109 protein-coding genes and 2 tRNA genes (2 of these 111 only partly in view) are annotated in these 109,847 nt (G+C 66.2%); 53 read left to right on the top strand and 58 right to left on the bottom strand.

Translation table 11 applies throughout. From position 1 onward, the window contains the following. The 3 genes in view from I603_RS10415 to I603_RS14535 are tightly spaced (at most 55 nt apart) and all read right to left on the bottom strand, a layout consistent with a single transcriptional unit that may run on beyond the window. Window positions 1-693, bottom strand: partial view of an alpha/beta fold hydrolase gene (locus I603_RS10415; protein ID WP_068864738.1) — the 5' portion only. The gene continues 180 nt to the left of window position 1, outside the view; only the first 693 of its 873 coding nucleotides appear in the window; the start codon lies at window positions 691-693; its stop codon lies off the left edge, out of view. 55 nt (window positions 694-748) lie between these two features. Further along, on the bottom strand, window positions 749-2,233 hold the full coding sequence (locus tag I603_RS10410; RefSeq protein ID WP_068864737.1) for a lipopolysaccharide biosynthesis protein: 1,485 nt from the start codon (window positions 2,231-2,233) through the stop codon (window positions 749-751). Next, the gene (locus I603_RS14535) at window positions 2,226-3,308 is read right to left on the bottom strand and encodes a GNAT family N-acetyltransferase (protein ID WP_068864734.1); all 1,083 of its coding nucleotides are present in this window, start codon (window positions 3,306-3,308) and stop codon (window positions 2,226-2,228) included. The genes I603_RS10410 and I603_RS14535 overlap by 8 nt, the downstream gene beginning before the upstream one ends. Window positions 3,309-3,520: 212 nt before the next feature. On the opposite strand from I603_RS14535, the gene I603_RS10400 reads away from it, so the two are divergent. Then, window positions 3,521-4,021, top strand: coding sequence for a flavin reductase family protein (locus I603_RS10400; protein ID WP_084440038.1), 501 nt, complete (start codon window positions 3,521-3,523; stop codon window positions 4,019-4,021). On the opposite strand, the gene I603_RS10395 is transcribed toward I603_RS10400, so the two are convergent. Both I603_RS10395 and I603_RS10390 read right to left on the bottom strand, forming a co-directional pair. After that, the gene (locus I603_RS10395) at window positions 4,004-5,116 is read right to left on the bottom strand and encodes an S-(hydroxymethyl)glutathione dehydrogenase/class III alcohol dehydrogenase (protein ID WP_068864732.1); all 1,113 of its coding nucleotides are present in this window, start codon (window positions 5,114-5,116) and stop codon (window positions 4,004-4,006) included. The two genes, I603_RS10400 and I603_RS10395, sit on opposite strands and share 18 nt — an antisense overlap. Before the next feature lie 57 nt (window positions 5,117-5,173). Further along, the gene (locus tag I603_RS10390) at window positions 5,174-5,359 is read right to left on the bottom strand and encodes a DUF5522 domain-containing protein (RefSeq protein ID WP_068864832.1); all 186 of its coding nucleotides are present in this window, start codon (window positions 5,357-5,359) and stop codon (window positions 5,174-5,176) included. A gap of 94 nt (window positions 5,360-5,453) precedes the next feature. On the opposite strand from I603_RS10390, the gene I603_RS10385 reads away from it, so the two are divergent. Beyond that, entirely contained in the window at window positions 5,454-7,907 is a 2,454-nt protein-coding gene (locus I603_RS10385; RefSeq protein WP_068864730.1) for a M1 family metallopeptidase, read from the top strand. Continuing rightward, on the top strand, window positions 7,907-8,410 hold the full coding sequence (locus I603_RS10380) for a DUF6702 family protein (RefSeq protein ID WP_068864728.1): 504 nt from the start codon (window positions 7,907-7,909) through the stop codon (window positions 8,408-8,410). The genes I603_RS10385 and I603_RS10380 overlap by 1 nt, the downstream gene beginning before the upstream one ends. On the opposite strand, the gene I603_RS10375 is transcribed toward I603_RS10380, so the two are convergent. Further along, on the bottom strand, window positions 8,400-10,583 hold the full coding sequence (locus I603_RS10375) for a sensor domain-containing phosphodiesterase (protein WP_198157243.1): 2,184 nt from the start codon (window positions 10,581-10,583) through the stop codon (window positions 8,400-8,402). The two genes, I603_RS10380 and I603_RS10375, sit on opposite strands and share 11 nt — an antisense overlap. Before the next feature lie 139 nt (window positions 10,584-10,722). Next, window positions 10,723-10,807: transfer RNA gene (locus I603_RS10370), tRNA-Leu, on the bottom strand. A gap of 106 nt (window positions 10,808-10,913) precedes the next feature. Between I603_RS10370 and I603_RS10365 the strand changes: the two genes are divergently transcribed. Beyond that, window positions 10,914-12,596 carry a cation:proton antiporter domain-containing protein gene (locus I603_RS10365; RefSeq protein ID WP_068864724.1) on the top strand — a complete coding sequence of 561 codons (1,683 nt, stop codon included), beginning with the start codon at window positions 10,914-10,916 and terminating at the stop codon, window positions 12,594-12,596. A 35-nt stretch (window positions 12,597-12,631) separates the two neighbouring features. Here the strand turns inward: I603_RS10365 and I603_RS10360 are convergent, their stop codons facing one another. Both I603_RS10360 and I603_RS10355 read right to left on the bottom strand, forming a co-directional pair. Beyond that, entirely contained in the window at window positions 12,632-12,910 is a 279-nt protein-coding gene (locus tag I603_RS10360) for an integration host factor subunit beta (RefSeq protein ID WP_068864722.1), read from the bottom strand. Window positions 12,911-13,122: 212 nt separating this feature from the next. Continuing rightward, window positions 13,123-13,476, bottom strand: a complete 354-nt coding sequence (locus I603_RS10355; RefSeq protein WP_068864830.1) for a GntR family transcriptional regulator — start codon at window positions 13,474-13,476, stop codon at window positions 13,123-13,125. 208 nt (window positions 13,477-13,684) lie between these two features. On the opposite strand from I603_RS10355, the gene I603_RS10350 reads away from it, so the two are divergent. The 5 genes from I603_RS10350 to I603_RS10330 all read left to right on the top strand — a co-directional run bounded on the left by I603_RS10350 (window position 13,685) and on the right by I603_RS10330 (window position 19,286). After that, a complete protein-coding gene (locus tag I603_RS10350; protein WP_068864720.1) occupies window positions 13,685-15,250 on the top strand; it encodes a peptide MFS transporter in 1,566 nt (521 codons plus the stop codon). An 89-nt stretch (window positions 15,251-15,339) separates the two neighbouring features. Further along, window positions 15,340-16,767, top strand: coding sequence for an amidohydrolase (locus tag I603_RS10345; protein WP_068864719.1), 1,428 nt, complete (start codon window positions 15,340-15,342; stop codon window positions 16,765-16,767). Continuing rightward, window positions 16,764-18,080 (top strand): amidohydrolase family protein, encoded by a 1,317-nt coding sequence (locus tag I603_RS10340; protein ID WP_068864717.1) that lies wholly within the window; start codon window positions 16,764-16,766, stop codon window positions 18,078-18,080. Before I603_RS10345 ends, I603_RS10340 begins: the two co-directional genes overlap by 4 nt. Next, a complete protein-coding gene (locus I603_RS10335; RefSeq protein WP_068864716.1) occupies window positions 18,080-18,580 on the top strand; it encodes an FKBP-type peptidyl-prolyl cis-trans isomerase in 501 nt (166 codons plus the stop codon). The genes I603_RS10340 and I603_RS10335 overlap by 1 nt, the downstream gene beginning before the upstream one ends. A gap of 28 nt (window positions 18,581-18,608) precedes the next feature. Continuing rightward, window positions 18,609-19,286: an NnrU family protein gene (locus I603_RS10330; RefSeq protein WP_068864714.1), complete on the top strand. Its 678-nt coding sequence runs from the start codon at window positions 18,609-18,611 to the stop codon at window positions 19,284-19,286. Here I603_RS10330 and I603_RS10325 read toward each other — a convergent pair whose 3' ends face one another. Continuing rightward, a complete protein-coding gene (locus I603_RS10325) occupies window positions 19,287-20,084 on the bottom strand; it encodes a crotonase/enoyl-CoA hydratase family protein (RefSeq protein ID WP_068864712.1) in 798 nt (265 codons plus the stop codon). 77 nt (window positions 20,085-20,161) lie between these two features. Here I603_RS10325 and I603_RS10320 point away from each other — a divergent pair, with 77 nt between their 5' ends. Further along, a complete protein-coding gene (locus I603_RS10320) occupies window positions 20,162-21,118 on the top strand; it encodes an MlaA family lipoprotein (protein WP_068864711.1) in 957 nt (318 codons plus the stop codon). Between the two features lie 2 nt (window positions 21,119-21,120). On the opposite strand, the gene dxs is transcribed toward I603_RS10320, so the two are convergent. From dxs to rpe, 7 genes are all read right to left on the bottom strand, one after another. After that, entirely contained in the window at window positions 21,121-23,049 is a 1,929-nt protein-coding gene (dxs, locus tag I603_RS10315) for a 1-deoxy-D-xylulose-5-phosphate synthase (RefSeq protein ID WP_068864709.1), read from the bottom strand. 71 nt (window positions 23,050-23,120) lie between these two features. After that, on the bottom strand, window positions 23,121-23,591 hold the full coding sequence (locus tag I603_RS10310) for a Fur family transcriptional regulator (RefSeq protein WP_068864707.1): 471 nt from the start codon (window positions 23,589-23,591) through the stop codon (window positions 23,121-23,123). A 49-nt stretch (window positions 23,592-23,640) separates the two neighbouring features. Beyond that, window positions 23,641-24,324: a peptide-methionine (S)-S-oxide reductase MsrA gene (gene msrA, locus I603_RS10305; RefSeq protein WP_068864706.1), complete on the bottom strand. Its 684-nt coding sequence runs from the start codon at window positions 24,322-24,324 to the stop codon at window positions 23,641-23,643. Continuing rightward, complete coding sequence (locus I603_RS10300) at window positions 24,321-24,506, bottom strand: hypothetical protein (protein WP_068864704.1); 186 nt, start codon at window positions 24,504-24,506, stop codon at window positions 24,321-24,323. The genes msrA and I603_RS10300 overlap by 4 nt, the downstream gene beginning before the upstream one ends. A 482-nt stretch (window positions 24,507-24,988) precedes the next feature. Next, on the bottom strand, window positions 24,989-26,587 hold the full coding sequence (gene purH, locus I603_RS10295; protein WP_068864702.1) for a bifunctional phosphoribosylaminoimidazolecarboxamide formyltransferase/IMP cyclohydrolase: 1,599 nt from the start codon (window positions 26,585-26,587) through the stop codon (window positions 24,989-24,991). A 10-nt stretch (window positions 26,588-26,597) separates the two neighbouring features. Next, entirely contained in the window at window positions 26,598-28,469 is a 1,872-nt protein-coding gene (locus tag I603_RS10290; protein WP_068864701.1) for a heparinase II/III family protein, read from the bottom strand. Next, window positions 28,469-29,131, bottom strand: a complete 663-nt coding sequence (gene rpe / locus I603_RS10285; RefSeq protein ID WP_068864699.1) for a ribulose-phosphate 3-epimerase — start codon at window positions 29,129-29,131, stop codon at window positions 28,469-28,471. Before rpe ends, I603_RS10290 begins: the two co-directional genes overlap by 1 nt. Before the next feature lie 221 nt (window positions 29,132-29,352). On the opposite strand from rpe, the gene I603_RS10280 reads away from it, so the two are divergent. Then, window positions 29,353-29,883, top strand: coding sequence for a DUF2141 domain-containing protein (locus I603_RS10280; protein WP_068864697.1), 531 nt, complete (start codon window positions 29,353-29,355; stop codon window positions 29,881-29,883). A 3-nt stretch (window positions 29,884-29,886) separates the two neighbouring features. Here the strand turns inward: I603_RS10280 and I603_RS10275 are convergent, their stop codons facing one another. Together I603_RS10275 and I603_RS10270 are read right to left on the bottom strand one after the other, a co-directional pair. Next, on the bottom strand, window positions 29,887-30,807 hold the full coding sequence (locus I603_RS10275; RefSeq protein WP_068864694.1) for a hypothetical protein: 921 nt from the start codon (window positions 30,805-30,807) through the stop codon (window positions 29,887-29,889). After that, entirely contained in the window at window positions 30,804-31,895 is a 1,092-nt protein-coding gene (locus I603_RS10270; protein ID WP_232305350.1) for a diacylglycerol/lipid kinase family protein, read from the bottom strand. The genes I603_RS10275 and I603_RS10270 overlap by 4 nt, the downstream gene beginning before the upstream one ends. 198 nt (window positions 31,896-32,093) lie before the next feature. On the opposite strand from I603_RS10270, the gene I603_RS10265 reads away from it, so the two are divergent. Further along, window positions 32,094-33,116, top strand: coding sequence for a LacI family DNA-binding transcriptional regulator (locus I603_RS10265; RefSeq protein WP_068864690.1), 1,023 nt, complete (start codon window positions 32,094-32,096; stop codon window positions 33,114-33,116). 15 nt (window positions 33,117-33,131) lie between these two features. On the opposite strand, the gene I603_RS10260 is transcribed toward I603_RS10265, so the two are convergent. Next, window positions 33,132-35,081, bottom strand: a complete 1,950-nt coding sequence (locus tag I603_RS10260) for a TonB-dependent receptor plug domain-containing protein (RefSeq protein ID WP_158093635.1) — start codon at window positions 35,079-35,081, stop codon at window positions 33,132-33,134. A 2-nt stretch (window positions 35,082-35,083) separates the two neighbouring features. Continuing rightward, a complete protein-coding gene (locus I603_RS10255) occupies window positions 35,084-38,386 on the bottom strand; it encodes a VPS10 domain-containing protein (RefSeq protein ID WP_084440036.1) in 3,303 nt (1,100 codons plus the stop codon). A 275-nt stretch (window positions 38,387-38,661) separates the two neighbouring features. Between I603_RS10255 and I603_RS10250 the strand changes: the two genes are divergently transcribed. Next, entirely contained in the window at window positions 38,662-41,088 is a 2,427-nt protein-coding gene (locus tag I603_RS10250; RefSeq protein WP_068864828.1) for a S9 family peptidase, read from the top strand. A 14-nt stretch (window positions 41,089-41,102) separates the two neighbouring features. Here the strand turns inward: I603_RS10250 and I603_RS10245 are convergent. Further along, window positions 41,103-41,179, bottom strand: a tRNA-Arg gene (locus I603_RS10245). Between the two features lie 148 nt (window positions 41,180-41,327). On the opposite strand from I603_RS10245, the gene I603_RS10240 reads away from it, so the two are divergent. The 13 genes from I603_RS10240 to I603_RS10180 all read left to right on the top strand — a co-directional run bounded on the left by I603_RS10240 (window position 41,328) and on the right by I603_RS10180 (window position 52,677). Next, the gene (locus tag I603_RS10240; protein ID WP_068864684.1) at window positions 41,328-41,708 is read left to right on the top strand and encodes a hypothetical protein; all 381 of its coding nucleotides are present in this window, start codon (window positions 41,328-41,330) and stop codon (window positions 41,706-41,708) included. Window positions 41,709-41,766: 58 nt separating this feature from the next. Continuing rightward, window positions 41,767-42,282, top strand: a complete 516-nt coding sequence (locus I603_RS10235; protein ID WP_068864682.1) for an MmcB family DNA repair protein — start codon at window positions 41,767-41,769, stop codon at window positions 42,280-42,282. 57 nt (window positions 42,283-42,339) lie between these two features. Next, window positions 42,340-43,116 carry a sterol desaturase family protein gene (locus tag I603_RS10230; RefSeq protein ID WP_068864680.1) on the top strand — a complete coding sequence of 259 codons (777 nt, stop codon included), beginning with the start codon at window positions 42,340-42,342 and terminating at the stop codon, window positions 43,114-43,116. Then, a complete protein-coding gene (locus tag I603_RS10225) occupies window positions 43,113-43,550 on the top strand; it encodes a DUF2141 domain-containing protein (RefSeq protein WP_068864678.1) in 438 nt (145 codons plus the stop codon). The genes I603_RS10230 and I603_RS10225 overlap by 4 nt, the downstream gene beginning before the upstream one ends. Window positions 43,551-43,662: 112 nt before the next feature. Continuing rightward, a complete protein-coding gene (locus tag I603_RS10220; RefSeq protein WP_068864677.1) occupies window positions 43,663-45,297 on the top strand; it encodes a PAS domain-containing protein in 1,635 nt (544 codons plus the stop codon). A gap of 54 nt (window positions 45,298-45,351) precedes the next feature. Then, a complete protein-coding gene (locus tag I603_RS10215; protein ID WP_084440035.1) occupies window positions 45,352-46,719 on the top strand; it encodes a M48 family metalloprotease in 1,368 nt (455 codons plus the stop codon). Window positions 46,720-46,753: 34 nt separating this feature from the next. Continuing rightward, window positions 46,754-47,446, top strand: coding sequence for a DsbA family protein (locus tag I603_RS10210; protein ID WP_068864673.1), 693 nt, complete (start codon window positions 46,754-46,756; stop codon window positions 47,444-47,446). Then, window positions 47,443-48,450 (top strand): M48 family metalloprotease, encoded by a 1,008-nt coding sequence (locus I603_RS10205; protein WP_143736690.1) that lies wholly within the window; start codon window positions 47,443-47,445, stop codon window positions 48,448-48,450. Before I603_RS10210 ends, I603_RS10205 begins: the two co-directional genes overlap by 4 nt. A gap of 85 nt (window positions 48,451-48,535) precedes the next feature. Next, on the top strand, window positions 48,536-49,792 hold the full coding sequence (locus I603_RS10200; RefSeq protein WP_068864671.1) for a sensor histidine kinase: 1,257 nt from the start codon (window positions 48,536-48,538) through the stop codon (window positions 49,790-49,792). After that, entirely contained in the window at window positions 49,789-50,598 is an 810-nt protein-coding gene (locus I603_RS10195; RefSeq protein WP_068864669.1) for a LytR/AlgR family response regulator transcription factor, read from the top strand. The genes I603_RS10200 and I603_RS10195 overlap by 4 nt, the downstream gene beginning before the upstream one ends. A 69-nt stretch (window positions 50,599-50,667) precedes the next feature. Beyond that, window positions 50,668-51,543, top strand: a complete 876-nt coding sequence (nadC, locus tag I603_RS10190) for a carboxylating nicotinate-nucleotide diphosphorylase (RefSeq protein WP_068864824.1) — start codon at window positions 50,668-50,670, stop codon at window positions 51,541-51,543. Further along, the gene (locus I603_RS10185; protein WP_068864667.1) at window positions 51,540-51,989 is read left to right on the top strand and encodes a hypothetical protein; all 450 of its coding nucleotides are present in this window, start codon (window positions 51,540-51,542) and stop codon (window positions 51,987-51,989) included. Before nadC ends, I603_RS10185 begins: the two co-directional genes overlap by 4 nt. Before the next feature lie 10 nt (window positions 51,990-51,999). After that, window positions 52,000-52,677 (top strand): ribonuclease T2 family protein, encoded by a 678-nt coding sequence (locus tag I603_RS10180; RefSeq protein ID WP_068864665.1) that lies wholly within the window; start codon window positions 52,000-52,002, stop codon window positions 52,675-52,677. On the opposite strand, the gene I603_RS10175 is transcribed toward I603_RS10180, so the two are convergent. The 3 genes from I603_RS10175 to I603_RS10165 form a co-directional block, all read right to left on the bottom strand. Further along, window positions 52,672-52,911 carry a ribbon-helix-helix domain-containing protein gene (locus I603_RS10175; protein ID WP_068864663.1) on the bottom strand — a complete coding sequence of 80 codons (240 nt, stop codon included), beginning with the start codon at window positions 52,909-52,911 and terminating at the stop codon, window positions 52,672-52,674. The two genes, I603_RS10180 and I603_RS10175, sit on opposite strands and share 6 nt — an antisense overlap. Before the next feature lie 140 nt (window positions 52,912-53,051). Next, on the bottom strand, window positions 53,052-53,774 hold the full coding sequence (gene phbB / locus I603_RS10170; RefSeq protein WP_068864662.1) for an acetoacetyl-CoA reductase: 723 nt from the start codon (window positions 53,772-53,774) through the stop codon (window positions 53,052-53,054). Between the two features lie 226 nt (window positions 53,775-54,000). Further along, the gene (locus tag I603_RS10165) at window positions 54,001-54,759 is read right to left on the bottom strand and encodes a hypothetical protein (protein WP_068864660.1); all 759 of its coding nucleotides are present in this window, start codon (window positions 54,757-54,759) and stop codon (window positions 54,001-54,003) included. 313 nt (window positions 54,760-55,072) lie between these two features. On the opposite strand from I603_RS10165, the gene I603_RS10160 reads away from it, so the two are divergent. From I603_RS10160 to I603_RS10140, 5 genes are all read left to right on the top strand, one after another. Continuing rightward, the gene (locus I603_RS10160) at window positions 55,073-55,558 is read left to right on the top strand and encodes a DUF3576 domain-containing protein (protein ID WP_407643898.1); all 486 of its coding nucleotides are present in this window, start codon (window positions 55,073-55,075) and stop codon (window positions 55,556-55,558) included. A 27-nt stretch (window positions 55,559-55,585) separates the two neighbouring features. Further along, window positions 55,586-58,108 (top strand): leucine--tRNA ligase, encoded by a 2,523-nt coding sequence (gene leuS / locus I603_RS10155; RefSeq protein ID WP_068864656.1) that lies wholly within the window; start codon window positions 55,586-55,588, stop codon window positions 58,106-58,108. After that, window positions 58,108-58,608, top strand: a complete 501-nt coding sequence (gene lptE / locus I603_RS10150; RefSeq protein WP_068864654.1) for an LPS assembly lipoprotein LptE — start codon at window positions 58,108-58,110, stop codon at window positions 58,606-58,608. Before leuS ends, lptE begins: the two co-directional genes overlap by 1 nt. Then, window positions 58,605-59,669 (top strand): DNA polymerase III subunit delta, encoded by a 1,065-nt coding sequence (gene holA / locus I603_RS10145; protein ID WP_068864652.1) that lies wholly within the window; start codon window positions 58,605-58,607, stop codon window positions 59,667-59,669. The genes lptE and holA overlap by 4 nt, the downstream gene beginning before the upstream one ends. Window positions 59,670-59,790: 121 nt before the next feature. After that, window positions 59,791-61,194 carry a sugar transferase gene (locus I603_RS10140; protein ID WP_068864650.1) on the top strand — a complete coding sequence of 468 codons (1,404 nt, stop codon included), beginning with the start codon at window positions 59,791-59,793 and terminating at the stop codon, window positions 61,192-61,194. Between the two features lie 14 nt (window positions 61,195-61,208). Here the strand turns inward: I603_RS10140 and I603_RS10135 are convergent, their stop codons facing one another. The 3 genes from I603_RS10135 to I603_RS10125 are packed head-to-tail and all read right to left on the bottom strand — an operon-like array spanning window position 61,209 to window position 63,087. Next, a complete protein-coding gene (locus tag I603_RS10135) occupies window positions 61,209-61,781 on the bottom strand; it encodes an LptA/OstA family protein (RefSeq protein WP_068864648.1) in 573 nt (190 codons plus the stop codon). Beyond that, window positions 61,781-62,449 (bottom strand): LPS export ABC transporter periplasmic protein LptC, encoded by a 669-nt coding sequence (gene lptC, locus I603_RS10130; protein WP_068864646.1) that lies wholly within the window; start codon window positions 62,447-62,449, stop codon window positions 61,781-61,783. The genes I603_RS10135 and lptC overlap by 1 nt, the downstream gene beginning before the upstream one ends. A gap of 17 nt (window positions 62,450-62,466) precedes the next feature. Next, on the bottom strand, window positions 62,467-63,087 hold the full coding sequence (locus I603_RS10125; RefSeq protein ID WP_068864644.1) for a ribonuclease D: 621 nt from the start codon (window positions 63,085-63,087) through the stop codon (window positions 62,467-62,469). An 80-nt stretch (window positions 63,088-63,167) separates the two neighbouring features. On the opposite strand from I603_RS10125, the gene ung reads away from it, so the two are divergent. The 3 genes from ung to I603_RS10110 all read left to right on the top strand — a co-directional run bounded on the left by ung (window position 63,168) and on the right by I603_RS10110 (window position 65,462). After that, complete coding sequence (gene ung / locus I603_RS10120) at window positions 63,168-63,854, top strand: uracil-DNA glycosylase (RefSeq protein ID WP_068864642.1); 687 nt, start codon at window positions 63,168-63,170, stop codon at window positions 63,852-63,854. Next, window positions 63,854-64,651 carry an enoyl-CoA hydratase gene (locus I603_RS10115; protein WP_086621758.1) on the top strand — a complete coding sequence of 266 codons (798 nt, stop codon included), beginning with the start codon at window positions 63,854-63,856 and terminating at the stop codon, window positions 64,649-64,651. Before ung ends, I603_RS10115 begins: the two co-directional genes overlap by 1 nt. A gap of 64 nt (window positions 64,652-64,715) precedes the next feature. Then, a complete protein-coding gene (locus I603_RS10110; protein WP_068864640.1) occupies window positions 64,716-65,462 on the top strand; it encodes a SpoIIAA family protein in 747 nt (248 codons plus the stop codon). Window positions 65,463-65,469: 7 nt separating this feature from the next. Here I603_RS10110 and I603_RS10105 read toward each other — a convergent pair whose 3' ends face one another. Then, window positions 65,470-65,925, bottom strand: a complete 456-nt coding sequence (locus I603_RS10105; protein ID WP_068864637.1) for a nucleoside deaminase — start codon at window positions 65,923-65,925, stop codon at window positions 65,470-65,472. A gap of 118 nt (window positions 65,926-66,043) precedes the next feature. Here I603_RS10105 and rpmB point away from each other — a divergent pair, with 118 nt between their 5' ends. Beyond that, window positions 66,044-66,331 carry a 50S ribosomal protein L28 gene (gene rpmB / locus I603_RS10100; protein ID WP_068864634.1) on the top strand — a complete coding sequence of 96 codons (288 nt, stop codon included), beginning with the start codon at window positions 66,044-66,046 and terminating at the stop codon, window positions 66,329-66,331. Window positions 66,332-66,412: 81 nt separating this feature from the next. Here the strand turns inward: rpmB and I603_RS10095 are convergent, their stop codons facing one another. Genes I603_RS10095 through xseA form a run of 3 tightly spaced genes read right to left on the bottom strand, consistent with a single transcriptional unit; the run spans window position 66,413 to window position 69,082 of the window. Then, entirely contained in the window at window positions 66,413-67,372 is a 960-nt protein-coding gene (locus tag I603_RS10095) for an esterase-like activity of phytase family protein (RefSeq protein ID WP_068864632.1), read from the bottom strand. 6 nt (window positions 67,373-67,378) lie between these two features. Beyond that, entirely contained in the window at window positions 67,379-67,594 is a 216-nt protein-coding gene (locus I603_RS10090) for a DUF2093 domain-containing protein (protein WP_068864630.1), read from the bottom strand. A gap of 24 nt (window positions 67,595-67,618) precedes the next feature. Beyond that, window positions 67,619-69,082: an exodeoxyribonuclease VII large subunit gene (gene xseA / locus I603_RS10085; RefSeq protein ID WP_068864628.1), complete on the bottom strand. Its 1,464-nt coding sequence runs from the start codon at window positions 69,080-69,082 to the stop codon at window positions 67,619-67,621. Here xseA and purD point away from each other — a divergent pair. Further along, entirely contained in the window at window positions 69,081-70,373 is a 1,293-nt protein-coding gene (purD, locus tag I603_RS10080; RefSeq protein ID WP_068864626.1) for a phosphoribosylamine--glycine ligase, read from the top strand. The genes xseA and purD overlap by 2 nt on opposite strands. 16 nt (window positions 70,374-70,389) lie before the next feature. Here the strand turns inward: purD and I603_RS10075 are convergent, their stop codons facing one another. Genes I603_RS10075 through I603_RS10065 form a run of 3 tightly spaced genes read right to left on the bottom strand, consistent with a single transcriptional unit; the run spans window position 70,390 to window position 74,811 of the window. Further along, complete coding sequence (locus I603_RS10075) at window positions 70,390-71,652, bottom strand: hypothetical protein (protein ID WP_068864624.1); 1,263 nt, start codon at window positions 71,650-71,652, stop codon at window positions 70,390-70,392. Further along, the gene (locus I603_RS10070; protein ID WP_068864622.1) at window positions 71,649-72,455 is read right to left on the bottom strand and encodes an outer membrane lipoprotein-sorting protein; all 807 of its coding nucleotides are present in this window, start codon (window positions 72,453-72,455) and stop codon (window positions 71,649-71,651) included. Before I603_RS10070 ends, I603_RS10075 begins: the two co-directional genes overlap by 4 nt. After that, the gene (locus I603_RS10065; protein ID WP_084440034.1) at window positions 72,448-74,811 is read right to left on the bottom strand and encodes an efflux RND transporter permease subunit; all 2,364 of its coding nucleotides are present in this window, start codon (window positions 74,809-74,811) and stop codon (window positions 72,448-72,450) included. Before I603_RS10065 ends, I603_RS10070 begins: the two co-directional genes overlap by 8 nt. 320 nt (window positions 74,812-75,131) lie before the next feature. Here I603_RS10065 and I603_RS10060 point away from each other — a divergent pair, with 320 nt between their 5' ends. Continuing rightward, on the top strand, window positions 75,132-75,743 hold the full coding sequence (locus I603_RS10060; RefSeq protein ID WP_084440033.1) for an ECF-type sigma factor: 612 nt from the start codon (window positions 75,132-75,134) through the stop codon (window positions 75,741-75,743). 15 nt (window positions 75,744-75,758) lie between these two features. Here I603_RS10060 and I603_RS10055 read toward each other — a convergent pair whose 3' ends face one another. Further along, window positions 75,759-77,990 (bottom strand): serine/threonine-protein kinase, encoded by a 2,232-nt coding sequence (locus I603_RS10055; RefSeq protein ID WP_068864620.1) that lies wholly within the window; start codon window positions 77,988-77,990, stop codon window positions 75,759-75,761. A 166-nt stretch (window positions 77,991-78,156) separates the two neighbouring features. Here I603_RS10055 and I603_RS10050 point away from each other — a divergent pair, with 166 nt between their 5' ends. Together I603_RS10050 and I603_RS10045 are read left to right on the top strand one after the other, a co-directional pair. Continuing rightward, window positions 78,157-78,540 (top strand): hypothetical protein, encoded by a 384-nt coding sequence (locus tag I603_RS10050; RefSeq protein ID WP_068864618.1) that lies wholly within the window; start codon window positions 78,157-78,159, stop codon window positions 78,538-78,540. Window positions 78,541-78,619: 79 nt separating this feature from the next. After that, entirely contained in the window at window positions 78,620-79,441 is an 822-nt protein-coding gene (locus I603_RS10045; RefSeq protein WP_068864616.1) for a hypothetical protein, read from the top strand. Window positions 79,442-79,653: 212 nt separating this feature from the next. On the opposite strand, the gene I603_RS10040 is transcribed toward I603_RS10045, so the two are convergent. After that, window positions 79,654-80,655 (bottom strand): adenosine kinase, encoded by a 1,002-nt coding sequence (locus I603_RS10040; protein ID WP_068864614.1) that lies wholly within the window; start codon window positions 80,653-80,655, stop codon window positions 79,654-79,656. Between the two features lie 124 nt (window positions 80,656-80,779). Here I603_RS10040 and I603_RS10035 point away from each other — a divergent pair, with 124 nt between their 5' ends. The 3 genes from I603_RS10035 to I603_RS10025 are packed head-to-tail and all read left to right on the top strand — an operon-like array spanning window position 80,780 to window position 82,875. Continuing rightward, window positions 80,780-81,493 (top strand): EI24 domain-containing protein, encoded by a 714-nt coding sequence (locus tag I603_RS10035; protein WP_068864612.1) that lies wholly within the window; start codon window positions 80,780-80,782, stop codon window positions 81,491-81,493. Next, a complete protein-coding gene (locus I603_RS10030; RefSeq protein WP_068864610.1) occupies window positions 81,490-81,873 on the top strand; it encodes a hypothetical protein in 384 nt (127 codons plus the stop codon). The genes I603_RS10035 and I603_RS10030 overlap by 4 nt, the downstream gene beginning before the upstream one ends. 24 nt (window positions 81,874-81,897) lie before the next feature. Further along, entirely contained in the window at window positions 81,898-82,875 is a 978-nt protein-coding gene (locus I603_RS10025) for an SH2 domain-containing protein (protein WP_232305349.1), read from the top strand. A 4-nt stretch (window positions 82,876-82,879) separates the two neighbouring features. Here the strand turns inward: I603_RS10025 and I603_RS10020 are convergent, their stop codons facing one another. The 12 genes from I603_RS10020 to I603_RS09965 all read right to left on the bottom strand — a co-directional run bounded on the left by I603_RS10020 (window position 82,880) and on the right by I603_RS09965 (window position 92,588). After that, window positions 82,880-83,350 carry a hypothetical protein gene (locus I603_RS10020; protein ID WP_068864607.1) on the bottom strand — a complete coding sequence of 157 codons (471 nt, stop codon included), beginning with the start codon at window positions 83,348-83,350 and terminating at the stop codon, window positions 82,880-82,882. 4 nt (window positions 83,351-83,354) lie between these two features. Beyond that, on the bottom strand, window positions 83,355-83,720 hold the full coding sequence (locus tag I603_RS10015) for a HesB/IscA family protein (RefSeq protein ID WP_068864605.1): 366 nt from the start codon (window positions 83,718-83,720) through the stop codon (window positions 83,355-83,357). After that, a complete protein-coding gene (locus I603_RS10010) occupies window positions 83,720-84,157 on the bottom strand; it encodes an SUF system Fe-S cluster assembly protein (RefSeq protein WP_198157242.1) in 438 nt (145 codons plus the stop codon). The genes I603_RS10015 and I603_RS10010 overlap by 1 nt, the downstream gene beginning before the upstream one ends. A gap of 5 nt (window positions 84,158-84,162) precedes the next feature. Further along, a complete protein-coding gene (locus I603_RS10005) occupies window positions 84,163-85,338 on the bottom strand; it encodes an aminotransferase class V-fold PLP-dependent enzyme (protein WP_068864816.1) in 1,176 nt (391 codons plus the stop codon). Between the two features lie 47 nt (window positions 85,339-85,385). Beyond that, window positions 85,386-86,150 (bottom strand): SufD family Fe-S cluster assembly protein, encoded by a 765-nt coding sequence (locus I603_RS10000; RefSeq protein WP_068864602.1) that lies wholly within the window; start codon window positions 86,148-86,150, stop codon window positions 85,386-85,388. Then, complete coding sequence (gene sufC, locus I603_RS09995) at window positions 86,150-86,893, bottom strand: Fe-S cluster assembly ATPase SufC (protein WP_068864600.1); 744 nt, start codon at window positions 86,891-86,893, stop codon at window positions 86,150-86,152. The genes I603_RS10000 and sufC overlap by 1 nt, the downstream gene beginning before the upstream one ends. After that, on the bottom strand, window positions 86,893-87,438 hold the full coding sequence (locus I603_RS09990) for a DUF559 domain-containing protein (RefSeq protein WP_068864598.1): 546 nt from the start codon (window positions 87,436-87,438) through the stop codon (window positions 86,893-86,895). The genes sufC and I603_RS09990 overlap by 1 nt, the downstream gene beginning before the upstream one ends. Further along, window positions 87,431-87,751: a hypothetical protein gene (locus tag I603_RS09985; RefSeq protein ID WP_068864596.1), complete on the bottom strand. Its 321-nt coding sequence runs from the start codon at window positions 87,749-87,751 to the stop codon at window positions 87,431-87,433. The genes I603_RS09990 and I603_RS09985 overlap by 8 nt, the downstream gene beginning before the upstream one ends. After that, entirely contained in the window at window positions 87,751-89,232 is a 1,482-nt protein-coding gene (sufB, locus tag I603_RS09980; protein WP_068864594.1) for a Fe-S cluster assembly protein SufB, read from the bottom strand. Before sufB ends, I603_RS09985 begins: the two co-directional genes overlap by 1 nt. Further along, window positions 89,229-89,657 (bottom strand): SUF system Fe-S cluster assembly regulator, encoded by a 429-nt coding sequence (locus I603_RS09975; RefSeq protein WP_068864592.1) that lies wholly within the window; start codon window positions 89,655-89,657, stop codon window positions 89,229-89,231. Before I603_RS09975 ends, sufB begins: the two co-directional genes overlap by 4 nt. Before the next feature lie 87 nt (window positions 89,658-89,744). Next, window positions 89,745-91,562 carry a DUF885 domain-containing protein gene (locus I603_RS09970; protein WP_068864591.1) on the bottom strand — a complete coding sequence of 606 codons (1,818 nt, stop codon included), beginning with the start codon at window positions 91,560-91,562 and terminating at the stop codon, window positions 89,745-89,747. Between the two features lie 99 nt (window positions 91,563-91,661). Continuing rightward, window positions 91,662-92,588 carry a helix-turn-helix transcriptional regulator gene (locus I603_RS09965; RefSeq protein ID WP_084440031.1) on the bottom strand — a complete coding sequence of 309 codons (927 nt, stop codon included), beginning with the start codon at window positions 92,586-92,588 and terminating at the stop codon, window positions 91,662-91,664. Window positions 92,589-92,879: 291 nt separating this feature from the next. Here I603_RS09965 and I603_RS09960 point away from each other — a divergent pair, with 291 nt between their 5' ends. From I603_RS09960 to I603_RS09945, 4 genes are all read left to right on the top strand, one after another. Then, entirely contained in the window at window positions 92,880-93,935 is a 1,056-nt protein-coding gene (locus tag I603_RS09960) for a quinone-dependent dihydroorotate dehydrogenase (RefSeq protein WP_068864589.1), read from the top strand. A gap of 11 nt (window positions 93,936-93,946) precedes the next feature. Then, window positions 93,947-95,662 carry a gamma-glutamyltransferase gene (gene ggt / locus I603_RS09955; RefSeq protein ID WP_068864587.1) on the top strand — a complete coding sequence of 572 codons (1,716 nt, stop codon included), beginning with the start codon at window positions 93,947-93,949 and terminating at the stop codon, window positions 95,660-95,662. A gap of 186 nt (window positions 95,663-95,848) precedes the next feature. Next, window positions 95,849-97,648: an AMP-dependent synthetase/ligase gene (locus I603_RS09950; protein ID WP_068864811.1), complete on the top strand. Its 1,800-nt coding sequence runs from the start codon at window positions 95,849-95,851 to the stop codon at window positions 97,646-97,648. 5 nt (window positions 97,649-97,653) lie between these two features. Beyond that, window positions 97,654-98,265, top strand: a complete 612-nt coding sequence (locus I603_RS09945) for a twin-arginine translocation pathway signal protein (protein ID WP_068864585.1) — start codon at window positions 97,654-97,656, stop codon at window positions 98,263-98,265. Window positions 98,266-98,295: 30 nt separating this feature from the next. On the opposite strand, the gene I603_RS09940 is transcribed toward I603_RS09945, so the two are convergent. The 3 genes from I603_RS09940 to I603_RS09930 all read right to left on the bottom strand — a co-directional run bounded on the left by I603_RS09940 (window position 98,296) and on the right by I603_RS09930 (window position 100,392). After that, a complete protein-coding gene (locus tag I603_RS09940; RefSeq protein WP_068864583.1) occupies window positions 98,296-98,808 on the bottom strand; it encodes a hypothetical protein in 513 nt (170 codons plus the stop codon). Between the two features lie 191 nt (window positions 98,809-98,999). Next, a complete protein-coding gene (gene thiS / locus I603_RS09935) occupies window positions 99,000-99,977 on the bottom strand; it encodes a sulfur carrier protein ThiS (protein WP_068864582.1) in 978 nt (325 codons plus the stop codon). Window positions 99,978-100,035: 58 nt separating this feature from the next. Then, window positions 100,036-100,392, bottom strand: a complete 357-nt coding sequence (locus I603_RS09930) for a MerC domain-containing protein (protein ID WP_232305347.1) — start codon at window positions 100,390-100,392, stop codon at window positions 100,036-100,038. A gap of 166 nt (window positions 100,393-100,558) precedes the next feature. On the opposite strand from I603_RS09930, the gene I603_RS09925 reads away from it, so the two are divergent. The 5 genes from I603_RS09925 (at window position 100,559) to rpsI (ending at window position 103,950) form a co-directional block, all read left to right on the top strand. Continuing rightward, window positions 100,559-101,644, top strand: a complete 1,086-nt coding sequence (locus I603_RS09925) for a COX15/CtaA family protein (RefSeq protein WP_068864578.1) — start codon at window positions 100,559-100,561, stop codon at window positions 101,642-101,644. Continuing rightward, window positions 101,641-102,012, top strand: a complete 372-nt coding sequence (gene cutA, locus I603_RS09920) for a divalent-cation tolerance protein CutA (protein WP_068864576.1) — start codon at window positions 101,641-101,643, stop codon at window positions 102,010-102,012. Before I603_RS09925 ends, cutA begins: the two co-directional genes overlap by 4 nt. A gap of 76 nt (window positions 102,013-102,088) precedes the next feature. Next, a complete protein-coding gene (locus tag I603_RS09915) occupies window positions 102,089-102,772 on the top strand; it encodes a hypothetical protein (RefSeq protein WP_068864574.1) in 684 nt (227 codons plus the stop codon). 183 nt (window positions 102,773-102,955) lie between these two features. Continuing rightward, window positions 102,956-103,435 carry a 50S ribosomal protein L13 gene (rplM, locus tag I603_RS09910; protein WP_068864809.1) on the top strand — a complete coding sequence of 160 codons (480 nt, stop codon included), beginning with the start codon at window positions 102,956-102,958 and terminating at the stop codon, window positions 103,433-103,435. Then, window positions 103,435-103,950 (top strand): 30S ribosomal protein S9, encoded by a 516-nt coding sequence (rpsI, locus tag I603_RS09905; protein WP_068864572.1) that lies wholly within the window; start codon window positions 103,435-103,437, stop codon window positions 103,948-103,950. The genes rplM and rpsI overlap by 1 nt, the downstream gene beginning before the upstream one ends. 80 nt (window positions 103,951-104,030) lie before the next feature. Here the strand turns inward: rpsI and I603_RS09900 are convergent, their stop codons facing one another. The 3 genes from I603_RS09900 to I603_RS09890 form a co-directional block, all read right to left on the bottom strand. Beyond that, window positions 104,031-104,228 carry a hypothetical protein gene (locus tag I603_RS09900; RefSeq protein ID WP_068864570.1) on the bottom strand — a complete coding sequence of 66 codons (198 nt, stop codon included), beginning with the start codon at window positions 104,226-104,228 and terminating at the stop codon, window positions 104,031-104,033. Between the two features lie 143 nt (window positions 104,229-104,371). Continuing rightward, complete coding sequence (locus tag I603_RS09895) at window positions 104,372-105,127, bottom strand: metallophosphoesterase family protein (protein ID WP_068864568.1); 756 nt, start codon at window positions 105,125-105,127, stop codon at window positions 104,372-104,374. 7 nt (window positions 105,128-105,134) lie between these two features. Then, window positions 105,135-105,491, bottom strand: a complete 357-nt coding sequence (locus tag I603_RS09890) for a hypothetical protein (RefSeq protein WP_232305346.1) — start codon at window positions 105,489-105,491, stop codon at window positions 105,135-105,137. 141 nt (window positions 105,492-105,632) lie between these two features. Between I603_RS09890 and I603_RS09885 the strand changes: the two genes are divergently transcribed. Further along, complete coding sequence (locus I603_RS09885) at window positions 105,633-105,944, top strand: UrcA family protein (protein WP_158093636.1); 312 nt, start codon at window positions 105,633-105,635, stop codon at window positions 105,942-105,944. A 138-nt stretch (window positions 105,945-106,082) separates the two neighbouring features. Here I603_RS09885 and I603_RS09880 read toward each other — a convergent pair whose 3' ends face one another. The 3 genes from I603_RS09880 to fumC form a co-directional block, all read right to left on the bottom strand. After that, window positions 106,083-106,838 (bottom strand): LytR/AlgR family response regulator transcription factor, encoded by a 756-nt coding sequence (locus I603_RS09880; RefSeq protein WP_068864564.1) that lies wholly within the window; start codon window positions 106,836-106,838, stop codon window positions 106,083-106,085. Next, window positions 106,831-108,105 carry a sensor histidine kinase gene (locus I603_RS09875; RefSeq protein ID WP_068864563.1) on the bottom strand — a complete coding sequence of 425 codons (1,275 nt, stop codon included), beginning with the start codon at window positions 108,103-108,105 and terminating at the stop codon, window positions 106,831-106,833. Before I603_RS09875 ends, I603_RS09880 begins: the two co-directional genes overlap by 8 nt. A 102-nt stretch (window positions 108,106-108,207) precedes the next feature. Beyond that, the gene (gene fumC / locus I603_RS09870; RefSeq protein ID WP_068864561.1) at window positions 108,208-109,614 is read right to left on the bottom strand and encodes a class II fumarate hydratase; all 1,407 of its coding nucleotides are present in this window, start codon (window positions 109,612-109,614) and stop codon (window positions 108,208-108,210) included. 225 nt (window positions 109,615-109,839) lie between these two features. Between fumC and I603_RS09865 the strand changes: the two genes are divergently transcribed. Then, window positions 109,840-109,847, top strand: partial view of a protein-L-isoaspartate O-methyltransferase family protein gene (locus I603_RS09865; RefSeq protein ID WP_068864805.1) — the beginning only. It continues 589 nt past the right edge of the window; 8 of the gene's 597 nt are visible here — the first part of the coding sequence; the start codon lies at window positions 109,840-109,842; the stop codon falls past the right edge of the window.

Here is a 109,847-nt window from a genome sequence, read left to right as displayed (position 1 = left end):
CGGAATATCGACCTTGCGGGCCGCATCGAGAATCCCCGGATTGCTGCGGCTGGAAGCATAGACGCTGGCCTCGACCTCGGGCGCACAGGCGAGTTCCATGCCCTCGCCGGAAGGCGCGGGGAGGAGGCCGTAGCGGCAGTAATCGGCAAAAACCCGCGCATCGAACAGGCAATAGGGATCGCGCCCGCGGAACCGCTCCATCATCGCTTGCGGCGAAGCAAAGTCGCGCTTGCGACGGATCGTGGGGTGGGGATTGTCGGCGGTGAAAGGCGCCTCGCCCGCGCCGTAGTAATCGGGCGCGAGGATCACCGGATCGAACAGCACAAGACGCGAGAAAATCCCGGCATGGTCGGCCGCCACCTGCAACAATGTATGCGCGCCCATCGAATGGCCGATCCCGACCGCGCCGGTGATGCCTGCCTGTTCGAGAAAGCCCGCCACATCGCTCGCCACCAGCCGCCAGTCGTCGATCGGCCCTCCGCCCGATTGCCCGTGTCCGCGCAAGTCGATGGCATGGGCGGGATGCGCGGGGAACTGTTCGATGATTGCGTCGAATACGCGGCCGTGAAAGCCGGTCGCATGGGCAAGGACCAGCGATGCCGCGACGGGGCTGCCCACCGGCGCCCATTGATGCACTGCAAGGTCGATACCGTTGACGGGAAAGGTGCGGGTTTCGGGAGCCGGGCGTGTCATGCGCGCCTGAGACCGGATCGTTTGCCGCAAGTCAATCACGCGCTTTTGGGAGGGGTCACTCCGCCGGAAGCGCCGCGCTCTCGCCCCGCGTGCGCGCAAATCTCAGCGCCTCGACCAGCCGTTCGGGCGCGATCAGGCGCAGGATGGCGAGGTACAGCCCCACTCCGAACAGCACGGCGATGACCAGCGTCAGCAGCGGCACCATCGCCGGCAGCGCGCGCAGGACCAGCGCAACGCCTGCCGCCATGGCCAGCGCAGCGGCGAGCGGCGGCGCCACGCCGCGCACAAGACCTGCAAGGCGCAGCTCCAGCACCCTCGCGGAAAGCCGCACCGTCGCTACCGTCAGCACCGCCATTCCGCCGACCCAGCCCCAGGCGAACCCGGTAACACCCCACCGCGATCCGATCAGGAACGCGCACGGCATCACCACGCTGCCCAGCATCGTCACCCGTAGCGCGATTCCCGGATGCCCGCGCGCATTTGTCGCAGGGGAGAACAGGATCTGCAGCGTCAGCATGCCCATCGCCCCGGCAAGGATCGGCAGTAGGGGCACGATCTCCATCCACTTGTCGCCCAGCAGCACCGGCACCAGCACCGGCGCGACCACCGCAAGGCCCGCATAGGCAGGCAGCGCCACCAGCATCACCAGCCGGATCGTGGCGAGCAACGGCTCCGGCCCTGCGCCCTGCTGGCGCGAATAGGCGGCATAGGCGACCTCGTTGATCGGCGGCACGAACTTGGCCGCAAGCAACTGGGCCAGGAACAGTCCGGTGGTGTAAACCCCCAGCGTATGCGCCTCGAGCACGCGGCCCGCGATCATCACGTCGGCCTGGCTCTGCACGAACCAGAAGATCTGGGTCGCGGTCATCACCCCGCCGAAGCCGGCAATGTGCCCCGCGCCGGCAAAACGGAAGCTGGGACGGATCGGTGCGCGCGCGGCCCTGGTCATGCCCACGGCCTCGGTCAGCAGCATTGCCATCGGCGCGGCGACCAGGGTCCACACCCCCCAGCCGGACAGCGCGCCGGTGAGCGCGGTTGCCGCCCCCACCAGCGCGGCGGCGAGCCTGACCTGCGCCGGGCGGCGGAAATCCATCCGGCGGCTGAGGATCGCGTGCGGCAAGGCGCAGAACGGCACCGCGAGATAGAGCAGCGACTGCACCCTGAGAAGCTCGGCGACTTGCGGCTGTTCGAACCACATAGCCACAAGCGGCGCGGCGAGGAACTGGACGAGAGCCAGACCGCCGTTGAGCAGGATCAGCATCCCGAGCGTCTGGCGCAAACGTTCCTCGCTGACCTCGCGCTCGCGGATCAGCGCGGATGCCAGCCCCCAGCCGTTCATCGTCGACAGCAGCACCAGCATGACCTGGGCCATCGCGAACAGGCCGTAATCCTCCGGTGCCAGCAGACGGATCACGATCAGCGTCGAACACCACGAGACGATCTGGGTCAGGACCTGGCTCCCCGAACGCCAGATAACCGCCGTGCGCACCTGCGCGGCGAGCGAAGGGGCAGGGGAGGAAAGGGGGTCGGCTTCAGCCATGACTGCCTTCACGCGCGGCATCGGCACGCCTGCACCATACCCGTTCCAGCATGCGCGCGGCGATGCGGCTGCGCACAAACAGCAGGTCGGTCAGGGCATAACCTTCGGCGGCGCCCATCGCGCGCTTGTAGCCGCCGTCGCCCGCGCCCATGTCCATCACCGACTGTCCGTCGGCAATGGCATCCTCGAGCGCCCTGTAATTGACCAGCTTGCCGATGTTGCAATGGGCGAGGTCTTGGACATAGCTGCCGGCGATCCCGTATTGCACCGGCCCTTCGTCAAGGTCGAAGCTGAAGGCGACCGGGCGCTCGTCCAGCATCAGGATCGTGGCGCACAGGCTATCGGCGATGACCGGGTCGGCGAGCGCGACGCGCCACATCTGCCGCTGGGCGGAATGCATGAACTTGGCGCCGCTGCCATCGGTTGTTCGCGCAATCCAGCTCTGCGCCTCGATGCGGCCCATGTCCTCCAGCACGCTATCGTTCCAGTCTTTCCCCCGCACATGACGCCAGCGCGGCGTGCCGAGCGCCTCCAGCTTGCGCCATGCGGCCCGCAGCCGCCGCGCGGTCGAGGATCGCGGCCAGCCCGCGGTCCGCAAGCCGTCCAGATCGATCAGCCAGGCAGCGCCCGCCTCGCGGGACAGCACATGCCAGCCTGCCAGCTGCGCAGCCTCGGCCAGCATCGCGGTGGCCGGATCATCGCTGCGCGCCGGGCCGAGCCGCCACACCGCGCCGAGCCCCCTTGCGCAAGGGTGGTCCAGCGCCTGGGCCAGCTCGTGCACGTCGGCATCCGCGGCCAGCACGATGCTGCGGAACGGCCAGTAGCTGCCCGGCACCTTGCGCGCGCCCAGCAGCGCGGGGCCGAAATTGCAGCTGGGTATCGCCGCGACCAGGGCCCCGTTGTCGCGCTGGACGAGCAAGGTCCGGCCGCGATCCTCGGCCCCCGCGCGAAACCATGCGGCCCGCAGGAAACGGTGTCCGGCCCGCCCGCGCTGTGCCAGAGCATCGATTTCGGGCGGAAAACCCGCACGCATCGCGATCGTGAGCGGGGCAGCTGCGATCCTGGCTTCGAACATCACTCACCTGCTGCGCGCGACGGGAAGACCGCGCCTCGTGCCTGCCCTAGCGCCGCAGCGTAACTACCCGGTTAACCACGCGAGGGTTTTGCATCAGGAAGACCCGCCGCCGGAACCTCGCGCCGCGGCATCGATTGACAAGCCAGTCATCCACGGGGCAACGCAGCCCCGCCTGTTGCGATCTGCCGTTCCACCGCTTGCCGGAGACCCCCTTGTCCGATCACCTCACCCCCGGCCCGGCTGCCTTCCGCCAGCTGATGAGCCAGTTCGCGACCGGGGTGGCGGTGGTCTCGGTGGTGACCGACAGCGGCGAGGTGGCAGCGATGACGATCAATTCGCTGGTCTCGGTCTCGCTTGATCCGATGCTGGTGAGCTGGAGCCTGCAGAACGCCTCGAGCCAGTTTGCCGCCTATGCCGGGGCCGAACGGTTCGCGATCAGCATCCTTGCCGAAGGCCAGCAGGTGCTCGCCCGCCGCTATGCCGCGCGCGGCAGCAGTGCCTTGATAGCGCAGGATTTTGAAACCGGAGATCATGGCCTGCCGGTGATCGCGGGCGCGCTGGGCCAGCTTGCCTGCACCCGCTTTGCCGCTCACCCGGCCGGCGATCACACGCTGATCCTCGGCAAGGTCGAGGCGATGGCGCAAGCCACCGCCGAAAGCCGCCCGCTGGTATTCTTCGGTGGCCGTTTCGGAGCGCTAGAACACCACCACTGACCGGATCGACTTGCCTTCGTGCATCAGGTCGAAGGCGGTGTTGATCTCTTCAAGGCCCATGACGTGGGTGATCATCGGGTCGATTTCGATCTTGCCGGTCATGTACATGTCGACGATCTTGGGCACATCGGTGCGGCCCTTGGCCCCGCCGAACGCCGTCCCGCGCCAGTTGCGACCCGTCACCAGCTGGAACGGGCGGGTGGCGATTTCCTTGCCCGCTTCGGCGACGCCGATGATGACAGAGGTGCCCCAGCCGCGGTGGCAGGCTTCCAATGCGGTGCGCATAACCTCGGTATTGCCGGTCGCATCGAAGGTGTAATCCGCCCCGCCGTCGGTCATCTCGACGATCTTCGCGACGATCTCCTCGCGGCTCATTCCGGAAGAATTGAGGAAGTGGGTCATGCCGAAGCGCCTGCCCCATTCCTCGCGTGCCGGATTGATATCGACGCCGACGATGAGGTTCGCCCCCGCCAGCCGCGCGCCCTGAATGACGTTCAAACCGATCCCGCCGAGGCCGAACACCACCACATTGTCGCCGACCTGGACCTTGGCGGTATTGGTCACCGCGCCAACCCCGGTGGTGACGCCGCAGCCGATGTAGCAGGCACTCTGGAACGGGGCATCCTCGCGGATTTTCGCGACCGCGATTTCGGGCAGGACGGTGAAGTTCGAGAAAGTCGAGCAGCCCATGTAATGGAAGATCGGCTGCCCTTTGTAGCTGAAACGCGTAGTGCCGTCGGGCATCAGGCCTTTGCCCTGCGTGGCGCGGATCGCGGTGCACAGGTTGGTCTTGCCGCTGAGGCACGACTTACACTGGCGGCATTCGGGGGTGTAGAGCGGGATGACATGATCCCCTGGCTTCACCGAGGTGACGCCCGCACCGACTTCGCGCACGATCCCGGCGCCCTCGTGCCCCAGCACACTTGGAAAGATGCCCTCGGAATCGAACCCGTCGAGCGTGTAGGCATCGGTGTGGCAGATGCCGGTCGCCATGATCTCGACCAGCACTTCACCGGGTTTGGGGCCCTCAAGGTCGAGTTCGACGATTTCGAGCGGCTGCTTGGCGGCAAAGGCAACGGCGGCGCGGGTTTTCATGGGCGTGGTCTCCTTGGGAGGCCTGCCTATTCCCGCAGCTTGGCAGCTTTGCAAGTCTCAGCCCCGGTTGGGGACTGCCTCGTGACCGTAAGGGCAATGGCGGCAGGCCGAACCGCAACACTTGCCGCGCTTCAGGTGCGCCAGCCGCGTGAATACCATGTAGCCGGTGTCGGGATCGCGATAGGTGCTCTCCCCGCGCGCACAGGCGGTTTCGTGCAGGGCATGCCAGGCGGGCTCTGTCATGGTCCGCAGATAGGCTGCGGCACGCCACAAGACAATTCGGGCCTTGCCAGCGCGGAACTTTTCGGCTGTGTCTCCCGTTCACCTGCCTGTCACAATGCCGATCCGGAGAGCGCCCTTGCGTTTCGTGCTGTTTGTCGTCGCCCTGTTTCTTGCCGCCCCCGCTGCCGCTCAGGGCATCCAGCAGACCAAGGGCAATTACGAGGACAAGTTCCGCCAGCTCGACGAGGTGCTGCCCACGCCCAACACGTATCGCAATGCCAGCGGCGCGCCGGGGCATGAATACTGGCAGCAAAAGGTCGATTACCGCATCACCGCCGCGCTCGACGAGCCGCGCCGCCGGATCACCGCACGCGCGACGATCCGCTACACCAACAATTCGCCCGATGCCCTGCCGTGGCTGTGGATGCAGCTCGACCAGAACATCTTCCGCACCGATTCGATGGCCGAGCTGACCGACGCTTTCGGCGGCCCCGGACGGCGCGGGCCGAAGGTGAGCCTTGGCAGCGCGAACGAGCCGACCAGGCTCTCGATGGACGAGCTGCGCCGCCAGCAGGCCATGGCGGACAACACCTATGGCTATGATATCAACGCCGTGCGGCTGATGGACGGCGCGGACTTGCCGCACACCATCGTCGGCACGCTGATGCGGATCGATCTGCCTGCGCCGCTGGCCCCGGGCGAGACGACCGAATTCACCATCGACTGGGCGTTCAACATCGTCGAGGAAGACGCTGTCGTCGCGCGTTCGGGCTACGAGCACTTCCCCGATGATCCGAGGAAGGGCGGCAATGACATCTTCCTGCTCGCCCAGTGGTTCCCGCGCATGGTGGTCTATTCGGACTACGAAGGCTGGCACAACAAGGAGTTTCTGGGCCGCGGCGAATTCACGCTCGAATTCGGCGATTACGAGGTCGAAATGACCGTGCCCGACGATCACATCGTCGCTTCCACCGGGGTGCTGCAAAACCCCGATGCCGTGCTGACCGCCACCCAGCGCCAGCGGATCGAGGCGGCAAAGAACGCCGATGCGCCGATGTTCATCGTCACCCCGGCCGAAGCTGCCGCTGCCGAGCGCGGCAATCCGCGCGGGACCAAGACCTGGAAGTTCTCCGCGCAGAACGTGCGCGATTTCGCTTGGGCATCAAGCCGCAAGTTCATGTGGGACGCACAAGGCGTGAAGCAGCCCGGCGCAGAGCACGAAACCGTGCTCGCCATGAGCTTCTGGCCCAAGGAAGGCGGCGAGTTGTGGCGCAAATATTCGACTGCCGCGGTGGTCCACACCCTGAAGGTCTATTCGCGCTTCAGCTTCGACTATCCCTATCCCACCGCGCAATCGGTCAACGGGCCGGTCGGCGGGATGGAATATCCGATGATCACCTTCAACGGCCCGCGCACCACCCTCAACAAGGACGGCACGCGCACCTATTCGCTGGCCGAGAAGATGTTCCTGGTCGGCGTGGTGATCCACGAGATCGGGCACATCTATTTCCCGATGACGGTCAATTCGGACGAGCGCCAGTGGACCTGGATGGACGAAGGGCTCAACTCCTTCCTCGATTCGGTCGCGGGCTACGAATGGGATCCGGACATGCCCTGGACCCGCAGCCTCCCGCGCGACATGGTCAGCTACATGGTCTCGAGCCAGCAGGAGCCGATCATGACCCAGTCGGATTCGGTTACCAATCTGGGCGCCAATGCCTATGGCAAGCCCTCGGCGGCGCTGCACCTGCTGCGCGACACGATCATCGGGCGCGAGCGGTTCGACTTCGCGCTGAAGGAATATGCCCGTCGCTGGAAGTTCAAGCGCCCGACGCCGGCGGACTTCTTCCGCACCATGGAGGAAGCATCCGGCACCGATCTCGACTGGTTCTGGCGCGGCTGGTTCTACACCACCGACCACGTCGATATCAGCCTGGATTCGATCTACCGGCTGCGGATCGACACCAATGATCCCGACATCGACCTGCCGCGCCGCCGCGCGGAGCGTGCCGCCGAACCCGAAGTGGTCGGCATCGGCCTCAATGAACAGCAGCGCCTGCCGATCTGGGTCATGGAAAACCCCGGTGTCACCGACTTCTATGACAAGAACGACGAATTCACCGTCACGCCCAAGGACCGCAAGAGCTACGCCAGCTTCCTCGAAGGGCTCGACCCGTGGGAGCGCAAGGTGTTCGATCGCGCGGTGAAGGAGGACGCGAACTATTACGTCCTCAACTTCTCGAACAAGGGCGGCCTTGTCATGCCGATCATCCTCGGCCTGACCTTCAAGGACGGCAAGACCGAGAAGCTGACGATCCCGGCCGAAATCTGGCGCCGCAACGCCCACGACGTGGCCAAGCTGCTGGTTTTCCCCAAGGGCAAGGAACTGGTGCAGGTGGTGGTCGATCCCGACTGGGAAACCGGCGATGCCGATATCGAGAACAACCACTATCCTCGCCGTATCATCCCGAGCCGGATCGAGGCCTTCAAGTCGGAGCGCAGCAAGTCGCGGGTCAGCCGCGACCTGATGGGCGAGGCTGCCGGGGCGGAGCCTGACGGGCGCAAGTGATGCTGCGCCGCCTCGTCCTGATGCTGGCGCTGGTGCTGGCCCCGCTCGCCGGCGGGGCAGCGCTGGCGCACCAGCAGAAGATTGCGATCAGCACGGTCTCGGTGAATCCGCGCACGGGCATGATCGAGATCGTCCACCAGGTGCCGGTGCATGATGCCGAACACGCGCTGAGGCAGCAGGGTGTGCGCCTGCCGGACATTGTCGGCAGCGCGAAAAGCCGCGAGGATTTCGCCCGCTACGTGACCACCCGCTTCATGCTGGAGGTCAATGGTGTCGCTGTCACTCCCGCCTATGTCGGCAGCGAAATCTCTGGCGGGAGCCTGATGGTCTATCAGGAAGCCCCCGGCCCCGATGGCGAGGCAAGTGTGCGGGTCAATTCGCAAATCCTCACCGATGTCTGGGCAAGGCAGGAAAACCGCGTCAATCTTGGCCGCGGCGCGGATGTGACGACCTTCATCTTCACCGGCGGCGAGCCGCCGCGCGAAGGCGTGCTCACGCGCTGAGACGCAACGGCGCGGCGAAGGGGCCGAGCCGTTCCTGCAATTCCTCCATCAGCGCCGGATGGCCATAGCGATAGCCTTGCACGTGCTGGCAACCGATGCTGCGCAGAAACACCTCCTGCGCCTCGGTCTCGACACCTTCGACCACCACGCGCAAGCCGAGGCTGTGGCCCATCTGCACGATCGCCTGGATGATCAGCCGCGACTGGTGATCCGTGTCGATCGCGGCGATGAAATCGCGGTCGATCTTGACCTTGTGGATGGGGAAGGCGCGCAGGTGGGTAAGCGAGGAAAAGCCGCTGCCGAAATCATCGAGGCAGATGGTGAAGCCGCAATTGTCGAGCATCGCAAGGCTGGCGCGCAGTTGGCCTCCGGCATCCAGCAGCATGGTTTCGGTGACTTCGATCGTGAAGTTCGCGGGCGTCAGCGCGCTGTCGTCGACCACCTCGATCAGGTGGCGCACGAAATCATTCTTGCGCAGGTCGGCTTCTGACAGGTTGAGCCCGATTCGCGTTTCCGGCCCCAGCAGAGCGAGGATCGCCGGGCCGTCTGCCACCACCTGGTCGAGCATCACGCGCGACACCCGCCGCGACATTTCCGGATCGAGCAAGGCGGAAAAGATCTCGCTGGCAGTGATCAGTCCGCCATCCTCGCCCTTCAGCCGCAGCAGCGCCTCGAGCGAGACGATCCGGCCCGTCTCGAGTTCGACGATCGGCTGATAGGCCGCCACCGCGCGCCCGTCGTTGAGCGCGGCGCGCAGCCGGGCGATGGCGCGCTGGCGCTCGCTCTGGCGGGCCTCGATCTGCGCATTCCAGCACACCACGCTGCCACGCCCCTCTTCCTTTCCGCGATAAAGTGCGAGGTCGGCGCGACGCATGATTTCCTCTCCGCTGCCGGACCGGTTCATCCGCGCCACGCCGCAGGTCGCGCCGATGACGAGAGCGGTGCTGCCCATCGCGACAACGTCATCAAGCTCGCCCAGCAGCTGTTCGAGAAAGGCGATCGCCTCGTCATGCGGCATTTCGGGCGGGAACAGCAGAGCGAATTCGTCCCCGCCCCAGCGCGCCAAGAACATTCCGCTGCGAATCCTCTGGTGAAGATGCGCTGCGATCGCGCCCAGCACCCGGTCGCCGACCAGATGGCCCAGCGTGTCGTTGACATCCTTGAACCCGTCGAGATCGAGCAGTGCGACCATCACCGGCTCGCGGTCCGCATTGCGCATGGCCGCGGCAAGCCGGCGGTCGAAGCTGGCGCGGTTGAACAGGCCGGTCAGCCGGTCATGCTCTGCCGCCCGCTTCAGGGCCGCATTGCGCAGATGTTCCTCGGTACAGTCGAGGATGATGCCGGCGACGCTGTCGGGCCGTCCGCCGACGTCGATCCGCTCTCCCTGGACCCGGATGCGGCGGCTCTGGCCGTCGGGGCGGCGGATGCTGGTTGCGAAACTGAAGGGCCTGCCTTCGACAATCGTCGCCTCGAGCGCGGCGGCGACCATCGCCTGGTCCTCGTGCTCGTAGAGAGCGACCGCGTCGGGCACACTGACCGAATGGCCCGGCTTCAGACCGGTGATGGCATAGACCTGGTCCGACCAGAACAGCTGGCGCGAAGCGATGTCGACCCGCCACGAGCCGACATTGGTCGCGCGTTCGGCCTGCCGGAATACCTGCGAGGTCTGCTGCAAGGCGGCATTGGCGCGGCTGAGATCGCGGGTGCGCACATGCAGCGCGATGCTTTGCTCGGCCAGTTCTGCCAGCATCGCGAGGGGCGGGATCTGGTCTTCGCAAAAGGCATCGGGCTCGGGCGAGATGGCGGACAGCGTCCCGAGGATCAGCCCCTCCTCGCCGCGGATCGGCACGCTGATATAGGAACGGACAAATGGCGCGCCGGTGACCAGTGCATTGTCGCAAAAGCGATGGTCCGAACGGGCATCGGGGACCAGCAGCGGCTGCTGCGCGCCGATGCAGGCCGCGCACAGGGAGATATCGCGCAAGGGTTCGGGAAAATCGAACCCGGTGCGGCCGAGGAACCACTGGCGGTCGTCCTCGACGATCGAAAGCAGCGCGACCGGACAGTCCAGCATGGTGCTCGCCAGCAGCGTAAGGCGCGAGAACAGCGCCCGGTCGGCGCTGCTCTCGAGGTCGAGGCTGCGGATTGCATCAAGGCGGGCGGTTTCGTTCACACCCGCCGGCATGGCGCGAGGCCCCTTAAGAAAATGGAGGGCCAATAATAGGTAAGGCTTCTTTGTTCGCCTCTGGCGCTTGCGCTTGGGAGCAATCCGGCCAAACCCGTCCCCCGGACGGGTTTGTGTCACGGATTGCTGGTACGGGTGGCGGGACTCGAACCCGCACGAGCAAAGCTCAGGGGATTTTAAGTCCCCGGCGTCTACCATTCCGCCACACCCGCATCGACGCTCATCGCCCTTGCCACAATTTGCCCCCGCTGCGCCAGAGCTTGCCAGCGGGCGTGTGAGGCCCCATCTCCCCGCAAGCGAAGCAAAAAGGGGCGCGGCATGGCGGGCGAGGCATCTGACGCGCATTCGGTGGTCGCCACGATCCAGCCGGCGATCACGCTGCTGGGTCTCGGCATCGCCGCGGCGCTGGCCAGCCGCGCGCTGCGCCTCAACCCGATGGTGGGCTATATCGGCCTCGGCCTGGGGCTCGCGAGTCTCGGCCTCGCGCAGGATTTCAGCGGACCGCTGGTCGCCGCGATGGCGGAAGCCGGGGTGATGTTTCTGCTGTTCAACCTGGGCCTGCATTTCTCGCTCGGCCGCATCAGGGCCGAGGCGGGTACCATCTTCGGCTTCGGCGCCTTGCAGATGCTGATTGCGGGCGGCGCCTTTGCCGCGCTGCTTGCCGCGCTGGGCCTGCCTGCCGCTTTCGCGATCATCGTCGGCTTCGGCCTCGGCCTGTCTTCGACCGCGGTGGTGATCGGACTGATCCGCGAGCGCGACCAGGAAGATTGTCCGGTCGGCCGCGCGGCGCAGGCGATCCTGATTTTCCAGGACATCGCCGCGATCCTCTTGCTGGTTGCCGCAGGCGCACTCGCCGGAGGCGGCGCGCTGCTGCCCGCGCTGGGGCTGGCCGGAGCCAAGGCGCTCGCTGCCTTCGGTGTGGCGGTGCTGTTCGCGCGGTTCCTGACCGAGCCGCTGTTCCGTCTGGTCGCCCGCGCCGGGACGACCGAAGTCTATACCGCCACCGCGCTGTTCGTTGCGCTGGCAGCGGGCTGGGCGACCGGCATGGCGGGCCTTTCGCTCACGCTGGGCGCCTTTCTCGGCGGCATGGCGGTGGCGGATTCGCGCTACAGGATCCTTGTCCAGACCGAGATCGATGCCTTCCGCGGGCTGTTCCTCAGTTTCTTTTTCATCTCGGTCGGCCTCGGAATCGATCCCGCGGCCTTGGCGCAGGACTGGCTGTGGGTGCTGCTGGCAGCGGCGGGTCTGATCGCGATCAAGTGCGCGCTCAATGTCGCGGCGGCGCTGGTCAACCGCTGGTCGGTGCCGGGCTCGATCCAGCTGGGCTTCCTGCTCGGGCAGGGGAGCGAGTTCACGCTGGTGCTGCTGGCGCTGCCCGCGATCGCCGGGCTGGTCGAGGAACGGCTGGTTTCAACCCTCGTGACCGCAATCGCGATCAGTCTGGCGGTCACGCCGTTCGTCTCGAATATCGGCCGCAAGCTGGCCGGACGCCTGCGCGCCGGGCCGCCGGATGCCAAGCTCGCGGGCGATGAAGCGCCGGTGGTGCTGATCGGTCTAACGCCTGCGGGCCGGGCGGTGGCCGACGCGCTGGAATACAACGGCATCGGCTTCCTTGCGCTCGAGCCGGATAATGAGCGCTTCCAACTGGCGCTGGCCGATGGCTACCGCGTCCTGCATGCCAACCCTGCCGATCCGCGCAGCTGGGACGCGATCGGCATGGGCAAGCGCGAAGTGGTGGTGGTCGCGACCGGTCAGCTTGCCGCCTCGCGCGAACTGACCCCGCTGGTCGAGGAGCGCCTGCCCGATATCGCTCGCATCATCGCACTGGCCGGAAGCGAGGCAGCGCAGGAATTCGACGCACTCGGCATGGTGCCGGTCGACATTTCGGTCGAGGGCGGTCACGAACGGCTGGCGGACGCGGTATTCGCCGCGCTCGATCGCGAACGCCGCCTGCCGACGCCGGGCTGGGCCGAGGAGGAACGCCTCAGCGCCGCAGCCTAGCCTGCCTGCCTGCCCGCGCGCGCGGACTCATGATCTCAGTCGTTCAGGCGCTCGCGGATTTCCTTGCCCGCCTTGAAATAGGGCACGCGCTTGGCCGGCACGTCGACCGTCTCGCCGGTGCGCGGGTTGCGACCGCTGCGAGCCTCGCGCTCGCGGGTCGAGAACGCGCCGAAGCCGCGCAGCTCGACCCGGCCACCTTCGGCCAGCCGCTGGGCGATTTCGTCGAAGAAGATATCCACGACCTGCTCGATTTCCTCGGCACGCAGTTCGGGATTGTCCTTGTGCAGTTCATGCAACAACTCGGATCTGATCATGGCGCTCTCCCGACGTCCATGGACGGATTCCCCGCCATCTGACGCCGCATGCGGGATGACCCCGCGGTTTTCTCGAAACGCCTCCGACCCGAAAGGCGCCCCCCTCTAGTCCCGGTAGCGGGCAGGATGCAATCCCGCACGGCCCCGAGATGAACAGATTGTCAGCATTCGGAAAATTTCGCAATGTGCATAATTGCGAGGGCTGGCAGATTTCAGGTGGATATCGCCATGTCCGCCGGATCGAGGCCGAGCCGCTTCATGCGGTTGCGGATTTCGGGCCACTCGTCGCGCAGGAAGACCTCCCGCTCGCGGGCGCGCAGGCGTTCGGCCGCGCCTTTCACCACATACATGCCCACGCCGCGCTGGACTTCGACCAAGCCATCGTTCTGGAACTGCTGGTAGGCCTTCGCCACGGTCAGCGGATTCGCACCCTGCTCTGCCGCCAGCGCCCGCACCGAAGGCAGCATCGCGCCTTCCGGATAGTCACCGTCAATAATCGCAGCGGCGATCTGGTCGCGCAGCTTGAGATAGACGGGCCTGTTCGAGCTTGGGCGGTTGGGGTTCATGATAGCGGTGTCCCTTGCGAGGTGCATCAGTGCCATAATACAGCCATGCGCGTCAAGTTCGGGAGCCGCCTGCCGGTGGCACCTGCGCCCCGTCAGCGCGATCGCAAACCGGAACGCAACAAAAGCTTCACACGCGCGAATGAAACGCTAGGGTGCGCCGCCATGGGACCGCGCCGGAGAGAGGCGCGCATTAGGGATATCCGATTTCATGGCCACTGCTGAGCTTCCGCACGGGGACAGCGCCGGGACCTTCCTCGGCCACCCCAAGGGTCTGTTCGTCCTGTTCTTCGCCGAAATGTGGGAGCGTTTCTCCTACTACGGCATGCGGGCGCTGCTGATCTTCTACCTCACCAAGCACTGGCTGTTCTCGGACGGCGAGGCAGGGGTGATCTACGGCGCCTATACCGCGCTGGTCTACATCACCCCGGTGCTCGGCGGCTATCTCGCCGACAAGTATCTCGGGCAGCGCAAGGCCGTGACCTACGGCGCGGTGCTGCTGACCTTCGGGCACTTCCTGATGGGTTTCGAGGGCAACGGCGGACAGGACGCAGCGGCGCTCAGCGTCTTCTGGCTGGCGCTGGCCTTCATCATCGTCGGCTCGGGCTTCCTCAAGGCGAACATCTCGGTGATCGTCGGCCAGCTCTACCCGCGCACCGATGTGCGGCGCGACGGGGCCTATACGATCTTCTACATGGGCATCAATCTCGGTGCCTTCCTCGGTTCGCTGCTGTGCGGCTATCTGGGCGAGACCTATGGCTGGGCCTATGGCTTCGGCGCGGCGGGCGTGGGGATGCTGCTGGGCCTGATTGTGTTCGTCGGCTTCAAGCCGCTGCTGCTGGGCCGCGGCGAGCCGCCCAAACCGCTCGACAAGGGCACGGAATGGGGCCTCTACGCGGTCGGCGTGGCGGCGGTGGGCGCGTGCTGGTGGATGGTGCAGAACCAGTCGGTGGTCGGCTATCTGCTGGGCGGGTTCGGCCTGCTGCTGGTGGGCTATGTGCTGTTCACCGCGGTGGTGAAGCTCGAACCGCATGACCGCGACCGCATCTTCGCGGCGATGTTCCTGATCATCGGCTCGATCCTGTTCTGGGCGCTGTTCGAACAGGCCGGGTCGTCGCTCAACCTCTACACCGATCGCCATGTGGACCGCGAAATCTTCGGCTTCGAGGTTCCCGCCTCGGTGTTCCAGTCGGTCAACGCCGCCTATATCGTGCTGCTCGCCCCCGTCTTCGCGGCGGTGTGGACGTGGCTCGGAAAGAAGGGTCTGGAGCCTTCCGCCCCGGCCAAGTTCGGCCTGGCCCTGATACAGCTGGGCGCGGGCTTCCTGGTGCTGGTGGCGGGTGCGGCCAATGGCGTGGCGACCCCGGTGCTGTTCATCTTCCTCATCTACCTGCTCCACACCACCGGCGAGTTGTGCCTGTCGCCCGTCGGCCTTTCAGCCATGAACCGGCTTGCGCCTGCGCACATGGCGAGCCTCATCATGGGCACCTGGTTCTTCGCCTCGGCCACCGGCAACTTCGCTGCCGGGCTGATCGCGGCGGCGACGGGTTCCGAAAAGGCATCAGGCGAGGGCGCCGGGCAGCAGGTGGTGCTCGATGTCTATTCGCAGATCGGCCTGATCGCGGTGGCTGTCGGCGTCGGCGTGCTGGTCATCAGCCCGCTGATCAGGAAGCTGATGCATCTTGATACCCTCAAGGATGACGAGCTGGCCGGCGATGCCGAACTGGGCGAGGCGCAGGCGGCGGGCATCCACCCGGCCACCCGTCCGGCAGAGTAATCCGCGCCTGACGCGATAATCGTCCAGAGGCATGGACAAACCTCGCGTTTTCGGTTCCAACACGGGAATCCGAATAACGCGAGGTTCGAATGTTTGCAGACAAGACGCTCTCCGCCCGTGCGGGCAAGCTGGCCGCACTCGTCAGCGCGCTGGCGCTGGTAGCAGGTGCCACCGCCGCGGACGCGCGCGACAAGGACAAGAAGCGCGACAAGGCAGACGAAACCCCCGTCCTCGCCGCAACACCGCCGGGCGAGGCGGTGTTCGCCTCGACCTACAAGCCCTATCCCGGCGTCGCCACCGCGATCCGCGGCGCGACCGTGTTCGATGGCAAGGGCGGCAGGATCGAGAACGGCGTGGTGTTCATGTCGGGCGGCAAGATCATTGCGGTCGGCGGGCCTGACACCCCGATCCCGGCCGACATCGCGGTGTTCGATGCTCCGGGCAAGTTCGTCACCCCCGGCATCATCGACATCCACTCGCACCTCGGCGACTATGCCTCGCCCGGCGTCGATGCCCATTCGGACGGCAACGAGGCGACCAGCCCGACCACGCCCGATGTCTGGGCCGAACATTCGGTCTGGCCGCAGGACCCGGGCTTTGCCCGCGCGCTCGCCAATGGCGGGGTGACCAGCCTGCAGATCCTGCCCGGTTCGGCAAACCTGATGGGCGGACGTTCGGTGACGCTCAAGAACGTGCCGGCGCGCACCATGCAGGGCATGAAGTTCCCTGGCGCGCCCTATGGTCTGAAGATGGCCTGCGGGGAGAACCCCAAGCGGGTCTACGGCAGCCGCGGACGCATGCCCTCGACCCGGATGGGCAACCTTGCGGTCAACCGCCAGACCTGGCTCGCCGCGATCGACTATGCCAACAACAAGGAGGCCAAGCGCGATCTGGGCAAGGAAACGCTGGTCGGCGTGCTGAAGGGCGAAATCCTCGTCCACAACCACTGCTACCGCGCCGACGAGATGGCGGTGGTCATGGATATGGCCAAGGAGATGGGCTACAAGGTTTCGACCTTCCATCACGCGGTCGAAAGCTACAAGATTGGCGATCTGCTGCGCGAGAACGACGTGTGCAGCGCGGTGTGGGCCGACTGGTACGGCTTCAAGATGGAAAGCTATGACGGCATCCTCGAAAACGCCGCCTTCCTCCAGCGCGAGGGCGCCTGCGTGGTGATCCATTCGGATGACGCGAACGATATCCAGCGATTGAACCAGGAAGCACGCAAGGCGCAAAAGGCGGGCCTCAGGCTCGGCATCGACATTCCCGACGCCGTGGCGATCCAGTGGATCACCCATAATCCCGCGAAAGCGATGGGCATCGACCACCTCACCGGCAGCCTCGAGGAAGGCAAGATGGCCGATGTGGTGCTGTGGAACGGCGATCCGCTGTCGGTCTATTCGCGGCCCGAGAAGGTCTGGATCGACGGCGCGCTGATGTTCGACGCCAATGATCCCAAACGCCGCCCGGTGAGCGATTTCGAGCTCGGCCAGCCCGGCGAAGGAGATGTGAAATGAAGCGTCTTCTTGCCATGGCTGCCAGCAGCCTCGCCCTCGCCGCAGCCCCCGCGCTGGCGCAGGACGTCACCATCACCAATGCCCGCGTCGTGATCGGCGATGGCGGCGCGCCGATTGACGGCGGCACCGTGGTCGTGCGCGGCGGCACCGTGGTCTATGCCGGTGCGGCCAGCGGCGCCCCGGCCACGGCTGGCGGGTCGACCATCGATGCGGGCGGAGCATGGGTCACGCCCGGCATCTTCGCCACGCTGACCTCGCTCGGCCTTGCGGACGTGTCGGCGGTGGGCGATTCGAACGATATCCGCGCAGGCGGCGCGCCCTTCAGCGCCGCGCTCGACGCCTCGCGCGCGATCAACCCGACGTCGCAGCACATCCTTGTCCACCGCGCCGCAGGGATCACCCGCGCCGCGACGACGACCCAACCCACGGGTTCGATCTTTGCAGGGCAGGGCGCCATCATCGATCTGGATGGCGATGCACAGGCAGTGATGCAGCCGCGCGCCTTCCAGATGGTGGCGCTGGGCGAAGGCGGGGCGCGGCTCGCGGGCGGCAGCCGCACCGCGGCACACACCCTGCTGCGGGCCGCCTTGCGCGAAGCACAGGCGCTGGTCGGCAAGACAGGCACACCGCAGACGACCGAGATTGCCAAGGGCGACGACGTGATGCTCTCGCGCTTCGATGCCGAGGCGCTGGTGCCGGTGGTGACCGGCAAGCAGAAGCTCTACGTCGCGGTCGACCGGGCGGCCGATATCCGCAGCGTGCTGGCGCTCAAACAGGAGTTTCCGGCGCTCGACATGGTGCTGGTCGGCGTGACCGAGGGCTGGCTGGTGGCGAATGACATCGCCGCCGCAGGCGTGCCGGTCATCGCCAACGGGCTCGATGACCTGCCCGAAAGCTTCGAGCAGCTGGGCGCGACCCAGTCCAACGCCGGGCGCCTCGCCCGGGCGGGCGTGAAAGTGGCGATCAACGCCGCCACCATGCAGGACCCGCGCCGCTTGCAGCAGGTGGCGGGCAATCTCGTCGCGCTGACCCGCATCCCCGGGGCTTCGGGCATGGAGTGGGGCCAGGCCTTCGCCGCGATCAGCTCGGTCCCGGCCGAGATCAGCGGCATGGGCGGCAAGGCAGGCGTGCTCAAGCCCGGCGCGCTGGGCGATGTGGTGCTGTGGGACGGCGATCCGCTCGAAGTGGGAAGCGTACCCACGCGGGTCTATATCGGCGGGGTCGAGCAAGACCTCACCAACCACCAGACCCGGCTGCGCGATCGCTACAAGGATCTTGACGAGAGCGATTTGCCAAAGGCCTACGACTGGTAATGCCGCCGATCATCAAGTCCCCCGCCGCCGCGCTGGCCGGTGTGCTGGTGTTCGCCGCGCAACCGGCGCAGGCGCAGGAAAGCGCGGTCGTTCCCGACGCGCAGAACCCCGCCTGGCACGCGCAGCAGCAGCTCTATCTGCTCGGCCTGACGCCCGCCGACGGATGGCATTTCATCCCCGGCGGGGTGCGCTGGCGCTGGGTCAAATACCTGGCGTCAGACCGCAAGCCGACCCTCGCCGATCTGGTCACCGTGCATTACGAAGGGCGCCTGATCGACGGGACGGTGTTTGACAGCTCCTATGCGCGCGGGGCGCCCGCGACCTTCCCGCTGGGGCGGCTGGTCAGGGGCTGGCAGCTGGCCATCCCGCAGATGGGCGTGGGCGAGACGATCGAAATCGCGGTTCCCGCCGACCTTGCCTATGGCCCCGCCGGGCGCGGGCCGATCCCGCCCAATGCGACACTGGTTTTCACAGTGGAACTGATCGCGATCGCGGACTAATCTGCGCCCCTTGCGGGAGGGCTATGCAATGGACGGGTCGATCATCAATCTCATCGCGGCGAATGTCGCTTTTGTCGGCACGCATTTCGCCATGTCGCACCCGTTGCGCGCACCCATGGTCGGGATGCTGGGGGAAAAGGGCTTCAGCCTCGCCTATACCGCCGTCAGCTTCGCCACGCTGGGCTGGGTCTATTTCGCCTTCATCGCTGCTCCGGGCGCCGATCTCGGCGGCTCGGGAGAGATCGGCTGGATCATCGCCACAGTGCTGACCTGGCCCGCGATGGTGTTGCTGGCAGGCTCCTTCATCGGCAACCCTGCGCTGCCCACCCCGATGGCCGAGGCCCAGACCCGTGCCGAACCCAAGGGTGCGCTGCGGGTCACCCGCCACCCGATGATGTGGGGCATCGGGCTGTGGGCGATATCGCACATGGCACTGTTCTGGAGCACGCGGACGATGGTCACCGCGCTTGCCATGGGCATCCTCGCGCTGGTCGGGGCGAAGTTTCAGGACGCCAAGAAGGAAGTGCTGATGGGCGAGGCCTGGGCCGAATGGGAGCGCAAGACCTCCTACTGGCCGCGCTGGGGGCGGTTGTTCAGCGTCGGACCGGTGCCGTTGATCGCGGGCACGGCGCTGTGGCTGGCGGGAAGCTGGATGCACCTGTGGCGCGCGGATATTCCGGCGGGCGTGTTCCGCTGGATCGGGTAGCTACTCGCCCCTGAAATCGGGCACCCGCTTTGCGATCAGCGCGGCGACCCCCTCCGCATGGTCGGCGGTGGTGTGCATCATCGCCTGGGTGTTCGCCGCCATTTCCAGCGCGGTGTCATAGCTGACCTGTTGGCCTTGCCGCAGCAGCATCTTCGACTGGCGCAGCGCATGGGGCGGCATGGCGGCGATCCTGCCCGCCAGCGCGCGGGCTTCGTCCATCAGCGCATCCGGCGCGACCACCCGGCTGACGAGGCCCCATTCCTTCGCCGTGGCCGCGTCGATCACATCGCCGGTGTAGAACAGTTCGGCCGCGCGGCTCATCCCGATCACGCGGGGGAGAATCCAGGTGCCGCCATCTCCCGGGATGATGCCGAGCTTGAGGAAGGTGACGCCGAACTTCGCATTCTCGGAAGCGATGCGGATATCGGCGAGGCATGCGACATCGCAGCCCAGACCGATCGCGGGGCCGTTGACCGCCGCAATCACCGGCACGCGCAGGCCATGCAGGGCGCGCAGCATCCGGTGGATATTGTCGCGATAACCGTCCGAAATCGCGGGCGCGGTGCCACCGAAGGTGCCGGTCTTGTCCCGCATCGCCTTGATATCGCCGCCCGCGCTGAAGGCCCGCCCCGCGCCGGTCAGGATCACCACCCGGCATTCCATGTCGCGGTTGATCGCATCGGCAATGCTGGCGAACGCATCGCCATCGCCGGGAGCGCCAAGCGGGTTCATGGTCTCGGCGCGGTCAAGCGTGAGAATCGTGACGGGGCCTTCGCGGGCGATCCGGATAAAGGACATGGGGCCTTGCACTTTCGCTTCGGTCAATTCAGCCTGCGTATAGGGACGGGGCGGCAACGAGGGAACAAAGGAATGCCATGCCCGGTCTTGCACTCGTCACTGTTTCCCCGCCGCTGCTGAGCGCCGCGCTCGCGGTGGCCGATGTGCCGCCCGCGCCGGTGCCGCTGGTGCCTGTCAGCGCGATGGCGTGGTCGCTTCAGGATGCCCCGGACACGCCGCCCCCTCCCCAAGGCGAACCGGCGCCTGAGGAGGAGGTGGGCGAGATCTTGGTCGAGGGCGACTACGGCCCGCCCGAAGGCGACCCGGTCGAAAAGTTCAACGCCGAAAGCTATCGTATCACACAGGCTGTCGATCAGGCGGTGATCGAGCCGGTCGCCTATGCCTATCGCGATGGCCTGCCCGAACCGATCCGCGATGGTCTGGGCAATGTCGTGCGCAATCTGGGCGAGCCGAGCAATGCATTGAATTTCCTGTTGCAGGGCAAGGTCGGCAAGGCGTTCGAGACACTGGGGCGACTGGCGATCAATTCGACGCTGGGGGTCGGGGGGCTGATCGATGTTGCCGCCAAGCCGGGCATCGGCCTGCCCTATCGCCGCAACGGGTTCGCCAATACGATGGGCTATTACGGCGTGGGGCCGGGCGCCTATCTCTATCTGCCGGTCACCGGCGCAACCACGGTGCGCGACCTCGCCGGAAGCACGCTCGACCAGCTGCTGCTGCCGATTGCGGTGGGCAAGCCGTTCAACCGGCCCGCCTATGCGGCGACCTATTTCGTGGTGAACGGATTGGACCAGCGGCTGGAGTTCGACGAGGAGCTCAAGGATATCGCCGCCGCGGACGATCCCTATGCCATGCGGCGCGACACCTACCTCGCCAAGCGCGAACGCGAGATCGCCGCGCTCAAGGGCGAGGTCGTGGAACAAGCGCCGGTGGAGCCGCAGGCCGAACCGCAGGCGGTGGCACCCGACAGCCCGCCGCTGTCGCTGGTGGAGCAAGTGCAGCTGACCGCGCGGAGTATCCCGGCAACCCGCTAGGGTTACGCCCGCACTTCCTCGATCTCCACGCTCGCGCTGTTGTGCTTCAGCGCCTTGAGCACGGTTTCGACGATATGCGGCGCGTTGAGGCGGGCCTCGTCGTACTGCTTCTTGGGATCGTCGTGATCGATGAAGGTATCGGGCAGGCGCATGGTGCGCACCTTCAGCCCGGCATCAGTCAGCCCTTCGTCGGTGGCATAGGTCAGCACGTGTGCGCCCAGTCCGCCGATTGCGCCTTCCTCGATGGTGACGACAACCTCGTGGGTGCGCATCAGCTTCGCGATGAGTTCCTCGTCCAGTGGCTTGGCAAAGCGCATGTCGGCGACCGAGGTCGACAGCCCCTTGGCCTCGAGCTGGTCGGCAGCCTTCAGCGCCTCGGCCAGCCGCGCGCCCAGCGAGAGGATCGCGACCTTGGTGCCTTCGCGCACCATCCGCCCCTTGCCGATTTCGAGCTTTTCCGGAACCTCGGGCAGGGGAACGCCCGTGCCGCTGCCGCGCGGGTAGCGGAAGGCGATCGGGCCTTCGTCATATTCGGCCGCGGTATAGGTCATGTGGACCAGCTCGGCCTCGTCCGAAGCCGCCATCACCACCATGTTGGGCAGGGTCGCGAGATAGGTGATGTCGAAAGACCCTGCGTGGGTCGCCCCGTCCGCCCCGACCAGCCCGGCGCGGTCGATGGCGAAGCGCACGGGCAGGTTCTGGATGCACACGTCGTGCACCACCTGGTCATAGGCGCGCTGGAGGAAGGTGGAGTAAATCGCCGCAAAGGGCCGCATCCCTTCCGCCGCGAGGCCCGCGGCAAACGTCACCGCGTGCTGTTCTGCAATCCCGACATCGAAGCTGCGGGTCGGGTGCGCCTTGGCGAACTTGTCGACCCCGGTGCCGGACGGCATGGCGGCGGTGATGGCGCAGATGCGTTCGTCCGTCTCGGCAAGCTTCGCCAGGGTCAGGCCGAACACGTCCTGATAGGCGGGCGCGCTCGGCGCGCTCTTGGCCTTCTCGCCGGTGACGACGTTGAACTTCGGCACCCCGTGATACTTGTCGGCGCTGTTTTCCGCCGGGGCATAGCCCTTGCCCTTCTCGGTCACGACATGGATCAGCACCGGGCCTTCGGACGTGTCGCGCACATTCTCGAGCACGGGGAGCAGGTGGTCGAGATTGTGCCCGTCGATCGGGCCGACATAGTAGAAGCCCAGTTCTTCAAACAGGGTTCCGCCGGTCACCATGCCGCGGGTGAATTCCTCGGCCTTGCCGATGGTGTCGTGCAGGCGGCGGCTCATCTTCTTGACCGCGCGGCTGGCGAGGCTGCGGATGCCGAGATATTCGGACGAGGACACCATGCGCGCCAGATAGGCCGAAAGCCCGCCCACCGGCGGCGCGATCGACATGTCGTTGTCGTTGAGGATCACGATCAGCCGGTTGCCCGCCTGCGCGGCGTTGTTCATCGCCTCGTAGGCCATCCCGGCGCTCATCGAACCATCGCCGATCACCGCGATGCCGCGACCGGGGCGGTTCTGCAGCTTGTTGGCGATGGCAAAGCCGAGCGCCGCCGAGATCGAGGTCGAGGAATGCGCGGCGCCGAAGGGGTCGTATTCGCTCTCCGAACGCTTGGTGAAGCCGCTGAGGCCTCCGCCTTGGCGCAGGGTGCGGATGCGGTCACGCCGGCCGGTGATGATCTTGTGCGGATAGCACTGGTGGCCCACGTCCCACACCAGCTTGTCCTCGGGCGTATTGAAGACATAGTGGATCGCGACGGTCAGTTCGACCACACCCAGCCCCGATCCCAGATGCCCGCCGCTCACGCTGACCGCGTCGATCATCTCGGCGCGGAGTTCGTCGGCAAGCTGGCGAAGCTGTTCGGGCTTCAGGCGGCGCAGATCGTCGGGCGTATCAACCTGATCGAGCAGGGGAGTGTGAGGTGGTTGAGTCATAAGTTCCGGCTTTACACACTGGAAACCAGCCTGTCGATTCAGGCTTGATGGCGATCAATGACAGGTGATTGTCAGGTGCAGGCCTTGCACAATCCGCGGATCTCCAGCACCGGGCGCTCCGCCTTGAACTGGCGGTCTGCGGCAATGGCGCGCACCGCGCGGCTGACATCCTCGTCATCGACATGGGCCGCCTCGCCGCATTCGTCGCAGACCAGGAAAATGCAGTCATGCGCGCAGCCCGGGTGGGTGTTGGCGAGATAGGCATTGGCGCTTTCCACCCGCATCGCGAGGTTGTTCGCCACGAACACGTCGAGAATGCGGTAGACCGAATTGGGCGCGACCCGCTTGCCGCGCGCGGCCGAAAGATTGTCGGCAATGTCATAGGCCGACACGGGCCGGTCATGCCGGGCAAGCTCGGCAAACACCGCCTCGCGCATGCTGGTCCATTGTTCGCCCGCCGAGGCGAGGGCGCGACCGGCGGCCTCGACCAGCGTATTGCCGTGAAGTTCCTGGTGCGCGTGGCTGTGTGCGTCCTTACCCATGCACGCAAATATAGGCTCAACCCCGCCGCAGCGCCAGCGGCAAGCAAGCCTATCCCGCGTCGCGCAGGAAAGCGGCCCGGTAATGGGTCGGAAACATCGTCTTCAGCGCCTCGACCTTGGGCTTGTCCCAGCGCAGGATGTAGCCGTGGCGGGGATTTTTCGCCATGAAGTCCTGATGATAGCCTTCTGCCGGGTAGAAGGCCTTGTAAGGCTCGATAGCGGTGACGATCGGCTTGGCCCACAGTCCCGACTTGCCGAGCTGGGCAATATAGGCGCGCGCCACCGCGGCCTGTTCCTTGTTCATCGGCACGATCGCGCTGCGGTAATGCGCGCCGACATCCGGCCCCTGACGGTTCTTGAGCGTCGGGTCGGCGACCACGGAAAAGAAGATGCGCAGCAATTCGTCATAACGCACCACGGCGGGGTCATAGGTGATCCGCACCGCCTCGGCATGATCGGTGACGCCGGTCACGACGATATCGTACTTGGCGCTGGCCGCATTGCCGCCGTGAAAGCCGGAGACCGCGGATTTGACGCCCTTCACATGGCTGAACACGCCTTCCACGCCCCAGAAGCACCCGCCCGCGAAGACCGCGGTCTTGAGGCCTTTCGGTTCCTTGGCAATGCGGGTCGCGGCAGGCGCGTCGACCGGTTCCTCAGCGGCGATGGCCGGACCGGCGCAAGCCGACAGGGCCAGCGATCCGGCAAGCAGGAGTGCGGCAAACTGCCTCATTGCGGCACCTTGTCGGGGGCGATCAGGAACTCCGCCGAGGGTTCCACGCGCTCCGGCATGGGCGCTGCACGCGCGGTGAACTCGCGGTCCCAGCCTTGCGCATTGACGCCCGCGACCAGCAGCGCGCCAAGCACGAAGCCGATCGAGAAGTTGCGGAACAGGTCGGAGGAAAAGAGGCGCATCGGGCTTGCTCGTGATTCGCTGTGTGTCGTGTCGGGCCGTCCATGGCCGGGAATGAATTGCGACCCGATGAACGCGGGCGTCAGGTTGTGTTTCGGTTGGTGTCTGCGGGAAGTTACGCACCGCACCGCAAATGGTTGCAAGCCATGCGGCGCGGGGATCTTTCCTACAAACGGGCGCCGGGAATAGAGTGCAAGGCGCAGGCAAGGGGGCTGAGGCGGTTTGATATGGCGTGAAACATCGGGAAATCGGAAAAAGCCTCTGTTTTCTATAGCAAAAGACCGAAAAGCCCGACGATGCCAGCCCGATCCAGGCCCACCTTTGCCCTCCGTTAGAGCCCTTTAGACCCCCCCTGACCCTGTCTTGATCCGGTGTTTCACGCGCTTGCCGCAGCTTCGCCTTGCGTCCACCCTGTAGGATGGCACCAAACGGCCCGCAGGGCCGCGAGCGGCAGGTGCTCCGAAGCGAATCGGTAGGAAAAGGATTAATGCCGGAAGTGGCGCATCCCGGTGAAGACCATCGCAAGGCCCGCCTCGTCGGCGGCGGCGATCACCTCGTCGTCGCGGATCGAGCCGCCCGGCTGGATCACCGCCGTCGCGCCGGCCTCGGCCGCGGCCAGCAAGCCATCCGCGAAGGGGAAGAAGGCATCCGAGGCAACCGCGCTGCCCCGGGTGCGCGGCGCGGGCCAGCCATAAGTCTCGGCAGCCTCCGCCGCCTTGATCGCGGCAATGCGCGCTGAATCCCGGCGGTTCATCTGGCCAGCCCCGATCCCCGCGGTCGCGCCGTCCCTGGCATAGACGATGGCGTTGGATTTCACATGGCGCGCCACGGTCCAGGCGAACAGGCAGTCCTTCAGCTCCTGCTCGGTCGGCGCACGCTTGGTGACGACCTTGAGGTCATCAGCGGAAATCGCGCCATTGTCGCGCGACTGGATCAGTACGCCCCCGGCGATGGTCTTGAGCGCAAGGCCGCCCCGGCGCGGATCGGGCAAAGCCCCGCATTCGAGCAGGCGCAGGTTCTTCTTCTTCGCGAAGATCTCGCGCGCCTCGGCGCTGACCGAAGGGGCGATCACGACTTCGGTGAAGATCGCCGAGATGGCTTCGGCAGTCGCGGCGTCGAGCTCGGTGTTGACCGCGACGATCCCGCCGAAGGCCGACACGCTATCGCAGGCCAGCGCCGCCTCCCACGCCGAGAGCAGCGAGGCCCCCTGCGCCACGCCGCAAGGGTTGGCGTGCTTGACGATCACCACCGCCGGCTCTTGGCCCGCAAACTCCGCCGCCAGTTCCAGCGCGGCGTCGGCATCGTTGAGATTGTTGTAGCTCAGTTCCTTGCCCTGAAGCTGCTTGGCTTGCGGAACGCCCGCCGCCCCCACTACCTGCGGGACATAGATCGCGGCCGCCTGATGCGGGTTCTCGCCATAGCGCAGCGTGTCTGCGCGCTTGAGAGCGATGGGCAGCGTGTCGGGGAAAGGCGTAGTCTCGCCTGCGGGATCGGCAAAAGCGAACCAGCTGGCAATGGCGCTGTCATAGGCCGCGGTGCGGGCATAGGCCTTGCCCGCCATGCGGGTGCGGAAGGCCTGCGTCGTGGCGCCGCCATTGGCGTCCATTTCCGCGACCAGCGTGGCATAGTCCGCCGGATCGGTGAGGATGGTGACAAAGCCGTGGTTCTTCGCCGCCGAACGCACCATCGACGGCCCGCCGATATCGATGTTCTCGATGATCTCCGCGCGGCTCGCGCCCTTGGCCACGGTCGCCTCGAAGGGGTAGAGGTTGACCACCACCAGATCGATCGCGCCGATCCCGTGGGCCTGCATCGCGGCGACGTGTTCGGGATTGTCGCGCAGGGCGAGCAGGCCGCCATGCACGGTCGGGTGCAAGGTCTTGACCCGCCCGTCCATCATCTCGGGAAAGCCGGTAAGGTCGGCAACATCCTTCACCGCAAGGCCCGCATCGCGCAAGGCCTTCGCCGTTCCGCCGGTGCTGACCAGTTCGACGCCCCTTGCCGCGAGCGCCGCGCCGAGTTCGGCCAAACCGCTCTTGTCGGACACTGACAGCAGTGCCCGCCTGATCGCCGTCTCACTCATGATGAAATGCCTATCCTGTCTTCTTCAGCAGCCAGGAGAAGTGGCCCCCGCTGCGCAATGCCAGTCCCTCGATCACCAGCTGCTCGGTGGCGTGGGGACGACCGTCTCCGTCGACCCACAGGCTATCCTCGGCAGAAAGGGTGATCTCGCCGGCGCCCGCCCTATCCCCGCCGAGCCGGAATTGCCAGAGCCGACCATCGGGCAAAAGCAGGCTTGCCCCGCGCCTGTCGCCCGAAAGCTGCACCTCCACCCCGCGCCCCAGATGGAAGCGGATGGCGAAGGCGATCTTGCCGCGCTTGCCCTTCTTCGCGGTGGGCACGAGAATGTCCTCGCCCGCAAGCTCGGTGCCGTCCCCCGACAAGGTGAGGATCCGCTGGTGCGTGAGGCCGAAGCGCGCGGCATAACCATCATGTGCAGCCTCGATCCGCGTCGCCTCGCGCCCGCGGCCGGCGATCATCCGGCGTTCGAGCTCCACCGTCTCGACGCCCTTGCCGAGCTGGCCGTGGAGCAGGATCGCGGTCGAATTGGCATTGTCGAGCGTCAGGGTCGAAAAGGCCGCGGTCGCGCGCAGGCCCTGCCCGATGCGCGCCGGCACCTGCCCGCCTGCCAGCGCCGCACCGCCGCAATTGACGATCACCCGCGCCGGGCCGTCCGACAATTCAAAGGCGAGGGTAGAGGCACAGCCGGTGCGGACATGGCGCGCCCGCGGCGGCGGGGCGGTGTCGAACTGCACAAGCGTGTCGCCCGCCTTGATGCGCTGGTAGCCCCAGCCCTGCACCACGCCCAGCGGACGGGTCCGCACGCCCGATGCCTCGACCACGGCATTGACGCGGTCAGCAGGAATCGCCGCCTGCCCCTGCCAGTTGCCAAGTGCGCCGTCGCCGTGCCGCAATGCCAGCAACGGCGGAACCAGCAATTCGCGCATCACTTCGAGCGCAGGCGCGGGTGCGATCTCCATCGCCTCGTAGCAGGCAATCAGATCGGTCAGCAGCCGGATCGCGTCGAGCTGGGCGGCAGGACAGCGTGACAGCACGCCGCCATCCTCGCCCACCATGTCGCCCAGCGCCTTGACGAGGCCTGCCTCGCCATAAAGCCGGCGGGGCTTGCCGTGGGGGAGCAGCAGACCGGCGGCGACCACACCCGCCCACCCCGCGACCTGCCCGAAGCCCGCCCCTTCGCGGGGTGCGCGCTTGTCGAGCCAGTTGGCCGTCTCGGCGATGGCAGCAAGCATCTTCGACTTCAGGCTCTTGTCATTGCCCGCGAGAACCAACGGGGCATGAACCAGCCACGCGACCAGCCTGAGGCCGGCATGCTCGACATCCCACGCCGGACCCTTGCCCGGTTCGCGGTGGGCATGGAGCCACAGGGCCGTGATGCGCTCGGCCACGGGGATGCAATCGGCGCGCGGCGCGGCGGCGGCGAGATCGGCGAGCCACGAGAAGGAGTGCAGCACCCGCTCCACGGCGGGCGCAGGACGTGCCGAGCCGGCGAAATCGAAGCCGGAAATCGGCAGGCGCACCCCGTGAACCAGAAAATGTCCGGCCCTCAGCGCCGTGCCGGCCGCACGGTCGCCGCGATTGGGACTTTCGACCGTCGCCAGCACCCGCAGCGCCTGCGGGCGGCGGAACGGGGCGGCAAGCGCATGGCCGGGTACGCCGAGGCGATAGGCCAGCCGTATCAGCGCCTCGCCAGTGCCCGACGGGGCGGCGATGACATCGCTCAGGGCAAGCGCGCGGCCCGTCTCTTCAGGCGGGGGCGGGGCCGGTTCGGCCGGAGCCTCGCTCTGGCGCGTTTCGGCCAGGGGCAGCACCGGGGCATCCGCCACCCGCTCCACCAGCGCATCGGCTCTCCGGCCCGCAGGTGTGCGCAGCAGCGTTGCCATCAGCCCTGCCCCTTCAATGCGGCGATATTGGCGGCGTAGTGATCCGGCCCGCCCTTGAAGGTGGCTGAGCCCGCCACCAGGACGTCGGCCCCGGCCGCAACGCACAGCTTCGCGGTTTCGGCATTGACCCCGCCATCGACCTCGAGCCGGATGTCGCGCCCGGCGGCGTCGATCATCGACCGGATGCGGGAGATCTTGGCAAGCTGCGAGGCAATGAAGCTCTGCCCGCCGAAACCGGGATTGACGCTCATCACGAGGATGAGGTCGACCATGTCCATCAGGTTGTCGAGCACCTCGACCGGCGTGCCGGGATTGATCACCGCGCCCGCTTTCTTGCCCAGCCCGCGGATCGCCTGCAGCGTGCGGTGGATATGCGGTCCGGCCTCGGGATGAACGGTAATGATGTCCGCGCCCGCCTCGGCGAAGGCCTGCAGGTAGGGATCGACCGGGGAAATCATGAGGTGAACGTCGAACGGCTTGGCACTGTGCGGACGCAGCGCCTTCACGACGTCGGGACCGATGGTGATGTTCGGGACGAAATGCCCGTCCATCACGTCGATATGGATCCAGTCGGCGCCCGCTGCGTCGATGGCGCGCACTTCGTCCCCCAGCCGGGCGAAATCGGCGGAGAGGATGGATGGCGAAATCAGCGGCGTGGGCATGATGCGGCGCTAGGCCCTTTTGCGAAGGTGCGTTAACCGCAATACGGGAGCCGCGAATCGGGCGACAAGCGCGCTGGTGCCGTTTTCCACCGTGACGGTACGATTAAGCCGCAATTCAGGCCGGGGCTGGCATTGCGCAGGTGCAATCACAGGACGATAAGCGGCACCGACGGGAAAAGAGGCCGCGTCCTTACCCTCCCACTTCGCACGGAACCACGCCGATGACTGCCCTAGTCCCTGCCCGCCCTGCACTGCGTCCGGCGCTTGATGCTGCCGCGCTGGGCCTGCTCGGCCTCGCCGCAGCCGCCACGCCGCTCGCCGCGCAGACACTGGGCGCGAAGATCGACAACGACATGAGCCTGTGCGCGCCCGGACAGGGTCCGGCGGTGCGCCTTGAGATCAACGGGCTGAAGTCCGCAAGCGGCAACCTGTTCGTGCGCACCTATCGCGCGCGGGAAAGCGACTGGCTCAAAAGCCGCCGCTACATCCATCGCATCGACACCGTCCCGCGCAAGGGATCGACGACGGTCTGCGTCCCCCTGCCGGCGGCCGGCGACTATGCGATCGTTGTCCAGCATGACGTCAACGGGAACCGCGAGAAGGACTTCTCGACCGATGGCGCGGGAATGTCGAACAATCCGGAGATCAGGACCTTCCTCGGCATCCCGCGCCCGCCCGGGCTCGAAAAGACCCGCTTTCGGGCAGGCGAGGGCGTGTCGCGGATCGCGATCCAGGTGAAATACCAGAACTAGGGGTCACGGCTTGCGGCGGTGGCGCCAGAGGTTCCAGAGGACCTGCGGCGCGGCCAGCAGCGGAAAGCGCTCGCGGAAGGGCGTAACCTCGACCGGCATCCCGGAGTGCCGCTCGATCTTCCAGGCGGCGTAGCGCGCCGCACCCTCGAAAGTGGTGCTGGCCTTGACGAGGCGCAGCAGATTGAGCGGTTTACCCATCCGGCGGCGGCGCGCCCACCATTTGAGAATGACGCTGCGCTGCCAGTGCGGCAGATCCGGGGTCAGCCGCTCGCCCTCGGCGCTGACCGGGATTCCGCCCGCTTCCCAGGCCAAGGGCAGCAGCCCGGCGAAATGGGCAGCGTTGACGGCGAGGATATCATTCTCGCGCCCGCTTTTCTCGACCCGGAACTCAGCCTCGTAGGTGGCGCGGAACAGCGTGCGCCAGTAGTCCTGAGCGGCGCCGCTTTCGGGCCCCAGCGCCGCTGCCAGCCGGGCAGCAGTCATGCAGGCTGCCGCGATCGCCTCGGTCACATCCGCGCGGGCCTCCGCATCATCGGCCCAAACCAGCGCGCTGGGCTGGACAAACCGCGCCCAGATAGTGGTGTCGGTGAGATCGCCTGCGGCCGCGCGGGCGAAGGTCGCAAGGCGCATGGTGGCGACCTTTGCGCGCAGGGTTTCTTGGCCCTGTCCAGTGGCGTGCTCGCGCTCGTGATAGCTGACCGTCGGCCAGATTGTGGCCTCGCCCTCCGCGTCGCCGGGCAGCAGGATGTAGAAATCGAGCACGCCTTCAAGCGAACCTGTCCGCAGGTTCGAACCGTAGAACAGCACGGCCCGCGCACCCGAAGCAGCAGCGAGAGCGGCGGCGAATTCCGTGACGGCAGGATCGACCGGCGCCGCGAGCGCGGCGGCAATGCGCTGTTCAAGCGGCGCGGGATCGCCGCTCATGGTCTGACGAAGGCGAGCTCCGGCCCCTGTTCGACCCGGTAATCCCCCGCCGGGAAAGCTTCCCCGTCCAGAATGAACTGGTCGTCGATCGACAGGGTGAACTGGCTCGCGGCGAGCTGGTGGATGCCGCGCTCGCGCAAGCCGCTACGCAGCTTGCCAAGCAACACCAGCGGCACCAGCGCGACGGTGCGCCGCGAAATCTGGTCAACCGCCACCAGCTTCAGGCCGTTCTTCAGGAAGCCGAAGGGCCGGATGCCGGCAGGCAGGCGTTCAAGGGTAGAGGCGAACAGCACCTGCCGCATCTCGGGATCGCCGCGTCCGCTATGCGCCATCGGCACTTCGCCCGCACCAAGCCCGATCCGCATCCTGGCGCCGCGCCGCCACGCATTGGCGCGGGTCGCGAACAGCGATTGCATCAGCGCCCACAGGGCAGTGACCCCGACCGCGAGGCTGTTGAACGCGCCCAGCTTGTGCGCGCTTTGCCCTGCGCGGGTGGCGGTGGTGAAAGCCCCTGCACCGAGAATGAAGCCCGATACCCGCAACAGGCCGGCGTCGGCGCCGCCGGCATGGAACGGCGTCACCTCGATCGGTCGCCGGAACACCCGCCCGCCATGATCAAGCGCATGGATCGCATCCTGCAGCGTCCAGTCGTCGGGAATGCCGAGATCGACGGTCAGGGCGTTGGTCTTGCCCTTGGGCAGGACGGCAATCGCGGGCCATTCATCACCGAAGATCGGCCGGCCACAAGTCAGCACGTCGCGCACCGTGCCATCGCCGCCATTGATGACCAGCAGATCGATCCCGCGGCGGGCAAAATCTTCCAGTGCCGCAGGCAGCTGCGAACGGTCGCCGGGGCGCGCGATATGGACATGCGGCGAAAGCCCGCAGTCGAAATCGGCGCCAAGATTGCGATGGCTGCGCGGATTGTAGATCACGCCGACCACAGGCGCCTGATCGCTCGCGCGCGGGCGGCCGGCGCGCTCGCGCGCACGGCCGGGAGCATCGACCCGCGGGATCTGGGCAAATTCGTAGATCGGCGTCGCCATGACGATGCTATAGGTCCGCAGACATGAAGTTTCCACTGTCATGTTTCTCGCCATTGTAACATTTCGGCCACGAGGATGGCTGCTTTGCAACAGCGCACAAGACGGGTGCGGGAATCACTCGTTGCGCGGGATTGGCGGCTTACAAAGTGCTTGCGTGATCGCTCACATTGCCATCAATTGTTCATCCGGCGCGCGCAAGGCGTTGTCCGGGTTGCAGAACGGGACAAGAGGTCCACGCCCTTGGGAAAAGGCATCACCATCGAGGATGTGGCCAGCGCCGCCGGCGTCTCGCGGCAGACCGTCTCGCGGGTGATGAATCAGAGCCCGCGGGTCAGCCCCGAGGCACGGACGCGGGTCGAACAGGCGATCGCCGCGCTCGGCTATGTACCCAGTCTTGCCGCACGCAGCATGGCCGGAGGGCGCAGCCGCCTGTTGCTGGCAGTGTTCGAGAGTCCCTCCCCCGAAACGCAGGCGACGCTCGGGCTCGACCGGCTGCTGCCGGCCGGCACGCTTGCGTGCAGCCCGCATGGTTATCGTCTGCTGCTGGAGCCGATAGCGCCGGAGAGCGCGCCTGCGGCGAGCGATGCGCAACTGGCAGCCACAATCGGCGCGGTGCAGCCTGACGGCGCGATATTGCTACCGCCGCTCGATAGCCGCGCCGACCTGCGCGCCGCGCTGGAAAGCCGCAAGGTGCCGGTACAGACCCTGCATGGCACGGGCGCGCCGGTCGAAAATCCGGGCGAGGCGGCAGCCCAGCACCTGCTTGACCGCGGCCACCGGCAGATCGGGTTCATCACCGGGCCGAGCGACCCGGGTCATGCGGAATATTGTCTGGCCGGATATCGCAGCGCGCTCGCTCGCAAGGGAAGCCGCGCCCACCGCCATTTCGTCGCCGAGGACCGGCCCGATCTTGGCGACGTGCTCGATCTGGCGCGGGCATGGCTGGTGCCGACCATTCGTCCGACCGCGATCATCACCATGCGTTCCGAAGCGGCGCTGGCGGTATTGCATGTGGCGCAAGCGCTCAAGCTGGCAGTGCCGCGCGATCTGTCGCTGATTGCGCTGGAGGATGATCCGGCCCTCGCCCGATCGCACCCTCCGGTCGCGGCGCTGCACGACCCCGCGCCCGACCGCTTTGCCGCAGCCTGCACGCGGATGATCACGGCACTGGAAAACAGGGACGCGCCCCGCAGCGATCCTCCCGTTTCGGCCATCACCCTGACCGAGCGCGCCAGCCTTGCCCGCGCACCGCGTGCGATCTGAAACCGCGCGTCGCGGCTAGTCGAACCGCAACCCGATACGCCACAACCGGCCGGGCAGAGGCAGACCGGCCTGCGGGAAGATCTGCGCATCGGTGAGATTGTCGACCGCCATGGTCAGGAACAACCGGTTCTCCCCCAACCGCGCCACCGGCACCGCAGCGCGCAGGGCCACTTCCGCCGCTGCGGGCAATGCCACCAGCAAGCCATCGGCATCGACATCGACCGCACCGCCTACCGCCCGCACCTCGGCACGCAGATCGAACCGGCCGGGGAGATTCCAGTCAAGCGCGGCCAGCGCCTCGTAGGACGGGCGCTGCGGCAGGCGCCGGAACGGCGCACTGCCCCTGTCGGCCCGGGCCCGCAGGGCGGTGGCGGAGAGTTCGAACCGGACCCGTTCGCCAAGATCATGCGACAGCAGCGCGTCGATGCCGTAGCTGGTAGCACCGCCCGGCAGGTTGAAACGCTGGCGGCGTCCGTCCGCGAGCACCCGCTGCGCCAGGGTATCTTGGGAACGGATCACGAAGGGATTGACCATCACCGTTGTCCCGGGGCGCTGCCAACGCCACTCGGCGTCGGCGAACCATGCCGCTTCGGGGCCAAGATCGGGGTTGAGAGCAAACCGCCCCAGCGCGACACCGAAAAGTTCGCGCGCAGTGGGAAAGCGGGTGCGCCGCCCGCCGCTGAGCGTCAGCGCCATGCCTTCCCCCAGATCGATTCCCAACCCCGCCGAGGCCGCACCTGCCGCGAATGCGGATTGCGGCGGCTTGTCTCCGGTGAGCGGTGTCTCCGCCCGGTCCCAGGCACCGCCCAGCGTCAGCTTCACGCCGGGCGCGAGGACTGCGTCCGCTTCCAGGCCGAGGCTGAGAAGGTTCTGACGAAACCGCAACCGCGCGCCCGCAGGTCCGGAGGGGAAAGCGGTATCGACCTGGGCATGGGTGCTCGATTGTGCCGAAGCCGCCCAGCGCAGGGTCAGCGGACCGGCGGGATGGGTCAGGGTGACGCGCCCGCCGATGGTGTCGTCCTCGTCCTGCTGCCGCGCTTCGAGATCGGCGTAACCGATGCTGGCATACTGGCCGATCCGCTGCCCGAACCACTGCCGCCAGCCGGTGACCTTCAGCGTGGCGCCCGCGTCCAGCGCGAGCGCGGCGTTCACCGTCGCCTGGGTCAATGCGATGTCGGGATAGCGCCAGTAACGCGGCCCTGCCTCGGGCGGGCGGTCGCCTTCGGGAGCGATGCCGCGCCGGGCCTCGAGATGCAGCAGCGAGGCGCGAAAGGCGAGGTTGCCGGCCTCGCCGCCAAGCGCTGCGAACAGGCTGCCTGCGTCCAGATCGGTATTGGTGCGGCGATTGCCCCGCGGCTGGCCGAAGGGAAGCGGGCCTGCCAGCGGCTCGGCGTCACGGGTGATGCCTCCGGCGGCGAGGATCGTGTCTACCCCGCCCAGCCGCTCGGCCAGCACCAGCGAGGCGCTGCCTGACCCAAGGCTTCCGGCTTCGACATGGGCAAAGTTGCCCTGACCGTATTGGCGGGTGGAGAAATCGACCACTCCTGCAACCGCATTGGCGCCATATTCGATCGGGGCAGCGCCCTTGACGACCCTCACCCCGCCCAGGAGGCCCGCCGGCAGCAGGCCCAGATCGACCCGTCCATCCCACGGCACGGCCAGCGGCGCACCATCGAGAAAGACCTGCGTCTGGCGTTCGTCCGCCCCGCGGATCCGGGCGATCGTCTCGCCACGCGAATTGGTGCGCACCGTCACCCCGGCGACCCCGCGCAGCACGTCGGCGGCGCTGCGCGGCTGGCGATCGATCAGCAGGCTGGGCGGCACCGTCACCTGCGGTGGCAGCGCGCGGCTCTCCCCTGCCGGAGCCGTGACGATGATCGCAGGCCATTCCGGTTCATCCGGTTCCCCGGCGAGCACCGGGGCGGCCAGCAGGACAAGCCCGCCAGCCGCCAGCCTTCCGGGCAATCTCACTCCGCTGCCGGGAGCGCCCCGCCCGGAACCCACGGTCCGCCCGCAGCGACAAGCTCGGCCTCGAAGGCCGGGATGGTCGCATCCACCAGCGCCGCCAGCCGATCACGCACGGCGGCGAAATCGGCGCGCGCATAGCCCAGCTGCTCGCGGTGTGTCTGGGTCGGCCCGTAGGTGGAGGCACCAAGCCCGCTCATGACCACGCCGAGCCGGCTGCGCACGGTCGGCTGGGTGCGCTCGAAGATCGCGTTGCGCGCCGGGTTGCCGTTGAGCAGTTCGTCGAGCGCGAAGACCTCGCCCCGGATCGACGCCAGCCGGTTGTCGAGCGCCGCCGGATCGCCGCCCGGAGTGCGCGTCACCGCGATGGCAAGCAGATCGACCTTGCGGCGCGCCTCGCCCAGCGTGGCGGCGAGCGCGGTTACCGACCGGTCGAATTCGGCGATCTCCGCCCAGAACTGGTGCGCGTCGGGCTGCTGCGGCAGCGCGCCATTGCGCAGCGGTTCGACCGTGAAGGGCTGCGGCCCGACCAGCTGCACCGTCTCTCCGCGCACCCGCTTCGACAGCTCGACCGTATACTGGCCCGGCGCCACGAGGAATCCGGTCGGCTCCTCGCCACCGCCCCGCACCGGGCGCGCGACGCCGGTATCGGGATAGCGCAGGTCCCAGTTGACGCGGTGGAAGCCCTTCTTCGCCGGACCCTTCAGCCGCCGCACGACATTGCCCGCCGCATCGCGCACGGTCAGCCAGATCGCCGGTTCGCTCTCCTGCAATTCGGCGGTAATCGTCTCGAATGGCGGGAAGGGAGTGTTGGCCCCGGTCTTCGTCGCCTCGCGCTCGCGCTTCTCGCGCATCGCCTTCAGGGAGGGGATATCCTCGGCGAGGTAATAGGTGAAGTTCGCACCGAAAGGCGGATTGGGCGCGCGGTAATAGCCGTGACCCTGTGAGCCGCCGGCGCTGAAGCCCAACGGGTGCTGTTCGATATACCACCACGCCTTGCGGCCGGGGAACAGCAGCGCCTCCTGCCTGAGGCTCGCCTCGTTCAGCGAGCGCAGCGGCGAGATATCATCGACGATGAAGAAGCCGCGCCCGAAGCTCGCTGCCACCAGATCATCCTCGCGCCGCTGGATGGTGAGATCGCGGAACGAGATGGTCGGCGCCTTGCCGGTCAGCTCGACCCACTTCGCCCCGCCATCGAGCGTGAAGAACAGCCCGAATTCGGTCGCGGTGAACAGCAGGTTGGGGTTCTTGTGATCCTGCACGATGCGCCACACGAGATGGCGATCGGGGATGTTGCCCTTGATGCTGGTCCAGGTCCGACCGCGATTGGTGCTCTTGTAGAGGAACGGCCGGTAATCGCCGTATTTGTGGTTATCGAGCGCGACATAGACCGTGTTCGGATCGAACAGGTCGGCGCGGATATCATTGACGAAGGCGCGCGAGGGAACGCCGGGGAGCGATGACACCTCGATCCGCCGCCAGTTGGCCCCGCCATCCTCGGTCACCTGGATCAGCCCGTCATCGGTGCCGACATAGAGCAGGTTTGCATCCTTGGGCGATTCCGCGATCGAGGTGATCGTGTTGTATTGCGACATCGCGTAGATATCCCAGCCGGCATCCCAGCCCCACTGGCGGCCCTGCACGGGCAGTTGCAGGCGGTTTTCGTTGCGGGTGAGGTCGGGCGAGATCGCGCGCCATGTGTCGCCGCGATCTTCCGAGCGCCACAGCCGCTGCGAGGCGTGGTAGATGCGGGTCGGCTGGTGCTGGCTGACGAAGATCGGCGCGTCCCAGTTGAAGCGCGCAATGTCGTCACCCGGCGCGGGCTGCGGCTGGATATGCACCACCTCGCCGGTGATCCGGTCGATCCGCGCAAGGTTCCCCTGCTGCCACGAGGCATACATGATGTCGGGATTGCCCGGCTCGGTCGCGGACTGGTGGCCGTCGGCAAACAGGGTGATGAACCAGTCGTCGTTGCGGATGCCATGGCGGTTGTCGGTGCGCGAGGGGCCGCCTTGCGAATTGTTGTCCTGCGTGCCGCCGTAGACATAGTAGAACGGCTCGGCATCATCGACCGCGACCTTGTAGAACTGGGTCACCGGCAGATTGTCGATGAAGCGCCACGTTTTCGTGTGATCGTAGCTTTCGTAAAGCCCGCCGTCCGATCCGAACAGGATGTAATCCGGATCATCGGGTCGGAAGGCCACGGCATGGTCATCGCCATGCTTCAGGTCATTGTTGAGATCGCTCCAGGTGCGCCCGCCGTCGTTGGAAATCTGCGAGGTGTTCGACATCATGTAGATGCGGTCGAAGTGGTGCGGGCTGGCGATCAGCTCCTGATAGTAATGCGGGCCGGTGCCGCCCCCGACCGCGTCGGACATCTTCTCCCAGCTCGCCCCGCGATTGGCCGAGCGCCACACGCCGCCCGCGCGCCGGTCAAGCTCGATCGCGGCATAGAGCACGTCGGGCTGCATCGGCGAGATGGTCAGCCCGATCTTGCCCATATTGCCCTTGGGCAGGCCGGTCTTGAGCTCGGTCCAGGTCTTGCCGCCATCCTCGGACTTCCACAGCCCGCTTTCCGGCCCGCCGCCCACATAGGCCGCAACGGTGCGCTGGTGCTGCCACATGGCGGCATAGAGCCGGTCGGGATTGCGCGGATCTATGACCAGATCGGTCGCGCCGGTCCACGGCCCTGCCTTGAGCACGTTTTCCCACGTCTTTCCGCCATCGGTGGTCATGAACACACCGCGCTCCCCGCCCGAAGACCACAGCGGGCCTTCGGCGGCGACCCAGACGGTGTCGGGATCCTCGGGGTGGACGATGATGCGGGCGATGTGTTCGGACTTGCCGAGGCCCATATTGGCCCAGGTCTTGCCGCCATCGGCGGACTTGTAGATCCCGTCGCCAAAGCCGAAATGCCGCCCGCCGCCGTTCTCGCCGGTGCCGATCCAGACGCGATTGGGATCGGATGGGTCGAGCCCGATCGAACCGATCGAATAGGCGCCCTGCCCGTCGAACAACGAGGTCCAGGTGGTGCCGGCATTCTCGGTCTTCCAGACACCGCCGGAACCCACCGCGACATACCAGGTGGCAGGTTGATCCTGCACGATGGCGATGTCGGCAATGCGCCCGCTCATCAGGGCGGGGCCGATATTGCGCAGCTCGAACGCGGCGAAGGTGCCGCTGGACAGTGCGGGCTGGTTACCCTCGTCCTCGCCCGATGTCGCACGGTCATCCTTCTGCGCGACCGCGCCCGACGCCAGACCAAGCGCCGCACCCAGCGCCAGAAGATTTCTCGCAAAGCCCATTCCAGCCCCCTGTCTGCAAGCCATTCTCCCCACTACACTAGCGCGAGACCGGAAACACAAGACCAGGATATGTCGCCGGTCGATGCCGGTTGGCACTTGGTCGTGCGGCAGCGCGTGTCGGCGAATGCCCGCAGCAGCAAGCCGAAAGCGACAAGGGCATGATTTAAAAAATGAAAGTTCGACTTCCATGCCTGGGCTAAGGCCCTGCTAAAAGGCTCCGCCGCTTGATCCGGTCCGATCCCTGCGCCATCAGCAGCGCAACAGGAGAGAAACTGATGCGCCGACCGATCCGCCTTGCCACCGCCATGGGGCTTGTCCTTGCCTGTGCAGCGCCGCTTGCGGCCGAAGACGACGGCTACCGCACCCCGCCCGCGGCAGTGGCCGACATCGTCACCCGCGCGCCCAGCCCGAGCGTGTCGGTCTCGCCCGACGGCACACAGCTCTTGCTGATCGAACGCGAAGCGCTGCCGCCGGTGGCAGACCTTGCCAAACCGATGCAGAAGCTGGCCGGCCTGCGGCTCGATGCGGCAACCAACGACCGCCACGGTCCGCGCGCGCTGGTGGGCCTTTCGCTGCAGGATATCGCCAGCGGCACGGTCCGTCCGGTTGCTCTGCCGGCCGACGCCGATCTTGCACACCTCGCCTGGTCCCCGGACGGCGCGAGGGTCGCCTTTACCAATACCCGCAGCGACGGCGTGGAGCTCCACGTGCTCGACACCGCTACGGGCGCGGCCCGCAGGATCATGGCCGGCGGCGTCAACCCGATCTTCCAGTCGCCGCGCTGGATGCCCGACGGTTCGCTGCTGGTGCTGGCGGTTCCGAAAGACCGGGGGGCGATGCCGGTTCGCTCGCTCACGCCGACAGGCCCGGCGATCCAGGTGGCAGCCGGCGGACAGGAAGCACAGACCCGCACCTATCAGGACCTGCTCCAGAACCCGCATGACGAGGCGATGTTCGCATGGCTGACCACCTCGCAGCCGATGGTGGTCGCGGCAGACGGGCGCAGAGCGAAAGCAGTCGGCGAACCGCGCATCTATACCTCGGTCATGCCCTCGCCCGACGGCAAGTACCTGCTGATGGAATGGATCGAGCAGCCGTTTTCCTATCAGGTCCCGTGGTCGCGCTTCCCGCGGGTGAGCGCAGTGTTCACGCCCGAAGGCAAGCTGGTGCAGGAAATCATCCGCCAGCCGCTCGCCGATGCCCTGCCGGTGCAGGGGGTGGTGACCGGCCCTCGCAACCTGCAGTGGCACCCGACCGAAGACGCGCTGCTGCTGTGGGTCGAGGCGCAGGACGGCGGCGACCCGCGCGTCAAAAGCGACAATCGCGACAACCTGATGGCCCTGGCCGCCCCATTTGCAGGCGCGGCACGGGTTCTGGCGCGGATGGAAGACCGGGCTGCGGGCATGATCGGGATCGAGGGGACGGATGATATCATCGCCGCCGATTACGACCGCGACACGCGCGAGGTACGCCAGACGCTGATCGACGTGACCGGCGGCGGCGCGGGGCGCCAGCTCTCCATCCGGAACGTGCAGGATGCCTATGGCGATCCGGGCAGCCCGCTTACCACCACCACGCCGCAAGGCTTCGAGGTCGCGCGCGAGGTCGACGGCAAGCTGCTGCTTTCGGGCCTCGGCGCGACGCCGGAGGGCTATCGCCCGTTCCTGCGCCGCTTCGATCTCGCCACGCTCGAGACCGAAGAGCTGTGGCGCAATGCGGGCGAGTCCATGGAGCGGGTGATCGACGTGCTGGCCGAGGACGGCAGCTCCTTCATCACCTACTACGAAAGCCCGACCAACCCGGGCAATGTCCGCCTGCAAAGTGGCGGCACCGCCCGCTTCCTGACCGATTTCCCCGATCCGCACCCCGAACTGACCGGGATCAAGCGCGAGCTCGTCACCTACAAGCGGGCCGACGGGGTCGACCTGACCGCGACGCTCTACCTGCCGCCGAGCTACAAGGACGGTGACAAGCTGCCGGTGGTGGTGTGGGCCTATCCGCTCGAATACAACGATGCGGCGACGGCCGGGCAGAACCGGGATTCGCCATGGCGCTTCACGCGGGTCGGGGGCTATTCGCACCTGTTCTTCCTGATGCAGGGCTATGCCGTGCTCGACCGGGCGGCGATGCCGGTGGTCGGCCCCGATCCCGAAACCGTCAACGACAGCTTTATCGAACAGATCGTCGCCAGCGCCCAGGCAGCAGTCGATTTCACCGTCGCGCGCGGGTTCGGCGACGGCGTGCGGGTGGGCGTGGGCGGCCACAGCTATGGTGCCTTCATGACCGCGCACCTGCTGGCACAGAGCGACATCTTCCGTGCCGGCATTGCCCGTTCGGGAGCCTATAACCGCACGCTCACGCCCTTCGGATTCCAGGCCGAGCGGCGGGTGTTCTGGGAGACGCCCGAGACCTATTACCGCCTCAGCCCGTTCATGGCAGCCGACAAGATCAACGAGCCGATCCTGTTCACCCATGGCGCCAACGACAGCAATTCGGGCACCTTCCCCGAACAGTCGGAACGCATGTTCTCCGCGGTCAAGGGCAATGGCGGGACGGCGCGGCTGGTCATGCTCCCGCACGAGGATCACGGTTACCGCGGTCGCGAATCCGTGCTGCACACGCTGCACGAGATGTTTGCGTGGTTCGATACCCACGTGAAAAACGCGAGCCCGCCGCAAGCATCGCCACCTGCGGCCCAGTGATGCGAGTGAAAAGCTGGCGCACCCGACAGGATTCGAACCTGTGACCTCTGCCTTCGGAGGGCAGCGCTCTATCCAGCTGAGCTACGGGTGCATGATGCCGCGAGCGCGATATCATCGCTTGCGGCGCGGCGCTTAGCAAGAGCGCCGGCGCGGCGCCACACAATTTGTCGGGTCAGGCCGCACTGGCAGGGAGCGGAGGTTTAACCAATCGGCAAGGAGCCGTCCGTAGCCTCGCAGGCATGGCCAGCCTTCCGCCCCAACCGATTCTCCCACGTGCCGAAGCCGAGCCGGCAGATGCGCCCGCGCTATCGGTGCTGGTCGGTCAGTGGGATGCGCTGCATGGGCAGGTGGCCCGGCTTGGCGCGATGGCACGGATCGCGCCCGAGACTGATCCGCCTGCATTCGGCACTCTCGTGGAGATCGCGCATCCCTGGCAAAGGTCGCTAGCCGCCCAGGGCCTGGACGATATTGCCGCGATGCTTGCCTCGGGCCTTGTCGCCCTCGCCACGCTGACGGCGCGGGGACAGGATACCAGCGCACCCGCGCTGGCACTCTGGCGCGAGTTCCATGCTGCCCGCGCAAGCATACTTGCCGCGCTTGAGGTGCCCGCACAGGCCTGATCGGGCGCACCATGGAAGTGCGCTTGACTGTGTTCGCATTCTGTTCCAGCTTGAGGCAATGCCGGAGACTGGTTCTTCCGCGCGCGATTCGTCGTTCGCCGCGCTTCCCCTTGACGCAACCGCTGCTGCGGGCGTGGCGCGCGGCATTTCGCGGCTGTTCGCCCGCAACGATATCTGGTGCCTGCCCGAGGTCCCGATCCGCAATGGCCGCCGCGCCGATCTGATGGGGATCGATGCCCGTGGTCGGGTCGTGATCGTCGAGATCAAGGTCGCGCGCGGCGATCTGCTGGGCGATGCCAAGTGGCAGGACTATCTCGATTTCTGTGACCGGTTCTACTGGGGCGTGCCTGCCGCGCTCGACCGTGCGCCGCTCGACACCGCCGCCTTCAGGCCCGAGACCTGCGGGGTGATCGTGGCAGACGGTTATGATGCGGAAATCCTGCGCCCGGCCGCACTTGAGCCGCTGGCGGCGGCGCGACGCAAGGTCGAAGTGGAGCGGCTGGCGCGGATCGCGATGCGGCGGCACACCGCGCTGCGCGATCCGCTGTGCAACGCACTCGATTCGTTGTCCTGAAGGCCTTCATCGATTGAGGCTGTCGCCCGGTCGCGATTTGCGCCATATCTCCCGGCAATGCTTCCGTCCGACCTGCCCGTTCCGCTCGCGCTGCTGATCGTCAGCCTGGCCGTCACTCTCATCGTCGCAATGCGCTATTTCGCCGCCAGCGGACTGTTCGCACTCGCCACGGCACGAATGCGTCCCGGCCTCTACGCCGGGCGAGGGGAGCAGATTGCACGCGAGATCCGCTGGTCGCTGCTATCGGCCGGCATCTATGGCGCTCCAGCAGGGATTGTCCTGTGGGGCTGGCGGCATCATGGCTGGACGCAGATCAGCACCGATATCGCCGCCTTGCCGTGGTGGTATCATCCGCTGTCCTTGCTGATCTATCTGTTCGTGCAGGACACCTGTTTTTACTGGAGCCATCGCTGGATGCACCAGCCGAAGTGGTTCCGGCTTGCCCACGCTGTCCACCATGCAAGCCGTCCGCCGACGGCATGGACGGCGATGAGCTTTCATCCGATCGAGGCGCTCACCGGAGCGGTGGTTGTCCCGGTGCTGGTGTTCTTCGTGCCGATCAACATCGCCGTGCTCGGCCTCGTTCTGACCATAGCCACGGTGATGGGGGTGACCAATCACATGGGCTGGGAGGTTTTCCCGCGCTGGCTTGTTCATTCGCGGTTGGGGGCCTGGCTGATAACCGCCAGCCATCACGAACGTCACCACGAGGAATACAAATGCAATTACGGGCTCTATTTCCGCTTCTGGGACAAGCTGTGCGGCACGGACAAGGGGCTGTCGCGGCGGATCGTCGCCGAAGCGGGACACGCGCCCGAAGCAGCGCTTTCATGAAAGGGGCCGGCCTCGCCCTGGCAAGCGCTTCCGCGATGCTCGCCGCCACCCCTGCGCTGGCAGGCGAGGTGGTCATCACTGTCACGGACCTGCGTTCGACCAAGGGCGTCGTGCGGGCCTGCATGACCACGCGCGAGGACATTTTTCCCAAATGCATCAAGGACCCCGGCTCGCACCGCACCACGGTGCCCGCCGGCGAGAACGTCGTGATCCGCTTTGCAGGAGTGAAACCTGGCGACTATGCGATCGCGTTGCTGCATGACGAGAATGACAACGGCAAGGCGGACCGGGCGCTGGGCATGATGCCCAAGGAAGGCTACGGATTTTCGCGCGACGCACCGGTCAAGATGGCCCCGCCCAAGTTCCGCGATGCGGTCTTTTCCCAGGGCGAAGGCACAAGTCGCCTGACGATCAGGATGCGCTATTTCCTGTAACCCCCGGGAACCGGATTCTCGGCTTCGACATCCCCGCCCGACTTAACGTGATGTTTACCACAAGCGGCCAGAACGGCCTCTGGTAATTGTTCACTAAGGGGCGAGAATAGCCATGGACACTCTGCGCGGCCCATTCGATTCCGGCGAGCACGTCGATCCGGCGGGGCTGGCTGCGGATCGCGGCTGGGATACAACCGACGAGGAAGGCCCCGAGACAGCGACGCCGCGCGAAATGCCCCCCGAAGCGATCGGCCAGGACGAACGCCGGATGCAGGTGCGCGCCTATAATCATTGGGCAAGCCTGCTGGGCGAACGGATGTTCCCTGCCATCGACGATCTCGATCCGGCGAACCTGCCCGACTTCGGCCCCTATAGCGTGCTGCTCGATTTTACGTCCGGCATCGAAAACCCGGCGGTGCAGTTCCTGGGCGAAAAGCTGGCGCACGAATGTGGCGGCATCGGCCGGATCACTCACCTTTCCGATGTGCCGCCGCGCTCATTGCTGAGCCGCATCACTGACCACTACATGCAAATCCTCGCCAATCAGGCGCCGATCGGCTTCGAGGCCGAATTCGTCAACCAGCGCGGCATCGAAATCCTTTACCGCGGCATCTTGCTGCCCTTTTCGAGCAACGATGAAACGATTGATTTCATCTATGGCGTGATCAACTGGAAGGAAATGGCCGACCAGCTGACCGCCGACGAGCTCCTGCTCGAAATCGATCAGGCGCTCGAACTGGGCGCTGACCTGGAACTGGCCGAAGAGCCGCGCCGCCGCGCGGCCGACCCTGTCACCGACTGGGCGGATTCGCCCGCCCATGAAGACGACGAAGAATTTGTCGCGGCAGATGACGCATCCCCCGATACATTGGGTGAAGGCGCGAAAACGGGCAATGAAATCTCCCTGCCAGACTTCGCCCACTATCAACTCGACGATGACGAGGAGTATGACGAGGACGAAGGCGAGGAGGAAAGTGCAGGCTACAGCTTCGCCTCGCTGGCCGATTACATCGAGGCCCCGGCCAAGAAAGCCATTGATCCGGCCGTTCTGCCCTACGATCCCGATGTGGATTTCGCTTTCACCGACGATTTCGCGCCTGTCGGCGGGACGCCGGCCTTTACGGCTGTCGAAGTCCCGGAAAATGCCGACCTGCATGATTGGCTCGCTGCGGCTCGCCAACTCGCACATGCTGCCGACGCGACCGAGGACCGCAGCCGCAGCGCGCTCTACGAAGCCGTCAGCCGCGCCTATGACTTCTCGCTGGCTGCGCAGTCCGCACCGGAAGACTATGCCGAGCTGATCGCCGAAAGCGGTCTGACCATGCAGGAACGCGCGCCGATGACCCCCGTGGTCAAGCTTGTGTTCGGGCATGATTACGACAAGACCCGCCTCACCGAATACGCCGCGGTGCTGACCCACGCGCACCGGCTCGGGCTCGAACGCGGCAGCCTGTCGCACTTCCTTTCCGAAGCCGAAGGCGGCCTCAAGGGCGTGGTCAAGGCCGAACGCCGCCTGCGCCGCGAGGAGCAGGGCAAGGCGATCGAAGAAGAAAAAGGCGTGCGCGCGGCGCTGGCGAAGAAGCTGCGCGCGCTCGAGGCCCTGTCCCTCGAGGCGCTGGCCGGGGAAGGGCCGGAATTCGCGCTGGTCATGGTGCGCCGCGACGCAGACGGCAATCTCGCCGTGCTGGGCGAACTGCCAGAAGATGTGTCGCAGCTCGAACGCGCCGCGAGGAAGCTGATCGGGTAGCTGCAGGCTTCCCTTCAGTTTGAGTTCAGGCGGAAACACGGTAGGGTGCGCCAGATGCGTGCCCCCCGCTCTCTTTTCGCCAAGGCTCTGGCGCTGGCTGCCTGTGCGGCGCTCGTCGCCCAGCCGGTTGTCGCGCAATCGATCCTGCGCGATGCCGAGACCGAGGAACTGCTCAATGACATGACCGCCCCGCTGGTCGAGGCGAGCGAGCTGGAGCCCGGCAATGTCGAGCTGGTGCTGATCAACGACGGCTCGATCAATGCCTTCGTCGCCGGGGGTCAGGCGATTTATGTGCACGCCGGCCTGATCAATGCCGCAGAAACCGCCAACGAGGTGCAGGGCGTGCTCGCGCATGAGCTGGGCCACATCACCGCAGGCCACGTGGTCCGTTTCAACGAGCGCACCAAGGCGGCCAATGGAATCAGTATCCTCTCGCTCCTCATCGGCGTGGGCGCGGCACTGGCCGGGGCAGGCGATGCGGCAATCGGCGCGATCATGGCGGGCCAGCAGGCGGCGCTTGGCAGCTTCCTTGCGTTCAACCGCGACCAGGAAGCCTCGACCGACCTAGCCGGTGCGCGCTACCTTTCCGGCGCCGGGATTTCCGGGCGCGGGATGCTCAAGTTCTTCGAACGGCTGCGCAATTATGAAATCCGGCGCGGCTACAGCCAGTCGGACGATGCCGCCTACATGCGCACCCACCCGCTTTCGGGCGACCGCATCCAGACCCTGCGCAATCTGCTCGAGGAAGACCCGGCGTGGGATGCGCCGGACGATCCGGCCCTGCAGGAGCGGTTCCTGCGTGCCAAGGCGAAGCTCTACGGCTTTCTCGCCGAGCCGCGACGCACGCTGACCTATTTCCCTCCGAGCGACACCAGCATTCCGGCGCGCTATGCGCGGGCCTATGCCTATCACAAGGACGCGCGGGTCGACCTCGCGCTGGCCGAGACCGACGCGCTGCTCGCTGTCGAGCCGGACAACCCCTATTTCCTTGAGCTGAAGGGCCAGGTGCTGCTCGAATCCGGACGGCCGATGGAAGCGCTGGTGCCGCTGCGCCGCGCGACCGAGCTGACCCGCGCCCACCCGTTGATCGCGGGCATTTTCGGTCACGCGCTGATCGCCACCGAAAACGAGGCGAATTACCCCGAAGCAGAGCGGGTGCTGCGCGCGGCAGTCTCGCGCGACCGCTACAATCCCTTCGCCTGGTATCAGCTCGGCGTGGTCTATGCCGCACGTGGCGATATACCTCGCGCGCGCCTTGCCAGCGCCGAGCAGCTGGTCATGAACCGCCGCTATCCCGAAGCGCTGCAGAACGCGCAGGCAGCCGAGGCGAGCCTGCCCTACGGCTCGCCCGACTGGATCCGCGCACAGGACGTCGCGCTTGAGGCACGCGCCGAACTGGAACGTCTGCGCGACAGGCGCTAGGCTGGCGAGCCATCCAGCTGCCGACGGAACCCCGATGCCCCAATCCTCCTTGCGCAACACTCTGCTGACCGCTCTCACCGCGCTCGTGTTCGGCTTTCTCGGCGCGGCGATCTGGTCCTATGCCGGTCTTGCCGACAACCGCACCCGCGCCTTCCTGCTCTCCAATCCCGACATGCTGCCGCAGATGGTCGAGGCCTACGAGGCGCAGGAGGCGGAAAAGCGGCTGGCGGACCTTGGCGATGCGGTGTTCACCCCCTTTCCGGGCGTGATGATCGGCAATCCGCAGGGCACGAAAGTGCTGGTCGAATTCACCGACTATAATTGCCCCTATTGTGCCGCGAGCCTCAAGGACGTGAACCGGCTGGTGGCCGAGGATCCCGATCTCAAGGTCGTGATCCGCGAATGGCCGATTTTCGAGGGCAGCGACGCAGCCTCGCGCATGGCGCTGGCGGCCGGATTGCAGGGCAAGTATCGCGCCTTCCACGATGCCATGTTCCGGCTGGGCGACGTGCGCGCCGCGGCCGTCGAGGCCGGGCTCGACATGGCCCGTGCCGAAGCCGATGCAGCATCCGACGCCGTCTCCGCGGAGATCGCCAGCAACCTCGAACTGGCGCGGGCACTGGGCTTTTCGGGCACCCCGGCATGGATTGCCGGACGCAAGCCGATCGGCGGGGCGGTGGGCTATGACAGGCTCAAGGCTGCGCTCGACGGGGGCAGCACCGGATGAGAAAGCGGGGCTGGCGGCGCGCGCTGCTGGCGGGGATGGCAGCGCTGCTGGCCGCCAATTCCGATACCCCGCCGGTTGATTACGCCGCCGAGCGCGCGGCGATCGGGCGCTATCAGGATGCCGACCAAAGATTGCAGGATGTCGGCTGGCAGCTGGTGCGCGGCAATGCCGGTTTCTGCCCGCGGGTGATCGCCTCGATAGGTCTGCAATTGCAGGACATGGCCAGTTACGGCGCGCCCGCGATTGCCCGCAAGGCGCTCGGCCTGACCGGCGATTTCGCCGTGCAGACTGCCGCACGCGGATCCCCGGCGGCACTGTCCGGGGCCTTCGCCCGCAACCGCGAGATCGTGGGGCTCGAGCGCTTCGATCCCAACCAATGGCCCGCGGGCGAAAAAATGGACTGGCAGCGCCTCGTCTGGGCGCATGACCATATCGACGCGATGCTCGCCGAACATGGCGGCATCACGATCAGCTTTGCCGATGGCGGGCAGGCGCGCGCCCGGCCGGTCGAAGTCTGCGCCACGCGCTTCGAGCTGATGGGCGAAGGCGACAAGGCCGTGGCCGACGGCAAACGGGTGGTTATCGGGATCGGCTTCCCGGCTTTCGCCTATCCCGAGGAAGACGTTTTCGCCGCGCTGGTCGCGCACGAGCTGGCGCACAACGTGCTAGAGCACGACGCCTGGCTCGACCGCAACGGCCGGAGCCGCCGCAACGTGCGCCGCACCGAGCGCGAGGCCGACAGGCTCATCCCCTGGCTGCTTGCCAATGCGGGCTATGATCCGCAGGCCGGCGTAACCTTCATGACCCGCTGGGGCTCGCGCCATGATGCCGGGATCCTGATGATCCGCAATCATGACGGTTGGGACGAGCGCGCCGAATTCATCGCCGCCGAATTGCCCCTGATCACCGCGGCAATGGCCAGCGAGGGGCGAGCGGACTGGCGCACGCATTTCCGTCGCGGGATCGATCCCGCCAAGGGACTTGAACGGGCGGAAAAGAAATGAACCTTGCGGCAAGCCGTGGTGCGCCCGCGACCGCGGATGCGAATTGCGGTGCGAGACGGGCCGAAATCGGCTAGACCGAGCGACTATGGCAGTGCTCCAGATCCAGCCGGCGCCGTTCTTCGCGAGCAAGAACCGCGCGTTCTGGAACCTCCAGCTGGCCGGCTGGGGTGCAGCCTTCCTGCTGCGCGCGGTGATCGCCGTGGTCAACGGTCAGCCATTTGCCTTGATGGCGCTGATCCTCGTGTCGACCATCACAGGCTTTTCCATCAGCCTCCTGCTTTCGGTAATCTACCGCGAACTGATCCGTCAGCGCCCGCTTGTCACCTGGGGCATTACCGCACTGGTACTGTTCGTGGCGGTGATCCTTCACGCCTCGATCGATGCGTGGGTGCAAGGGGTCTATTATGGCGCCAGCCGCGAAACCACGTTCGCGCAGCGCGTCATCAGCCTGTCCCTCATCCCGCTGATGCTGCTCGTGGGATGGAGCGCGCTGTACTACGCGATCAATTTCTTCCTCACGGTCGAGGAGCAGGCCGACCGGCTGGAGCGGCTCGAAGCGCAGGCCACCGCCGCGCAGCTGGCCATGCTGCGCTATCAGTTGAACCCGCACTTCCTGTTCAACACCCTCAATTCGATCTCCACTCTGGTGCTGCTCAAGCAGACCGAGCCGGCCAATGCCATGCTCACCCGCCTGTCGGGCTTCCTGCGGCACACATTGATCGCCGAACCCGGGAGCCAGGTCACGCTGGCGCAGGAGATCGAGACGCTGCAGCTCTATCTCGATATCGAGCGGATGCGCTTTGAAGAGCGCCTGCGCACCCATTTCGAGATCGACGACGCGGCGCTTGGCGCGCAATTGCCCTCGATGCTGCTGCAGCCGCTGGTCGAGAACGCGATCAAATATGCCGTCAGTCCGCAAGAGGAAGGGGCCCGCATCTCGCTGACCGCCCGCGTGATCGGCGAAAGACTGCGGCTGACAGTAGAGGACACCGGCCCCGGTCTCGACGAACCATTGCTGTTCGACCGGCTCGATGCGGAAACCTCGCGCGCTGAAATACTTGCCGGGCATATCCCCGGCCGGCCCGTTTCTACAGGGGTCGGCCTTGCCAATATCCGCAACCGCCTGATGCAGGCCTATGGCGATACGCACGTGTTCGAAACCCGCTCCGAACCCGGTGGCGGTTTCACCGTGATGATCGAGATTCCGTACAGCACCGCAAGCGAACCCGAATTGCAGGTTTCCCCCGTCCCTGCACAACAAGGGGATACCAGGGCCGCCTCCCCTAGCGCGACGGTCATCCCCCTCAATCCCCCGCAACGAAACTTCGGAACATCCGCATGACAATCAGAACGATCCTCGTCGACGACGAGAAACTCGCCATCCAGGGCCTGCAACTGCGGCTCCAGCCGTTCGACGACGTCGAGATCATCGACACCTGCGCCAACGGGCGCGAGGCGATACGCAAGATCAAGACCGAAAAGCCCGACCTCGTCTTCCTCGACATCCAGATGCCCGGTTTCGACGGCTTTTCCGTCGTCAAGGGCGTGATGGACATCGAGCCGCCGCTGTTCGTGTTCGTCACCGCCTATGAAGAACACGCAATCCGCGCCTTCGAGGCCAATGCCATCAACTACCTGATGAAACCGGTCGACGAGCAGAAATTGGCCGACACCATCGAACGCGTGCGCCAGCGCCTGGCCGAGAAGAAATCGGCCGAGGATGCCGAACAGCTGCTCGACGTGCTGGCCGAAGTCGCCCCCGAACGCGCAGCCGATTTCGTCGAGACCGCCACGACCGCCACGAGCGAGAGCGCCGACCGTTTCGAAAAGCTCATCAACGTCAAGGACCGCGGCCAGATCTTCCGCGTGGAAGTGGACTCGATCGAGCATATCGAGGCCGCGGGCGATTACATGATCATCTCCACCGGCGACAATTCGCTGGTGCTGCGCGAGACGATGAAGGACCTCGAACGCCGGCTCGACCCGCGCAAGTTCCAGCGCGTCCACCGCTCCACCATCGTCAACCTCGATCTCGTGCGGCAGGTCCGCCCGCACACCAATGGCGAATGTTTTCTGGTGCTGGAAAGCGGCTCGGAAGTGAAGGTGAGCCGGTCCTATCGGGACGTGGTGGCCCGCTTCGTGCATTGATGTGTGCGGGGCGCCAGCGGGCGCACGGTCGTGCTTGCGGACCCTACGGGTCCGATTATGATGCCTATCATGACCACCTTCACCCTCCCCGGCTTTGACCTCGAAAAGTTCGTCCGCGAGACTCTCGCCGAAGACCTGGGCGAAGGACTTCCGGGCGGCGGGCGCGACGTCACTTCGGAAAGCGTCATTCCGGCGGACGCGCGCTTTTCAGGCGTGATGGACAGCCGCGATGCGATTGTCGTCGCAGGCCTGCCGTTGGCCGAGGCGTTCTTCCGCCATTGCGACCCTGAATGCACCATCGAAACCCTGGCGCATGACGGCGACAAGGTGGGCCCGGGCACCGACCTGATGCGCATCGAAGGCCGCGCCCGCGCACTGCTGACGGCGGAGCGCAGCGCCCTGAACATTGTCCAGCACCTTTCCGGCATCGCCACGCTGACCAATGCCTATGTCACCGCGATGCGAGGACCGGAGGGCAACCCCGCCTGCACCTTGCTCGACACCCGCAAGACCATTCCGGGCCTCAGGTTCCTTGAAAAATACGCCACGCGGCAAGGGGGCGCGCAGAACCACCGTATGGGGCTGTGGGATGCGGCGATGATCAAGGACAACCACGTCGCGGTGGCCGGTTCGGTCGGCGAGGCGGTGAAACGTGCGCGCGATGCGGGGGTCGAAAAGATCATCTGCGAGGTCGACCGCTTCGACCAGATCGAACCCGCGCTGGAAGCAGGCGCGCACCATTTGCTGCTCGACAACATGGACCCCGCCACTCTGGCCGAGGCGGTGCGTCTGGTCGCAGGTCGCGTTCCGACCGAGGCGAGCGGGGGCGTGAACCTCCAGACCATCGCCGCCAAGGCCGCGAGCGGGGTGGATTACATCTCGGTGGGAAGGCTCACACAAAGCGCGCCGGCGGCGGATATCGGGCTGGATTTCCAGCCACTATGATCGCGCTGTCGCGGCGCCGTCCGACAAGCATTACCGTGTTCGCAGTAGCCTTCCTCGGCTCAGCCCTGCTCGTTTTTGCCGAGGCGCTGCTGAACATTCCCGACCGGCTCTCCTATCTTGCGAAGCTCATGCCGGCGGTGGACTGGTCGCGCGATGCCGTGATCGTGTGGCAGAGCATGTGGCTCTCGATCGCGCTGATCCCGATTGCGATGGTGTGGCTGTCGGCGGTGCGCTTTGCGCGCTGGATGGTGACGATCATGGCGGCGCTCAAGCTGCTGGGGGTGCTGCTGGTGGCGATGAAGAGCTGGCGCATGATCGAGATGATCGGCCCGGCGCAACTGGCATCGCTCCTGCTGACCGTGCTCGCCGTGGCGCTGCTGTTCACGCCCGCCAGCAACCACTGGTTCAAGGACAGGGGAGGCACCGATCCTGCGGTATTCGAATAGCATCCTCGCCATGCTGGCGCTTGCCCTGCCCGCCCTCGCCCACGCGCAGGCCTACCAGTGCCGCGCGCCGGCTGTACGCAGTGTGCCCAAGATCGCCCCCGACGGACCGCGCCGCAGCTTGCCCGTCACCGGCTACACCATGGCGCTCAGCTGGAGTCCCGAATTCTGCAAGCCGCGCAAGGACAGTCGCGCCCACGCCGTGCAATGCTCAGGCGCCAATGGCAGCTTCGGGCTGGTCGTCCACGGGCTGTGGCCCGAAAGCCGGCAGAGCTGGCCGCAATGGTGCACCCCGGAAGCGCCGCTCACCCCTGCCGACATCCGCGCGGCGATGTGCATGATGCCTTCCGAGCGCCTCGTCGCGCGCCAATGGTTCAAGCACGGCAGCTGCATGGTCAACAATCCGGGCGCCTATCTGAAGATCACCCGCATCCTGTGGCAATCGCTGCGCATCCCCGATTACGACCGGATCAGCCGCGAGGAAGACCTGACCGCAGGCCGTATCCGCTCCGCCTTTGCCGATGCCAATCCGGGGATTCCCGAAAGCGCGATCGGCGTGAAGCTCTCGCCGCGCGGCTGGCTCGAGGAAATCCGCCTCTGCTATGCCAAGACCTTCCGTCCCGCGCGCTGCAATGCGGCCCGTTTGGGAGCGCGGAACAGCACCCCGGCGAAGATCTGGCGCGGGCTATAGGCCGGGCAGGCGGTTCGCCACCAGCCACACCCGGATCGCGCTGGCGAGGCCGGGCGGGGTGGGCGACTTGATCCGCTCGGCATCGATCCGCGCCACCAGCGCCGCCACCGCCACACCCTCGGCTTGGGCGGCATCGCGCAGCATGTCCCAGAACAGCGGTTCGAGGCTGATCGAGGTCTTGTGTCCGGCGATCGCAAGGCTGCGCTTGACCGGCGGATGGTAGGGGTTGGTCACATTTTGGGGATAGCCGATTGCGGGCCTGCGGGAAAGCTGCGGGCGTTACGTCAGACAGGTTCGGCGGACCGGGGTCCGCCGCCCCGCTGGCCGGCGCTCGGGCCGAGCGGCTGGCAGCTGCGCTGCTCGCCTGCCCTCGCTCAATACATATGCTGGCCGCCGTTGATGCTCATGGTCGAGCCGGTCATGAAGCCGCCGTTCTCGGATGTGAGGAAGGCCACCCCGCGCGCGATTTCCTCGGCCATGCCGAGCCGTCCGACCGGGATCTTGGCGACGATCTTCTCCAGCACCGGCGCGGGCACCGCGGCGACCATGTCGGTATCGATATAGCCCGGCGCGATGGCATTGACCGTCACCCCGAACTTCGCGCCTTCCTGCGCCAGCGCCTTGGTGAAGCCGTGGATGCCGGACTTGGCGGCGGCGTAGTTGACCTGCCCATACTGGCCCGCCTGCCCGTTGATCGAGCCGATATTGACGATCCGGCCCCACCCGCGCTCGCGCATGCCGGGGAAGGTCGCCTTGGCCATGTTGAAGCACCCGCCAAGGTTGATGCGCAGCACCTCGTTCCAGTCCTCGAAGCTCATCTTGTGGAGCGTCCCGTCGCGGGTGATGCCGGCGTTGTTGACGACAATCTCTACGGGTCCGAACTCTTCCGCGACCGCGGCGCAGCCTGCAAGGCAGGCCTCGTGGTCACCGACGTCCCACCGCCTCGCGGGAATACCGGTCGCCTCGGTGAAGGCGCGCGCCTTTTCGTCATTGCCGGCATAATTGGCGATGACCGTGTGGCCCTGGCGCTGGAGTCGCTTGCAGATCGCCTCCCCGATCCCGCGCGTTCCTCCGGTGACGATTGCAACCCGGCCCATGGCATTCCTTCCCCTCGTGCAGCAGCAGACAGGCGGCAATCTAGCGATGCCGTAAGGTCAGGGGAAGCTGCGAATAGCTATGCTTTGGACCCATGCGCGAAGGCACCGCAAGGCAGGGCTAACGGGAGTCAAGGAGGGGTCGAACGCGTGGTAAAGCCGGGGCAAAAGCCCGCACGGCACCCCCTGAAATCAGTAAAATAACCGAAATTTCAGCGGGTTGCAGAAATCAGAACTTGATCTGGGTGCCGACGTAGACGGCCTGGCTGTCCTGCACCGAATTGGTCAGCGGATCGAGCCGTTCGCGCTCCTGCGAATATCGCACGCCCGCGGTCACGTTGAGGTTGGGCGAAAGACGGAAGCTGCCGCCCACCCCGACGGTCTGCGACGCAATCGAATCGAGCGTATTGGGCGAACGACCGGCAATTTCGCGATCTTCCAGTTCGATCCGCGGTTGCAGCCGGCTCGGCTTGTCTTCCGACTTGGGACGCGAAGGCTCGAACTGCGCCAGATCGGGCAGCGCCATGCGGCGAACCTCGGCCGGAAGCTCGACCGGACGGGTGAAGCTCTTGTAGCCGCGCGCGGAGCCGAGTTGGAACCGGCTTGTCTCGAGCCCGGAAAGCCCGACGCCGCGGCCCGGGACCGCGTCAATCGCCTTGCGCACGGAAATGGCGCGCGCTTCCTCGCTGTCGACACGAACAGCAACGGTGACCGTACGCTCTCCGGCCGCAGATGTTGCTCCGGCAGGAGTGAACCGGATGCCCCGCGCGCGGGCCTTTTCGGCTACGCGGGCGGCGAGTTCGGGATCGACCGAAGCAGGGGTGAAGACGTTGAGGCCCATCGACTCGAACGAGGGGCCTGCCGAGGGCATGGTCTTGCCCACCAGCGCCAGACCCGCGCTCGGCAGCGCGAGTGCCAGCAGGCCGCACGCAGCCAGCAGCGGCAGCTTGCGCTGCGCCTTTGCTGTGCTGTCGGCCCTGTGTGCCATGGTGGTACCCAAATCCTCTGTCAGTCGTCTGTCCGGCTTTTGCCAGACCATACGGAACCTTAACGGTCCCTGAGTCGCAAAGCCATCTGTACCATGTGATAGGGCCGGGAGTCCCGCTTGCAATGTCTTGGGGCCAGCAAAACCGGATTACGGCGCGACCTGTGGCCTCAAGCACACAGAATCGCACGCGCGCAGCCCGATCGGCGATTCAGGCACAGGAAAGGTCGCTTGCCGCAGGTTCCGGTTCGCAGCCCGACGCATCCGCGCTTGCCGCGCGGGGTCTGAAAGCTATAGAGCGTGGGCAATGCAGATGATGAGGAAACCTCCGGCAGTGACACGCGCCCCCTTCGCCCGCTCCCGTGCGCCCCTTGCAAGAGCCGCGACGACCGCTTTGCTCGGCGGCACTCTCGCCTTGCTCGCTGCCTGCGGCGGCGGGGACCGTCCTCGCACCGAATTGCAGGCTGCCCAGCTCAACACCATCGGGGTCAACGCCTATCTGTGGCGCGCCGCGCTCGACACGGTAAGCTTCGCGCCCCTGCTGCAGGCCGACAGCAATGGCGGCGTGATCGTGACCGACTGGTATGCCAACCCCTCGAACCCGAATGAACGGGTCAAGGTGACGGTGACAATCCTCGATCAGGATCTGCGCGCCGATGCGCTGCGGGTGGCCGCCAGCCGCCAGGTCAACGAGGCCGGCAACTGGGTCGAAGCCCCGGTGCAGGCGGCAACCGTGCAGAAGCTCGAGGACATCATCCTTACCAAGGCCCGCGACCTGCGTCGTCAGGCCCTCGCATCGTAAGACACGCCCTTCCACGGATAGGCCTTCATGACTGAAACCCGTTTCGATCCGTCCCAAGCCGACGGACGCTGGCAGCGCGCATGGGAGGAAGCGGGCACCTTCACCGCGGATTCGAACAGCGCGAAGCCGAAAAGCTACATCCTCGAGATGTTCCCCTATCCTTCGGGGCGCATCCACATGGGCCACGTGCGCAACTACACCATGGGCGACGTGCTGGCGCGCTACCAGAAGATGCGCGGGTTCGAGGTGTTGCACCCGATGGGCTGGGACGCCTTCGGGATGCCGGCGGAAAACGCCGCGATGGAAAAGGGCGTGCATCCCGGCGGCTGGACGAGGGCGAACATCGCCCAGATGAAGGCGCAGTTGCAGCGCATCGGCTTCGCGCTCGACTGGACCCGCGAATTCGCCACCTGCGATCCCGAATATTACGGCCACGAACAGGCGCTGTTCCTCGACCTGTATGCGGCAGGCCTCGTCTACCGCAAGGAATCGACCGTCAACTGGGATCCGGTCGACATGACCGTGCTCGCCAATGAACAGGTGATCGACGGCAAGGGCTGGCGCAGCGGCGCGGAGGTCGAGAAGCGCAAGCTGAACCAGTGGTTCCTGAAGATCACCGATTTTGCCGATGATCTGCTGGAAGGCCTCGGCACTCTGGAGGACTGGCCCGAGAAGGTTCGCCTGATGCAGGAGAACTGGATCGGCAAGTCGCAGGGGCTGGAGTTCAGCTTCGACCTCTCCGATGGCGGGAAGCTGGCGGTTTACTCGACGCGGCCCGACACGATCTTCGGCGCCAGTTTCTGCGCCATCGCCGCCGATCACCCGATTGCCCAGGGGCTGGCGGGCGATCCGGCGGTCGCGGCGTTCATCGACCAGTGCAAGAAGGGCGCGACCACGGCCGCTGCGCTCGAAACGGCGGAGAAGCTAGGGTATCGTACGCCCATCACCGCCAAGCACCCCTTCACCGGCGCAGACCTCCCCGTCTTCATCGCCAACTTCGTGCTGATGGAATACGGCACGGGCGCGGTGATGGGCGTGCCGGGGCATGACCAGCGCGACTTCGAATTCGCCACCAAATACGAATTGCCGATCCTGCGCGTCGTTGCCGGCGATCCCGCGAAGGCCGACGAGCCCTTCAAGGGCGAGGCCGAGGCAGGCGACGGGGTGATCGTCAATTCCGGTTTCCTCGACGGCATGAGCGTTGAAGCGGCCAAACAAGCCGTCATCTCGCGCGCCGAGGCGGAAGGCTGGGGCACCGGGAAGACCGTGTGGCGCCTGCGCGACTGGGGTGTGAGCCGCCAGCGTTACTGGGGGACGCCGATCCCCTTCATCCATTGCGACACCTGCGGCGTGGTGCCGGTGCCGAAGGACCAGCTTCCCGTTACCCTGCCCGAGGATGTCAGCTTCGACATCCCGGGCAACCCTTTAGAGCGCCACCCGACGTGGAAGCACGCCCAATGCCCCAAATGCGGCAAAGCGGCGCGGCGCGAGACCGACACGCTCGACACCTTCGTGGACAGCTCGTGGTACTTCCTGCGCTTCGCCAGCCAGCCCGCCGACAAGCCCTTCGACCCGGAGGAGGTCGCCAAGTGGATGCCGGTGCAGCACTATATCGGCGGGATCGAGCACGCGATTTTGCACCTGCTCTACGCCCGCTTCTGGACGCGGGCGCTGGCGCACACGGGCAAGATCACCGTGCAGGAGCCGTTTGCGGCGCTGTTCACGCAAGGGATGGTGACGCACGAGACCTATTCGCAGCCAAACCCGAACACCGGATTGCCGATCTGGCTCAATCCCGACGAGGTGGACCGGACAAGCGACGGTGCAACCTTGAAGAGCGATGGCTCGCCGGTCGAGGTTGGCCGCGTCATCAAGATGTCGAAGGCAAAGAAGAACGTCGTCGACCCGGATAACATCATCGCCAAGCACGGTGCGGATGCGGTGCGCTGGTTCATGCTGTCGGACAGCCCGCCCGAGCGCGACCTGCCGTGGTCGGATGCCGGAATCGAGGGCTGCGCGCGCTTCGTCCAGCGGCTGTGGCGGCTGTTCAGCGCCTATGACGCGTCGGCTGAAGGCGAGGACAAGAGCCTCGATCGCAAGACCCACCAGACCATCGCTGCGGTGGCCGCCGATATCGAGGCGCTGGGCTTCAACAAGGCCGTGGCGCGCATCTATGAACTGACCGGCATGGTCGAGAAGGCCGCTCCATCGGCCAGCCGCTCGGCGGCGATCCGCGCGCTCGTCCACCTCGCCGCGCCGATGATGCCGCACCTCGCCGAGGAAGCATGGTCGAACATGGGCGGGGAAGGCCTCATCGCCGATGCGCCCTGGCCCACCGTCGATCCGGCCCTGCTGGTCGATGACGAGGTCACCATCGCCATCCAGCACATGGGCAAGCTGCGCGACACCGTCACCGCGCCCAAGGGATCCTCGAAGGAGGATCTGGAAGCACTGGCGCTCGCGTCGGCCAACCTGCAACGCTCGGTGAACGGCGCGGCGATCCGCAAGGTCATTGTCGTGCCCGACCGATTGGTGAATATCGTCACCTGATGCGCTCTGCTTTCGCCCTCGCTGCCCTGCTCGCCCTTTCCGCCTGCGGCCTCTCGCCGATGTATGCGGGCGGGGGTTCGGCCGGGGTCGCGCAGGGCCTCGCGGCGGTCGAGGTGCCGGCGATCCCGGGGCAGGGCGGCTGGCTGGTCCGCAACGAATTGCAGAACCGCTTCGGGGTCGCGGGCGAGCGCGCTGCAGCCTACCGGCTCGATGTGCGGCTCGACGATTCGCTGGAAGCCCTCGGTGTGCTCAACGACGATACCATCAGCCGCGAACGCCGCATCCTGCGCGCGCGCTACCAGCTGGTCGACGCGGCGAGCGGAGAGATCCTGCTCGATGCGACCGCGGGCTCGGACGCGGGGATCGACGTGGTCAGTTCGGAATATGCCACCATCGCGGCCGAGCAGAAGGCGCTCGAAAACCTCGCCCGGGAAGTGGCCGAGCAGATGGCGACCCAGGTTTCGCTGGCGCTGCGGGCGCGCGCCGCCACGGCCCCATGAAGGCGAAGAACAGCGATTTCGCGCGCGGCCTGCCCTCCGGAGCGCTGTCGGCGCGGATCTTCTTCTTCTGCGGCCCCGACGAGGCCGGAGCCAACGCGGCCGCAAACCGCATTGCCGAGGCGCTGCCCGATGCCGGCGAGCGGATCGAGCTGTCCGGCGCCGACCTGAAACGCGACCCCGCGCTGCTGGGCGACGAGGCGCGTTCGACCTCATTGTTCGGCGGCAAGCGCCACATCTTCGTGCGCGCCACCGGCGAGGAGGCGCATGATGCGCTGGAGGTTCTGATCCAGACCGGCGAAGCAGGCGCGGGCGAGGCTGCACCGGTGATCGTCGTCGCCACCTCCGCCACCGACAAGTCACGCACTGCCAAGCTGCTGGAAAAGCGCAAGGACGCGCTGGTGGCGATGTTCTATCCGCCCGATCTCGCCGCGGTCGCGGCCGCGGTCAGGGGCATGGCCGATGTCGCAGGCCTGAGGCTGGGCGGGGATCTGGCCGAACGCATCGCGCGCGCGGCGGGGCTCGACATAAGGCTGGCCCAGTCGGAGGTGACCAAGCTGGCGCTCTACTGCGATGCCGACCCGCAATCGCCCAGATCGGCCAGCGCCGAGGATCATGCGGCGATCGGAGCGGCAACCGAGGAGGACGGGTTTGCACCGCTCGTCAACGCCGTGCTCGGCGGAGAGACGGGCAGGATCGCGGGCGAGATCCGGCGCATGCGCGAGCTGGGGCTGAACCCGGTCGGCCTCGCGCTGGCGCTGGAACGGCGCGCAGCCCAGCTGGCGAATATCATGGCGCACCTCGGCACACGCGGTTCCTTCGACCGGCTCGACAAGGGCAGCGAGGCGCGGCTGGGAATTTTCTTCAAGGAGAAGCGCGACATCCGCCAGCAGTTCGAACGCTGGCGGCAGCCCGCGGCACGCGGAGCGCGCGAGACACGGCTGGACCGGCTGATTCCCCGCCTCACCATGCTGCACCGCACCCTGCTGGCCAATAGCCAGACAGCCGAGCTTCTGCTTGCGCAGGAACTGGCGGAAATCGCTCGATACGCCGCGAAACGGTAGCAAAATGTGACAAGCTGCAATTCGCAGTCGACCAAATGCCCCTTCCCTCTGTAACATTACGTACCTATGGTTGCGTTACAGGCAACGCCTCTTGAGGGTCGCGCCCTAGGGGAAGCTTCGAATGAACCGCGTCACGCCGAAACTACTGGAATCGGCCAGACTCGAGAATGTCGAGAGCAAGGTCGCACCCTCGCTCGAACGGCGGCGGCTGCGCGCCTATGCCGTGATGCTGCTGGCCGATGGCGTGCTGCTCAATCTGGCTTTCGCAATTGCAGCACTGTTGTGGGAAGGGCGCTGGTGGGAAGCGCGCACGATGCTCGCGGCGCAGGCGATGCTGCCGGTGTTTTATACCATCGCACTGTACAATGGCTCCTATGGCCTGAAAGCCCTGTCGAGCTGGACATTTGCCGCGCGCAAGGCGCTGATCGCGCTCGCCATCACCGCGGGCCTCGTCAATTTTGTCGCCTTCTACGCCAAGTCGAACGATGATTTCTCGCGTGTTGCGGTCACGCTCGGGCTGATGTTCTCGGCCCTGTCCATGGTGGCGCTGCGGCGGGCTATGGCACTGCTGATCCGCAAGCGCTGGAACGGGCGCATCACCAACCGGCTGGTGATCGAGGATGGCGGATCAGGCTTCCCGAGCCCCGATGCCGTGTCGATTTCGGCGCGGCATTTCAACCTCGATCCCGGAAGCCACGACCCCTTCATGCTCGACCGGCTGGGCAAGCTGCTGCGCAACCAGGACCATGTGGTGGTGAGCTGTCCGCGCGAACGGCGCGAGGAATGGGCCTTCCTGCTCAAGTCAGCGGGCGTCTATGGCGAAATCGTCAGTGAGCCGGCGCACAGCCTCGGCGCGGTCGGGGTGAATCACTACGATGCGCTGGATCGCACCACCCTCGTCATCTCGACCGGGCCGCTCGGCCTGCGGTCGCGGATCATCAAGCGCGCCTTCGACATCGCGGTGGCCGGAATCAGCCTGCTGGTGCTGTCGCCGCTGCTGCTCGCCGTGGCCCTGGCGATCAAGCTCGAGGATGGCGGGCAGGTGCTGTTCGTGCAGCGGCGCCTGGGACGCGGCAACCAGTTCTTCGACATGTTCAAGTTCCGGTCGATGCGCGAGGAGAAACTCGACCATAATGGCGCACGTTCGACCGCGCGCGACGACGACAGGATTACCCGCGTCGGCGCCTTCATCCGGCGCACCAGCATCGACGAGCTGCCGCAGCTGCTCAACGTGCTGAAGGGCGACATGTCGATCGTCGGCCCGCGCCCCCACGCGCTCGGGAGCCAGGCGAACAACAAGTTTTTCTGGGAAGTCGACCGCAAGTACTGGCAACGCCACTGCCTCAAGCCGGGGCTGACCGGACTTGCCCAGGTGCGCGGTCACCGCGGTGCGACCGAACAGGAGAAGGACCTGACCGACCGGCTGCAGTCCGATCTCGAATATATCGCCAAGTGGTCACTGGTGCGCGATATCGAGATCGTGCTCAAGACCGCGATGGTGCTGCGGCACAAGAACGCCTACTAGGCGCCGCCCCTGTTTCAGGGCTGCTGCTTGTCGCGCTGGGGCACGGTGAAGGTGCCGGTGACCCGGCCTGCAGCCGGTGTGCCGGCCGGGGCTCCCGCAGCACTGCCGTCGACGCTCGACAATCCGCTTTCGAGGTCGATCACCAACCGTCCGCCATTGAGGATGTCGTTGCCGCGGCGCAGTCGGACATTGCCCGCCATGGTGATGATCCGGCGGTTGAAATCATAGATTGCGTTCTCGCCGCTGGCGCTTTCGTCACCGCGGGTGACAGTGACGCCGCCGGTCGCGGTGATGCGCTGGATTTCGAGCCCGTCGGCGTCGGTATAATTGATCAGCATCCGCGCGGAACGGATGTTGAGACCGGCCTGGGTGACACTGACCCCGCCGGAAAAGACCACGCGGTTCTCCCGGTCCTGAAGCTCGATCCGGTCGGCGGCGACATCCACCGGCGCGCGCGAATCGTGCGCGGCGATGCCCTGCGCGTTGAGCGCCATGCTGCCCGCCAGCGCGGTGCCGATGGCAAGGCCGCCGATGCCCCAGACAAGGGCGATCCGGCGCAGAGAGCGGCGGGCGTTGGGGTGGGGCATCACGGCTTCCTCAATTGTCCCGGGGTCATGGTGAGGCGCGCATCGCCTTCAAGCGTCAGCGTGCGCGCGCTCAGGTCGGCGCGCATGGCGCGGGCGGAGAATGTGCCGGCCGGAACCTCGCCCGACACGCCTTGATCGCCGCGCATCAGCCGCGCCTTGAGATCGACCGAGACCCCCTGCGCGACCATGCTGTACCCGTCGTTCGCGGTCAGCCGCACAGGGCCGTCGACCGCGACGGTCTCGGCCTCGATGTCATAGGTCCCGCCGCCGGCGCTGAGGCGGGCGGGACCATCGGCCAGCACCATCTGGGCGACCAGATCGCGCATGCGCACCAGTCCTTCGATACCCGAACGCTGCACCGCCTCGCCAGCCATCAGGGAGAACGGGCGGCCCTTGTCGTCGCGTCCGCGATACATGGCATTGTCGACCGACAACCGCTCGTCGATCAGCGCGACCTTGTTGCGGTCGAGCAGAAAGCTGACCTCGCCGCGCGGGGACAGGGGCGTGATCACCATCAGCGCCGCGACAATCCCCACCAGCACCGGCAGCGCGCGGGCAAGAAAGCCCACCAGCCGGTCGTGCGATCCGCCGGGCGCGGCGAAATGCTGGCGCCTGCTCCTGAGGGCGCGGGCCTCGCTGGTCTCGATCCGGGTATGGCTGGTAACCATGGCGCGGGCGTCTGCGGCTAGGCGTGGGCGAAGATATCGGCTTCGGGCCAGCCCGCGAGATCAAGCTGTGCGCGTGCCGGGAGGAAGTCGAAACAGGCTTGCGCCAGATGCATCCGTCCCTCGCGTTCGAGCCGCACGGCCAGTTCGGCCTGCAGGCGGTGAAGAAACCGCACGTCGCTGGCGGCGTAGTCGCGCTGTGCCTCGGACAGTACCGGCCCGCCCCAGTCGCTCGATTGCTGCTGCTTCGACAGGCTTTCGCCGAGCAGTTCCTCGACGAGGTTCTTGAGGCCATGCCGGTCGGTATAGGTGCGGGTGAGGCGGCTGGCGATCTTGGTGCAGAACACCGGCGCGGCCATCACGCCGAGATAGTGCTGGAGCGCCGCCAGATCGAAGCGCGCGAAGTGATAGAGCTTGAGCCGCGAAGGGTCGCCCAGCACCGCCTTGAGGTTGGGCGCGTCGTAACTGCTGCCAGGGCCGAAGCGCACAAGGTGCTCGTCGCCAGAACCGTCGGACAATTGCACCACGCATAGCCGGTCACGCGGGGTGACGAGGCCCATGGTCTCGGTATCCACCGCAATCGCGCCGCTTCCGGCGAGCACGCCGTCGGGCAGGTCTTCCTCGTGAAAATGCACAGCCATGGCGTTTGCCCTACGCCGATTGGGGAAAGAGGGGAAGGGCAGTTTCGCCTTGAACCGGACGCGGGGTATAGGTTGGGCTCATGGCAGCCGAAACCATCCCGGAAAGCTGGCGCCCCGCGCTCGAGCCCGCGCTTGCGACACCGGAGGCACGGCGGCTGGGCGGCTGGCTGAAGGCCGAGGAAGCCGCCGGAAAGCAGGTCTATCCGCCGCGCGGAACGCGCCTCGCCGCTCTCGCCCTGACCCCGCTGGAGGAGGTGCGCTGCGTGATCCTCGGGCAGGATCCCTATCACGGTGCGGGGCAGGCGCATGGCCTCGCCTTCTCGGTGCAGGACGGGGTGAAGGTGCCGCCCAGCCTCGTGAATATCTACAAGGAGCTCGAAAGCGACCTCGGCCTGCCGCGCGCGGCGACCGGCGACCTGTCGAAATGGGCGCGGCAGGGCGTGCTGCTGCTCAACAACACGCTGACGGTCGAGGCGGGACAGGCTGGCAGCCATGCGGGACGCGGATGGGACGCGATCACCGATGCCTGCGTTGCCGCCGTGGCGGAGCGGGACGTGCCGACCGTCTTCATCCTGTGGGGCAGTCACGCCCGGAAAAAGGCGGGCCGCGTCCCGGCTCTGGTGCGCAATTCGGTGCATCTGGTGCTGACCTCGGCCCACCCCAGCCCGCTTTCGGCCCATAACGGCTTCTTCGGCTCGCGCCCGTTCAGCCAGGCCAACGCCTTTCTCGAAGCCAACGGGCGCGGTGCGATCGACTGGAGTTTGTGATGTCGGATGATGTGATCCTGCTGGAGGTGGCGGACGGCATCGCCACTGTCACCTTGAACCGCCCGCAGGCGATGAACGCGCTCAACCGCGCGCTGAGGAAGCGCCTGGCCGAGGTCATGCGCGCGGTGGACGCCGACGAGACTGTGCGCGCGGTCATCCTGACCGGTGCAGGCGAACGCGCCTTCACCGCGGGACTGGACCTCAAGGAGCTGGGCAGCGAGGAGGGCGCGCTCGGCAGCGCCAATGCCACCGACCCGGCCGACAATCCGGTCAAGGCGATCGAACTGTGCCGCAAGCCCGTGATCGGTGCCATCAACGGGGTGGCGATCACCGGCGGGTTCGAAGTCGCGCTCGCCTGCGACGTGCTGGTCGCCAGCACCAACGCCCGCTTTGCTGATACCCATGCACGGGTCGGGATCGTGCCGGGCTGGGGGCTGTCGCAGAAACTCAGCCGCATGATCGGCATCAGCCGTGCGAAGGAACTCGCCTTCACCGGCAATTTTCTCGATGCCGCCACCGCCCACGCATGGGGGCTGGTCAACCATGTCGTCGCACCCGCGGAACTGCTGCCGCTCGCGCGTCGCCTCGCCAGCGACATGGCGGGAATCGATCCGGCCTTCCTCAGCCTCTACAAGCGCCTGATCGACGATGGATACGCCGCCAGCTTCGGCGAGGGGCTGGCGCTGGAGGCGGAGCGGTCGAGCGCCGCCAATTCCGCCGTCGCTCCGGAAGAGGTCGAGGCCCGCCGCGCCGCCGTGCAGGAACGCGGGCGCCAGAAGGCGGACGGGCAGCGGTAGCCCACGGTGGCGTTCGGGCGCCGAAAGGCGTAAACTCCGCCGCGCTGGGGCAGGAGGGAATGACATGATCGATATCGAACGCATTGGCCCCAGGGCCCACCAGATGCTCGTCTATGGCCAGATCACACCGGACGACACGGCCAAGTTCGTCGCCTTCGCACAGGCACAGAACGAAGCCGGGGAAGGCGGAAACATCCTGATCGACATGGTCTCGATGGCGGGCTTTTCGTGGAGCGCCGTGGCCGAGGAACTCGCTCACATCCCCGCGCTGATGCAATGGCTCTACCGCCTCGACCGTATCGCGCTGGTCTCCGACGAGGAATGGATCCGGACCATGGCGCGGCTTGAAAGCGCGCTGCTGCCGGGCGTGGTCTATGCCGTCTATGACGCCGACGAGGCCGGGGCCGCGCGCGCCTGGGTGCTGGAGGAAAGCGAACGCGCCCATGCCGGGGCCGTAAGCGCCCGCGACGAAGGGGCGGATGTGGTCGTGATCGAGCTGACCGGACGGCTTGATCGCGCCGAATCCGAGAACGCGCTCGATCTGGTGCGCGCGCGGCTCGATATCACCGGTGCGCGGCGGCTGATGGTGGTGGTGCGCAAGTGGCACGGCTTCGATCCCGATGCCGCGCTCAGCACCCATGTGATGCAGGGCAAGCTCGAATTGCTCGGGCGGCTCGATCGCTACGCGCTGGTAGGCGGGCCGGGCTGGCTGCGGCAGATGGCGGACAGCTTCGGCGCGCTGGTCAAACCGCAGGTGCGCAGCTTCGATGCAGGCGAGGAAACGGCCGCGCTGGCGTGGCTGCGGGGGTAGCCGCGCCCTATCGCCGCTCGCGGAAGAAGGCGCGCAGCAATTCCGCCGCTTGTGCCTCGCCGATGCCGGCATAGACTTCGGGACGGTGGAGACACTGGGGCTGCTCGAACACCCGTGCCCCGTGTTCCACCGCGCCGCCCTTGGGGTCGCTCGCCGCGTAATAGAGCCGGGCGATGCGGGCATGGACAATCGCGCCCGCGCACATCGCGCAGGGTTCCAGCGTGACCCACAGCTCGCACTCGGTCAGGCGTTCATCGCCCAGCGCCTGCGCTGCGCGGCGGATCGCGAGGATTTCGGCATGGGCGGTGGGATCGTGATCCGTGCGCGGGGCATTATGCGCCTCGGCGATCACTTGTCCGTGCTTGACGATCACCGCCCCGATCGGCACTTCGCCCAGCCCAGCCGCGGCCTTCGCGGCGGCCAGCGCGCGGTGCATCGGCAGGGGAAGCGGCCAGTGGGTCATGCCCGCCGCGCTACTCCGGGCGAGGGAACGGCGCAACTTGCTTGACGATTCGCCCCTTGCCCGTTATGCGCGCCGCTTTCCCGGCTTAGACCCGATTTTTTACTGGAAGAGACACACCATGTCGCGCATCTGCGAACTGACCGGCAAGGGCCGCCAGGTCGGCCACAACGTGAGCCACGCCAACAACAAGACCAAGCGCGTGTTCCTGCCCAACCTGCAGAACGTCACGCTGATGAGCGAAAAGCTCGACCGCAGCTTCAAGTTCCGCGTGTCGACCCACGGCCTGCGTTCGGTGGAGCACAATGGCGGGCTCGACAACTGGCTGCTCAAGACCAGCGACGACAAGCTTTCGGCCAATGCGCTTAAGGTGAAGCGCGAACTGATCAAGGCGCAGACTGCAGCCTGATTCGCGCCGTCCCCCGGGACAGGCGTTGCGATGAAGCGTCCGGATTTCCGGGCGCTTTTTCGTTTTTCCGCCCCCCGCGAATCAGCCGCCGGGATCGAACACCAGCTTGGCGAGCAGGGTGCGCTGGAAGATCGAGAAATTGTCGTCCGAGATCACCCAGACGTCGATGCGTCCATCGTCGCGCGGGCGCAACGCCAGCCCCTCATAGTTCTCGCGCGGGATAACGCCGTCGAGCCTGAGCGCGACTTGGGGAGCGAAGATCTCTCCGGACGCGGGTGGCAGCCCGATCGCCAGCAGGCAGGAAAACGGCGGCCATGCCCCGGGCCGGGGCGAGATCACGTCACGCATCAGCACCATGAGCCGGCCGTCGGGCAGCTGCGCCGCGTCGGTTGCGACATAGCCTTCGGCAGGCGAGCGGACCGCAAAGCGGGCAGGCGTCCCGCCGTCGACCGGGTCTTCGGGAAAGATCAGCCCTTCGCGCCGGCCTTCGGGCAGGATCACGAAGCGTCCGTCGGCCAGCCGCACCATCGCCTCGATCCCGCTATTGTCGGGCCAGTCCACCAGCTTTCGCAGATCGCGCACCCCGTCGGGGCTGCTGGCGATGGTGTTGCGCTGGATCGCGTGGGTCTGCTCGTAGCCTATCCAGTAGTTTCCGTTCCCGGGATCGCGGGTGGCGGATTCGCTGTCGACCAGATCGAAATCCCATCCGGGCTCAACGAACTGGCGGTTCATGTAGGGGCGGGGGCCGGACTGGTCGGGCTCGGTCAGCGTGATGCGGAAACTGCGGTCGGTAAAGGCACGCAGCATGCCGGGGCCAAGCGCCAGCATCGCCGAAAAGCCGCCGAAACGCCCGCCGGCGCTGTCATAGTGCCACACCCCGGCCACCGTCCATCCGGGCACGGCGGCAGAGCCCGCACCCTGCACCTGCGTCACGGTGATGTCGCGCGGGACGGTCATCACCACCTCGCTGCGCAGCCATGTGCCCGGCGCGCAGAGCAGGGCGAGGGCGCAGGCCGCGATCAGCCGGCGGGTGCGGCCCATCGCGTTCTATTGGCCGGTGGTATCGAGGCCAAGCAGGCGGCGCGTGGCGATCGCGCACGAAGCATAAGGCTCCTGCAGGTCGGCGCTCCAGTAGCGCAGTTCGGCGAGCGGGATCTCCACGCCCGTCACCGCGCACAGGACATGTTTGCCCGGGCGCAGAACGCGAAAGCTCGAAGGGCCGTAATACAGCTTGGCGGTCTTGTCGGCGGAGGACATCAGCATGGCGCTCCCGATAGCAGCTTGTCGCTAACCGAACAAATCATCTTGGCGCGGCGGGCTGGCAGGGCGCGGTTTGGGCGCGGGGCGCGGGGGCTGCGGGGCGCCGGTCGCAGGCACGGTGTCGAGCGTCCCGTCGCGCCATTGCAACACGAGCCGCGCCTCGCCCGCGGCCTCGGCCCGGGTGGTCAGCGCCTTGCCCGAAGCATCGCGGACAATCGCATAGCCGCGTTCGAGCGGCTTTTCGGGGTGGAGCTGGCTCATGACCCGGGTAAGCGCTGCCAGACGATCGGCGCCCGCTTTCATGGGCCGTTCGACCAGCGCCGGAACCAGCCGCGCGCGGTCCAGCCGCCGCTGTGCCTCTGCAGCACTTCGGGTCAAAAGGCTGGGGGAGAGCCTGGCGGCGACCCCCGCCAGCCGCTCGCGCCCTCTCGCCGAACGGTCTGACAGGCCGCGCCGCAGCCGGTCCGCAAGGTCATCGAGCTTCTGCGCCTGGGGTTGCAGCAGGTTTTCGGGCCGCGGCAGCAAGCGCGCCCGCGCCGCCAGCCGCTCGCGCCCCAGTTCGTGCCCGCGGTACACCGCGCGGCGCTGGCGGGTGCCGAGATCGGACAGGGTAAAGGCCAGATCGGCGCGCACCGGCACCGCCATCTCGGCGGCAGCTGTGGGGGTGGGCGCGCGGCGGTCGGCAGCGAAATCGGCGAGCGTGGTGTCCGTCTCGTGGCCGACGGCGCTGATGACGGGGATGGTGCATTCGGCGATGGCGCGCACCACCGCCTCCTCGTTGAAGCTCCACAGGTCCTCGATCGACCCGCCCCCGCGCGCGACGATCACCACATCGGGGCGCGGGACGGGTCCGCCGGACTCAATCGCAGAGAACCCCCGCACCGCGCCCGCCACCTGCTCGGCCGCGCCCTGCCCCTGCACCAGCACCGGCCAGACCAGCACATGGCTCGGAAAACGGTCGGCGAGGCGGTGGAGAATGTCGCGGATCACCGCGCCGGTGGGCGAGGTCACCACGCCGATGGTGCGCGGCAGGAACGGCAGAGCGCGCTTGCGGCCCGCGTCGAACAGGCCCTCCGCCGCCAGCCTTGCGCGGGTCTTTTCCAGGAGCGCCAGCAGCGCGCCCTCGCCCGCCAGTTCGAGGCTGTCGATCACGATCTGATACTTGGAGCGCCCCGGATAGGTCGTCAGCTTGCCGGTGGCGATCACCTCCAGCCCGTCCTCGGCGCGGAAGCCCAGGCGCGCGGCGTTGCCCTTCCACATCACCCCGTCGAGCACCGCGCCTTCATCCTTCAACGCGCAGTAGAAATGGCCCGAGGCGGCGCGCTTGACCCCCGACAGCTCGCCGCGCAGGCGCACATAGCCGAAGCGGTCCTCGACCGTGCGCTTCAGCAGCGCGGAAATCTCGCTGATGGTGAGGGGCTGGGCGTTGTCGCCCTGCCTTTCGCGCGCTACCAGCCCGGCATTGTCATCATTGGTTGGCGGAGGGGCCATGAATATCCTGCTTCTGGGGTCTGGGGGCCGCGAACATGCGCTGAGCTGGAAGCTGGCGCAATCCCCCGCCTGCACCCGGCTTTATGCTGCCCCCGGAAATCCCGGCATCGCGGAGGAGGCCGAGATTGTCGCGCTCGACGTGAACGACCATGCGGTGGTGATTGCCTTCTGCGAGGCGCAGGAAATCGGCCTCGTCGTGATCGGCCCGGAAGCGCCGTTGGTGGACGGCCTTTCCGATAGCCTTCGCGCCGCCGGGGTCCCGGTGTTCGGGCCGTCCAAGGCCGCCGCGCAGCTTGAGGGCTCCAAGGGCTTCACCAAGGACCTGTGCCAGCGTGCGGGCATCCCCACCGCAGGCTATGTGCGCACCGCCAGCCTCGAAGAGGCGCGCGCTGCGCTCACCCGCTTCAGCGCTCCTTACGTGCTCAAGGCCGATGGTCTCGCGGCGGGCAAGGGCGTGGTGATCGCCGCAACGCTGGCCGAGGCCGAAGCCGCGCTCGCCGACATGTTCGGCGGGGCGTTCGGCAGCGCGGGTGCGGAAGTGGTGATCGAGGAGTTCATGGCAGGCGAGGAAGCGAGCTTCTTCGCTCTCACCGACGGGACCACCATCATCCCCTTCGGCAGCGCACAGGATCACAAGCGCGTGGGCGATGGCGACACGGGGCCGAACACGGGCGGCATGGGCGCCTATTCCCCCGCGCCTGTGCTCACGCCCGAATTGCAGGCCCGCGTGATGACCGAGATCATCGAGCCCACGGTGGCGACCATGCGCGCGGACGGGGTGCCCTATGTGGGCGTGCTCTATGCCGGGCTGATGCTGACGGCTGAAGGCCCCAAGCTGATCGAATACAACGCCCGCTTCGGCGATCCCGAATGCCAGGTGCTGATGATGCGGCTTGAGAGCGATCTGGTCGGCATCATGCTCGCCTGCGCCAAGGGAGAGCTGGCGGGGGTGGAAGCACAGTTCCGCGACGAGGCGGCATTGACAGTGGTGATGGCCGCCAAGGGCTATCCCGGGACGCCGGAAAAGGGCGGGACGATTGCGCTGAACGATGCGGAAGAGGGCGGGGCGAAGGTCTTCCACGCCGGCACCGCGGTGAAGGACGGCGCACTGGTGGCGAACGGCGGGCGGGTCCTGAATGTCACCGCCATGGGCCGCAACGTCACCGAAGCGCAGCGCCTCGCCTATGAAGCGGTCGAGACAATCGACTTCGCATCCGGCTTCTGCCGCCGCGATATCGGCCAAAAGGAGGTCGCGCGCGAAGCCGCAGCCGGGCGCCCGCGCTCCGGTTGAGCACCAATCCGGCACGTCAGAACGAGAAGCGCACGCCGCTGAGCACTCTTGTCCGCTCTGAAAACTGCCCGAATATGCCGCGGCGCGAGCCATAGAAGATGTCGCCGCCAAGAAAGATCGCAAAGCGGTCGTCGATCCGCCTCACCAGTTCCAGCCGGACCAGACCATCCGTGTCGGTGAGCGAATTGAGCCATTCGGCCCGCAGCGCATGCCGGTTGTCGTCAAAATCCTTCTGGACCCGCAGCGTGGAAATCACGTCCGTACGAGGGCGCACCAGCGGGCGGTCCGATGCGACATGGTCGGCGATCAGTTGCACGTTGACATAGGTGCCCAGCGGCCCGGAAAAATCCGCTCCGATCCCGCCGACGACACGATCCACTTGCGCGACTTCGGCGCCCATTGAGCCTGCGACCACGAACCGCGCGTCGGGCGTCCAGGCGGCTTCCAGCCGGCCGACAACTCCGCCGAACTGGCGCACGAATTCCAGCCCGATCGTGTGCCGGCGCGGGTGGCGCAGTTCGATCTGCCTGCCGTCGAACACGGGAATGCCGTCCTGATCGATGCCGCGCACGACCGAGACACGCAGATCCGTTGCATCCAGCCTGTAGGACAGCCGCGCGCCGATGGTGGCATCGCCGATCAGGTTGCCGCGGTCTTCGCGGATGATCGGCGGCAGGGGGCCGGCCGGTTGCAGCCCCGCCAGAAAGCGCGGGGCCTGCGGGAAGAAAGCGGCGCCGGTTTCGGCCAGCTGGTTGACGGTGGGATCGGGTGCGAACACGAAATCGAGATCGACCCGGCCGATGATCGCCTGCATCCGCGCTGCCCATATGGCGATGCGATCGGGACGGGGATCGCGGGCGAGCCCTTCGGTCAGGCGCGCCGGGCTGACCGTATCGACCACCCGCGCCCCGTCGATCGATCCCCAGGCGATTTCCTGCTTGCCGAGCCGGAATTCCAGCGCGCCGGCCGGGATCGCGAGATAGAATTCATCCATCTCGATGCGGACATCATCGCCCTTCACCAGCGGCGCCGAGATCGGGGAAAAGCCGCTGCGCGCACCGGTGCCGGTTCTGGACCCGGCTGCCTCGATCCTGAGCGACATCACCGCCTCGATGCCCGATCCCAGCGCGATGGTGGTCTCCGGCTCGATCAGCAGGTTGGCCTTGGCCAGCCCGTCTTCATCGACGGCGAGGGCCAGTGCGCCGTCGATGGTCTGCGCGCTCGCGGCGGTTCCCCCCAAAACTGCCGCGAGCGCGCATAGCGCGGCGGCGAGCCTCACGGCATGCGGCCGGAAGCACGGTCCAGCCGCGCCGGGTCGAACAGCGCATCGTCCGCGCCTGTCGCCTTGGCAAGGCCGGATACGGTGACGACGGTGGCCCGCCCGGTCACATGGTTGGTGACGGTGAAATCGGTCGCAGTCAGCGAGGCGCCGACCTTTTCGAGCTTGCGGACCGAAATCGTCTTCAGACGCTTGCCGGCGGGATCGGTGAAGGTAATGCTTCGGGGAAACCAGGTGGCGGGATCGACTTCGGCGGTAAAGCCGCCATAGCCGATCTCGCGCGCGATCCGGGCGCTCTTGGCTGCGCCCTTGAGGATATATCGCCCATTGTCCGCACGTCCGCCTGCTGAGAAAGTCCAGTCGGCCAGCCCGAAGATGAAACTGTCCTTCACATCGCCATAGGACAGTTCGGTTCCCATGAAGCTGTCCGCCCGGTCCGACGCGGGAACGCGGCGGGTGCGGCTGGTGGCGGGCAGATAGAGCCAGGTCTCGTCGACCTTGCTCGCCGCCTTGTGGTCATAGCTGAGGAAGGACGTCCCGCGAATGCTGGCGGGCGTGTCGAAGGCCAGCAACAGGCGATGGGTCGCGCCCGTCTCGGTCCGCAGCATTCTCGCAGCACGTGTGCGCGAGCGTCCCTTGTCCTGCATCACGAAGGTAATGGTGCCCTTGCGCGGGTCGGCATTGGGCCGCTCGGCGATGTTGCGGGCAATGGCATCCCCCGTCATGGTCCCCTGTGCCGCTGCCCCCAGAGAGAGGGATGCAGTGGCCACGGCCGAAAGGGCGATCAGCGCAATCCTATGCATGGGTCGAACTCCATTTGCGTGAGGTGACAGAAGCGATGGCAGGAACCAGCACCAGCGCGCCGAACAGGCTGCCCAGAGCGGCAAAGGCGATCAGCAGGCCGAACCAGCGCAGCACCGGCGTCTCGCTCAGCGCAACCACGGTAAAGCCGGCGCCAAGGCTCACGGCGCTGAAGAAACAGGCCCGCATCACGGTGACGTAATTGCCCGAAAGCGCGGCGAGCAGATCCTGCCCCCGCGCGATCTTGCTGCGCAGTTCCTGCACGAGGTGGATGCCGAAATCGACGCCGAGGCCGGCGGCAATCGCGGCGCACATGCTGGTCGCCGGGGCCAGATCGATTCCGACAAGGCCCATCGCGGCATAAAGCAGCACAATCCCCGATAGCACCGGCAACATCGCGACCGACGCCGGGCCGAAGCCGCGCAGCAGCACGAAGGTCGCCAGCCATACCATCAGCACCGCCGCGCCGATGGTCAGCGGATGGCTGGCCTTGAGCGAATCCATCCAGCCGTCATTGACTGCCATTCGCCCGCTGAGCGATGCCTTGAGTCCGGTCTGTTGCGACCAGTCCTCGACTATCGCGCCGACCTCGCGGATCACCGGCTTGGTGGAGGAATATTCCCCGTTTTCCAGATAGCCGCGCACCATCGCATAGCGCCTTCCGAAATCGAGCTGCGCGTCAAAATCCTCGGGATCGCCGCTTGCCTCGTAAAGGAACATGTATTGCGCCGGGGCATTCGTGCGGTCGGGCAGCGCGCCCGGACGGGCGGCGTTCAGCCGCTCGTGCATCAGACCGATGGCATCGCCATAGCTGGTGACCTTGCCGATCTGCGGAATGGCTTCGAGGCGGCGCTGCAGATCGACGATCTGGCGAACGGCATCGGCAGTGAGCAGTCCCTCGTCCTCGCCGCTGTCGATGATGACATCGAGGATATTGCCACCCGAAAACCGCTCGGCCAGAAGGTCATCGGCCACCAGTACATCGTCGCCGGCAGTGAAGTAGTTGCGCCGCTCGTAATCGAACTCGACCTGCGAAGCGGCGGCAAGAGCGCCGCTTACCACCACCGCAGAAAGCGCCAGAGCGGCACCAGGCCGAAGCGCGCTCCACCTTGCTATGCGCGACAGCAGATTGTCGAGGATTGCGGCGCGCGCAACCGAAGGGGGCAGGTCCGCCAGCCGCAGCTGGATCAGCGGCAGCACCGTAAGGCTCAGCAGGCAGGCGACCATCACGCCGACCGCGCCCACCAGTCCGAAATCGGCTATCGGCTTCATCGGCGAACCGATCGCCAGCCCCGCAAAGCCCAGCGCCGTGGTGACACTGGTAAGAATGATCGGCAGCGCCACCTTGTCGATCGCGGCCTGCATCGCCTGCGCCCGCGTTCCCGTGGGATCCTGCGCGCGGGCGCGCTGGTAGGCGAGCGTGAGGTGGATGCTGTCAGCCACCGCAATTGCCATCACCACAACCGGCAGCGCCGTGGTGATGAGGTAGTATTTTGATCCGATCAGTCCGATTGCGCCGACCGCGCTGAGGGCCGAGCCGATCACCACCACGATCGGACCGATGATCGCCTGCCCGCGCCGCAGCGCCAGCAACAGGAACAGGCCGATCACCACGAAGGCGGCAGGAAGGAATATCTTGGTATCGCCCGCAATATGTTCGGCCAGGCGTGCATTCATCGTCGCCACGCCCGACATGTGGACGCTGACCCCCGGCGGTGCGGCCTCAAGCGCCAGATCGCGCATGGCGGCGGTCACTTCCTCGGCACGGTTGGGATCGCTGACCGGCACAATCACCATCAGCGCGTCCTCGTTTTCGGAGACAAGTGTCTCCGCCAGAGCCGGCATCTGCCGGTAGAGCGTCAGCGAGGCCTGCGGATCGATGGCGTAAGGGTCGATGATCTCGGGAGCTTCGAGATCCCCGCTCGCCGTGGCGAGGATCGCCTTTTCCGAACCTATGCTGATGACGCCCGGCTCCACCCCGTCCAGCGTTGCAACCTCATCGGTAAAGCGGTCCACCGCGGCAAGGGTCGGCGCGTTGAATGCGCTGGTGCCGGGTTCCTGCGCGAACACCACGATCGCCGGATCCTCCAGCCCGAAAGTCTCGCGCGCCATCTCGCGCGCCAGCCATGCCGGGTGATCGTGGCTCACGAAGGCATCAACCGAGGGATCACGCTCCAGCCAGCCCAGGCCTGCGGCAAACAGCGCCACCGGCAGCAGCCCGACCAGCGCGGTCAGCCATGGCAGGCCGACGATCAGCCCCGAAAATGTGGGCCACTCGATCTCCGGAAAACCCACATCCATGATCGCGCAACGCTGGGCATCGAGGCGTGCTTCATCGGGTCGGTCTGGATTGGACATGCGTTTTTCTCCAATGGCGCCGTTCCTCGGCTCACCATGAGAGACGCAATCGCCGGACAAATCCGGACAGAATTTTCTTGCCTATCGTGACTTTTCACGACAAGTTTATGCTACAAAAGCTGAAATTCCCGGTCGCAAAGCTGCAAACCTGACAGTGGCCGGGAGGGTGTGAGCGTCCTTACAATCCATCGCCACGATGATTGCGCCTGCTCCGAGCCCCCGGTCGCGAAACAAGTGAAGGACATGCGTCGGCATGGGGACTGCGGTCCGGCAGGGGCCGGTCGATTGCGCGATTGTCGCATGCGGAAAGGGATTACGCGATGCTGCTGGACATGCGATCTGCCGATATCCGCGGGAGTCAGGCATGGGAGGGCGAAGATTTCGCCGGATCGATCGCCTATGCTCCGGACGAACGGGAACGGGCCGAGGCGCTGATTTCCGAGCATTACGACACGCTGATCGGCATCGCCCGCGCCAAGCGCCGCCGCAACGGCCTGAGCGATACGGTCAGCACCGTCGATCTGCTGCACGAGGCCTATGTGCGGATCGGCGGGCAGACCCTGTTCGACGACGGGGCGCATTTCATCCGCGCCGTCAATCTGGCGATGCGCCATGTGATCATCGATCACGCGCGGCGCAAGCTGGCCGACAAGCGCGGTGGCGGAGAGCGCGACGTCACGCTGGACGAACGCTCGCCGGTCTTGCCCGAATTCTCCGAAACGCCCGAAGAACTGGTCGGCATCGCGCAATTGCTGCGCGCACTGGAGGCGTGCAACCCGCGCTGGCTCAAGGTGGTGGACGCGCGCTATTTCGGCGGCATGACCGAGGATGAAACCGCCAGCGTGCTCGGCGTCTCCGCCCGCACCATCCGCCGCGACTGGACCGAGGCGCGGCAATGGCTGGCCCGGCAAATGGGGCTGGCCGCCGCCTGAAACCAGCGTGGAAGGCTAGCGCCCGACCCCCTGGCGCTTCGCTTCGGCGGCAACCCATGCTTCGGCCTGCGCCAGTCGCCAGGCATTGGGCATGCCGCGTTCCAGCCCCGCCTTGTTGGCGCGGGCCAGCGCCAGCCGCTTGCGCGCCCCGGCTATGTCGCCGCGCGATGCCAGCAGCCGGGCGCGGGCCATCTCGCCCATGGTGGGTGACAAGTCTTTCTCCTTCGCCACGGCCTCCATTCGGGCGACCACCACTTCGGCACCTGCCAGATCGCCATTGGCCACCAGTGCCGCCGCATGGGCGCACGCGCCGTTCAGCCAGCTCGGCGAGGTGTCGCTGTTGTAGCGGGCAATCATCTCCAGACCGATGCGCGTGTCCGCGAGGGCCCCGGCAAGGTCGCCCCGCGCCAGTTTCGCCTCACCGCGGAGCATATGGGCAAAGCCGGTCATCACATTTTCGCCAATCGCCGCACGCATCGGGCCGAGCACGATGTCGGCCTGTTTCAGCGCGGCTTCGGGCTGGTCCGCAAAATACAGCTCCGCCGCCGCAAGATTGACGCGTGTGGTGCCGAGATTGGCTTGATCCGCCAGCGGATTTTCCGCTTCCGTTTTGACCGCTTCGCGATAGGCGGCGGTCGCCCCGATCCGGTCACCCACGCCAAGGCGCGCACTGCCCAACTGGTTCCACAAGAAGGAGCGGTAATGCGGCGCGTCCTCGGTCTTGAGCGCGGCTTCGATCACGTTGATGGCGCGCTGCTGTGCCTCTGGCGCGTTGGTGGCCATGGCAAGGTCGCTGACGACCTGGACATGATTGACCGAATTGGCATCGAAATTGGCCGACATTTCCCGGTCGAGGTCTTCGAGAATGGCGATTGCCTTGTCGCTTTGACCAGACACATCGTAGGAATTTGCCAGAAACACGCGCGCAAGATCAATCAGCCCCTTGGGGCCATAGCCTTCGGCAATCCACGGTTCGAGCACCGCAATCGCGCGCTGATTATCGCGCCGCATGGAAAAATGCATCCCGACTGCGTAACTAATCGCCGCCGCTGTGCCCGGCGCGTTCTTGCGGTTGTCGTGCGCCTCGCGCCAGCGTTCCATCAGGATGCGCGATTCGCGTTCCACGTCGGCATCGCTACCCGATAATCTGCGCAGCAGGTCGCCATAGGCATCCTTGGCCTCGTTGAGGGCCTCGGCACGATCGAGAAAGAACTCCGCCCGTTCCAGCTCGGACTGCGCGCGCGCCGCCTCGGCCTCGGCCTGGCGGGCATAGTTGAGGCTGACGAGGGTGCCGCCCACCAGCGCGACCACGAAAGCCGCCGCCAGTGCGGCTGCCACCGGCGCCCGGCGGACGAATTTCCCGGCGCGATAAAGCGTCCCGCCCTGCCGCGCCGCGACGGGGCGATGGTCGAGCACCGCGGCGACATCATCCGCCAGCGCGTCGGCCGTGGCATAGCGATCCGCCGGAAGGGTCGCGGTGGCCCGGCGGATAATGGCCAGCAGGTCCGGATCGGTCAGCGCGCCGGAATTGAGCCGGACGCTGCCATCCTCGGCGCGATCCGGCACGGCGCCGGTCAGCAGTTCGTGGAGGATGCAGCCCAGCGCGAAAATGTCAGTCTGGACCGTCGGCGGCTCGCCGCGCAGCTGCTCAGGCGCGGCGGTGGATGTGGTGAAGCTGCCGCTTGGCACCGTCTCGCCCCCGGCGAGTGCGGCGATGCCGAAATCGATCAGCCGCACCGCGCCCTTGGCATCCAGCAGGACGTTCTGGGACTTGAGATCACGGTGCAGCACCAGCCGGCCATGCGCGTGGGAGACCGCGGCGCACAGTGCGACAAACAGCCGCAGCCGCTCGCCGCGCGGCAGGGCCGAGGCCTGCGGCATGATCGGCGCGCCTTCGACCAGTTCCATCGCCATCCACGGCCGGCCATCCTCGTGGGTGCCGCCGTCGATGATCCGGGCGATGCCGGGATGGTCCATTTCCGCCAGCCGCTGGCGTTCTGCGCCGAAGCGGTCCACACGGATGGGATCGTTGTCATGGATCAGCTTGACCGCAACCGCCTGATCATAGACGCCGTCGGCACGCCTTGCACGATAGACCTGCCCCATGCCGCCGGACGCAATCGGCGCTTCCACCGCCCACGGGCCAAGCCGGACGCCTTCGGCAAGCGGCGGCGCGCTGCGATCCACACCGGCGGAGGTGCGCATGAAGGTCCGGTCACTGCCGCCCGAGTTATCCGAAGTGGTCATGCGCCGCTCCCCCCTCACATACTTATGACAAATCAGGATTTCTCATTCAATGTTTCAAAACATTCGCGCCCGAGGGCCGGACATGCCGATCAGGCCAGGGCATTAGGGCGGTGACAAATTGATCCCGATCATGGCAAGCAGGCCCATCAGGGAGGATAAGACAAGCATGACTCATCGCCTCGCTCTCATAGCCCCGCTCGCCCTGCTTGCGCTGACCGCCTGCCAGAGCGCCGGAAGCGACAACCCGCCACCGATGGTGGGCAAGCGCACGTCGCCTTCCGCCGATGCCCGCGCGCCGGCCTTTGTCGAGGCGGCCTGCGGGGGGTGCCATGCGGTCGAACCGCCGTTCCTTTCGCCCAATCCGGCCTCGCCCAGCTTTGCCGCGATTGCCAACCGGCGCGGGCTATCGGAGCAATCGCTCGCCGACTGGCTGGCCGAGGCGCACAACTATCCCGAGGACATGGACTTCACCCTCACCCGCCCGCAGATCGACCAGATCGCACGCTATATGGTGACGCTGCGCAAGGCGGGTTACGTGCCCGACGAGTAAGCCATTCCGGCCAGGCCTTTGTCCCCCGCCCCCGAACGTGCTAGACCGCGCGCGGTCGCAATCGGGAAGGGAGATCTCGATGCCGTATCGTCACGCGCACTATTTCGTCGGTTTTGTGCTGCTGGTCATCATGGCCGGCTTCTGGGCAACCTATTTCAGCGTCGCAGGCGGGGTGCCGGTGGCGTTTCATGTCCACGCTGTGTCCTCGATGACGTGGCTGGCGCTGCTGATCGCGCAGCACCTGACGATCCAGCGCCGCGCCAATGCCCTGCACCGCCAGATGGGCCGGGCCAGCTTTGCGCTGTTCCCGTTCCTGATCCTCGGCTTCATGATGATCGTGAACGTCTCTGCGGCGCGCTACAGCACGGCGCAGCCCGGCGAGGGCATCCTGTTGCTTGGCCCGGCCTTCGGGATCGGGATGGGGGTGGCAATCTCGGCCTACCTGACGCTGTTTTATCAGGCGCTCAAGCAGCGCCGCAATCTCAAGCTGCACGCCGGATACATGCTGGCGACCCCGCTGATCCTGTTCGAAAGCCCCTTCAGCCGGGTGCTGCTCGATTATCTACCCTGGATGAACGTGATCGGCAGCGAGGGGCCGCGCATGGTGCTGGATGCGATCGTGATCAGCAACACGCTGGGCATCGCGTTCGCGCTGGCGGTCTATGCGAAGAACCGCAAGCACGGTGCGCCGTGGCTGGTGGCGGCGGGCTTCATGGGGCTGCAATCGGTGACGATGTGGTTCGCGCCCGATGTGCCGCTGATCGGCCGGGCATTTGCTGCCTATGCTGCTGTGCCGCCGGGCATCACGCTGGCGCTGGGCGTGGTAGCAGGCGCGGTGGCGGCATGGCTGGGCTGGGAGGCAGGCAAGGCCCCGCCACGACGCGCGGCGGCAACCGCCTGAACGGCGAGCTTTCCTACAGAAAGGGCGCACGGCTAGGTTCGCCGCCGCTCTTTCTCGTCGTCAGCCAACAGCAGCATCAGCCAGCCCTGCCGGAAAGGCGGGAAAAGGCCCCCGTTCCCCTGTCCGTCAAACGCGGAGTTATCGACTCAAGCCATTGATAATCAAGGATATTCTGGCCCAGCGCCAGCTTGACAGGGTGTCAAGTTTGTCAACTAGAGCCGCTCTGCCATCAGCGCGAGCATGTCCGCTTCCGGCCGCGGGCCGTAATGCGCGATCACTTCCGAGGCGCAGATCGCCCCGCGCTTGAGGCACTGCGTCAGCGGCTCGCCCTTGACGTAGCCGGAGAGGAACCCGGCCGCGAACTGGTCGCCCGCGCCGGTGGTGTCCACTACCTTGATCACCGGCACCGCAGCCACTTCCGCCCGCTCGCCATGGGCAATCGCGACCGCGCCCTTCTCGCTGCGGGTCGCCACCAGCACCGGCACCTTGCCTGCCACAGCGGCGAGACCCGCCTCGAAGTCGTCCTCGCCCGTCAACGTCGCCAGCTCGCTTTCGTTGACGAACAGGATATCGATCACGCCGTCATCGATCATCGCCTGAAAATCGGCGCAGTGGCGTTCGATCACGAAGCTTTCGGACGCGGTGAAGGCGACCTTGCGCCCGGCATTGCGGGCGACCTCGATGGCGCGGCGCATGGCACTGCGGGGTTCTTCGGGATCCCACAGATAGCCTTCGAGATAGAGGATCGCGGCGCTGGCGATCAGGTCTTCATCGAGCGCCGAGGCCGGCAGGAACTGGCCCGCGCCCAGAAAGGTGTTCATGGTCCGCTCGCCATCGGGGGTAACGAAGATCAGCACGCGGCCCGTCGCCGGTTCGCCTTCACGCGCCGGAGTGTCGAAATCGATGCCGGTGGCGCGCATGTCGTGCCGGAACACCTTGCCGAGCTGGTCGTCGGCAACCTGGCCGATGAAGGCGCATTGCAGGCCGAGCGTCGCCAGCCCCGCCAGGGTGTTGGCCGCCGAACCGCCCGAAAGCTCGCGCGCGGGGGGCATCGCCTCGTAGAGCTCCTCGGCCCGCGCCTCGTCGATCAGGGTCATGCCGCCACGGTTCAGTTGCAGTTCCTCGATCAGATCCTCCTCGCAGGAGGCAATCACGTCGACCACGGCATTGCCGATGGCGATCACGTCGTAACGGGGCGGAGTGGTCTCGGGCACGGGAGAATTCCTTGGATATGGTCTGGCAGCCGCCTAGCCGCCTTCGCACCCCGCGCCAAGCATCTGTGTGCGGGATCGCGTCCTCGCGTTGACTTCGTGCGGGCGGCGCAGCATCGCGGGAAGCATGTCCGCCGTCCCTGCCGCGCTTGTGAAGGCCCTCGGCCAGCTTGGCGACCGCCGCGTCGTGGCGGTGGTGGTCAAGAGCGTCGGCCTGACGCTGGTGGCGTTCGCGCTGCTGGGTGCCGCGCTATATGGCACCCTTTCGGCGCTGTTCCGGAGCGAGCGGCTCGCCGCCGTCTTGCCCGAAGGCTATGCCGAAGCGGCCCAGGCGCTGCTCGCGGTTGTCATCGGGCTGGCGGCGTTCTGGTTATTGTTCCGGGTGGTGGCGCTGGCAGTGCTGCAGTTCTTTGCCGACGAGGTGGTCGCAGCGGTCGAGGCGCGGCATTACCCCGCCCGCGCGCTGGAGGCGCGGCCGCTGCCTTTCCGCCGCGACCTCGCGAATTCGCTGCGCGGGCTGATGCGGGCGCTGGGCTATAACCTTCTGGCGCTGCCGGTGGCGGGGTTGCTGGCCTTCACCGCCTTCGGTCCGGCGCTGGTGTTTCTGGGTGTCAATGCGGTGCTGCTCGGGCGGGAGCTGACCGACATGGCGTGGTTGCGGCATGCAGCGGGGAATGACCTCGGCAATCCGGCCGGGCCGGGGGAGCGGTTCCTGCTCGGGCTGAGCGTGGCCGGGCTGATGCTGGTGCCGGTCGCGGGGCTGCTCGCGCCGGTGCTGGGCGCGGCGGCGGGCACCCATCTGGTGCTTCGCCGCCTGGACAAGACGGAGAACGCGGCATGACAAAGCGCATTACGATCCTTGCGGCCATTGCTCTGACGCTGGCCGGATGTGTCGGCGGCAGCAAGCCCGCGCCTGCCGCGCCGCCTTCCCGCAGCGGGGTCGTGCGGGTGCCGCAGGTTATGGCACCACAGGGGCTCGAAGGCGTGATCGGCTCGCCGGCCGGCACGCTCACCCGGCGCTTCGGCAATCCGCGGCTGGATGTGTTGGAAGGCGATGCGCGCAAGCTGCAGTTCGGCGGGACGACCTGCGTGCTCGACATATACCTTTATCCGCTGCGACCGGGAACCGAGGCAGTCGCAGCTCACGTCGAAGCGCGGCTGCGACAGGGCGGAGCAGCGGTCGATCGCGGCGCCTGCATCCGCGAGGTGGAGAAACGGTAACCCCGTCTTAAGCCTGTTCGTGCCATGGCTCTGGTCGAAACCGGAGGAACCGAACGGGCCATGACGACGCATTTCATCGAGCTTGCCAGAGCCGCCGCCGCCGAGGGGCGCGTGACTGCGGACGAACTGCTGGCGCTCCGCCGCGAAGGCTGGGGCGACGGGATCATCACCCGCGCCGAGGCCGAAGCGCTTTTCGCGCTCAACAATGCGCTGGATGAGCGCAGCGAGGAGTGGGTCGATTTCTTCGTCGAGGCGATCGGCGAATATGTCCTCAATGGCGCGCCGCCGCGCCTGCAATGCTCGGATGCCGAGGCCGAATGGCTGATCGGGCAGATCGACCATGATGGCACGGTCGAAAGCATGGCCGAACTCGAATGCATGGTGCGCATCATCGAGCGCGCCGAGAATACGCCCGACCGGCTCAAGAACTACGTGCTTGGCGTTGTCGAGCGCGAGGTGCTGACCGGCGCCGGCCCGACCCGCTGCGGCGGCGAGCTTTCCGCGACCCACATCAGCGCAGCCGAATGCCGCATCATCCGCCGCGTGATCTTCGCCAGCGGCGGCCATGGCCCTGCCGCGGTCACTCGCTTCGATGCCGAAATGCTGTTCCGCCTGAAGGATGAAACCCTCGCCGAGGAAAACGCCGCCGAGTGGGACGAACTGTTCATTGACGGTGTCGCCAACTTCCTCAAGGGCTTCACACTCCAGAACGCGCAGGTCAGCCACGAACGCAAACTGGAACTGGAAGCCTTCGTCGCGGACAACACACCCAACGTGGCCCGCTTCATGGGCAAGGTTGCGCGCGAGGTGCCGCAGGTCGGCAATCATTTCGGCAAGGTGTTCGGCAAGCGCGAGGGCGGCCCGGACTACGCCGCGCTCGCGGCAAAGGGCGAGGCGGTGACCGATCACGAAAACGAATGGCTCGAAAAGATGATCGCCGCCGATGGCGAGGTAGACGAGCTGGAAAGTCGCCTGCTCGCCCGGATCGCGGCCGGAAACTGACGGGTCAGCCCTTCAGGGCCGCAAATCCGGTCTGCGCCAGCCGCCGCCAGCGGCGCTGGCGATGCGCGTAGAACACCCGCGCAAATCCGGCGATCAGGGGGGTGAGCAGCCCCGCCTCGATGGCGACCCGGTCGGTGTAGGTGGTAGTGCCGTTCGCACCGGGAGAAATTTCGATCCAGTGGTCCCAGCGCCTGATCAGCGGGCCATAGCCGTTGTCGCGGATGTAGCGGGTGTCCCCCTGCGGTTCAGGCTCGCTGATCACCACCGCCTGCCAGCCGATCGGCAGCACGCCGAACAGCCACATCCATGCGCGATATTCGCCAGGCTCCCAGATCGCGGGAAAGGCCCGGTCTCCCTTGGGCGTGAAGCGGATCAGCGGTGCGGCGAGGTGCAGCAGCAAGGCCGAGGTGCGCACCCGTGCCCAGGCTTCATCAGACGTGCAGGCAAGCGTGGTGGTCAGCGCGACCAGTGCCATGGGCTCAGACCATGAAACTCTCGCCGCAGCCGCAGGCACCCTTGGCGTTGGGATTCTCGAACACGAACCCGGCGGTGAAATCGTCCTCGCGCCAGTCCATCACGCTGCCGATAAGATAGAGCACACTGGCCCCGTCGATATAGAAGGTGCCGCCGGGCGTTTCGATCTTCTCGTCAAACCTCGCCTCGGTCGTGACGTAGTCGACCGAATAGGCCAGGCCCGAACAGCCCCGGCGCGGGGTCGACAGCTTGACGCCGATCGCGTCTTCGGGAGCCTTGCTCATCAGTTCGGCGATGCGGGCCTCGGCGCTCGGCGTCAACGTCACGGCGGCCTTGGGCGCAGGGCGGGCGGTTGTGGTTGTCTGCGTCATCACAGCATCCCCAGTTCGAGCCGGGCCTCGTCACTCATCTTGTGCGGACCCCATGGCGGATCCCATACCAGAACCACCTCGGCATCGCGAATCCCCGGCACCGAGGTCACGCGCAGTTCGACCTCGCCCGGCATGGTCTCGGCCACCGGACAATGCGGGGTGGTGAGCGTCATGGTGACGGTGGCGTCCGAATTCTCGTCCACCTCGACCCCGTAGATCAGGCCAAGATCATAGATGTTGACCGGAATTTCCGGGTCATAGATTTCGCGCAGCGCCTCGATCACTTCGGCCTGCAAGTCGCTACCCGCCCCGCCGACCGGATTCTCGGCAGGCTTGGCGGCGAGAAAGCCGTCGAGATAGTCGCGGGTGCGCGGCGCATCGGTGTCCACGGCATCTTCGACGCGGGCGCGGGGGGGCTTTTCGGTCGAGCTGTCCATCGCTCTCATCCTTTTCCAAAAATCCGGCGGGTACGGGCGATCCCGGCGATCAGCGCGTCGATATCGGCCTCAGTCGAATAGAGCCCGAAGCTGGCGCGGGCGGTGGCCGGAACCTTGAGATAATCCATCAGCGGCTGGGCGCAGTGGTGCCCGGCACGGATCGCGACGTTGCTCTCGTCGAGGATGGTGCCGAGGTCGTGGGGGTGAATATCGTCGATGGCGAAGCTGACGATCCCGGCGCTGTCATCGGGGCCGAACAGGGTCACGTCATTCATGGCGCCGAGTTCGCGGCGCAGGCGGGCGACCAGCTGTTGCTCATGCGCGTGGATACGCCCGGGGCCGATGGCGCTGACGTAGTCGGCGGCAGCGGCGAAGGCGATCGCCTCGGTGATTGCGGGCGTGCCGGCTTCGAAGCGCTGCGGGCCGTCGGCATAGGTGGTGCGTTCAAACGTCACCCGGTCGATCATCGCGCCGCCACCCTGGTAAGGAGGCATGTCGGCGAGCAGTTCCTTGCGTGCCCACAATGCCCCGATCCCGGTCGGGCCGTAGAGCTTGTGCGCTGAAAAGACGTAGAAATCACAGTCCAGCGCCGCGACATCGACCCCCATGTGAGGCGCGCTCTGGCATCCGTCGAGCAGCAGCTTCGCGCCGACCTTGTGCGCCAGCGCGGCGGCTTGGCGAGCGTCGAGCACCGAGCCGAGCACGTTCGAAACATGGGCGAGCGCGACCAGCTTGTGCGCCTCGGTCAGCATGGCTTCGGCGGCATGGAGGTCAATCCGGTGATCATCGGTCAGCGGGCAGACATCGATATGCGCCCCGACTTCTGCCGCCACCATCTGCCAAGGCACGATGTTCGAATGGTGCTCCAGTTGCGAGAGCAGGATGCGGTCACCCGCCTTCAGGTTCGCGCGCCCCCACGTCTGCGCGACGAGATTGATCGCTTCCGTCGCGCCGCGGGTGAACACGACCTCGTCCTCGTGCCCGCCGATGAACTTGGCGATGGTCCGCCGCGCCGCCTCGTAGGCGAGCGTCATTTCGGCCGAGCGGGCATAGACGCCGCGGTGGACGGTCGCGTAATCCTCGCCCAGAGCGCGCGCCATCGCATCGATCACCGCGCGCGGCTTTTGCGCGGTGGCAGCGGTGTCGAGATAGTGCCACGCCTTGCCTTCGCCCGTCACCATGCCGGGGAAATCGGCGCGCAGATCGCGGGTGATGGTGGCGGGTGCGTTCACAGCTTCGCCCCCTCCAGCGCAGCCAGCGCGGCTTCAAGCAAGCGCTCACGCTCGCCCTCGTCTTCCAGCGCCACGAAGGCATCGCCGATGAAGGCCTGCACCAGCAGGCGCTGCGCGCTCGCCGGATCGACCCCGCGCGCCATCATGTAGAAGCGCGCGCCTTCGTCGAGCTCGCCGACCGTCGCGCCGTGGGCGCATTTCACATCATCAGCGAAGATTTCGAGCTGCGGGACGGCATTGGCGCTGGCGCCTGCTTCGAGCAGCAGGCCCTTGAAGTCCTGCGCCGCATCGGTCTTCTGCGCATCGCGCGCGACCTTGATTTCGCCGAGGAAATTACCGATGCCGCTGTTCCAGTGGACGCTGCGCACGGTCTGGTTGCTGGTCGCCTCAGGCTCGGCATGGGTGACCTGCGTGACGAATTCGCGGGTTGCATCCCCGCCGCCGATGGTCACGCCGCCGAATTCGAAATGGGCACCCCTGGCGAGCCGCACTTCCACTTCGACACGGGTGTAATCGCCGCCCGCATTGGTCACGAAAAAGGCAGCGCTGGCCCCTTCGCCGAGCGTCACGCGGATGCGGTGCACCTCGGGCGCATCGGAGCCGACGATCATGCAGCGCATCAGGCTCTCGCCTGCGGGCACATCCACTGTCTGCCACTGGTCGAGCGCCCCGGCACCCAGCCGCGCGAGTGCGTCCATATCGGCATAGCGCCACGCCTCGTCGCGGCGGGTGGGAAGGGTCAGGGTTGCAGCCTCACCCATCACGCCATCACCGCGTCATAGCCCTCGGCTTCGAGCCTGAGCGCGAGTTCCGGTCCGCCGGTCTCGACGATGCGCCCACCGGCAAGGATGCTGACCTTGTCGGGCGCCACGACGTCGAGCAGGCGCTGGTAGTGCGTGATCAGCAGCACCGCCTTGTCGGGGCTGCGCATGATCGCGTTGATGCCGTTGCCGACGATCCTGAGCGCGTCGATATCGAGGCCCGAGTCGGTCTCGTCCAGCACCGCAAAGGCGGGGTCGAGAATGCCCATCTGCACCATCTCGGCGCGCTTTTTCTCGCCGCCCGAAAAGCCGACATTGACCTGCCTTTTGAGCATTTCCATGTCCATCTTGAGCAGGCCCGCCTTGTCCTTGGCGAGCTTCAGGAACTCGCCGCCGCTCAGCGGTTCCTCGCCGCGCGCCTTGCGCTGGGCGTTCAAGGCCTCGCGCAGGAACTGGACGTTGGAGACGCCGGGAATCTCGACCGGGTACTGGAAGCCGAGGAACAGCCCGGCGGCGGCGCGTTCGTGGGGTTCCAGCGCGAGCAAGTCCTGCCCCCGGAAGGTGACGCTGCCCTCAGTCACCTCGTAGCCGGGCTTGCCGCCCAGCACATGGGCCAGCGTCGACTTGCCCGCGCCGTTGGGGCCCATGATCGCGTGGACCTCGCCCGCAGGGATGGAGAGGGTCAGGCCCTTGAGGATCGGCTTATCGCCGACATTCGCGTGGAGATTGGTGATTTCGAGCATCAGTACTTCCTTGGGGGACGTTTGCCGTCTTCGCCCGACTTGGGGCGCGAATAGGTCTGCTTGGGGTTGGCCGCCTTGTGCGCGCGGGCCGCGGCTTTGCGCTCCTCGATCCGGTCGCGCATCACCTGCGTGAGCTGTTTGAGCACCGCGTCCATGTCGGTGAGGATATCGGCGGCGGCGATGCGCATCACCTTGATGCCGACCGCTTCGAGGCTCTTGTCGCGCCGCTTGGCGAGGGTGTCGTTCTGCCCCTCCTCGTCGATCGCCAGCGCGAGGCCGAGGTTGTGGCAGTTGAAATCGACGATCGCGCTGCCGACCACGGCGTGCCGCTTGAAGGTATATCGGCCCATGTCGGCGGCGGCGAACTTCGCGGCGAGCGCCTTGTGCGCCTCGGACGAATGCCGCCGCAACTCGCGCGCCTGTTCGTGCAGGGCATCGAGCCGCTTCTCCGAAATCTCCCACCCGCGGCCCTTCTTCTTGAGCGCGGGGGCTTCGGCGGAGGAGGCAGCCTCGGGGTTGAGGGCGAGGGTTTTGCGTTCAGTCACTTGTGCTCGCCTGATTTCTGACAAAGGTGCAGCCAAATCTCGTGTTGAAGCCGTGAAAGTTTCCTTCCGGATCAATCACAAGGCCGACAAGGTTCTCTCTTGCGAAGCTATCTTCACGCGCAGGATCGTCGATCCCGAAATTCACGCACAAGGCTCCGCTTTTCTCTTCGACTTCGAACCAGTCATACCGGATGGCCGCGTCTTGAAAGACGGCATCGCTGCCCGAGACCACGAGCGTTGCTCCATCGTTTGGATCAAACCAGGCGCCTTGCATGGCCGAAGGAAGTTCGTCCTGACTAGTGAACCGGGGCATCACCCCACGCTCCCCTCAAGCGAAATCGCCAGCAGCTTCTGCGCTTCGACGGCAAACTCCATCGGCAGCTCTTTCAGCACGTCCTTGGCAAAGCCGTTGACGATCAGCGCCACGGCTTCCTCTTCGCCAAGCCCGCGCTGCATCGCGTAGAACAGCTGTTCGTCGCTGATCTTGCTCGTGGTCGCCTCATGCTCGATCTGCGCGCTGGGGTTCTTCACCTCGATATAGGGCACGGTATGCGCGCCGCATTGATCGCCGAGCAGCAGGCTGTCGCACTGGGTGAAATTCCTCACGCCGCTGGCGGTCGGGCCGACGCGCACCAGCCCGCGATAGGTGTTGTTCGACTTGCCCGCCGAAATCCCCTTGGAGATAATCGTTGAGCGGCTGTTCTTGCCGTTGTGGATCATCTTGGTGCCGGTGTCGGCCTGCTGGTAATTGTTGGTCACCGCGACCGAGTAGAACTCGCCCACGCTATCCTCGCCGTTCAGCACGCAGGAGGGATACTTCCACGTCACCGCAGAGCCGGTTTCGACCTGCGTCCAAGAGACCTTCGAGCGGTCCCCCTGACACAGCGCGCGCTTGGTGACGAAGTTGTAGATGCCGCCCTTGCCCTCAGCATTGCCGGGGTACCAGTTCTGCACGGTCGAATATTTGATCTCGGCATCGTCGAGCGCGACCAGTTCCACCACCGCGGCGTGAAGCTGGTTTTCATCGCGCATCGGCGCGGTGCAGCCTTCGAGGTAGCTCACGTAAGCGCCCTTGTCGGCGACGATCAGCGTGCGCTCGAACTGGCCGGTGTTTTCGGCATTAATGCGGAAATAGGTCGAAAGCTCCATCGGGCAGCGCACGCCTTCGGGCACATAGACGAAGGTGCCGTCGGAGAAGACCGCACAGTTCAGCGCCGCAAAGTAGTTGTCGCGCACCGGCACGACCCGCCCAAGCCACTTCTTCACCAGATCGGGATATTCGCGGATCGCCTCGGAGATCGAAAGGAAGATCACGCCCGCGCGCTTCAGCTCCTCGCGAAAAGTTGTGGCGACGCTGACGGAATCGAACACGGCATCGACGGCGACCTTGCGCGCGCCCTCGACGCCGGCGAGCACCTCCTGCTCCGCCACGGGAATGCCGAGCTTGTCATAGACCGCCTTGATCTCGGGATCGAGTTCATCGAGCGACGCAATGGTCTGCTTCTTCTTGGGCGCGGCGTAATAATAGGCGTCCTGATAGTCGATCGGAGGATAGCCGACCTTGGCCCAGTCGGGCTCTTCCATGGTCTGCCACATACGGAAGGCCTTGAGGCGCCATTCGAGCATCCATTCGGGCTCGTTCTTCTTGGCGCTGATGAAGCGGACGGTGTCCTCGTTCAGCCCCTTGGGTGCGAATTCGGTGTCAATCTCCGCCGACCAGCCATGCTCGTAATCGGCAACCTTGGCGGCCGCCTCGCGCGCTTCGCGATCTTGCAGGTCGGTGTCGTCGCTCATGCCGGATGCTCCTCGAGAGTGATGGGACGCGGGCTGCGCAGCTGGGCGAGGCTGATCCCCGCCAGCGCGCCGCGCAGCGCGTCGTTGATGATCGGCCAGTGCGGCTTCATGCTGCACCCGACCTCGAAATCGCACGGGCCGTGATCGATGCAGGCGGTGAGCGTTATTGGCCCTTCGACCGCCTCGACGATATCCGCCACCGTAATCGCCGCCGCCGGGCGACCGAGCTGCAAGCCGCCATGCGCGCCGCGCACCGAGCGCAAAAGGCCCGCCGCAGTCAGCTTGGAGACCAGTTTCTGCACGGTCGGCACCGGCAGGCCGGTCTCCGCCGCGAGTTCGGCCGCGCTGACCCGCCCGTCACCACAATGCATGGCGGCCTGGCACATCGTGATCACCGCGTAATCGGCTAGGTTGGACAGGCGCATTGCGAGCGGTTCTCAAATCGGACAGAATCGTTCCGATTTCCAATTAAGACCGATCCGTTCGCATTTCAACCGCAAACAGGCCCCCGGTCACGAAGCGCGGCGGGCCTCGATCCACTGGTCGACATTCTCCTCCAGAATCGAAAGCGGCACCGGGCCGTTGACCAGGATCACATCGTGGAAGGCGCGGATGTCGAACGCATCGCCCAGCTCCGCGCGCGCTTTCTCGCGCAGTTCCATGATCTTGAGCTTGCCGATCATATAGGCTGTCGCCTGCCCCGGATAGACGATGTAGCGCTCGATCGCCTTTTCGATGTCGCCGGGCGGGTTGGGGGTATTCTCGGTCAGCCAGCCCATCGCCTGCTCGCGGCTCCAGCGCTTGTGGTGGATGCCGGTGTCGACCACCAGCCGCCCCGCGCGCCACAGCTCCATGCCCAGCCGCCCGAAATCGGAGTAGGGATCGGTGTAGAAGCCCATGTCCTTGCCCAGTTCCTCGGTATAGAGGCCCCAGCCTTCCGAATAGGCCGTCACCCCGCCGAAACGGCGGAAGGCAGGCAGGTTGCCCAGCCCGGTCTGGATCGAGCGTTGCAGGTGGTGGCCGGGAAGGCCCTCGTGATAGGCCAGCGCCTCGATCTCGTTCTTCGACATGTCGCGAAGATCGTAGAGGTTCACGTAATAGGTGCCGGGGCGCGATCCATCGGGGGCCGGGCTCTGGTAGAAGGCCTTGCCTGCGCTCTTTTCGCGGAAGGCCTCGACCGGCTTGATGACCAGCGGATCCTTGGGCAGCGTGGCGAAGAATTCGGGCAGCTTGGCGGTCATGCGCGCCAGATGCGCCTCGGCCTCGGCGAGATAGTCCGCACGGCTGGTGTGGTAGAAGCGCGGGTCGGTGCGGGTATATTCGAAGAACTCCTGCAGAGTGCCCTCGAAGCCGACCTTCTTCATGATCGCCCGCATTTCACCGTGAATGCGTGCCGTTTCCCGCAACCCGATCGCATGGATTTCGTCGGCGGTAAGATCGGTGGTGGTATAGTTCTTCAGCAGCGCGGCATAATAGGCGTCGCCCTGCGGCAGTCGCCACACACCGTCATCAGTCGGGGCGATGGCCTGCTGGCGCTCCATCTCGGCGAGCAGTCGCTGATAGGCGGGAACGACGCTGTCCCACCAGAGATCCCTCGCCCCGCCGGTGATCCCTGCCTTCACGTCAGCGTCGAGATCAAGCTTGTCGAGCTTGCCCGCAAGATCGACAAGCACCGCATTGCCGTCGCCCGCATCAAGCAGGTTGCGGATATCGGAGATGACATAGGGGTAGACCCATTTCGGGGGCATGATGCCCTTGTCGGCCCGCTCACGCGCCTGGGCGGTGAGCGCATCGAGCTGGGAGCCCATGCCGGCGATCCGCTCGACATAGGCAAGCGCGTCCGCCTCGCCGGAGACCCGGTGGATGTTGATGAGGAAGGCAGGCATCCGGCTCTGCGCGCCGTTCATCTGGTCGAAGATGTAGCCGTAATCGCGATAGGGCCACAGGCTCGCCCGGCGCGCGGCCATCGCATTGAACAGGCGGTAGGACAGCGCCTGCTGTTCGGGCAGGGCCGCCGGATTGTAGCGACGGCGCATCGCCGCAAGCGTCTGCTCAAGCAGGACATATCCGCGTTGCTCGGCGGCATCCGAAGGATCGTCCCACTTGCCGTAATCCGCGTCGCGGATGCCGCGATAGGCCTTGCTCTGCGGCGACATGGCGAGCTGGGCATCGTCATAGGCGGCGAACAGCGCGTCGATATCGGCCTCGGCCCGGGATATCTCGGCGGGAGCACCTTGCGCAGCGAGCGGGGCGGGCAAACCGGTGCAGCCAAGCGCTGCGGCGATCGCAAGCGCGGAAACGGGGGCGGCGAAGATTCGGGCAAGCGTCATCGGACTTCCTCATTATCGGCGGTGGCGGCGGCCGGCTTGCGTGGCGGTCTAGCCGCGACGCGCTGGAGATGACAACCGCAGGGCAGGCAAGAGGCGGTTTCAGCCATTCAGTTCGCGCAGATTCTTCGGCGCGATCATCTCCGCCAGATAGGGCGTCGACGGATCGGTCAGCCGGGCCGGGGTGCGGCCTACGAAGCGGGTTATCTCGCGGATCACGTGCGACTGGTCGAAGAATGCCTCGGCCAACTCTGCCTCGGCCTGGTCGGCCAGGGCCGGGCCGGAAAGCAGGGCTGCAGCGCGCAAGGCGCGATACTTGCGGGCCAGCGTCCGCGGCGGGAGACCGAAATACCGCTCAACAAGGCGCTGGACCTGACGCACGGAATAACCTGCCACGCCATCGAGGTCGGCCAGATCGGGATTGAAGGAGGCACCCAGCCAGCGGCCCACAGCGATGATCAACTCGAGGTGGCGCGGATTGACCGGACGGGCATGGCGGGCAACGAAATCGCCGACCGCGCGCGCGCAGGCAGGACCGGTCATGGTGCCATTGCGATAGGCTTCGAGCAGGATTTGCCCGAGTTCGCCGAAGTCCCGGCCCAATACCGTGGCCGCGGGAAGCAGCCGGTCGCGATACTCCCCCGCATGAAGGCCGGTCAGGGCCGCCCAGCCCAGGGGGGTCAGCGCCGCGCCAAAGGCATGAAACGGCCCTTCAACGACGATCGGCGTCGCCCGCGAGAGCGGGGTGAGCAGACCCACTTCATGATTGGGATCGCGGCGGCCGTCGGCGAAATGCATCTCTCCACGGCCATGCGGAAACAGGCATATCTGCCCGATCGCAGCCGGCTGGATATCGCGGATTACCGGCTCGTCGCAGCGGAAATGGTAAAGGGTGGTGATGTAAGGCGCGACCGCCTCGGGCGGAGCGATGTAGTCGATGCTGATCAGTGCCGCAGGCGTCAGCGCATTGGCATGGGCCAAGGCCGCGTCACCGGACGAGGATTGGGGCAGGGGCGTATCGGCGTCCATCGCGACCCGATACGCTCAACGAAGGCAAAGTTTCCCGCCCGAAAAACGCGCAAAAAAAGGCGGCGCTCCGGTAAAGAGGCGCCGCCCGTCGAAGTTGAGGAACTCATTGCATTACTGCTCCGAGCCCTTCGGGTCGCAGAAGGGGATATAGCGAGCGAATCGCCACGGCGATTGTATGCAAGCGACAAGGGTCATCCCCTGAACAGGGAATGCGTACCCGGAAAGCAGGGTTTGCGCGGTTCTGGCACATGTGCGCTCGACAGGGCGCATTGCCTGCCATAGGCGCGTGCGATGCTGTTCCGTCTGCTCAAGCCCGCCCTGTTTGCGCTCCATCCGGAGACCGGTCACCGGTTGGCGATCGGCGGCCTGAAAGCCTTGCCGCTGCATGGCCCGATGCCTGTCCCGGGGATGCTAGGGATCGAGGTCGCGGGGCTTGCCTTCCCCAATCCGGTTGGGGTTGCCGCCGGATTCGACAAGGACGCCGAAGTGCCAGACGCGCTGCTGGGCCTCGGCTTCGGTTTCACCGAAGTCGGCTCGATCACCCCGCTACCGCAAGCGGGCAACCCCAGGCCGCGATTGTTCCGGCTGGTTGAGGATCAGGCGGTTATCAACCGCATGGGGTTCAACAACGCCGGTGCCGAGGCAGCGCTTACGCGGCTGAGGGCGCGTGCCGGGCGGCCCGGGATCGTGGGTGTCAATATCGGCGCGAACAAGGACTCGACCGACCGCATCGCCGACTATGCGGTGATGGCCCGGAAAATGGCTCCGGTTTCCAGCTATCTCTGCGTCAACGTATCCTCTCCCAATACGCCCGGCCTGCGCGCGCTGCAGGATGAAAGCGCACTGGCCGCACTGATCGATTCGGTGATCGCGGCGCGCGACGAGGCCGTGCCGGCATCGGGTCCCGATTCGCCGCCGCCGGTGTTCCTCAAGGTGGCCCCCGATCTGGAACCGGCGGATATCGACGCGATCGCCCGCATTGCGATGGACAGGCAGCTCGGCGCGCTGGTGGTTTCGAATACCACGATCAGCCGACCGGACCTGCGTTCGCACCATGCGGGCGAGACCGGCGGGCTATCGGGCGCGCCCTTGCGCGACCTCGCGCTGCAAAGGCTGCGCGATTTCCGCAAGGCCACCGGCGGCGCGATCCCGCTGGTGGGTGTTGGCGGCATCGCCAGCGCCGAACACGCCTGGGAGCGCATCCGTGCGGGCGCTTCGCTGGTGCAACTCTATTCGGCGATGGTCTATGAAGGGCCCGGTCTCGGCGCGCGGATCGTCAAGGGGCTGGGAGAACTGATGCGGCGCGATGGCTTTGCCAGCATTGCCGAAGCGGTGGGAAGCGAATAGCACCCTTGCCGATGCGCTTTCTTGTTCCCCTGTTCGCTCCGCTCGCGCTGGCCCTGTCGGGCTGTGCGGCCACTCCTCCACCTGAAGCCGCTACCGCCCCCCTGACAGGAAACGGCGCGGTCAGCAGCGCCGATCCGCGCGCGACCCAAGCGGGCGAGGCAATCCTTGCGCAGGGTGGATCGGCGGTCGATGCAGCGATCGCGGTGATGCTCGCACTGACGGTGGTCGAGCCACAGAGCTCCGGCATCGGCGGCGGCGGCTTCATGTTGCGCGCCGATGCCACGAGCGGCACGCTTGTCACCTATGACGGGCGCGAGACGGCTCCTGCGGCAGCAACGCCGACCCGTTTTCTTGGCGATGACGGCAAGATTCTCCCGCGCGAAACCCGCGTGTTCTCGGGCCTCAGTGTCGGCGTTCCGGGCAATCTCGCGCTCGCCGCCAAGGCCCATGCCGAACATGGCACGCTGACCTGGGCCAAGCTTTTTGAGCCCGCGATCGCGCTCGCCGAAGACGGCTTTGTGATGAACCGGCGGCTCCAGGCATCGCTTCAAGGCAACAAGGGGCGCGCGGACAAGAGCGCAGCCGCGAAAGCAGTGTTCTACGGCGCGGACGGCGAGCCGCTACCGCTTGGCACCACGATCCGCGTGCCCGAACTCGCCGCCACCTTGCGCACTATTGCAGCCGACGGCCCGGAAGCAGTGTATGGCAGCGCAGCCGGAGCAGCGCTCGCCGCCTATGTCGCCGCCGAAACGCCGCAGGACGGTCGTATGACCCCCGGCGATGTCACCGCCTACACCGCCAAGGAGCGCGCGCCGGTGTGCGGCTCCTATCGCTTATACAAGGTGTGCGGCATGGGTCCGCCGTCATCGGGCGGGATTGCGGTGCTCCAGATGCTGGGCCAGCTTGAACGATTCGAGCTCGCCAGCCTCGGCCCTGACAGCCCGCAGTTCTGGCACCTGTTCATCGAAAGCCAGCGCCTCGCCTATGCCGACCGCGAGCTCTATCTGGCCGATGCGGATTTCGTCGAAGTGCCGGTCGCCGGTCTTGTGGATGCGGGCTATCTGCGCTCCCGCTCGACGTTGATTTCGCCCGACACCAGGATTGCCAAGCCCGAAGCCGGTATGCCTCCCGGCGCTCCGCTGGCGCGCGGTCTCGGGCCGGAAGTCGAGGAAAATGGCACGACCCATTTCTCGGTGGTGGATGCCAATGGGAACGCGGTCAGCTACACCTCTACAATCGAAGGCGCATTCGGCTCGGGCCTGCACTGGCGCGGCTTCTACCTCAACAACGAACTGACCGATTTCACCCTGACGCCCGAGGCGGATGGCAAGCCGGTCGCCAACCGGGTCGAAGGTGGCAAGCGCCCGCGTTCGTCGATGGCGCCAACCATCGTTTATGACAAGAACGGCAAGGTGTTGCTGGTAATCGGCGCGGCCGGCGGGCCGACGATTCCGGTCACCGTGACCCGCGCGATCATCGGCGTGCTCGATTTCGGGCTCGGCGCGCAAGACGCGCTGGCGATGCCCTTCGCGATGGCATTCGGCGACACCCTGCTGATCGAGGAAGGCTCTGCGCTGGAAGCGATCAGCGATGATCTCGCCGCGCTCGGCCACCGGACGATCCGCGTCGCCCCCGCGCCGATCAAGGCAAACGCACTGGGGCGGCGGGCCGACGGCAGCTGGGAAGTGGCGACCGAGCCGCGCCTTGCCAGTGTCGTGACACCCTGACCGGCATCACGGTATTGATAGCCATGCGGGCGCTTGCCGCTGGGAACTTCACCTTCTAATCTTGAACTTTGCGGGGCCGCTCCAGAGCCCCGGCAACACGCTCGAAGGGATCAGGAGCCTTTGCCAGTGCAATCCCCCGCCTCGCCGCACGCTTCGCGCCCCACCGTCAATCCGGCGGATGATCCGCTGTTGCAGGACATCGACGGTGCGCAGAACCTCGTCGAACTGTTTCTCAAGCGCGCCGACCAGAAAGGCGATGCGCCCTTTCTCGGCCACAAGGCGGACGGGCAATGGGTCACCCAGAGCTGGCGCGAGGCAGCGGAGAAGGTGTGCCTGCTGGCGGAAAGCCTGCGCCGGATGGGCCTGAAGGATGGTGACCGGGTAGCGCTGGTCAGCGAAAACCGTCCCGAATGGTGCATCGCAGACCTTGCGATCATGGCCGCCGGGTGCATCACCGTTCCGACCTACATCACCAACACCCGGCGCGATCATGCCCATATCCTCGACAATTCGGGCGCTCGGGCCGTGTTCGTCTCGACCGAGAAGCTGCTTGCCCCGCTGGTCGGCGCGATCGGACAGACCGGCATGGTCGAACACGTGATCGGGATCGACGATCTGAAACGCCAGCAATCGGGCAGTTTCGAGTATCACGACTGGCAGGCCCTGATCACCGGCGACCCGGCCAGCGCACGGGCGGAGGTCGACAAACGCATCAGCGGGATCGAGCGCTCGCAAACCGCCTGCCTGATCTACACCAGCGGCACCGGCGGCGCACCGCGCGGCGTGATGCAGCACCACGGCGCGATCCTGTGCAATGTGGCTGGCGCGGCCGAGGTTCTGATCAATGATTTCGGCATTACCGACGAACGTTTCCTGTCCTTCCTGCCGCTCTCCCACGCCTACGAGCACAGTGGCGGACAATATCTCCCGATCGGGGTTGGCGCGGAGATCTTCTATTCCGAGGGCCTCGAAAAGCTGGCCAGCAATATCGAGGAAACCCGTCCCACCATCATGGTCGTCGTCCCGCGCCTGTTCGAGGTGCTGCGCACGCGGATCATGAAGCAGGTCGAAAAGCAGGGGAAGGTAGCCAACTTCATGATGGATGCCGCCCTGAAGATTTCCGAGCACTCCAAGGACGGCAAGAAGCGCCTGCGCGACAAGCCGCTGGACCTGCTCGTGGAAAAGACCCTGCGGCCCAAGATCCGCGCCAAGTTCGGTGGGCGGATCAAGGCGATGGTGTCGGGCGGTGCGCCGCTCAATCCCGAAGTCGGCAATTTCTTCGATGCGATGGGCCTCACCATGCTGCAAGGCTATGGCCAGACCGAAGCCGGGCCGGTGATCAGCTGCAACCGTCCCAAGGTGGGGCTGAAGATGGACACGGTCGGCCCGCCGCTGCGGGGGGTCGAGGTGAAAATCGCGGAGGATGGCGAAATCCTCGTGCGCGGCGAGCTGGTCATGCACGGCTACTGGCGCAACGAGGCGGAGACCGCGCGCACGCTCAAGGACGGTTGGCTCCACACCGGCGACATCGGGCATATTGATCGCAAGGGGCGGATCGTCATCACCGACCGCAAGAAGGACATGATCGTCAACGACAAGGGCGACAATATCGCGCCCCAGAAGGTTGAAGGCATGCTGACGCTCCAGCCCGAAATCGCGCAGGCGATGGTGAGCGGGGACAAGCGGCCCTATGTCGTGGGCCTGATCGTGCCGGATGCCGAATGGGCGCTGGAATGGGCGCGGGCCAATGGCGAGAAGTTCGACCTTGCCGCACTTCAGCAGCTCCCTGCCTTCAAGAACGCGGTGCGCGCGGCGGTGGATCGCACCAATGCCGATCTCTCGGTAATCGAGAAGGTCCGCCAGTTCGCTTTCGCGGACGAGGCCTTCACCATCGAGAACGAGGAAATGACGCCGTCCATGAAGATCAGGCGACACAAGATCCGCGAGCGCTATCAGGACCGGATCGACGGGCTTTACAGGGGGTGAGCAGAATGGCGAGCCGCGCCGGACTGGCAAGCATGAAAATGGTCGCGGCCCTCCTGCTCGCCGCCACCGTGGGGGTGCCGGCAGGGGCACAAACCGCGCCGGGCGCCGCCCCGGCCGGCTCGTGGATCGCCGCCGATTTCGCCGTTCCGGCGCTGGTCGAAGGGCCTGGCTTCAAGCTCGTCCCGCTCGGGCCCGCCTTGGTGGACGTCGACTATCAGGCCTACATGTCCTCGATCGCGCATCTCCAGCAGACCTTCACCCGAAGCACCAGCTGGCCGCGCGAAGGGATCACCGCAGAGGAGGCCATGCTCGACATGCAGACCGAACAGGGCCGGTTCGAGCGGCGCGAATCCTTCGCCTATGCGGTGCTGACACCAGACGGCAGCCGCGAGAGGGGCTGTGTCTATGTCTATCCCAGCAAGGTTGGCGGCCATGACGCAGAGGTGCGCCTGTGGGTGACGCAGGCGGAATATGACGCGGGCTTCGACGCCGAGCTCTATACATGGACCCAGCAGTGGATCGCCCGCGACTGGCCGTTCAGAAACGTTGCCTATCCCGGCCGGGCCATCGCCTGGGACAAGTGGGATGCCATGGTCATGGCCGCGCGCGGCGACTGACGTAGTCGCCTGGGGCATGCCTGCAGGGCGCTACGCCGCCTCGAAATCGTCGACATACTCGGGATAGAACCCCGGCTCCCGCTCGGACCAGCCGGGGGCGGTAGCGGCGGCTTCGCTTAAGGATTGCAGCAGCACCTTGCGCCGTTCGGGGCGGATTGCGGGGAGGGCGCTGGCGGCGCAGAAGGCCGCCGGAAGGTAAGGTCGCACCTTGGCGCCCAGCAGGCGTTCATAGAGAAAGCGGAAAGCGGAAAAGCTTGCGAGCCTTTCCTGCTCCAGATCGAAGGCCGCACAGCGAACCAGCTTGCCGAGGAAGCGTTCGATCTCGTTCGGCGTGCCCTCCACCGGGATCAGAGCGCGCAAGGCCTTCAGGTCCTGATAGGCGACATATTGCCGGCGGATCGCGACATTCTCCGCCTCGCTGCGGCCCCAGCGGCGGAAGGCATCGGTGCGGGCGAGGCCGATATCAAGGCTCCGCTTGATGTAACGCTGCTCGGCCGGAGCGAACCCGGCAAACTCGCGCATCTCGGCAATCGGCATCATCATCGACCCTTCTCCTTGTGTGAGGAGAACGTCGCATGACGTGGTTAATTTAGGGTTAGGCGTTTTTCGTGTCCGCAGCCCATCCGGGCTTCGAAATCCTCGCTCACGCGACCTGACGTTCGCGTCGCTGCGGGCGGCCGGTCGACCTTGCGGCTGCTTACGCAGCCGATCCAACACCACATGCTTGGGGGGATTCAGATCAAACCGGCGAGGGGACTGCTCGGATCGGCATACATCCGCCGCGCCATGCGGCCTGCCAGATAGGCCTCGCGCCCGGCTTCGACCGCCAGCTTCATCGCGCGGGCCATGCGGATCGGGTCTTTCGCCTCGGCGATAGCGGTGTTCATCAGGATGCCGTCGCAGCCCAGCTCCATGCCGACCGCTGCATCGGACGCCGTGCCCACGCCCGCATCGACCAGCACCGGCACCTTGGCGCCCTCGACGATCAGGCGGATCGTCACGCGGTTCTGGATGCCCAGCCCCGAGCCGATCGGCGCGCCCAGCGGCATGATCGCCACCGCGCCCGCGTCCTCAAGCTGCTTCGCCGCAATCGGATCGTCGGCACAATAGACCATCGGCAGGAAGCCCTCCTTGGCCAGCACTTCGGTCGCCTTCAGCGTCTCGCGCATGTCGGGATAGAGGGTGCGCGCCTCGCCCAGCACCTCCAGCTTGACCAGATCCCAGCCTCCCGCCTCGCGCGCCAACCGCAGCGTGCGCACGGCCTCGTCACCGGTGAAGCACCCCGCGGTGTTGGGCAGGTAGGTGATTTTCTTGGGGTCTATGAAGTCTGTCAGCATCGGCGCCTTAGGATCGCTGACGTTCACGCGTCGCACCGCGACCGTAACGATCTCAGCACCCGAAGCCTCCACGGCCGCCGCGTTCTGCTCGAAGCTCTTGTACTTGCCGGTGCCGACAATCAGCCGGCTGCGAAAGGTGCGGCCTGCTACCTTCCAGGTATCGCCCACCTCCTCACCCCCGCCGACGAAGTGCACGATTTCCAGCACATCGCCCTCGGCCAGCGGTGCCTCGGCCAGAGTTGAACGCGGGACGATTGCACCATTGCGCTCGACCGCGACCTTTTCGGGCACAAGCTCCAGTTCGCGCACCAGATCGGCAATGGTGGCGGCAGCCGAGCGATGCGGTGCGCCGTTAAGGGTGATGCTCTTGGTCATGGCGCGAGACATAGGCGCTCGACCACGGCGTGCAACCACGAGTTTGGCGAGGATGTGCTCAGCGCGCGGCGCGCAGGTTCAGCAAGTGGCCGACAGACACGAGTGTGACCCCAAGCAGGGTCAGCAGCAATTCGTTCGTGCCGTGCGGCACCACCAGCGCCCAGGCCATGAAGGCGAGACCAGCCGATGCAACCGCGAAGGGCAGCGGGCGGCCATGGCGTATCAGCCCCCAGCCGATCGCGACAACCGCAACCGCCAGCGCGAGCGCAAGGCCCATGCGGTGAATATTTTCTTCCAGCAGGAAATGCCCGCCCAGTCCCAGAGCCGAGACGACAACCAGCGTGGCAAGGCAGTGGATGGCACACAATCCGGCAAGCCCGATCCCGACGAGATCGAGCCGACGGCGAAACGACATCCGACTCGCGGGGAGATTGGGAGGCACGGTCATAGCGCTCCGGCACATATGTTATGTTGTTACATTCTGCAAGGGAAGGAAAGCACACAGGATTGCGCCACCCGCATCGCCGCTTGCGCTGAACAGGCTTGCGCAAGCGGCTTCTCCGGCACAAGGGAGGCAGGCCATGGCAAGCTCTGCCTCTGTATCGAATCTGTTCGCGCCATGGGCGCGCGGCTCGGCGCGTCCGCTCGCGCTGGCGCGCTGGCTTGAGGCGGTCGCAGTGCTGGTGGTGACCATCGTCGTCGTTGGCGGCATAACCCGCCTGACCGAAAGCGGGCTGTCGATCACCGAATGGAATGTTGTTTCCGGCATTCTCCCGCCGCTTGGCGAGGCGGCGTGGCAAGCCGAGTTCGCCAAATATCAGGCGACCGCCGAATTCCGCTATGAAAGCGGCCCGGCGGGGATGGATCTGGCGGCGTTCAAGTTCATTTTCTTCTGGGAATGGTTCCACCGCATCCTCGGCCGGGTGATCGGCCTTGCGTTCCTGCTGCCGCTGGCAGTCTTCGCCTGGAGGCGGGCAATCCCAGCGGGCTATGGCTGGCGGCTCGGAGCGATGTTCGCGCTGATTTGCGGGCAGGGCGCGCTGGGCTGGTACATGGTGTCTTCCGGCGTGGGCGACACCGACCTTACCGATGTCAGCCATTTCCGGCTTTCCGCGCACCTGCTGACCGCGCTGTTTCTGCTCGGCGGACTGGTATGGACGGCACGCGACCTGCGGCGGCTTGCGCGTAATACGGACAGCGCGCCCGCGCCGCTTACCGGCGCTGCTGCGCTGGCAGGCGGGGTGCTGTTCATCCAGCTGCTGCTCGGCGCATGGGTAGCCGGGCTCAATGCCGGGCACGCCGCCTATGACTGGCCGCTGATGAACGGGCAATTCCTCCCCGAGGCCGATTGGTCGAAAGGAATGCTATGGGCCGCGACCCATGATCCGTTCCTGCTTCAATTCCTGCACCGCTGGTGGGCCTGGGTCGCGGCGGCGGCGCTGGTGTGGCTGGCAAGGGCCGTGCGCCCGAGCGACCGGTTCGCCAGCGTCGCACTCAATGCCGCGATCGGGACGATGGTGCTGCTCGGCATTGCCACGGTCATGAGCGAGGTATCGCTGTGGGTCGCGGCCGCGCACCAGCTGGTCGGCGCGCTGACCGTGGCGGCGACGGCCTGGGCAATGCACAGCAACGGCACCGCGCGCCGCGAATACGGGGCGGCGGCTTGACCACCGCCAACGTCCGGGATGCGGCGCTGATCTGGTGTCCCTTCCCCGACCGCGAGGCTGCACGCGCGATCGCGGGGCAGCTGCTGGACGAGCGGCTTGTCGCCTGCGCCAATATCATCGGCGAAGTCGAATCCCTTTTCGTCTGGCAGGGCACGCAGGGCACCGGCAGCGAAACCGGTGTGCTGTTCAAGACCACCGCTGCCCGGCTGAACGAGGCTGTCGCACGGTTGGGCAAGCTGCACCCCTATGATACACCCGCCGTCATCGGGTGGCGCTGCGACGCGGCGCATCCGGCAACACTGACCTGGCTCAGCGCTGCTTGTTCCGGTTCTGCCCTTGGTGATTTTCCGGAGGAGCGCGGCGACTGACGGCCGCAGAGGGGGGATTTGTCGCATGGCCGGGAGCACGCGCCGGACGCTGTTGGCCCGACTTCTGGGAACAGGAATGGCAGGCAGCCTTGCACTGCGCGGAAAGGTGCTGCGCGCTGCCGACGAAGGGCTGCGCCTGCCCGCAACGGAGATGCTGCTCGAACGCAGTCTGGTGCGCGGGCTCGGCGGGTCGGCGGCCATCACAGTGCGGCGTGAATGGCGGATCGCCTTCAGCCCGCAAGGGCGCGGCGCCGTCGTGACAGGCACGCAGGTGGGCGCCAGCGTGGACGCCCCGCCAGCCCTCGCCGAACTGGCCCGGCTCGAGCAGCAACGCGAGGAGCAGGGGCTGTTCCCGATCATGCTGTCCGACACCGGTCTGATCGTGTCGCACGGCAGAACGATGGTCTCACCGACCGATCTGGCCGCAGTGGTGCGCACCGCCGAAGCGCTTGTGGCCCGTCTGCCCGGATCACCGTCCGGACGCGATGCCGTCCGCCGCTATCTGGCCGAGATGGACCGCGCCGGCGCCGGACAATTCGACCGCCTGCCGGCCGACCTGCTGTTTCCCTCCGGCTCGCCGCTGCACCGGATAGAGACAGTGGCCCTGCCGGAAGGCCGGACCGGCCAGTTCGAACTGACATGGGAAGCGCGCAAAGTGGCCGGGGCAGGCTGGCTGGCCGAAGGGCAGCGCAGGGTCATAACACGCCTCGAAGGCATGGAACGGCGCTCGCTGGAGGTCTGGCGACTACGCCCTGCCTGACCTGAAAGGACATTGATCCGGACATACGGTATTATTTTACCGCATGCGGGAAGCGCGGTTTTGCTTGACTTTCCGCCCCCCGAACGACATTTGCGCCGCCACTTGCCCCACAGCCTGACGGTTGCGGGAGCGATTCTCCGGGCCTCGCCCGGATACATGTTTCGAACCAAGGACACCAAAGCCATGAAGGCGCTCAGCAAACAGACCCGGTCGATCAAGCCGGCCGAGGTCGAGAAGAACTGGCACATCATCGATGCCGATGGTCTCGTCGTCGGCCGTCTCGCCGCGATCGTCGCCAACATCCTGCGCGGCAAGCACAAGCCGAGCTACACCCCGCATGTCGATTGCGGCGATCACGTGATCGTCATCAACGTCGACAAGGTGCAGTTCACCGGCAAGAAGATGGGCGACAAGGTCTATTACAAGCACACCGGCCACCCCGGCGGCATCAAGGAAACGACCCCGGCCAAGGTGCTGGGCGGGCGCTTCCCTGAACGCGTGCTGGAAAAGGCTGTGGAACGCATGATTCCGCGCGGCCCCCTCGGTCGCCAGCAGATGAAGGCGCTGCATCTCTACGCCGGCACCGAGCACCCGCATGACGGGCAGAAGCCCGCCGTGCTCGACGTCGCTTCCATGAATCGCAAGAACAAGGTCACCGCGTAATGGCTGACGAAACCACCACCGTCTCGGATCTCGCCGATCTCAAGGACATCGCCGGCGACGCCCCGCAGGGTGACGCTGTCGAAATCGCCCGCAACGCCGCGCCGCTGCGCGAGCAGGAGCTCGACAAGCAGGGCCGTGCCTATGCCACCGGCCGGCGCAAGGATGCGGTCGCCCGCGTATGGGTCAAGCCCGGTAGCGGCAAGATCACCATCAACGGCCGCGACCAGGAAGTCTACTTCGCGCGTCCGACCCTGCGTCTGATCATCAACCAGCCGTTCGGCATCACCGATCGCAGCGGCCAGTACGACGTCGTCGCCACTGTCCGTGGTGGCGGCCTGTCGGGCCAGGCCGGCGCGGTGAAGCACGGCATCGCGCAGGCGCTCTCGAAGTACGAGCCCGAGCTGCGCTCCACCGTCAAGGCAGCAGGCTTCCTCACCCGCGACAGCCGTGTGGTCGAGCGTAAGAAGTACGGCAAGGCCAAGGCCCGCCGCAGCTTCCAGTTCTCGAAGCGCTAAGGCTCGCACCTTCTGCGGATACAGCAAGGGCGGCCCCCGAAAGGGAGCCGCCCTTTTCTGTGGTGCAGCGCCGGCAGGGCTCAGCGTTGCAGCAGCATCAGACCCCAGGCAAGGCCGCTGCCCGACAGGAAGACCGGCCATGACCAGTAAATCTGCGCATCGGCGATCGAAACAAGATGGATCGCCAACGGGCCTGCACTGGTGCCTTGGGATCCGATCAACAGCCCGACCGTCGCGGACAGGATCGCGCCAAGCGTGATCGCCTTAAGAAATTCCATCTCCGTACCTCCGGACCAAGAGAGAGTAGCGAGAAAGGTTGCCGCCTCAGGCGCAAGCGATGGGCCCGGTCGGCGACCGCCATCTCACCAACAAAGTCTTAATACGAACCCTAGGGAAAAGGTTAAAGCAAGGCGCTCTCAGATTACGCCGGAGCGGCCTCGGTGACGAGCCGGAGCTCGCTCGAGATCACTCCGCCCGGCTCGCAGGTGACCACCCGCCACGAAGGCGGAGCGCCATGCCGCAGCCTGGTCGACAGCGTACCGGCTCCAATCATCCGCATCGCACGTCCGCCGCGTGTGCGCACCTCGTCAAACGGCACATGGACATGACCCGACATGACCGCATGCGCGCCTGCCGCAGCAATGGCGGCAAAGGCGGCATCGCCTCCGATGGTGGGATTCTTTTCACCGTCGCGCGGGCCCAGCAGCGGATGATGCGCGGTCACGACGATGCTGCGCGAATCGCCCCTCAGTGCTTCGAGCCTGGCAAGCGTCTGAGCGAGGGCGGCAGGCTTTATCACGCCGTCAGACCAGGGAAAGCGGGTCTGGGCGCGCACCGTCGTGAGCAGCGGCACCAGCACAACATCGTTCGAGACAAAGGTCGTCGCCACTGCCTCGCGCAGCCGGTTGTAGCGTCGGAAGGGATCGGTAAAGCGCTCCCAGGGATTGTAATAGGGCATGTCGTGATTGCCCGGCTCGAGCACCACCGGCACGCCGAGCGCGGCGAACCATTCGGCAGCGCGGGCATATTCGGAATGCTTCGCACGCTGGGTGAGGTCGCCTGTGCACACGACGGCATCGGGCCGTTCGGCGGCCACGGCTCGCGCCACCTCGTCGAGCGCGGCGCGGTTCTCGACCCCGAAATGCACGTCGCTGATATGGAACAGTCGGGTGGTCATGCGCGGGTCAGACCTTGCGGCTCAGGATCAGCCATGCAGCGACGGCGTTGAAGCTCGTGTAGGCAAGATAGGCCCAGGCGAATGCCGGCCAGCCTTCCACCGAAAGCAGCAGCGCGAAAAACAGCACCGCGAATTCGGTCAGCAGCGCGACGCGTGTGCCCAGCAACCGGCTCGAACGTGGCAGACGGACGAGCAGCGGGTGGCCGCTTTCGAATACGGCCCGGTTGAGCGCGAAGTTAGCCACGCCTGCCAGAAAGATCACGAATGTCGCCAGTCCCATCACCGCCACTATGGCGATGCGCCGGTCGGATGGGAACCGCCATTTGTCGGCAGGCGAAAACCGTCCATCCTGAACGCCGTCCATCGGTCGAACGGTCTGCGGGGGTTTGTCGAGAGCCGACTGAAAGCGCCGCCTGATCAGTCTATTCCTCAATTCGGCAGCGGGTCTGCCAACCCCCGGATCGGCACCCCGCACGATCACAGGCCCCTGCCGATGGAGGATGACATGAAAACATTTGCTCTGGCGGCCGCCGCAATCGGCTTGGCCTGCACCACGACCCCCGCTTTCGCCGGCAGTGACGAAAAGGCGACCATGACCATCGAGCTCGACGACATCGATCTTGCGAGCCCGAAGGGTCAGGAAGTGCTCGACAGGCGGATCGAGCAAGCCGCGCGCACGGTATGCCGCGTCACCGAAGTGCGGACCGGCACCAGAATCATGGACCACAGCGCCCGTGCCTGTGTCGCAAAGGCCCGCGCCGAAGCGCGCCAGCAAGTCGCCGCACTGGTGGCCGAGACCGGCAAGCGCGGCGGCTGAACCACGCACCCTGACCTGCACCTCCACCCCGCGGTGCAGTGCTACGGCCCGAACCCTTCCAGTCCCTGGGGTTCGGGCCGTTTTCTGCTTTCGATCACGCGGGAACGGAAAGTCTGCGGTTCGGTAGCGACCGGGAAATCAACGCCCTGCCATCGCCTTGACGCGGGCGAGATAGGTGCGCCCGATCCGCAGTGCCTCGCCGTTCTGAAGTTCCACCGACCACACACCCAGCCCGTCGTGCCTGAGGCCGCGGATATTGTCGCGCCTGAGGATGGTCGAACGGTGGATGCGGATGAACTGTTCGGGATCAAGCCGCGCTTCCAGCCCGGCGATAGTCTGGAGCAGCAGGTAGGAGCGCGGTGCGTCTTCGCTGCCGACGTGGAGCCGCACATAGTCGCGCTCGGCATCGATCTGATGCACCTCGCTCACAGCGATGCGAAGCAGTTCGGAACGGTGCGGCACCCACAATTCGTCGAGATAGCGGCTCGATTTCTGCCGCCTTTGCCCGCGCCGGGCAAGCGCGCGTTCGATCGCGCGTTCAAGCCGGTCGGCGGCGACCGGCTTCAACACATAGTCGACCGCCTCGCAATCGAAGGCCTCGACCGCGAAATGATCATGCGCGGTGACGAAGATGACCACCGGCGCCTGTTCCTGCTCGGCCAGCTGGCGCGCCACGCCGAGCCCGTCGAGTTCGGGCATGGTCATGTCGAGCAGCACAAGATCGGGCTCGAGCTTTTCTGCCAGCCTGAGCGCGGCGGCACCGTCGCTGGCAGTGCCGATCACCCGCACGCTGGGGATTTCGGCGCAGATCACCTGCACCCGCTCGACCGCGAGCGGTTCGTCATCGACAATCAGCGTTCTGAGCGCGGCGGGTTCGGTTTCGGTATCAGTCATGGCGGTTCGCGGTCCGGGTCAGGGGAATGCGGATCTCGGTGCGATAGCCGCCCGGCACCGGGGCGGAGGTGAAGCCGATGTCGGGGCCGAAGCGGGCTTCCAGCCGGTCGCGGACATTGGCGAGGCCGATGCCGAAACCGTGTTTTGCATTTTTCGGCACGCCGGGGCCGTCATCGCTGACGGTAATGACCAGCCGGTCGAACTCCTCGCGCGCGGCGAGTGTGATGGTGACCGGACGGGCGACAGCGGAAATCGCGTACTTGACCGAATTTTCGACCAGAGGCTGCAGGATCATGCCGGGCACGCGGGCATCCTCCAGTTCGACCGGCAGATCGAACACCGGCACCAGCCGCTTGGGAAAGCGCACCGCCTCGATATCGAGATAGAGGCGTTGCAGGTCGAACTCGTCCTTGAGCGAGACGTCGGCGGTCGGCTCGTTGGCCAGGCTGTGGCGGTAAAAGCGGCTGATCGTCTGGATCATCTTCTCGGCACGGTCCGCCTTGCCCGTCATCACCAGCGCGGAGAGCGAATTGAGCGTGTTGAACAGGAAATGCGGGTTCACCTGATAGCGCAAGCTGCGCAATTCGGCGGCCTTGGCGGCCGAGCGGAACTGTTCCTCGCGGCGCTGCGAGGCGCGCGCCTGCACGCCGGCAAGCAAGGCGAAATAGGTCGAGGCCCAGGCCAGCAGCAGGAAGTAGCGGCCAAGCGCCACGTCGAGCAGCTTGCGCCAGAAATCGGCATAGGTTTCGGCCGGCGCGATGATCACGCTTTCGGAGCCGACCACCTCGCCCTGCTGGTTGTCGGGGGCCGTGGTGCCCGGCACCGATTGGCTGAAGCGCCTTACCGGCACATCGACCAGCAGATTACCGGCCTCGTCGCGCCGCACGTTGAGGTTCAACCGGTCGGCATAGGCCTGCTCATAGGCGGCCTCCATGTCCTTGAAGACAAGGTAGTTGATCTGCCCGATCGCCAGCGCGACCGGCAAGGCGAGCGCGATGCCGGCGGAAATCTTGATCCACAGCGGGCGGGCGTCGAACAGCCGCAGCAGCAGCCACAGCACCAGCGTAAAGGCGACGCCGGCTGCGGTAACGACCAGCCGACGCCATCCCAGCTCGAACTGGAAATCGAAATCCATCACCAGGCTGCGGATGGTGGTGAGCGCGAAATAGGTCGCCCACAGCACCACCATCGAGAACAGCACCGTGCGGAAGGGCACAGTGGCGCCAGAGCCCTGTGGGGCCGCATCGCGGGAAAGGATCGTTGCCATTATGTCGTCCAGCGATACCGCTCCGGCGCAGCGAATGCTACCGGGGCGGGCGCTTGTCGTCGGGCAGGGTCAGGCCTTGGTCGAAAGGCGCGGACGCACCGATCATGCCCGCGGCTTGATCATCTCGGAAGGCACTACCCACTGGGCGAACTGTTCTTCGGTGAGCAGGCCCAGCGCCAGCGCGGCTTCCTTCAGCGTGGTGCCCTCGGCATGGGCTTTCTTGGCGATCTTGGCTGCATTGTCATAGCCGATATGCGGATTGAGCGCGGTCACCAGCATCAGGCTTTCGTTCAGAAGCTGGGTGATGCGGGTCTGGTTGGCCTCGATCCCGACCACGCAGTTGTCGGTGAAGGCATGCGATGCGTCCGCGATCAGCTTCATCGATTGCAGCACGTTGTAGATGATCACCGGCTTGAACACGTTCAATTCCAGGTGGCCGTGCGATCCGGCGACGCTGACCGCGACATTGTTGCCCATCACCTGCGCACAGACCATGGTCATGGCCTCGCACTGGGTCGGATTGACCTTGCCCGGCATGATCGAGGAACCGGGTTCGTTGGCGGGGAGCGACAATTCGCCGAGGCCCGAGCGCGGACCGGAGCCGAGCAGGCGGATGTCGTTGGCGATCTTCATCAGGCTGACCGCGATCGTGTTGAGCGCGCCCGACATCTCGACCATCGCATCATGTGCAGCCAGCGCCTCGAACTTGTTGGGCGCGGTGACGAAGGCATGGCCGGTCTCGGCGGCGACTTCGGCGGCAAAGGCGGTATCGAAGCCGACCTTGGCGTTGATGCCCGTACCCACGGCGGTGCCGCCCTGCGCTAGCTCGAGCACGCGCGGCAGCGCCGCCTCGACGCGGGCGATGCCATATTCGATCTGCTTGGCGTAGCCGGAGAATTCCTGCCCCAGCGTCATCGGGGTCGCATCCTGCAGGTGGGTGCGGCCGATCTTGACGATTGTCGCGAATTCGGTCGCCTTGGCGTCGAGCGCGCCGTGAAGCTTCCTGAGCGCGGGGACCAGATGTTCGATCGCCTCGCCTGCCGCGGCGATGTGCATCGCGGTGGGGAAAGTGTCGTTCGACGACTGGCCCATGTTGCAGTGGTCATTCGGATGGACCGGGCTCTTGCCGCCCTTCTTCCCCGTGAGAATCTCGTTGGCGCGGCTGGCGATCACCTCGTTGGCGTTCATGTTCGACTGGGTGCCGCTGCCGGTCTGCCACACCACCAGCGGGAACTGGTCGGCCAGCGTTCCGTCGATAACCTCGCGCGCGGCGGCGACGATCGCTTCGCCCAGCCTGGCATCGAGCACGCCCAGTTTCATGTTGGCCTTCGCTGCCGAAAGCTTCTGGATCCCCAGCGCACGCACCAGCGCGGGCGGCATCTTTTCCCCGCCGATCGGGAAATTGACGATGCTGCGCTGTGTCTGCGCGCCCCAGTGGACATGCGCGGGAACCGCCACCTCGCCCAGCGAATCGGTCTCGATCCGCACGTCTTCGCCATTCGCCGTCATGTCACTCATCGAAGCCATCCCTCACTAAGTCGATATGGAATCCCGCAGGAACCGGCGCTTCCCTAAGCACCGGTGCGCGGCGAGGTCAAAGGTGTAAAATCGCCAGCGCATCTGGCACCGGAGCGCGGTCCAAAGGCCTTGGAACCGGCGGCGCGCGCGTCTAAGGAAGGGTTGACGGGCTGTATTGCATACATAATACAGTCTCGCGGAGACGACGTGAACATCATGACCAT

This window comes from Erythrobacter dokdonensis DSW-74, assembly GCF_001677335.1.
In the GTDB taxonomy this organism is placed as follows: Bacteria; Pseudomonadota; Alphaproteobacteria; order Sphingomonadales; family Sphingomonadaceae; genus Erythrobacter; species Erythrobacter dokdonensis.
Note: the sequence above shows the minus strand (reverse complement) of the source record. Positions and strands in the feature narration are given on the sequence as shown.

What these genes read in the sequence shown, in the direction of transcription:
- I603_RS10030 (WP_068864610.1), top strand. Translation starts at nt 81,490, where the DNA reads ATGACAAAGCGCATTACGATCCTTGCGGCCATTGCTCTGACGCTGGCC.
- I603_RS09970 (WP_068864591.1), bottom strand. Translation starts at nt 91,562, where the DNA reads ATGACGCTTGCCCGAATCTTCGCCGCCCCCGTTTCCGCGCTTGCGATC.
- I603_RS10270 (WP_232305350.1), bottom strand. Translation starts at nt 31,895, where the DNA reads ATGACAGTGGAAACTTCATGTCTGCGGACCTATAGCATCGTCATGGCG.
- I603_RS10355 (WP_068864830.1), bottom strand. Translation starts at nt 13,476, where the DNA reads ATGAACCCCAACCGCCCAAGCTCGAACAGGCCCGTCTATCTCAAGCTG.
- I603_RS10020 (WP_068864607.1), bottom strand. Translation starts at nt 83,350, where the DNA reads ATGGCACTGGTCGCGCTGACCACCACGCTTGCCTGCACGTCTGATGAA.
- thiS (WP_068864582.1), bottom strand. Translation starts at nt 99,977, where the DNA reads ATGACCAAGAGCATCACCCTTAACGGCGCACCGCATCGCTCGGCTGCC.
- I603_RS09890 (WP_232305346.1), bottom strand. Translation starts at nt 105,491, where the DNA reads ATGGACGGCGTTCAGGATGGACGGTTTTCGCCTGCCGACAAATGGCGG.
- I603_RS14535 (WP_068864734.1), bottom strand. Translation starts at nt 3,308, where the DNA reads ATGTTCGAAGCCAGGATCGCAGCTGCCCCGCTCACGATCGCGATGCGT.
- I603_RS10055 (WP_068864620.1), bottom strand. Translation starts at nt 77,990, where the DNA reads ATGACCACTTCGGATAACTCGGGCGGCAGTGACCGGACCTTCATGCGC.
- I603_RS10335 (WP_068864716.1), top strand. Translation starts at nt 18,080, where the DNA reads ATGCCGCCGATCATCAAGTCCCCCGCCGCCGCGCTGGCCGGTGTGCTG.
- msrA (WP_068864706.1), bottom strand. Translation starts at nt 24,324, where the DNA reads ATGAGGCAGTTTGCCGCACTCCTGCTTGCCGGATCGCTGGCCCTGTCG.
- I603_RS10215 (WP_084440035.1), top strand. Translation starts at nt 45,352, where the DNA reads ATGCGTGCCCCCCGCTCTCTTTTCGCCAAGGCTCTGGCGCTGGCTGCC.
- I603_RS10220 (WP_068864677.1), top strand. Translation starts at nt 43,663, where the DNA reads ATGGACACTCTGCGCGGCCCATTCGATTCCGGCGAGCACGTCGATCCG.
- I603_RS10135 (WP_068864648.1), bottom strand. Translation starts at nt 61,781, where the DNA reads ATGCCCCACCCCAACGCCCGCCGCTCTCTGCGCCGGATCGCCCTTGTC.
- I603_RS10160 (WP_407643898.1), top strand. Translation starts at nt 55,073, where the DNA reads ATGAGGAAACCTCCGGCAGTGACACGCGCCCCCTTCGCCCGCTCCCGT.
- I603_RS10250 (WP_068864828.1), top strand. Translation starts at nt 38,662, where the DNA reads ATGCGCCGACCGATCCGCCTTGCCACCGCCATGGGGCTTGTCCTTGCC.
- I603_RS10015 (WP_068864605.1), bottom strand. Translation starts at nt 83,720, where the DNA reads ATGACGCAGACAACCACAACCGCCCGCCCTGCGCCCAAGGCCGCCGTG.
- purH (WP_068864702.1), bottom strand. Translation starts at nt 26,587, where the DNA reads ATGAGTGAGACGGCGATCAGGCGGGCACTGCTGTCAGTGTCCGACAAG.
- I603_RS10065 (WP_084440034.1), bottom strand. Translation starts at nt 74,811, where the DNA reads ATGTCCAATCCAGACCGACCCGATGAAGCACGCCTCGATGCCCAGCGT.
- I603_RS09945 (WP_068864585.1), top strand. Translation starts at nt 97,654, where the DNA reads ATGGCGAGCCGCGCCGGACTGGCAAGCATGAAAATGGTCGCGGCCCTC.
- ggt (WP_068864587.1), top strand. Translation starts at nt 93,947, where the DNA reads ATGCGCTTTCTTGTTCCCCTGTTCGCTCCGCTCGCGCTGGCCCTGTCG.
- I603_RS10290 (WP_068864701.1), bottom strand. Translation starts at nt 28,469, where the DNA reads ATGGCAACGCTGCTGCGCACACCTGCGGGCCGGAGAGCCGATGCGCTG.
- I603_RS10340 (WP_068864717.1), top strand. Translation starts at nt 16,764, where the DNA reads ATGAAGCGTCTTCTTGCCATGGCTGCCAGCAGCCTCGCCCTCGCCGCA.
- I603_RS10025 (WP_232305349.1), top strand. Translation starts at nt 81,898, where the DNA reads ATGGCTCTGGTCGAAACCGGAGGAACCGAACGGGCCATGACGACGCAT.
- I603_RS10395 (WP_068864732.1), bottom strand. Translation starts at nt 5,116, where the DNA reads ATGAAAACCCGCGCCGCCGTTGCCTTTGCCGCCAAGCAGCCGCTCGAA.
- dxs (WP_068864709.1), bottom strand. Translation starts at nt 23,049, where the DNA reads ATGACTCAACCACCTCACACTCCCCTGCTCGATCAGGTTGATACGCCC.
- I603_RS10345 (WP_068864719.1), top strand. Translation starts at nt 15,340, where the DNA reads ATGTTTGCAGACAAGACGCTCTCCGCCCGTGCGGGCAAGCTGGCCGCA.
- I603_RS10180 (WP_068864665.1), top strand. Translation starts at nt 52,000, where the DNA reads ATGCTGGCGCTTGCCCTGCCCGCCCTCGCCCACGCGCAGGCCTACCAG.
- I603_RS09940 (WP_068864583.1), bottom strand. Translation starts at nt 98,808, where the DNA reads ATGATGATGCCGATTGCCGAGATGCGCGAGTTTGCCGGGTTCGCTCCG.
- sufB (WP_068864594.1), bottom strand. Translation starts at nt 89,232, where the DNA reads ATGAGCGACGACACCGACCTGCAAGATCGCGAAGCGCGCGAGGCGGCC.
- I603_RS10110 (WP_068864640.1), top strand. Translation starts at nt 64,716, where the DNA reads ATGATCGATATCGAACGCATTGGCCCCAGGGCCCACCAGATGCTCGTC.
- I603_RS10205 (WP_143736690.1), top strand. Translation starts at nt 47,443, where the DNA reads ATGAGAAAGCGGGGCTGGCGGCGCGCGCTGCTGGCGGGGATGGCAGCG.
- I603_RS10275 (WP_068864694.1), bottom strand. Translation starts at nt 30,807, where the DNA reads ATGAGCGGCGATCCCGCGCCGCTTGAACAGCGCATTGCCGCCGCGCTC.
- I603_RS10140 (WP_068864650.1), top strand. Translation starts at nt 59,791, where the DNA reads ATGAACCGCGTCACGCCGAAACTACTGGAATCGGCCAGACTCGAGAAT.
- I603_RS10300 (WP_068864704.1), bottom strand. Translation starts at nt 24,506, where the DNA reads ATGCGCCTCTTTTCCTCCGACCTGTTCCGCAACTTCTCGATCGGCTTC.
- rpmB (WP_068864634.1), top strand. Translation starts at nt 66,044, where the DNA reads ATGTCGCGCATCTGCGAACTGACCGGCAAGGGCCGCCAGGTCGGCCAC.
- rplM (WP_068864809.1), top strand. Translation starts at nt 102,956, where the DNA reads ATGAAGGCGCTCAGCAAACAGACCCGGTCGATCAAGCCGGCCGAGGTC.
- I603_RS10320 (WP_068864711.1), top strand. Translation starts at nt 20,162, where the DNA reads ATGCCCGGTCTTGCACTCGTCACTGTTTCCCCGCCGCTGCTGAGCGCC.
- I603_RS10380 (WP_068864728.1), top strand. Translation starts at nt 7,907, where the DNA reads ATGCTGCGCCGCCTCGTCCTGATGCTGGCGCTGGTGCTGGCCCCGCTC.
- I603_RS10200 (WP_068864671.1), top strand. Translation starts at nt 48,536, where the DNA reads ATGGCAGTGCTCCAGATCCAGCCGGCGCCGTTCTTCGCGAGCAAGAAC.
- I603_RS10280 (WP_068864697.1), top strand. Translation starts at nt 29,353, where the DNA reads ATGACTGCCCTAGTCCCTGCCCGCCCTGCACTGCGTCCGGCGCTTGAT.
- I603_RS10360 (WP_068864722.1), bottom strand. Translation starts at nt 12,910, where the DNA reads ATGATCAGATCCGAGTTGTTGCATGAACTGCACAAGGACAATCCCGAA.
- I603_RS10045 (WP_068864616.1), top strand. Translation starts at nt 78,620, where the DNA reads ATGCCGTATCGTCACGCGCACTATTTCGTCGGTTTTGTGCTGCTGGTC.
- I603_RS09925 (WP_068864578.1), top strand. Translation starts at nt 100,559, where the DNA reads ATGGCAAGCTCTGCCTCTGTATCGAATCTGTTCGCGCCATGGGCGCGC.
- lptE (WP_068864654.1), top strand. Translation starts at nt 58,108, where the DNA reads ATGCGCTCTGCTTTCGCCCTCGCTGCCCTGCTCGCCCTTTCCGCCTGC.
- I603_RS09930 (WP_232305347.1), bottom strand. Translation starts at nt 100,392, where the DNA reads ATGTCGTTTCGCCGTCGGCTCGATCTCGTCGGGATCGGGCTTGCCGGA.
- I603_RS10095 (WP_068864632.1), bottom strand. Translation starts at nt 67,372, where the DNA reads ATGGGCCGCACCCGCCGGCTGATCGCGGCCTGCGCCCTCGCCCTGCTC.
- nadC (WP_068864824.1), top strand. Translation starts at nt 50,668, where the DNA reads ATGACCACCTTCACCCTCCCCGGCTTTGACCTCGAAAAGTTCGTCCGC.
- I603_RS09880 (WP_068864564.1), bottom strand. Translation starts at nt 106,838, where the DNA reads ATGACTGATACCGAAACCGAACCCGCCGCGCTCAGAACGCTGATTGTC.
- I603_RS09965 (WP_084440031.1), bottom strand. Translation starts at nt 92,588, where the DNA reads ATGGACGCCGATACGCCCCTGCCCCAATCCTCGTCCGGTGACGCGGCC.
- I603_RS10165 (WP_068864660.1), bottom strand. Translation starts at nt 54,759, where the DNA reads ATGGCACACAGGGCCGACAGCACAGCAAAGGCGCAGCGCAAGCTGCCG.
- rpsI (WP_068864572.1), top strand. Translation starts at nt 103,435, where the DNA reads ATGGCTGACGAAACCACCACCGTCTCGGATCTCGCCGATCTCAAGGAC.
- I603_RS10035 (WP_068864612.1), top strand. Translation starts at nt 80,780, where the DNA reads ATGTCCGCCGTCCCTGCCGCGCTTGTGAAGGCCCTCGGCCAGCTTGGC.
- I603_RS10385 (WP_068864730.1), top strand. Translation starts at nt 5,454, where the DNA reads ATGCCGATCCGGAGAGCGCCCTTGCGTTTCGTGCTGTTTGTCGTCGCC.
- I603_RS10235 (WP_068864682.1), top strand. Translation starts at nt 41,767, where the DNA reads ATGCCGGAGACTGGTTCTTCCGCGCGCGATTCGTCGTTCGCCGCGCTT.
- I603_RS09960 (WP_068864589.1), top strand. Translation starts at nt 92,880, where the DNA reads ATGCTGTTCCGTCTGCTCAAGCCCGCCCTGTTTGCGCTCCATCCGGAG.
- I603_RS10125 (WP_068864644.1), bottom strand. Translation starts at nt 63,087, where the DNA reads ATGGCTGTGCATTTTCACGAGGAAGACCTGCCCGACGGCGTGCTCGCC.
- ung (WP_068864642.1), top strand. Translation starts at nt 63,168, where the DNA reads ATGGCAGCCGAAACCATCCCGGAAAGCTGGCGCCCCGCGCTCGAGCCC.
- I603_RS10000 (WP_068864602.1), bottom strand. Translation starts at nt 86,150, where the DNA reads ATGGGTGAGGCTGCAACCCTGACCCTTCCCACCCGCCGCGACGAGGCG.
- I603_RS09875 (WP_068864563.1), bottom strand. Translation starts at nt 108,105, where the DNA reads ATGGCAACGATCCTTTCCCGCGATGCGGCCCCACAGGGCTCTGGCGCC.
- I603_RS10070 (WP_068864622.1), bottom strand. Translation starts at nt 72,455, where the DNA reads ATGCATAGGATTGCGCTGATCGCCCTTTCGGCCGTGGCCACTGCATCC.
- I603_RS09985 (WP_068864596.1), bottom strand. Translation starts at nt 87,751, where the DNA reads ATGCCCCGGTTCACTAGTCAGGACGAACTTCCTTCGGCCATGCAAGGC.
- xseA (WP_068864628.1), bottom strand. Translation starts at nt 69,082, where the DNA reads ATGGCCCCTCCGCCAACCAATGATGACAATGCCGGGCTGGTAGCGCGC.
- I603_RS09895 (WP_068864568.1), bottom strand. Translation starts at nt 105,127, where the DNA reads ATGACCACCCGACTGTTCCATATCAGCGACGTGCATTTCGGGGTCGAG.
- I603_RS09885 (WP_158093636.1), top strand. Translation starts at nt 105,633, where the DNA reads ATGAAAACATTTGCTCTGGCGGCCGCCGCAATCGGCTTGGCCTGCACC.
- I603_RS10090 (WP_068864630.1), bottom strand. Translation starts at nt 67,594, where the DNA reads ATGCTGATGTCCTCCGCCGACAAGACCGCCAAGCTGTATTACGGCCCT.
- I603_RS10350 (WP_068864720.1), top strand. Translation starts at nt 13,685, where the DNA reads ATGGCCACTGCTGAGCTTCCGCACGGGGACAGCGCCGGGACCTTCCTC.
- rpe (WP_068864699.1), bottom strand. Translation starts at nt 29,131, where the DNA reads ATGCCCACGCCGCTGATTTCGCCATCCATCCTCTCCGCCGATTTCGCC.
- I603_RS10060 (WP_084440033.1), top strand. Translation starts at nt 75,132, where the DNA reads ATGCTGCTGGACATGCGATCTGCCGATATCCGCGGGAGTCAGGCATGG.
- holA (WP_068864652.1), top strand. Translation starts at nt 58,605, where the DNA reads ATGAAGGCGAAGAACAGCGATTTCGCGCGCGGCCTGCCCTCCGGAGCG.
- I603_RS10050 (WP_068864618.1), top strand. Translation starts at nt 78,157, where the DNA reads ATGACTCATCGCCTCGCTCTCATAGCCCCGCTCGCCCTGCTTGCGCTG.
- lptC (WP_068864646.1), bottom strand. Translation starts at nt 62,449, where the DNA reads ATGGTTACCAGCCATACCCGGATCGAGACCAGCGAGGCCCGCGCCCTC.
- I603_RS10330 (WP_068864714.1), top strand. Translation starts at nt 18,609, where the DNA reads ATGGACGGGTCGATCATCAATCTCATCGCGGCGAATGTCGCTTTTGTC.
- I603_RS09915 (WP_068864574.1), top strand. Translation starts at nt 102,089, where the DNA reads ATGGCAGGCAGCCTTGCACTGCGCGGAAAGGTGCTGCGCGCTGCCGAC.
- I603_RS10390 (WP_068864832.1), bottom strand. Translation starts at nt 5,359, where the DNA reads ATGACAGAGCCCGCCTGGCATGCCCTGCACGAAACCGCCTGTGCGCGC.
- I603_RS10005 (WP_068864816.1), bottom strand. Translation starts at nt 85,338, where the DNA reads ATGGTGACGGGCGAAGGCAAGGCGTGGCACTATCTCGACACCGCTGCC.
- I603_RS10010 (WP_198157242.1), bottom strand. Translation starts at nt 84,157, where the DNA reads ATGGACAGCTCGACCGAAAAGCCCCCCCGCGCCCGCGTCGAAGATGCC.
- I603_RS09975 (WP_068864592.1), bottom strand. Translation starts at nt 89,657, where the DNA reads ATGCGCCTGTCCAACCTAGCCGATTACGCGGTGATCACGATGTGCCAG.
- I603_RS10255 (WP_084440036.1), bottom strand. Translation starts at nt 38,386, where the DNA reads ATGGGCTTTGCGAGAAATCTTCTGGCGCTGGGTGCGGCGCTTGGTCTG.
- I603_RS10325 (WP_068864712.1), bottom strand. Translation starts at nt 20,084, where the DNA reads ATGTCCTTTATCCGGATCGCCCGCGAAGGCCCCGTCACGATTCTCACG.
- I603_RS10195 (WP_068864669.1), top strand. Translation starts at nt 49,789, where the DNA reads ATGACAATCAGAACGATCCTCGTCGACGACGAGAAACTCGCCATCCAG.
- I603_RS10365 (WP_068864724.1), top strand. Translation starts at nt 10,914, where the DNA reads ATGGCGGGCGAGGCATCTGACGCGCATTCGGTGGTCGCCACGATCCAG.
- I603_RS10410 (WP_068864737.1), bottom strand. Translation starts at nt 2,233, where the DNA reads ATGGCTGAAGCCGACCCCCTTTCCTCCCCTGCCCCTTCGCTCGCCGCG.
- I603_RS09900 (WP_068864570.1), bottom strand. Translation starts at nt 104,228, where the DNA reads ATGGAATTTCTTAAGGCGATCACGCTTGGCGCGATCCTGTCCGCGACG.
- fumC (WP_068864561.1), bottom strand. Translation starts at nt 109,614, where the DNA reads ATGACGGCGAATGGCGAAGACGTGCGGATCGAGACCGATTCGCTGGGC.
- I603_RS10115 (WP_086621758.1), top strand. Translation starts at nt 63,854, where the DNA reads ATGTCGGATGATGTGATCCTGCTGGAGGTGGCGGACGGCATCGCCACT.
- I603_RS10210 (WP_068864673.1), top strand. Translation starts at nt 46,754, where the DNA reads ATGCCCCAATCCTCCTTGCGCAACACTCTGCTGACCGCTCTCACCGCG.
- I603_RS10230 (WP_068864680.1), top strand. Translation starts at nt 42,340, where the DNA reads ATGCTTCCGTCCGACCTGCCCGTTCCGCTCGCGCTGCTGATCGTCAGC.
- I603_RS10185 (WP_068864667.1), top strand. Translation starts at nt 51,540, where the DNA reads ATGATCGCGCTGTCGCGGCGCCGTCCGACAAGCATTACCGTGTTCGCA.
- leuS (WP_068864656.1), top strand. Translation starts at nt 55,586, where the DNA reads ATGACTGAAACCCGTTTCGATCCGTCCCAAGCCGACGGACGCTGGCAG.
- I603_RS10225 (WP_068864678.1), top strand. Translation starts at nt 43,113, where the DNA reads ATGAAAGGGGCCGGCCTCGCCCTGGCAAGCGCTTCCGCGATGCTCGCC.
- sufC (WP_068864600.1), bottom strand. Translation starts at nt 86,893, where the DNA reads ATGCTCGAAATCACCAATCTCCACGCGAATGTCGGCGATAAGCCGATC.
- purD (WP_068864626.1), top strand. Translation starts at nt 69,081, where the DNA reads ATGAATATCCTGCTTCTGGGGTCTGGGGGCCGCGAACATGCGCTGAGC.
- I603_RS10310 (WP_068864707.1), bottom strand. Translation starts at nt 23,591, where the DNA reads ATGGGTAAGGACGCACACAGCCACGCGCACCAGGAACTTCACGGCAAT.
- I603_RS10240 (WP_068864684.1), top strand. Translation starts at nt 41,328, where the DNA reads ATGGCCAGCCTTCCGCCCCAACCGATTCTCCCACGTGCCGAAGCCGAG.
- phbB (WP_068864662.1), bottom strand. Translation starts at nt 53,774, where the DNA reads ATGGGCCGGGTTGCAATCGTCACCGGAGGAACGCGCGGGATCGGGGAG.
- I603_RS10105 (WP_068864637.1), bottom strand. Translation starts at nt 65,925, where the DNA reads ATGACCCACTGGCCGCTTCCCCTGCCGATGCACCGCGCGCTGGCCGCC.